This window comes from Streptomyces sp. RFCAC02, assembly GCF_004193175.1.
Lineage (GTDB): Bacteria > Actinomycetota > Actinomycetes > Streptomycetales > Streptomycetaceae > Streptomyces.
This window is the reverse complement of sequence record NZ_SAUH01000001.1, coordinates 902,763-1,014,433: the sequence shown is the minus strand read 5'-3', so window position 1 is coordinate 1,014,433 and position 111,671 is coordinate 902,763. Positions and strand designations below refer to the sequence as shown.

The 111,671-nt window shown below is 73.3% G+C and carries 108 protein-coding genes and 3 pseudogenes (2 of these 111 cut by a window edge); 70 read left to right on the top strand and 41 right to left on the bottom strand.

The window, feature by feature from the left end; genetic code table 11:
• The 4 genes from EMA09_RS28820 to coaE all read left to right on the top strand — a co-directional run.
• Positions 1 to 290: the end of a lytic murein transglycosylase gene (locus EMA09_RS28820; protein ID WP_240796227.1), read on the top strand. 1,591 nt of this gene lie to the left of the window's left edge; 290 of the gene's 1,881 nt are visible here — the last part of the coding sequence; its start codon lies beyond the left edge, outside the window; the stop codon is at positions 288 to 290.
• A gap of 41 nt (positions 291 to 331) precedes the next feature.
• Positions 332 to 1,825 carry a 30S ribosomal protein S1 gene (gene rpsA, locus EMA09_RS04580; RefSeq protein WP_129839133.1) on the top strand — a complete coding sequence of 498 codons (1,494 nt, stop codon included), beginning with the start codon at positions 332 to 334 and terminating at the stop codon, positions 1,823 to 1,825.
• Positions 1,826 to 2,049: 224 nt separating this feature from the next.
• Positions 2,050 to 3,000, top strand: a complete 951-nt coding sequence (locus EMA09_RS04575) for a PAC2 family protein (RefSeq protein ID WP_129839131.1) — start codon at positions 2,050 to 2,052, stop codon at positions 2,998 to 3,000.
• Positions 3,001 to 3,047: 47 nt separating this feature from the next.
• Positions 3,048 to 3,674 (top strand): dephospho-CoA kinase, encoded by a 627-nt coding sequence (coaE, locus tag EMA09_RS04570; protein ID WP_129839129.1) that lies wholly within the window; start codon positions 3,048 to 3,050, stop codon positions 3,672 to 3,674.
• A gap of 9 nt (positions 3,675 to 3,683) precedes the next feature.
• On the opposite strand, the gene EMA09_RS04565 is transcribed toward coaE, so the two are convergent.
• On the bottom strand, positions 3,684 to 4,883 hold the full coding sequence (locus EMA09_RS04565) for an aromatic acid exporter family protein (protein WP_129839127.1): 1,200 nt from the start codon (positions 4,881 to 4,883) through the stop codon (positions 3,684 to 3,686).
• Between the two features lie 126 nt (positions 4,884 to 5,009).
• Positions 5,010 to 5,306: a hypothetical protein gene (locus EMA09_RS04560; protein WP_129839125.1), complete on the bottom strand. Its 297-nt coding sequence runs from the start codon at positions 5,304 to 5,306 to the stop codon at positions 5,010 to 5,012.
• A gap of 104 nt (positions 5,307 to 5,410) precedes the next feature.
• Between EMA09_RS04560 and EMA09_RS04555 the strand changes: the two genes are divergently transcribed.
• From EMA09_RS04555 to EMA09_RS04530, 6 genes are all read left to right on the top strand, one after another.
• Positions 5,411 to 6,058 carry a uridine kinase gene (locus tag EMA09_RS04555; protein ID WP_129839123.1) on the top strand — a complete coding sequence of 216 codons (648 nt, stop codon included), beginning with the start codon at positions 5,411 to 5,413 and terminating at the stop codon, positions 6,056 to 6,058.
• A gap of 85 nt (positions 6,059 to 6,143) precedes the next feature.
• Positions 6,144 to 7,439, top strand: a complete 1,296-nt coding sequence (locus tag EMA09_RS04550; protein WP_129839121.1) for a VWA domain-containing protein — start codon at positions 6,144 to 6,146, stop codon at positions 7,437 to 7,439.
• Positions 7,439 to 8,302: a hypothetical protein gene (locus EMA09_RS04545; protein ID WP_240796226.1), complete on the top strand. Its 864-nt coding sequence runs from the start codon at positions 7,439 to 7,441 to the stop codon at positions 8,300 to 8,302. Before EMA09_RS04550 ends, EMA09_RS04545 begins: the two co-directional genes overlap by 1 nt.
• Before the next feature lie 199 nt (positions 8,303 to 8,501).
• Entirely contained in the window at positions 8,502 to 8,960 is a 459-nt protein-coding gene (locus EMA09_RS04540) for a type II toxin-antitoxin system PemK/MazF family toxin (RefSeq protein WP_129839119.1), read from the top strand.
• 18 nt (positions 8,961 to 8,978) lie between these two features.
• Entirely contained in the window at positions 8,979 to 9,746 is a 768-nt protein-coding gene (locus EMA09_RS04535) for a PIG-L family deacetylase (protein ID WP_129839117.1), read from the top strand.
• Positions 9,747 to 10,219: 473 nt separating this feature from the next.
• Positions 10,220 to 10,753, top strand: a complete 534-nt coding sequence (locus EMA09_RS04530) for a M23 family metallopeptidase (protein WP_129839115.1) — start codon at positions 10,220 to 10,222, stop codon at positions 10,751 to 10,753.
• A 127-nt stretch (positions 10,754 to 10,880) separates the two neighbouring features.
• Here EMA09_RS04530 and EMA09_RS04525 read toward each other — a convergent pair whose 3' ends face one another.
• Complete coding sequence (locus tag EMA09_RS04525) at positions 10,881 to 11,843, bottom strand: glycerophosphodiester phosphodiesterase family protein (protein WP_129839113.1); 963 nt, start codon at positions 11,841 to 11,843, stop codon at positions 10,881 to 10,883.
• Between the two features lie 196 nt (positions 11,844 to 12,039).
• Between EMA09_RS04525 and uvrB the strand changes: the two genes are divergently transcribed.
• Positions 12,040 to 14,145, top strand: a complete 2,106-nt coding sequence (gene uvrB / locus EMA09_RS04520; protein ID WP_129839111.1) for an excinuclease ABC subunit UvrB — start codon at positions 12,040 to 12,042, stop codon at positions 14,143 to 14,145.
• Positions 14,146 to 14,239: 94 nt separating this feature from the next.
• Positions 14,240 to 14,827: a TerD family protein gene (locus tag EMA09_RS04515; protein ID WP_129839109.1), complete on the top strand. Its 588-nt coding sequence runs from the start codon at positions 14,240 to 14,242 to the stop codon at positions 14,825 to 14,827.
• 60 nt (positions 14,828 to 14,887) lie between these two features.
• Here the strand turns inward: EMA09_RS04515 and EMA09_RS04510 are convergent, their stop codons facing one another.
• Entirely contained in the window at positions 14,888 to 18,361 is a 3,474-nt protein-coding gene (locus EMA09_RS04510) for a phosphodiester glycosidase family protein (protein WP_129839107.1), read from the bottom strand.
• Between the two features lie 167 nt (positions 18,362 to 18,528).
• Positions 18,529 to 21,402 (bottom strand): excinuclease ABC subunit UvrA, encoded by a 2,874-nt coding sequence (gene uvrA / locus EMA09_RS04505; protein ID WP_129839105.1) that lies wholly within the window; start codon positions 21,400 to 21,402, stop codon positions 18,529 to 18,531.
• Positions 21,403 to 21,694: 292 nt separating this feature from the next.
• Between uvrA and EMA09_RS04500 the strand changes: the two genes are divergently transcribed.
• The 11 genes from EMA09_RS04500 (at position 21,695) to pgi (ending at position 33,291) form a co-directional block, all read left to right on the top strand.
• A complete protein-coding gene (locus tag EMA09_RS04500) occupies positions 21,695 to 22,351 on the top strand; it encodes an MBL fold metallo-hydrolase (RefSeq protein WP_129839103.1) in 657 nt (218 codons plus the stop codon).
• Positions 22,352 to 22,398: 47 nt separating this feature from the next.
• On the top strand, positions 22,399 to 24,381 hold the full coding sequence (gene uvrC, locus EMA09_RS04495; RefSeq protein ID WP_129839101.1) for an excinuclease ABC subunit UvrC: 1,983 nt from the start codon (positions 22,399 to 22,401) through the stop codon (positions 24,379 to 24,381).
• 55 nt (positions 24,382 to 24,436) lie between these two features.
• A complete protein-coding gene (gene rapZ, locus EMA09_RS04490) occupies positions 24,437 to 25,384 on the top strand; it encodes an RNase adapter RapZ (RefSeq protein ID WP_240796225.1) in 948 nt (315 codons plus the stop codon).
• A 2-nt stretch (positions 25,385 to 25,386) separates the two neighbouring features.
• Positions 25,387 to 26,451, top strand: coding sequence for a uridine diphosphate-N-acetylglucosamine-binding protein YvcK (gene yvcK / locus EMA09_RS04485; protein WP_129839100.1), 1,065 nt, complete (start codon positions 25,387 to 25,389; stop codon positions 26,449 to 26,451).
• Positions 26,442 to 27,419 (top strand): DNA-binding protein WhiA, encoded by a 978-nt coding sequence (gene whiA, locus EMA09_RS04480; protein WP_129839098.1) that lies wholly within the window; start codon positions 26,442 to 26,444, stop codon positions 27,417 to 27,419. Before yvcK ends, whiA begins: the two co-directional genes overlap by 10 nt.
• Positions 27,420 to 27,608: 189 nt before the next feature.
• Entirely contained in the window at positions 27,609 to 28,613 is a 1,005-nt protein-coding gene (gene gap / locus EMA09_RS04475) for a type I glyceraldehyde-3-phosphate dehydrogenase (RefSeq protein ID WP_129839096.1), read from the top strand.
• Positions 28,614 to 28,691: 78 nt separating this feature from the next.
• Positions 28,692 to 29,900, top strand: coding sequence for a phosphoglycerate kinase (locus EMA09_RS04470; protein ID WP_129839094.1), 1,209 nt, complete (start codon positions 28,692 to 28,694; stop codon positions 29,898 to 29,900).
• 79 nt (positions 29,901 to 29,979) lie between these two features.
• Positions 29,980 to 30,735, top strand: a complete 756-nt coding sequence (gene tpiA / locus EMA09_RS04465) for a triose-phosphate isomerase (protein WP_129843827.1) — start codon at positions 29,980 to 29,982, stop codon at positions 30,733 to 30,735.
• Positions 30,736 to 30,843: 108 nt separating this feature from the next.
• The gene (gene secG, locus EMA09_RS04460) at positions 30,844 to 31,074 is read left to right on the top strand and encodes a preprotein translocase subunit SecG (RefSeq protein ID WP_129839092.1); all 231 of its coding nucleotides are present in this window, start codon (positions 30,844 to 30,846) and stop codon (positions 31,072 to 31,074) included.
• Between the two features lie 107 nt (positions 31,075 to 31,181).
• Entirely contained in the window at positions 31,182 to 31,517 is a 336-nt protein-coding gene (locus EMA09_RS04455; RefSeq protein ID WP_129839090.1) for an RNA polymerase-binding protein RbpA, read from the top strand.
• A 139-nt stretch (positions 31,518 to 31,656) separates the two neighbouring features.
• Positions 31,657 to 33,291: a glucose-6-phosphate isomerase gene (pgi, locus tag EMA09_RS04450; RefSeq protein ID WP_129839088.1), complete on the top strand. Its 1,635-nt coding sequence runs from the start codon at positions 31,657 to 31,659 to the stop codon at positions 33,289 to 33,291.
• 67 nt (positions 33,292 to 33,358) lie between these two features.
• Here the strand turns inward: pgi and pgl are convergent, their stop codons facing one another.
• From pgl to tkt, 5 genes are read right to left on the bottom strand one after another with little or no spacing between them, the layout of a single operon-like run.
• On the bottom strand, positions 33,359 to 34,099 hold the full coding sequence (gene pgl, locus EMA09_RS04445; protein ID WP_129839086.1) for a 6-phosphogluconolactonase: 741 nt from the start codon (positions 34,097 to 34,099) through the stop codon (positions 33,359 to 33,361).
• A complete protein-coding gene (opcA, locus tag EMA09_RS04440) occupies positions 34,096 to 35,268 on the bottom strand; it encodes a glucose-6-phosphate dehydrogenase assembly protein OpcA (protein ID WP_129839084.1) in 1,173 nt (390 codons plus the stop codon). The genes pgl and opcA overlap by 4 nt, the downstream gene beginning before the upstream one ends.
• Positions 35,265 to 36,812, bottom strand: coding sequence for a glucose-6-phosphate dehydrogenase (zwf, locus tag EMA09_RS04435; RefSeq protein ID WP_129843826.1), 1,548 nt, complete (start codon positions 36,810 to 36,812; stop codon positions 35,265 to 35,267). The genes opcA and zwf overlap by 4 nt, the downstream gene beginning before the upstream one ends.
• A gap of 21 nt (positions 36,813 to 36,833) precedes the next feature.
• The gene (tal, locus tag EMA09_RS04430) at positions 36,834 to 37,955 is read right to left on the bottom strand and encodes a transaldolase (RefSeq protein WP_129839082.1); all 1,122 of its coding nucleotides are present in this window, start codon (positions 37,953 to 37,955) and stop codon (positions 36,834 to 36,836) included.
• A gap of 53 nt (positions 37,956 to 38,008) precedes the next feature.
• Positions 38,009 to 40,087 (bottom strand): transketolase, encoded by a 2,079-nt coding sequence (gene tkt / locus EMA09_RS04425; protein WP_129839080.1) that lies wholly within the window; start codon positions 40,085 to 40,087, stop codon positions 38,009 to 38,011.
• A gap of 340 nt (positions 40,088 to 40,427) precedes the next feature.
• Here tkt and EMA09_RS04420 point away from each other — a divergent pair, with 340 nt between their 5' ends.
• The 3 genes and pseudogenes from EMA09_RS04420 to EMA09_RS04410 all read left to right on the top strand — a co-directional run bounded on the left by EMA09_RS04420 (position 40,428) and on the right by EMA09_RS04410 (position 42,986).
• Positions 40,428 to 41,387: a heme o synthase gene (locus EMA09_RS04420; RefSeq protein ID WP_206305898.1), complete on the top strand. Its 960-nt coding sequence runs from the start codon at positions 40,428 to 40,430 to the stop codon at positions 41,385 to 41,387.
• A gap of 69 nt (positions 41,388 to 41,456) precedes the next feature.
• The gene (locus EMA09_RS04415) at positions 41,457 to 41,837 is read left to right on the top strand and encodes a hypothetical protein (protein ID WP_129839076.1); all 381 of its coding nucleotides are present in this window, start codon (positions 41,457 to 41,459) and stop codon (positions 41,835 to 41,837) included.
• 58 nt (positions 41,838 to 41,895) lie between these two features.
• Positions 41,896 to 42,986: pseudogene (locus EMA09_RS04410) on the top strand (amidohydrolase).
• 3 nt (positions 42,987 to 42,989) lie between these two features.
• On the opposite strand, the pseudogene EMA09_RS04405 reads toward EMA09_RS04410, so the two are convergent.
• A pseudogene (locus EMA09_RS04405) lies at positions 42,990 to 43,223 on the bottom strand (alpha/beta hydrolase); the annotation flags it as partial.
• Between the two features lie 75 nt (positions 43,224 to 43,298).
• On the opposite strand from EMA09_RS04405, the gene EMA09_RS04400 reads away from it, so the two are divergent.
• Both EMA09_RS04400 and EMA09_RS04395 read left to right on the top strand, forming a co-directional pair.
• Positions 43,299 to 43,757 (top strand): GNAT family N-acetyltransferase, encoded by a 459-nt coding sequence (locus EMA09_RS04400; RefSeq protein ID WP_129839074.1) that lies wholly within the window; start codon positions 43,299 to 43,301, stop codon positions 43,755 to 43,757.
• A complete protein-coding gene (locus EMA09_RS04395; RefSeq protein ID WP_129839072.1) occupies positions 43,754 to 44,320 on the top strand; it encodes a DUF1697 domain-containing protein in 567 nt (188 codons plus the stop codon). Before EMA09_RS04400 ends, EMA09_RS04395 begins: the two co-directional genes overlap by 4 nt.
• A gap of 25 nt (positions 44,321 to 44,345) precedes the next feature.
• On the opposite strand, the gene EMA09_RS04390 is transcribed toward EMA09_RS04395, so the two are convergent.
• From EMA09_RS04390 to EMA09_RS04375, 4 genes are read right to left on the bottom strand one after another with little or no spacing between them, the layout of a single operon-like run.
• Positions 44,346 to 45,344: a COX15/CtaA family protein gene (locus tag EMA09_RS04390; RefSeq protein WP_240796224.1), complete on the bottom strand. Its 999-nt coding sequence runs from the start codon at positions 45,342 to 45,344 to the stop codon at positions 44,346 to 44,348.
• 53 nt (positions 45,345 to 45,397) lie between these two features.
• A complete protein-coding gene (locus tag EMA09_RS04385; RefSeq protein ID WP_129839070.1) occupies positions 45,398 to 46,168 on the bottom strand; it encodes an ABC transporter permease in 771 nt (256 codons plus the stop codon).
• The gene (locus tag EMA09_RS04380) at positions 46,165 to 47,106 is read right to left on the bottom strand and encodes an ABC transporter ATP-binding protein (protein ID WP_129839068.1); all 942 of its coding nucleotides are present in this window, start codon (positions 47,104 to 47,106) and stop codon (positions 46,165 to 46,167) included. Before EMA09_RS04380 ends, EMA09_RS04385 begins: the two co-directional genes overlap by 4 nt.
• A gap of 48 nt (positions 47,107 to 47,154) precedes the next feature.
• Positions 47,155 to 48,483, bottom strand: coding sequence for a Gfo/Idh/MocA family oxidoreductase (locus EMA09_RS04375; protein WP_129839066.1), 1,329 nt, complete (start codon positions 48,481 to 48,483; stop codon positions 47,155 to 47,157).
• A gap of 57 nt (positions 48,484 to 48,540) precedes the next feature.
• Here EMA09_RS04375 and EMA09_RS28815 point away from each other — a divergent pair.
• From EMA09_RS28815 to EMA09_RS04330, 10 genes and pseudogenes are all read left to right on the top strand, one after another.
• Positions 48,541 to 49,167, top strand: a pseudogene (locus EMA09_RS28815) (LacI family DNA-binding transcriptional regulator); the annotation flags it as partial.
• A 35-nt stretch (positions 49,168 to 49,202) separates the two neighbouring features.
• On the top strand, positions 49,203 to 49,643 hold the full coding sequence (locus EMA09_RS28810) for a LacI family DNA-binding transcriptional regulator (protein ID WP_240796624.1): 441 nt from the start codon (positions 49,203 to 49,205) through the stop codon (positions 49,641 to 49,643).
• Between the two features lie 115 nt (positions 49,644 to 49,758).
• Positions 49,759 to 50,532 carry a helix-turn-helix domain-containing protein gene (locus tag EMA09_RS04365; RefSeq protein WP_129843824.1) on the top strand — a complete coding sequence of 258 codons (774 nt, stop codon included), beginning with the start codon at positions 49,759 to 49,761 and terminating at the stop codon, positions 50,530 to 50,532.
• The gene (sufB, locus tag EMA09_RS04360) at positions 50,529 to 51,950 is read left to right on the top strand and encodes a Fe-S cluster assembly protein SufB (RefSeq protein ID WP_129839064.1); all 1,422 of its coding nucleotides are present in this window, start codon (positions 50,529 to 50,531) and stop codon (positions 51,948 to 51,950) included. Before EMA09_RS04365 ends, sufB begins: the two co-directional genes overlap by 4 nt.
• Before the next feature lie 124 nt (positions 51,951 to 52,074).
• On the top strand, positions 52,075 to 53,256 hold the full coding sequence (sufD, locus tag EMA09_RS04355) for a Fe-S cluster assembly protein SufD (RefSeq protein WP_129839062.1): 1,182 nt from the start codon (positions 52,075 to 52,077) through the stop codon (positions 53,254 to 53,256).
• Positions 53,253 to 53,597, top strand: coding sequence for a non-heme iron oxygenase ferredoxin subunit (locus tag EMA09_RS04350; protein WP_129839060.1), 345 nt, complete (start codon positions 53,253 to 53,255; stop codon positions 53,595 to 53,597). The genes sufD and EMA09_RS04350 overlap by 4 nt, the downstream gene beginning before the upstream one ends.
• 7 nt (positions 53,598 to 53,604) lie before the next feature.
• On the top strand, positions 53,605 to 54,366 hold the full coding sequence (gene sufC / locus EMA09_RS04345; RefSeq protein WP_129839058.1) for a Fe-S cluster assembly ATPase SufC: 762 nt from the start codon (positions 53,605 to 53,607) through the stop codon (positions 54,364 to 54,366).
• Complete coding sequence (locus tag EMA09_RS04340) at positions 54,363 to 55,622, top strand: cysteine desulfurase (protein WP_129839056.1); 1,260 nt, start codon at positions 54,363 to 54,365, stop codon at positions 55,620 to 55,622. The genes sufC and EMA09_RS04340 overlap by 4 nt, the downstream gene beginning before the upstream one ends.
• A gap of 14 nt (positions 55,623 to 55,636) precedes the next feature.
• Entirely contained in the window at positions 55,637 to 56,089 is a 453-nt protein-coding gene (sufU, locus tag EMA09_RS04335) for a Fe-S cluster assembly sulfur transfer protein SufU (protein ID WP_129839054.1), read from the top strand.
• Positions 56,086 to 56,427: a metal-sulfur cluster assembly factor gene (locus EMA09_RS04330; RefSeq protein WP_129839052.1), complete on the top strand. Its 342-nt coding sequence runs from the start codon at positions 56,086 to 56,088 to the stop codon at positions 56,425 to 56,427. The genes sufU and EMA09_RS04330 overlap by 4 nt, the downstream gene beginning before the upstream one ends.
• Positions 56,428 to 56,509: 82 nt before the next feature.
• On the opposite strand, the gene EMA09_RS04325 is transcribed toward EMA09_RS04330, so the two are convergent.
• A complete protein-coding gene (locus EMA09_RS04325) occupies positions 56,510 to 56,746 on the bottom strand; it encodes a hypothetical protein (RefSeq protein ID WP_129839051.1) in 237 nt (78 codons plus the stop codon).
• A 110-nt stretch (positions 56,747 to 56,856) separates the two neighbouring features.
• Here EMA09_RS04325 and EMA09_RS04320 point away from each other — a divergent pair, with 110 nt between their 5' ends.
• The 3 genes from EMA09_RS04320 to dapD are packed head-to-tail and all read left to right on the top strand — an operon-like array spanning position 56,857 to position 58,787.
• Positions 56,857 to 57,195 carry a multidrug efflux SMR transporter gene (locus EMA09_RS04320; RefSeq protein WP_129839049.1) on the top strand — a complete coding sequence of 113 codons (339 nt, stop codon included), beginning with the start codon at positions 56,857 to 56,859 and terminating at the stop codon, positions 57,193 to 57,195.
• Positions 57,195 to 57,788: a TetR family transcriptional regulator gene (locus EMA09_RS04315; protein ID WP_129839047.1), complete on the top strand. Its 594-nt coding sequence runs from the start codon at positions 57,195 to 57,197 to the stop codon at positions 57,786 to 57,788. The genes EMA09_RS04320 and EMA09_RS04315 overlap by 1 nt, the downstream gene beginning before the upstream one ends.
• Before the next feature lie 9 nt (positions 57,789 to 57,797).
• The gene (gene dapD, locus EMA09_RS04310) at positions 57,798 to 58,787 is read left to right on the top strand and encodes a 2,3,4,5-tetrahydropyridine-2,6-dicarboxylate N-succinyltransferase (protein WP_129839045.1); all 990 of its coding nucleotides are present in this window, start codon (positions 57,798 to 57,800) and stop codon (positions 58,785 to 58,787) included.
• A gap of 52 nt (positions 58,788 to 58,839) precedes the next feature.
• On the opposite strand, the gene EMA09_RS04305 is transcribed toward dapD, so the two are convergent.
• Positions 58,840 to 59,022 (bottom strand): hypothetical protein, encoded by a 183-nt coding sequence (locus EMA09_RS04305; RefSeq protein WP_129839043.1) that lies wholly within the window; start codon positions 59,020 to 59,022, stop codon positions 58,840 to 58,842.
• Positions 59,023 to 59,162: 140 nt separating this feature from the next.
• On the opposite strand from EMA09_RS04305, the gene EMA09_RS04300 reads away from it, so the two are divergent.
• The gene (locus EMA09_RS04300) at positions 59,163 to 59,945 is read left to right on the top strand and encodes an EI24 domain-containing protein (protein ID WP_129839041.1); all 783 of its coding nucleotides are present in this window, start codon (positions 59,163 to 59,165) and stop codon (positions 59,943 to 59,945) included.
• A 9-nt stretch (positions 59,946 to 59,954) separates the two neighbouring features.
• Here the strand turns inward: EMA09_RS04300 and EMA09_RS04295 are convergent, their stop codons facing one another.
• The 4 genes from EMA09_RS04295 to EMA09_RS04280 all read right to left on the bottom strand — a co-directional run bounded on the left by EMA09_RS04295 (position 59,955) and on the right by EMA09_RS04280 (position 64,095).
• Positions 59,955 to 61,388: a VWA domain-containing protein gene (locus EMA09_RS04295; protein ID WP_206305897.1), complete on the bottom strand. Its 1,434-nt coding sequence runs from the start codon at positions 61,386 to 61,388 to the stop codon at positions 59,955 to 59,957.
• Complete coding sequence (locus EMA09_RS04290) at positions 61,385 to 62,584, bottom strand: AAA family ATPase (protein ID WP_129839039.1); 1,200 nt, start codon at positions 62,582 to 62,584, stop codon at positions 61,385 to 61,387. Before EMA09_RS04290 ends, EMA09_RS04295 begins: the two co-directional genes overlap by 4 nt.
• 87 nt (positions 62,585 to 62,671) lie before the next feature.
• Positions 62,672 to 63,595: an RNA polymerase sigma-70 factor gene (locus EMA09_RS04285; RefSeq protein WP_129839037.1), complete on the bottom strand. Its 924-nt coding sequence runs from the start codon at positions 63,593 to 63,595 to the stop codon at positions 62,672 to 62,674.
• Positions 63,596 to 63,621: 26 nt separating this feature from the next.
• Positions 63,622 to 64,095, bottom strand: coding sequence for a carboxymuconolactone decarboxylase family protein (locus EMA09_RS04280; protein ID WP_129839034.1), 474 nt, complete (start codon positions 64,093 to 64,095; stop codon positions 63,622 to 63,624).
• A gap of 112 nt (positions 64,096 to 64,207) precedes the next feature.
• On the opposite strand from EMA09_RS04280, the gene EMA09_RS04275 reads away from it, so the two are divergent.
• Complete coding sequence (locus EMA09_RS04275; protein WP_129839033.1) at positions 64,208 to 65,050, top strand: class I SAM-dependent methyltransferase; 843 nt, start codon at positions 64,208 to 64,210, stop codon at positions 65,048 to 65,050.
• Positions 65,051 to 65,061: 11 nt separating this feature from the next.
• On the opposite strand, the gene dapA is transcribed toward EMA09_RS04275, so the two are convergent.
• Both dapA and EMA09_RS04265 read right to left on the bottom strand, forming a co-directional pair.
• Positions 65,062 to 65,958, bottom strand: a complete 897-nt coding sequence (dapA, locus tag EMA09_RS04270) for a 4-hydroxy-tetrahydrodipicolinate synthase (protein ID WP_129839031.1) — start codon at positions 65,956 to 65,958, stop codon at positions 65,062 to 65,064.
• Positions 65,959 to 66,008: 50 nt separating this feature from the next.
• The gene (locus EMA09_RS04265) at positions 66,009 to 67,799 is read right to left on the bottom strand and encodes an endonuclease/exonuclease/phosphatase family protein (protein WP_129843822.1); all 1,791 of its coding nucleotides are present in this window, start codon (positions 67,797 to 67,799) and stop codon (positions 66,009 to 66,011) included.
• A 265-nt stretch (positions 67,800 to 68,064) separates the two neighbouring features.
• Between EMA09_RS04265 and EMA09_RS04260 the strand changes: the two genes are divergently transcribed.
• The gene (locus EMA09_RS04260; RefSeq protein WP_346655804.1) at positions 68,065 to 69,555 is read left to right on the top strand and encodes a hypothetical protein; all 1,491 of its coding nucleotides are present in this window, start codon (positions 68,065 to 68,067) and stop codon (positions 69,553 to 69,555) included.
• 45 nt (positions 69,556 to 69,600) lie between these two features.
• Here EMA09_RS04260 and EMA09_RS04255 read toward each other — a convergent pair whose 3' ends face one another.
• The 5 genes from EMA09_RS04255 to EMA09_RS04240 all read right to left on the bottom strand — a co-directional run bounded on the left by EMA09_RS04255 (position 69,601) and on the right by EMA09_RS04240 (position 71,343).
• Positions 69,601 to 69,813 (bottom strand): DUF397 domain-containing protein, encoded by a 213-nt coding sequence (locus EMA09_RS04255; protein WP_129839027.1) that lies wholly within the window; start codon positions 69,811 to 69,813, stop codon positions 69,601 to 69,603.
• Between the two features lie 2 nt (positions 69,814 to 69,815).
• Positions 69,816 to 70,046 carry a DUF397 domain-containing protein gene (locus EMA09_RS04250; RefSeq protein WP_129839026.1) on the bottom strand — a complete coding sequence of 77 codons (231 nt, stop codon included), beginning with the start codon at positions 70,044 to 70,046 and terminating at the stop codon, positions 69,816 to 69,818.
• Complete coding sequence (locus tag EMA09_RS29250) at positions 70,043 to 70,177, bottom strand: hypothetical protein (RefSeq protein ID WP_276324155.1); 135 nt, start codon at positions 70,175 to 70,177, stop codon at positions 70,043 to 70,045. Before EMA09_RS29250 ends, EMA09_RS04250 begins: the two co-directional genes overlap by 4 nt.
• Positions 70,178 to 70,270: 93 nt before the next feature.
• Complete coding sequence (locus EMA09_RS04245; RefSeq protein WP_129839024.1) at positions 70,271 to 70,483, bottom strand: DUF397 domain-containing protein; 213 nt, start codon at positions 70,481 to 70,483, stop codon at positions 70,271 to 70,273.
• Complete coding sequence (locus tag EMA09_RS04240; protein ID WP_129839022.1) at positions 70,480 to 71,343, bottom strand: helix-turn-helix transcriptional regulator; 864 nt, start codon at positions 71,341 to 71,343, stop codon at positions 70,480 to 70,482. The genes EMA09_RS04245 and EMA09_RS04240 overlap by 4 nt, the downstream gene beginning before the upstream one ends.
• Before the next feature lie 197 nt (positions 71,344 to 71,540).
• On the opposite strand from EMA09_RS04240, the gene EMA09_RS04235 reads away from it, so the two are divergent.
• The 5 genes from EMA09_RS04235 (at position 71,541) to EMA09_RS04215 (ending at position 73,606) form a co-directional block, all read left to right on the top strand.
• The gene (locus tag EMA09_RS04235) at positions 71,541 to 71,747 is read left to right on the top strand and encodes a hypothetical protein (RefSeq protein ID WP_129839020.1); all 207 of its coding nucleotides are present in this window, start codon (positions 71,541 to 71,543) and stop codon (positions 71,745 to 71,747) included.
• A complete protein-coding gene (locus EMA09_RS04230; RefSeq protein WP_240796222.1) occupies positions 71,744 to 72,166 on the top strand; it encodes an ATP-binding protein in 423 nt (140 codons plus the stop codon). The genes EMA09_RS04235 and EMA09_RS04230 overlap by 4 nt, the downstream gene beginning before the upstream one ends.
• A 96-nt stretch (positions 72,167 to 72,262) precedes the next feature.
• Positions 72,263 to 72,628, top strand: a complete 366-nt coding sequence (locus EMA09_RS04225; RefSeq protein WP_129839018.1) for a hypothetical protein — start codon at positions 72,263 to 72,265, stop codon at positions 72,626 to 72,628.
• Complete coding sequence (locus tag EMA09_RS04220) at positions 72,625 to 72,909, top strand: hypothetical protein (protein ID WP_129839016.1); 285 nt, start codon at positions 72,625 to 72,627, stop codon at positions 72,907 to 72,909. The genes EMA09_RS04225 and EMA09_RS04220 overlap by 4 nt, the downstream gene beginning before the upstream one ends.
• A 37-nt stretch (positions 72,910 to 72,946) precedes the next feature.
• Positions 72,947 to 73,606: a 1,4-alpha-glucan branching protein gene (locus tag EMA09_RS04215; RefSeq protein ID WP_129839014.1), complete on the top strand. Its 660-nt coding sequence runs from the start codon at positions 72,947 to 72,949 to the stop codon at positions 73,604 to 73,606.
• A 15-nt stretch (positions 73,607 to 73,621) separates the two neighbouring features.
• On the opposite strand, the gene EMA09_RS04210 is transcribed toward EMA09_RS04215, so the two are convergent.
• Positions 73,622 to 74,572 (bottom strand): AsnC family transcriptional regulator, encoded by a 951-nt coding sequence (locus EMA09_RS04210; protein WP_129839012.1) that lies wholly within the window; start codon positions 74,570 to 74,572, stop codon positions 73,622 to 73,624.
• A gap of 85 nt (positions 74,573 to 74,657) precedes the next feature.
• On the opposite strand from EMA09_RS04210, the gene EMA09_RS04205 reads away from it, so the two are divergent.
• The 10 genes from EMA09_RS04205 to EMA09_RS04155 all read left to right on the top strand — a co-directional run bounded on the left by EMA09_RS04205 (position 74,658) and on the right by EMA09_RS04155 (position 87,052).
• On the top strand, positions 74,658 to 75,551 hold the full coding sequence (locus EMA09_RS04205; RefSeq protein WP_129839010.1) for a VOC family protein: 894 nt from the start codon (positions 74,658 to 74,660) through the stop codon (positions 75,549 to 75,551).
• Between the two features lie 608 nt (positions 75,552 to 76,159).
• Positions 76,160 to 76,876 carry a GntR family transcriptional regulator gene (locus EMA09_RS04195; protein ID WP_129843820.1) on the top strand — a complete coding sequence of 239 codons (717 nt, stop codon included), beginning with the start codon at positions 76,160 to 76,162 and terminating at the stop codon, positions 76,874 to 76,876.
• Positions 76,873 to 77,784, top strand: coding sequence for a dihydrodipicolinate synthase family protein (locus EMA09_RS04190; protein WP_129839008.1), 912 nt, complete (start codon positions 76,873 to 76,875; stop codon positions 77,782 to 77,784). The genes EMA09_RS04195 and EMA09_RS04190 overlap by 4 nt, the downstream gene beginning before the upstream one ends.
• Entirely contained in the window at positions 77,781 to 79,502 is a 1,722-nt protein-coding gene (gene araD, locus EMA09_RS04185; RefSeq protein WP_240796221.1) for an L-arabinonate dehydratase, read from the top strand. Before EMA09_RS04190 ends, araD begins: the two co-directional genes overlap by 4 nt.
• Before the next feature lie 376 nt (positions 79,503 to 79,878).
• Positions 79,879 to 80,808, top strand: a complete 930-nt coding sequence (locus EMA09_RS04180) for a sugar ABC transporter permease (RefSeq protein ID WP_129839004.1) — start codon at positions 79,879 to 79,881, stop codon at positions 80,806 to 80,808.
• Positions 80,805 to 81,731: a carbohydrate ABC transporter permease gene (locus EMA09_RS04175; protein WP_129839002.1), complete on the top strand. Its 927-nt coding sequence runs from the start codon at positions 80,805 to 80,807 to the stop codon at positions 81,729 to 81,731. Before EMA09_RS04180 ends, EMA09_RS04175 begins: the two co-directional genes overlap by 4 nt.
• Complete coding sequence (locus EMA09_RS04170; protein WP_129839000.1) at positions 81,728 to 82,873, top strand: Gfo/Idh/MocA family oxidoreductase; 1,146 nt, start codon at positions 81,728 to 81,730, stop codon at positions 82,871 to 82,873. Before EMA09_RS04175 ends, EMA09_RS04170 begins: the two co-directional genes overlap by 4 nt.
• 170 nt (positions 82,874 to 83,043) lie before the next feature.
• Positions 83,044 to 84,327 (top strand): sugar ABC transporter substrate-binding protein, encoded by a 1,284-nt coding sequence (locus EMA09_RS04165; protein ID WP_240796622.1) that lies wholly within the window; start codon positions 83,044 to 83,046, stop codon positions 84,325 to 84,327.
• A 58-nt stretch (positions 84,328 to 84,385) separates the two neighbouring features.
• Positions 84,386 to 85,726 carry a pectate lyase gene (locus EMA09_RS04160; RefSeq protein WP_129838996.1) on the top strand — a complete coding sequence of 447 codons (1,341 nt, stop codon included), beginning with the start codon at positions 84,386 to 84,388 and terminating at the stop codon, positions 85,724 to 85,726.
• A 153-nt stretch (positions 85,727 to 85,879) separates the two neighbouring features.
• The gene (locus EMA09_RS04155; protein WP_129838994.1) at positions 85,880 to 87,052 is read left to right on the top strand and encodes a serine hydrolase domain-containing protein; all 1,173 of its coding nucleotides are present in this window, start codon (positions 85,880 to 85,882) and stop codon (positions 87,050 to 87,052) included.
• 46 nt (positions 87,053 to 87,098) lie between these two features.
• Here the strand turns inward: EMA09_RS04155 and EMA09_RS04150 are convergent, their stop codons facing one another.
• Complete coding sequence (locus EMA09_RS04150; RefSeq protein ID WP_129838992.1) at positions 87,099 to 87,923, bottom strand: NAD(P)-dependent oxidoreductase; 825 nt, start codon at positions 87,921 to 87,923, stop codon at positions 87,099 to 87,101.
• A gap of 161 nt (positions 87,924 to 88,084) precedes the next feature.
• On the opposite strand from EMA09_RS04150, the gene EMA09_RS04145 reads away from it, so the two are divergent.
• The 4 genes from EMA09_RS04145 to EMA09_RS04130 all read left to right on the top strand — a co-directional run bounded on the left by EMA09_RS04145 (position 88,085) and on the right by EMA09_RS04130 (position 92,356).
• The gene (locus tag EMA09_RS04145) at positions 88,085 to 89,029 is read left to right on the top strand and encodes a 5-dehydro-4-deoxyglucarate dehydratase (protein ID WP_129838990.1); all 945 of its coding nucleotides are present in this window, start codon (positions 88,085 to 88,087) and stop codon (positions 89,027 to 89,029) included.
• Positions 89,030 to 89,034: 5 nt separating this feature from the next.
• The gene (locus EMA09_RS04140; protein WP_129838988.1) at positions 89,035 to 90,273 is read left to right on the top strand and encodes a hypothetical protein; all 1,239 of its coding nucleotides are present in this window, start codon (positions 89,035 to 89,037) and stop codon (positions 90,271 to 90,273) included.
• A 167-nt stretch (positions 90,274 to 90,440) separates the two neighbouring features.
• A complete protein-coding gene (locus EMA09_RS04135) occupies positions 90,441 to 91,859 on the top strand; it encodes an NCS2 family permease (RefSeq protein WP_129838986.1) in 1,419 nt (472 codons plus the stop codon).
• 5 nt (positions 91,860 to 91,864) lie between these two features.
• Positions 91,865 to 92,356 (top strand): NUDIX domain-containing protein, encoded by a 492-nt coding sequence (locus tag EMA09_RS04130; protein WP_129838984.1) that lies wholly within the window; start codon positions 91,865 to 91,867, stop codon positions 92,354 to 92,356.
• Between the two features lie 18 nt (positions 92,357 to 92,374).
• Here the strand turns inward: EMA09_RS04130 and EMA09_RS04125 are convergent, their stop codons facing one another.
• The gene (locus tag EMA09_RS04125) at positions 92,375 to 93,148 is read right to left on the bottom strand and encodes an IclR family transcriptional regulator (RefSeq protein WP_129838982.1); all 774 of its coding nucleotides are present in this window, start codon (positions 93,146 to 93,148) and stop codon (positions 92,375 to 92,377) included.
• 221 nt (positions 93,149 to 93,369) lie between these two features.
• On the opposite strand from EMA09_RS04125, the gene EMA09_RS04120 reads away from it, so the two are divergent.
• Complete coding sequence (locus EMA09_RS04120) at positions 93,370 to 95,289, top strand: PhoX family phosphatase (protein WP_129838980.1); 1,920 nt, start codon at positions 93,370 to 93,372, stop codon at positions 95,287 to 95,289.
• A gap of 87 nt (positions 95,290 to 95,376) precedes the next feature.
• On the opposite strand, the gene thpD is transcribed toward EMA09_RS04120, so the two are convergent.
• From thpD to EMA09_RS04095, 5 genes are all read right to left on the bottom strand, one after another.
• Positions 95,377 to 96,276, bottom strand: a complete 900-nt coding sequence (thpD, locus tag EMA09_RS04115; protein WP_129838978.1) for an ectoine hydroxylase — start codon at positions 96,274 to 96,276, stop codon at positions 95,377 to 95,379.
• Between the two features lie 67 nt (positions 96,277 to 96,343).
• Positions 96,344 to 96,745, bottom strand: a complete 402-nt coding sequence (locus EMA09_RS04110; RefSeq protein WP_129838976.1) for an ectoine synthase — start codon at positions 96,743 to 96,745, stop codon at positions 96,344 to 96,346.
• A gap of 103 nt (positions 96,746 to 96,848) precedes the next feature.
• On the bottom strand, positions 96,849 to 98,111 hold the full coding sequence (gene ectB, locus EMA09_RS04105; protein WP_129838974.1) for a diaminobutyrate--2-oxoglutarate transaminase: 1,263 nt from the start codon (positions 98,109 to 98,111) through the stop codon (positions 96,849 to 96,851).
• A 54-nt stretch (positions 98,112 to 98,165) separates the two neighbouring features.
• Positions 98,166 to 98,771 (bottom strand): diaminobutyrate acetyltransferase, encoded by a 606-nt coding sequence (gene ectA / locus EMA09_RS04100; RefSeq protein WP_129838972.1) that lies wholly within the window; start codon positions 98,769 to 98,771, stop codon positions 98,166 to 98,168.
• A 301-nt stretch (positions 98,772 to 99,072) separates the two neighbouring features.
• Positions 99,073 to 99,780 (bottom strand): SigE family RNA polymerase sigma factor, encoded by a 708-nt coding sequence (locus EMA09_RS04095; RefSeq protein ID WP_129838970.1) that lies wholly within the window; start codon positions 99,778 to 99,780, stop codon positions 99,073 to 99,075.
• A 201-nt stretch (positions 99,781 to 99,981) separates the two neighbouring features.
• Between EMA09_RS04095 and EMA09_RS04090 the strand changes: the two genes are divergently transcribed.
• Complete coding sequence (locus EMA09_RS04090) at positions 99,982 to 101,100, top strand: amidohydrolase family protein (protein ID WP_129838968.1); 1,119 nt, start codon at positions 99,982 to 99,984, stop codon at positions 101,098 to 101,100.
• Between the two features lie 16 nt (positions 101,101 to 101,116).
• On the opposite strand, the gene EMA09_RS04085 is transcribed toward EMA09_RS04090, so the two are convergent.
• Entirely contained in the window at positions 101,117 to 102,307 is a 1,191-nt protein-coding gene (locus EMA09_RS04085; RefSeq protein WP_129838966.1) for a serine/threonine-protein kinase, read from the bottom strand.
• 408 nt (positions 102,308 to 102,715) lie between these two features.
• Here EMA09_RS04085 and EMA09_RS04080 point away from each other — a divergent pair, with 408 nt between their 5' ends.
• Positions 102,716 to 103,720 carry an SCO1860 family LAETG-anchored protein gene (locus tag EMA09_RS04080; RefSeq protein WP_129838964.1) on the top strand — a complete coding sequence of 335 codons (1,005 nt, stop codon included), beginning with the start codon at positions 102,716 to 102,718 and terminating at the stop codon, positions 103,718 to 103,720.
• 55 nt (positions 103,721 to 103,775) lie between these two features.
• Here the strand turns inward: EMA09_RS04080 and EMA09_RS04075 are convergent, their stop codons facing one another.
• The 4 genes from EMA09_RS04075 to EMA09_RS04060 form a co-directional block, all read right to left on the bottom strand.
• On the bottom strand, positions 103,776 to 104,747 hold the full coding sequence (locus tag EMA09_RS04075) for a zinc-binding dehydrogenase (protein WP_129838962.1): 972 nt from the start codon (positions 104,745 to 104,747) through the stop codon (positions 103,776 to 103,778).
• Positions 104,748 to 104,838: 91 nt separating this feature from the next.
• Positions 104,839 to 105,558, bottom strand: coding sequence for a CbiX/SirB N-terminal domain-containing protein (locus EMA09_RS04070; RefSeq protein WP_129838960.1), 720 nt, complete (start codon positions 105,556 to 105,558; stop codon positions 104,839 to 104,841).
• Between the two features lie 121 nt (positions 105,559 to 105,679).
• A complete protein-coding gene (locus EMA09_RS04065) occupies positions 105,680 to 105,874 on the bottom strand; it encodes a hypothetical protein (protein WP_129838958.1) in 195 nt (64 codons plus the stop codon).
• 42 nt (positions 105,875 to 105,916) lie between these two features.
• On the bottom strand, positions 105,917 to 107,194 hold the full coding sequence (locus tag EMA09_RS04060) for an inorganic phosphate transporter (protein ID WP_129838956.1): 1,278 nt from the start codon (positions 107,192 to 107,194) through the stop codon (positions 105,917 to 105,919).
• A gap of 70 nt (positions 107,195 to 107,264) precedes the next feature.
• Here EMA09_RS04060 and EMA09_RS04055 point away from each other — a divergent pair, with 70 nt between their 5' ends.
• The 4 genes from EMA09_RS04055 to EMA09_RS04040 all read left to right on the top strand — a co-directional run.
• Positions 107,265 to 107,969, top strand: coding sequence for a class II aldolase/adducin family protein (locus tag EMA09_RS04055; protein ID WP_129838954.1), 705 nt, complete (start codon positions 107,265 to 107,267; stop codon positions 107,967 to 107,969).
• Positions 107,970 to 107,973: 4 nt separating this feature from the next.
• Positions 107,974 to 109,077 carry an alpha/beta hydrolase gene (locus EMA09_RS04050; RefSeq protein WP_129838952.1) on the top strand — a complete coding sequence of 368 codons (1,104 nt, stop codon included), beginning with the start codon at positions 107,974 to 107,976 and terminating at the stop codon, positions 109,075 to 109,077.
• A 73-nt stretch (positions 109,078 to 109,150) separates the two neighbouring features.
• Positions 109,151 to 110,536, top strand: coding sequence for a hypothetical protein (locus EMA09_RS04045; RefSeq protein WP_206305895.1), 1,386 nt, complete (start codon positions 109,151 to 109,153; stop codon positions 110,534 to 110,536).
• A gap of 179 nt (positions 110,537 to 110,715) precedes the next feature.
• A protein-coding gene (locus EMA09_RS04040) for an ABC-F family ATP-binding cassette domain-containing protein (RefSeq protein WP_129838950.1) crosses the window boundary here: on the top strand, positions 110,716 to 111,671 show its 5' portion. The gene runs 643 nt beyond the window's last position; 956 of the gene's 1,599 nt are visible here — the first part of the coding sequence; its start codon is at positions 110,716 to 110,718; the stop codon falls past the right edge of the window.

Genomic DNA, 111,671 nt, shown 5'->3' with positions numbered 1-111,671 from the left:
CCGTGCCGGGGGCGCGTCCCGGCCCGGGGACGTCCTCCGGAGCGCCTGTGGTGCCGGAAAGCGCCCGGTCCGGGCCGGTTCGCCCCACGTGGGGCGAACCGCGCATTGACCCCGCTCCGATGCGCCCGTATGCTATAAGGCGCGCTGCGAGCCTGCGCGCCTCGGACGGAGCAGGAGCGCTCGCGAGTGCTGTTGTCCCCTCGGTTGTCGAGGCCCTTCCGGTCCTGCGTACGGAAGACCGCTTCTCCGGCTGGTCGGCTTCGGCGCCGCGACATGGGCTTTCGGCGTAGCAGTGCCTACGAAACATGTCCGTACCGGAGCCCTTTACCACATGACGAGCAGCACCGAGACCACCGCGACCACGCCGCAGGTTGCGGTAAACGACATCGGTTCCGAGGAAGCCTTCCTCGCCGCGATCGACGAGACGATCAAGTACTTCAACGACGGCGACATCGTCGACGGCGTCATCGTGAAGGTCGATCGGGACGAGGTCCTGCTCGACATCGGCTACAAGACCGAGGGCGTCATCCCCTCGCGCGAGCTGTCGATCAAGCACGACGTCGACCCCAACGAGGTTGTCGCCGTCGGCGACGAGATCGAGGCCCTTGTTCTCCAGAAGGAGGACAAGGAGGGCCGGCTGATCCTCTCGAAGAAGCGCGCCCAGTACGAGCGGGCCTGGGGGACCATCGAGAAGATCAAGGACGAGGACGGCATCGTCACCGGCACGGTGATCGAGGTCGTCAAGGGCGGTCTGATCCTGGACATCGGCCTCCGCGGCTTCCTGCCCGCGTCGCTGGTCGAGATGCGCCGGGTCCGCGACCTCCAGCCCTACGTGGGCAAGGAGCTCGAGGCGAAGATCATCGAGCTCGACAAGAACCGCAACAACGTGGTCCTCTCCCGCCGTGCCTGGCTGGAGCAGACCCAGAGCGAGGTCCGCCAGACCTTCCTCACCACCCTCCAGAAGGGCCAGGTGCGCTCCGGCGTCGTCTCCTCCATCGTCAACTTCGGTGCCTTCGTGGACCTGGGTGGCGTGGACGGCCTGGTGCACGTCTCCGAGCTGTCCTGGAAGCACATCGACCACCCCTCCGAGGTCGTCGAGGTCGGCCAGGAGGTCACGGTCGAGGTCCTGGACGTCGACATGGACCGCGAGCGTGTCTCGCTGTCCCTCAAGGCGACCCAGGAAGACCCGTGGCAGCAGTTCGCCCGGACCCACCAGATCGGGCAGGTCGTGCCCGGCAAGGTCACCAAGCTGGTGCCGTTCGGCGCGTTCGTCCGGGTGGACGAGGGCATCGAGGGCCTGGTCCACATCTCCGAGCTGGCCGAGCGCCACGTGGAGATCCCGGAGCAGGTCGTCCAGGTCAACGACGAGATCTTCGTCAAGGTCATCGACATCGACCTGGAGCGCCGCCGGATCAGCCTCTCGCTGAAGCAGGCGAACGAGAACTTCGGTCCGGACCCGCTGGCCGTCGAGTTCGACCCGACCCTGTACGGCATGGCCGCGTCCTACGACGACCAGGGCAACTACATCTACCCCGAGGGCTTCGACCCGGAGGCCAACGACTGGCTGCCCGGGTACGAGAAGCAGCGCGAGGAGTGGGAGCGCCAGTACGCCGAGGCGCAGCAGCGCTTCGAGCAGCACCAGGCGCAGGTCATCAAGTCCCGCGAGGCCGACGCGCAGGCGGAGGCCGAGGCGGCCGGCGGCGGTCAGCCGTCCGGGGCCTCGGGCGGCTCGTACTCCTCCCCGGCGGGCGAGGACTCGGGTGCCCTGGCTTCCGACGAGGCGCTGGCGGCGCTCCGCGAGAAGCTCGCGGGCGGCCAGAGCTGATCACCAGGCCCGGCCGGTCCTGACCGGTCCGTGACACGACGAGGGTCCGTTCTCCTCCGGGAGGGCGGACCTTCGCCGTGTCCGCCCGCGCCCGGGCGCCCGGCGCTGTCCGGTTCTCCGCCCTGCCGCGGCCCGCTCCCGCCCCTCGGCCGTACACCGGGAATGCGGTCGCGGTACGGTGCGTTGACCGGTGCGTACGCGAGCGACGGAAGGAAGCGGTGGCGGTGCGTGATCCGCGGGAGTTGTACGCATGGGAGCCGCGCGGCCTGGCACTGGCCGACGAGGCGATCCGTGACCCCGACAGCGCGGGGCCTGTCCTGCTCTACCACTTCGAGGGCTTCATGGACGCCGGTGAGACCGGTGGCCAGATCGTGGAGCAGCTGATCGAGAGCCGCACGTCGGTGCCGGTCGCGCGGTTCGACCACGACCGGCTGGTGGACTACCGGGCGCGCCGGCCGGAGATGACGTTCCGCCGCGACCGCTGGACCGCCTACGAGGCGCCGAGGCTGGAGCTGCGCCTGATCCATGACGCGACGCACCAGCCCTTCCTGGTCCTGTCGGGTCCTGAGCCGGACGTGGAGTGGGAGAGCTTCGCGGCGGCCGTGCGGCAGATCGTGGAGCGGCTGCGGGTCCGCATGGCCGTGACGTTCCACGGCATCCCGATGGGCGTTCCGCACACCCGACCGGTCGGTCTGACACCGCACGGGAACCGGTCGGACCTCGTGCCCGGACATCACTCCCTCTTCGACGAGGCGCAGGTGCCCGGCAGCGCCGCGGCCCTCGTCGAGCTGCGGCTGACCGAGTCGGGGCACGATGTGCTGGGGGTGGCCGCGCATGTGCCGCACTACGTCGCGCGGCCGCGGTACCCGGACGCCGCGCTCGTGGTGCTTGAGGCCGTGACGGCGGCGACCGGGCTCGTGCTGCCCGAGGAGGCGCACGCGCTGCGGAGCCGGGCGCTGCGGACCCAGGACGAGATCGAGCGTGAACTGGCCGAGGGCGACTCGGAGCTGGTGTCGGTCGTCCAGGGGCTCGAGCAGCAGTACGACGCGATCGCCGGGGTCGCCACCCGGGGGAGCCTGGTCGCGGAGCCGGCCGAGCTGCCGTCGGCGGACGAGCTGGGCGAGGTCTTCGAGCGCTTCCTGGCCGAGCGCGAGGACGACGGGCCGGAACGCTGAGCCGGGCACGGCGGACCGTCCTCCCGGACAAACCCTAGGCTTCTCCCATGCTGAGTGTGGGACTGACCGGCGGAATCGGCGCCGGCAAGAGCGAGGCGGTCCGGATGTTCGCCGCGCTCGGTGCGGTGATCGTCGACTCGGACGCGATCGCGCACGAGGTGGTGGAGCCGGGGACTCCCGGTCTCGCGGCCGTGGCGGCGGAGTTCGGCACCGAGGTGCTCGACCCGGACGGCGCCCTGGACCGGGCGCGCCTCGCGTCCGTGGTCTTCGCGGACGAGCTGCGGCTGAAGGCGCTGAACGCGATCGTCCACCCCCTGGTGGCGCAGCGCTCGGCCGAGCTGGCCGCGGCCGCGCCGGCCGACGCGATCGTGCTGCACGACGTGCCCCTGCTCGTGGAGAACCGGCTCATGGACCGGTTCGCCGTGGTCGTGGTGGTCGACGCGGACGAACGGACCCAGCTCGGGCGGCTCACACGGGTGCGGGGCATGTCGGAGGCGGACGCGAAGGCACGGATGGCCGCGCAGGCGTCCCGTGCTGAGCGGCTCGAACACGCGGACTTCGTCCTGCGCAACGACGGATCGCTCCCGGAGCTGGAACGCCAGGTCACCGAGCTGTGGCGGGAGCTGACCGCCCTGCGGGAGCGGAGGGACGATCCGGCCCGCGGGCGGGGCTGAGCGGGGGCGTCACTTCCTGCCGATGCCCGCCAGCTTGTGCAGGCGGGGATGCTTCTCACGGGTCTCGGCGGCGACGCGGTCGAGTTCCTCGGCCAGGTGGATGGAGCGTTTGTCGATGTCGAGTTCGGTCAGCATGCGGTCCACCTCGGCCAGCAGCGAGCCGTGGAGCTGCCACTGACGCGGGTGCTGCTGCACCCGGGCGAGGAGGACGTGCGCCACGTGCTCGCGGCTGATCCGGGCGGCGTCCAGCTCGATGGCGAGGAACTTCTCGGCCTCGTCCGCCGCCGTGCTGACCTGGCTCGTGATGAGAGTGGCGTAGCTGTCGACGGCGCCGGCGAGGTTGGCCAGCAGTTCGCGCAGCGCCGGGGCCAGGTCGGGCGGGAACAGCGGCTCGTCCTCCCGCCGCTGCGCGAGGTCGAGGAGCGTGCGGGTCATGGCCCGCAGGATCACGACGCACACCTCCAGCGTGTCGAGGCCGGAGCGCAGGACGATCCGGGTGAGCAGCGGCTCCTTCACGCGGGGGTTGAGGCGGACGCTCTCCTCGGCCTGGGTGATGGAGGCGTCGACGCGGGCGACGTCCTGGTCGAGCCGCCGGGCGCTGTCGAGTTCGTCGCTGAGGGTCCCCGCGGGGGCGCGGTCGCGGCAGATCTCCTCGCTGAGCCGCAGCAGCAGGTCCCGCATGCGGTGGGCCTGCTCCTCGATGTCCTCGCTCGCCGAGCGCACCCAGACGGGGGGCGCGATGATCAGGTTGAACAGGAGGCCGACGACCGCGCCGATGACCGTCTCCACGACCCGGTCGAGCGCGGTGTCGGCGTGCTGGGTGACGCCGAGGACGAGCATCGCGCTGATCGCCACCTCGGGGACGAACTCGCTGACCCGCGCGATGTGGCCGACGGTGAGCGCCGTGACCAGGAGCAGGGCGAGGCTCCACCAGCTCAGGCCGACGAGCGCGCTGAACCCGGTGGCGACCAGGACGCCGACGACGACGGCGTTGACGCGGCGGATGCCGGTGGTGAGGGTGGCGAACAGGGTGACCTGGACGACGAGCAGGGCCGTCAGCGGTGCCAGCAGCGGTGCCGGCACGCTGGTCAGCCACACGGCGGCGAGGTAGGCGAGTGTCGCGGCGGCGGACGAGCGCAGGAGCTGGACCGCGACGGGCTCGCTGGTCCGTCTGGCCAGGTCGACGATCTGTTCCTGCACGTCCCGCATGCTGAACCTCATTCCCTGCGTCTGCTCGCATCCACGATGAAAGATGCCATTCCGGGCGGCGATCGCGAACGAGGCTGAGCTGCTGCGTCGCCGGGGTCGTGGCGCCGGCGCGGGACGGAGACGGCGTCAGGAAGCTTCGTCGGCCAGGGTCATGAGGGTCAGCAGCGCGGCCCTGACCTCCGGCGCGGACAGGGCGGTCTCCCCGTCCCGGGGGGCCGGGAGCGCGAGCGCGGGCGGCTGCCCGGTGCGGCAGCCGTGCCAGGTGTGGAAGGCGCGCATGAGGACGATGAACTGGGCCGGGGGCATGCGGGCGCGCAGCGCCTCCACGTGGAGGGCGAACGGACTCGGGTCCACCGCGCCGGGTGTGTCCGGCGCGGTGCCGCCGCTCACCGCGGTCCCCTCGTCGCTCGTCTCCTCGTCCATGGCACCATCGTGCGGGCGCCCGGTTCCCCGCGGTAGGACGCATGGACGGCCACGGGTGCGCCCGCGTACGCCCGGCGCACGCGCCGTCCGGGAGGAGGGACAGCATGCGACTCGAGCCGATCAGCCCGGAACGTCTCACCGGGGCGCTGGCGGAGCACCTGGCCCGTCTGCACGGTGCAGACGGCGGCCCCTGGACACGGGTGCTGATCGACGGCGCGCCCGCTGCCCGGCCGGGCGACCTGGCGGAAGGGGTCGCGCGGGAGCTGCGCCCGCGCGGGCGGCCGGTGCTCGTGGTGGGTGCGGGCGGATTCCTGCGCGCCGCCTCCGTCCGTTTCGAGTACGGCAGGCGCGATCCGGACGCGTACCGCGACCTGTGGCTCGACACGGGGGCGCTGTGGCGCGAGGTGCTGACGCCGCTCGACGCGGACGGCAGCGGCCGGGTGCTGCCGGACCTGTGGGACCCGGAGCGGGACCGCGCCACCCGCAGCGCGTACGTCACCCTGCCGCCGGGCGGTGTGCTCCTCCTGCACGGCACCTTCCTGCTCGGCCGCTGGTTCCCCGCGGATCTGACCGTCCACCTGAGCCTGTCGGCGGGGGCGCTCGAACGCCGGACACCGGCGGAGGAGCGGTGGACACTGCCCGCGTTCGAGCGGTACGACGGCGAGGTGGACCCGGTCACGGCGGCCGACACGGTGGTCCGCCTGGACGACCCCCGCCGGCCGGCCTGGAGCGGTCTTCCCGAGACCCGCTGACGCACCGTCAGGAGATCGTCCGGGTGCCGGCCGCCGGTTCGGGGGTGGTGTCGGCCACTCAGGTGACGATCAATAAGATCCCCTGATGATCTCAAGAAAATGGTCGGCGGTCGGCCTGGCCGGGCTGCTCGCCGCCCTCGCGGCCGGTCTGCTGCCCACGCATGCCGTCGCCGACGAAACGGACCAGGACGCGCCACCGCCCCGGGTCGACCTCGTCCTCGATGTCAGCGGCTCCATGCGGGAGCGCGACATGAGCGACGGCCAGTCCCGCATGGCCGCCGCCCAGCAGGCGTTCAACGAGGTGATCGACGCCGTTCCCGAGGAGGTGCACCTCGGCATCAGGACACTCGGCGCCACCTACCCGGGTGACGACGTGGAGATCGGCTGCCAGGACAGCGAGCAGCTGTACCCGGTCGGGCCGGTGGACCGCACGGAGGCGAAGACCGCCGTGGCGACCCTCCGCCCGACGGGCTGGACGCCGATCGGCCTCGCGCTGCGCGGCGCCGTGGAGGACCTCGGCGACGGCGAGGGCACCCGCAGGATCGTCCTGATCACCGACGGCGAGGACTCCTGCGGCGACCCCGACCCGTGCGACGTGGCCAGGGAGCTGGCGGCGGACGGGACACACCTCGTCATCGACACGCTCGGGCTGACCCTCGACGACGCGGTGCGCGAACAGCTCAGCTGCATCGCCGAGGCCACCGGCGGCACCTACACGGCCGTGCAGGACACCGAGCAGCTCGCCGACCGGATCGATCAACTGGTGCGGCGGGCCGACCTGCCCGTGGAGAACCCCACCGCCGTCGTCGGCGCCGACCGGTGCGAGGACGCGCCGCGCCTCGGTGTCGGCGTCTGGACGGACCGCCAGGAGTTCACCCAGCACCGCTACTACCGCGTGCCCGTGGTCGCCGGGCAGGAACTGCGCGCCTCGGTGAGCGTGTCGGCCGACCGCGCCGTCGACCCGGACTACGGCGTCCTGCTCCGTGCGTTCGACGAGGACGGCCACGAACTGGTCAGGGGCACCGGGGCCGACACGGGGCGGACCGACGTCGTCTCCACCGGCCTGCGCTACCCGCTGGCCGATGAGGACGACGCCGACGACGGCGACGAGGCCGACGACGGTGATGGCGACGCGGTCCGCCTCGTCTGCCTGGAGGTGGCCACCTCCTTCTCGGCGCCCGACGCCGTCCAGGTCTCCCCGGGCCTGCCGGTCGAACTGACCGTGGACGTGGTCTCCGCGCCGGACGAGCCGTCCGACGTGGCCGCGTTCGGCCTCGGCCGGGGCTGGGTGACCCTGCTGCTGCTCACCGGCGTCGGCCTGGTGGGCGGTCTGCTGCTCGGCCTGTTCGTCCGGCTCGGCATCGCGTTCGGGAGGTCCTGATGGAAACGACCACGAACCCCACGGGGCAGCGCACCACCTCGTGGGGACGCGCTGCCCGCACCCTCGCGGCGCCGCTGCTCGCCGCCACCGCCCTGCTCGCCGGGAGCGTGCCGGCCGCGGCGGACGACGGGGACGCACCGACCGAGGCCGGGACGACGTTCCGCACGGCCACGGTCATCGACCAGGGGCAGACGGCGACGGCCACCGCCTCCACCGGCGACTACCTGTACTGGGTGTTCCCCGCGGCCGCGGGACAGACCGCCACCGCCGAGGCCACGATCACCTTCCCCGAGGCGGCGGCGCGCACCGGCACGGCCACCTGGCGTCTGGACGTCTACGACGGCCTGCGCCGCCGGCAGGCGTGCACCGAGGGGCCCGAGACCGCCGCGGCGGCCGAGGACACCGGCACGGTGAGCCTCTCCTGCACCCTGCGGACGGTCCGGCCGTGGGCCGAGCCGTGGTCCGACGCCCCGCTGCCGGGCGGCTACTACGTCCGGGTCACGGTCGCCGACCTGCCCGAGCGCGACCTCGGCCAGCCGTTCGACATCGAGGTCACGGCCACCGTGGCCGACGAGGGCGGCTCCGCCGCGGCCGGCGGTGACCTCGCGACCCCGCTGCTGCCCGTCGGCAGCGCGGGCGCCCCGGCCGAGGACGGTGCCGCCGCCGGCGATGACGGGGACGACGGGGGCGACGGTACGTCCGGTCCGTACCTCGCCGCCCTGCCCGAGCCGGACGGCGGCTGGAACGGCGGCTGGTGGACCGACCGCTGGCTGTGGACCGCGGCGGGCGGCGTCCTGGCCGCGCTGGCCGGCGTCGGCGGCTACCGCATCGTGCGCGGTCCCAGGGCACCGCGCGGCGCCTGACCGATCGCTCCTCGGCCCGTGCCGGGGGTGGGCGCGAGTCCACCCCCGGCACGGGCTTCCCCATGCGTGGCGCCGCCGCGAGAATCCCCCCGTGGTCACGGACACCGAGTGGGAGCGGATACGGCGCGGGCTACGACCTCCACGTTTCCCGCCCCGGTCACGTACCACCGCGCGGCGCGGCGGCGATACGGTGATCGTCATGGAGCGCACCAAGGACATCGAGACCCGCGAGATACCCGGGCGGTACGGACCGTCCGCCACGGTTGAGGCCGACCCCGGGGCCGTCGGCCCCGTCCGGACCGAGTACGCGCCGGAGCCGGACGGCGACCCCGATCCCGGGGAGATCGTGTGGACCTGGGTGCCCTACGAGGAGAACGACGGCCGGGGTAAGGACCGGCCCGTCCTGGTCGTGGCCCGTGAACCGGAGCGCGGCACCCTGCTCGCCGTCCAGCTCTCCAGCCGGGACCGCGACCACGACAGCGAGTGGCTGCCCATGGGCTCCGGCCCCTGGGACCGGACCGGACGCGACTCCTGGGTGCACCTGGAGCGCGTCCTGCGCGTCCACCCCGACGGCATGCGGCGCGAGGCGTGCGCCCTCGACAGGGCGCGCTTCAACCGCGTCGTCCACAGTCTGCAACTGCGCCACGGCTGGCGCTGACCCGACGGAGGCACCCCGATGACCGAGCCGACCCCCGCCCCGCTGGCCCCCATGCCGCTCGACTGGCGGCGCGCGCTCGCCGTCGTCGCACACCCCGACGACCTGGAGTACGGCGCCGCCGGGGCCGTCGCCGAGTGGACGGCGGCCGGCCGCGAGGTCGTGTACGTGCTGGTCACGCGGGGTGAGGCCGGGATCGACGGACTGGCTCCCGAGGAGTCGGCCCGGGTGCGCACCGCCGAGCAGGAGGCGAGCGCGGCGGCGGTCGGGGTGACCACCGTCGAGTTCCTCGACCATCCGGACGGGGTGATCGAACCCGGCGTCCGCCTGCGGCGCGACCTCGCGCGCGCCGTCCGCCGGCACCGGCCGGAGCTGCTGCTCACCCTGAACCACCACGACACGTGGGGCGGCCGGGCCTGGAACACGCCCGACCACCGCGTCGTGGGCCGTGCCGTCCTCGACGCCGCGGGCGACGCGGGCAACCGGTGGATCTTCCCCGAGGACGGCACGGACGGCGGGGAGCCGGCGGGGGAGACCGCGCCGTGGAACGGTGTGCGCTGGGTCGCGGTGGCGGCCTCCCCGCGGGCCACCCACGCCCAGGCGGTCGGGCACGAGGCCCTGGAGCGCGCCATCGCGTCGCTCACCGAGCACCGCGCGTACATCGAGGGGCTCGGCGACGGCGGGACGCCGGCCGAGTACGCGCGCCGCCTGCACGAGGGCGCCGTCGCCGCGGCGGCGGAGCGGTTCGGCGGGCGGCCGTGCGTCCCGTTCGAGGTGTTCCCGCGCTGACCGGCCCACCGGGACGTGGGCCTGCTCACAGCCCCGGAACGGTCTCCTAGCGGTCCTCGTGGAGAGAGGTGACCGAAGGCCCGGGGCCTCCGGCCCGGCTCGCGGGGGACCGTGACCGCCGGCTCAGGCCGCCCGGTCCCGCGGCCCGGCCGCCCTTGCGCCGCAACGGCCGGGTACCCCCACGCCTCCGCACCGTGACCCCCCGATCACCCCTCGGAGGCCCCGGCGTGCCGGTCCGGCCCGGCCCGGTGGCCCGCCCGATCTACGAAGCGTCGTCGTAGCGGGCTGCGCCGACGCGCCTTGAAAGCACCCCGCCGCGGTGGTTATCCATGGACGGCAAGTCCGGATGGACCGGATTTCCCCGAAACGTGAGGTAGTCCCCCCATGCCGAACAGCACCACGACCCCCGCTCCGCTCCGGCGCGGCTGCGCCTGCGCGCCGCCGGGGTCATCACCGCCGGTCTGGCCGCCTCGATGGCCCTGTCCGGCATGGCCGTGGCGTCGTCCGACACCGGAGGCTCCCGCCCCGACGGCACGGTCACGAGCGCGGCCGCGCACAAGAGCGACGGCAAGGAGCAGGCCACCCCGTCCTGGGTGAAGCCGGTCTCCGGCGACTACGAGCTGTCCGCCTCCTTCGGCAACAGCGGTGACCGCTGGGCGAGCACGCACAGCGGCCAGGACTTCGCCGTCCCCATCGGCACGGACGTGCAGGCCGTCCACGGCGGCACCGTCGTGAAGGCCGGCGGCAACGGCGCCGGCGACGGTCCGGCGTACGGCAACGCCATCGTGATCAAGCACACCGACGGCCTGTACACGCAGTACGCCCACCTGTCCGAGATCGACGTCACGGTCGGCCAGCAGGTCTCGACCGGCGACATGATCGGCCTGTCCGGCAACACGGGCAACAGCTCCGGCCCGCACCTCCACTTCGAGGTGCGGACGACCCCCGACTACGGCTCGGCCGTCGACCCGGTGGCCTTCCTGCGCGGTGAGGACGTCACCGTCTGATCCCGCCCGGGACCCCCTCCGCCCCCGCGCTCCCCTTGGGGGGAGGCGGGGGCGGACCGTCGCGCACTCTCTGTAATCGCTCATGGTCGCAGAGTGCGGGGCGCCACTGACAAGCGCGTGCCGCGCCTCAGCGGCGGGCGACCGCCCGCGCCACCACGTCCGGCACGTTGCTGATGATCCCGTCGACCCCGAGGTCCGCGATCCGTACGGCGGTCGGCCCGTCGTCCACCGTCCACGCGTACACCTTCAGCGGCCGGTGGTGCGGCCCGCGCAGTCCGTGGACCGCCGCCACGTACTCCTCGGTGAGGTCCTTGTACGTGGGGTTGATCTGGTCGGCGAAGCCGGCGTACTCGGCGAGGTCGTCGACGTCCGGCGTCCCGAGGAAGCCGGTCTCGACGTCCGGTGCCAGCTCGTGCACCGTCCGCACGGACTCGGCGTCGAAGCTCTGGAGCACCAGCCGGTCGCCCGGGCGCCGCTCGCGCAGCCAGCCGCCGTCCGCCAGCTCGTCGAGGATCTCCGCCTCGATGCCCGGGTACAGCTCCGGCGACTTCAGCTCCAGCAGCAGCCGCTGCCCGTTGTCCGCCAGCTCCCGCGCGAACTCCTCCAGCGTCGGGACCCGCTCGCCGGCGAACTCGTCGCCGAACCAGCTCCCCGCGTCGAGCCGCGCGATCTCCGCCGCGGTGAAGTCGGCGACGTTCCACGGGGCGCGGTCGGGGAAGACCTCCTCGACGTCGGTCGTCCGGGCCAGCGTCGTGTCGTGCATCAGCACCAGCTCGCCGTCCGCCGTGCGCTGCACGTCGGTCTCGACCCAGGTGGTGCCGACCTCGTCGGCGGCCTCCGCCGCGGCGACGGTGTTCTCCGGCGCGTACCCGGACGCGCCGCGGTGCGCCACGACGAGGGGGCCGCGGCCGGGCCGGCGCGCGTCGTCCCCGGCCGCGGCGGCGGACCGCGCGACGTCGGCATCGTGACGGGCGGAGCCGGCCTCGGCAGGGGCCGCCGAGCTGCGGGCGGGCACGAGCAGGGCCGCGACCGCCGCGGCGGCCAGACCGAGGGACAGACCCGACCAGCGGGCGACGGAGTGCTTGCGCATGTGGGGACTCCAAGCGTTGCCTGACGGGGACGGCACCGCACGGGACCGGCGCCGCGGAGAGCCTCCCCCCGAGGGGGAACGGTTCGGCACAGGAACGGTTACGTTCGGTTGAACAAGCCGTGCGCAGCGTCGTCCCGATGGCCCCCCGGAACGCGGCCGGACGGGATTGTCAGTGGGGGGTCGTACGGTGGGGAGCATGCGGCCCGTCTCAGATATCGAACGCACCAAGGCGCCCTTCGAGGTCGTCAGCCCCTACCGGCCGAGCGGCGACCAGCCGGCGGCCATCGACCAGCTCGCCGAGCGGGTCGGGGGCGGCGAGAAGGACGTCGTCCTGCTCGGCGCCACCGGCACCGGCAAGTCGGCGACCACCGCCTGGATGATCGAGCGGCTGCAGCGCCCCACCCTCGTCATGGCCCCCAACAAGACCCTCGCCGCCCAGCTCGCCAACGAGTTCCGCGAGCTCCTGCCGAACAACGCGGTCGAGTACTTCGTCTCGTACTACGACTACTACCAGCCCGAGGCGTACGTCCCCCAGACGGACACCTACATCGAGAAGGACTCCTCGATCAACGAGGAGGTGGAGCGGCTGCGCCACAGCGCGACGAACTCCCTGCTCACCCGGCGCGACGTGGTCGTCGTGGCCTCCGTCTCCTGCATCTACGGCCTCGGCACCCCGCAGGAGTACGTCGACCGCATGGTCCCGCTCAAGGTCGGCCAGGAGATCGACCGGGACGTCCTGCTGCGCCGCTTCGTGGACATCCAGTACACGCGCAACGACCTCTCCTTCACCCGCGGCACCTTCCGCGTGCGCGGCGACACCATCGAGATCTTCCCGGTGTACGAGGAGCTGGCCGTGCGGATCGAGATGTTCGGCGACGAGATCGAGGCCCTCTCCACGCTCCACCCGCTGACGGGCGAGGTGATCTCCCAGGAGGACCACCTGTACGTGTTCCCGGCGTCGCACTACGTCGCGGGTCCCGAGCGCATGGAGCGCGCCATCTCCGGGATCGAGAAGGAGCTGACCGACCGGCTCGCGGTCATGGAGGGCCAGGGCAAGCTGCTGGAGGCCCAGCGGCTGCGCATGCGCACCACGTACGACATTGAGATGATGCGGCAGATCGGCACCTGCTCCGGCATCGAGAACTACTCGCTGCACGTCGACGGCCGCGAGACCGGCAGCCCGCCGCACACCCTCCTCGACTACTTCCCCGACGACTTCCTCCTGGTCATCGACGAGTCGCACAACACCGTCCCCCAGATCGGCGCCATGTACGAGGGGGACGCCTCCCGCAAGCGCACGCTCGTGGACCACGGCTTCCGGCTGCCCTCGGCGATGGACAACCGCCCCCTGAAGTGGGAGGAGTTCCAGGAGCGCATCGGGCAGACGGTGTACCTGTCCGCCACCCCCGGGCCGTACGAGCTGTCCCGCGCCGACGGCGTGGTGGAGCAGATCATCCGTCCCACCGGCCTGATCGACCCGGAGGTCGTGATCAAGCCGACCGAGGGGCAGATCGACGACCTGGTGCACGAGATCCGCACCCGGGCCGAGCGCGACGAGCGGGTCCTCGTCACCACCCTCACGAAGAAGATGGCCGAGGACCTCACCGACTACTTCCTGGAACTCGGCATCCGTGTCCGCTATCTCCACAGCGACGTGGACACCCTGCGCCGCGTCGAGCTGCTGCGGGAGCTGCGCGCCGGCGAGTACGACGTCCTGGTCGGCATCAACCTGCTCCGCGAGGGCCTCGACCTGCCCGAGGTGTCGCTCGTCGCCATCCTGGACGCGGACAAGGAGGGCTTCCTGCGGTCCGGCACCTCGCTGATCCAGACGATCGGCCGCGCCGCGCGCAACGTGTCGGGCCAGGTCCACATGTACGCCGACCGGATCACCCCGGCGATGGAGCGCGCCATCGACGAGACGAACCGGCGCCGCGAGAAGCAGATCGCGTACAACACCGAGCACGGCATCGACCCGCAGCCGCTGCGCAAGAAGATCAACGACATCGTCGCCACCATCGCCCGCGAGGAGGTGGACACGCACGAGCTCCTCGGCAGCGGCTACCGGCAGGCCGCCGACAAGCGGCGACAGGCGCCCGTCCCCACGGCCGGGGCGAAGAAGGCGGGCACGGGGGAGCTGACCGACCGTCCGGCGGCCGAGCTGGCCCAGACCATCGAGCAGCTCACGGAGCGCATGCGGGCCGCGGCGGCCGAGCTGCAGTTCGAGATCGCGGCCCGGCTGCGGGACGAGGTCTCCGACCTGAAGAAGGAGTTGCGGCAGATGCGCGAGGTCGGCCTGCGCTGAGACGCCGCCCGGTCGGTGCGTGCGGAGTGCCGGGGCCTGCCCGTCTGCGTAGGGTGACGGGCGGGCCGTACACCGTGCCATGAGGGGAGCAGCCATGAGTCTCGACCTGTCGCAGGGGCAGGCCATCGACCTGGAGAAGCGCGGCGGGGGAGGTCTCACGCGCATCAGAATGGGGCTCGGCTGGGCGGCGGCCCGGGAGGAGGACGGCCTGTTCACGCGGCTGTTCCGGCGCCGCGCGACCATCGACCTGGACGCGTCGGCCGTGCTGTTCGCCGGGGACAGCCCCGAGGACGTGGTCTACTTCCGCAAGCTCAGCAGCGACGACGGCTCCGTCCGGCACTCGGGCGACAGTCTCACGGGCGGCGTGGGCGACGAGGACGACGAGGCGATCGTCGTGGACCTGGCCCGGGTGCCGGAGCACATCGACCAGATCGTCTTCACGGTCAGCTCCTTCACCGGCCAGCGGTTCAGCGAGGTCGGCGAGGCGTTCTGCCGTCTGGTGGACGAGACCACCGGCGACGAACTCGCCCGGTACACCCTGTCCGGCGGCGGCGAGCACACCGGGCAGGTCATGGCGAAGGTGCGGCGCAAGGGCGACGGCTGGCGGATGACCGCCATCGGCGCCCCCGCGGAAGGGGCGACGTTCCAGAGCCTCATGCCGGACATCCAGGCCCACCTGTAGTCCGCGGGGGCGCCCCCGCCCCGGTGTCCCGGGGCGGGGGAGCGGCGGTGCCCGCCCGGCTCAGCGGTGCCGGACGGTGATCCGCGCCTCGGCCCGTTCGCCGCCGGCCTCGACCCGCAGGGTGACCGTGCCGGGCCGCAGGGCGGTCAGCGTCCCCGTGGCCGGGTCGTACGCGGCCACGTCGCGGTGCCGCGCGCCGTCCGCCGGGCCGATGTGCAGCCGGGACGACCCGGACCAGTCCGCGCTCACCGGGAACGCCACGGGCACCTCCCTGACACCGTCCGCGCCCTCCTGCGTCAGGGTCGCCGCGGCGCTCCCCGTGCCGCCCTCGGCGAGTGTCTCCGGCGCCTCCAGCGTCAGCGCGTCCACGTGCGGCATCGTCCGGACGGTGAGCCAGTCCGGCAGCAGTTGCTCCGGCGCGCGCCGGGTCGCGGCCTGCTCCGCGCGGGAGACCCGGTCGGCGCCCACCAGCATCCACCCGGTGAACCCGCCGTCGCCCGGCGCCGCGGCCGGCCGCTTCCCCGCGTCGCCGCCGATGACGTACGGCACCCCGTCGAGGTGGTACGCGTCGAAGATCCCGACGTGGGCGCCGAAGAACGCCACGCCCTTGCCGGTCTCCCGCCGGAAGTCGGCGAGCCAGTCCTCCAGCAGCCCCGCCTCCAGCCGGTCCGTGAGCCGGCTCACCGGCTGGGCCGTCGTGTCCCGGGGCGGGACGTGCGCCATGACCACGACGGAGCCGACGGACGGGTCGTCCGCCGCCGCGTCCAGCTCGTCCCGCAGCCGCTGGATCTGCTCGAAGCCGGCACCGCGCAGCGTCAGGGACGACGTGTCGAGGGTGATGAACCGCGTCCCCTCGTGGTCGAACGTGAGCTGGGACGGTCCGAACTCGGCCTCGAACTGATCGATCGTGCCGCCCATCACCTCGTGGTTGCCCGGCACGTAGTACCAGGGCACCGCGTCACCCAGCTCCTCCTCGATCACCCGCCGGCCGAACGCCAGGTCCTCCGGCGACCCCTCGTCCACCCAGTCACCGTTGATCACGACGAAGTCGGGCGCGGCGGCCCGCACCTCGCGCAGCGTGCGGCGCGCAGCGGCGACGATCGGGCTGTCCGGATCCCGTGCCACGAACTGCGCGTCCGAGACCACGGCGAACCGCCAGTCACGCCCCGCCGTGTCCGCGGCCGTCCCGATCAGCGGGTCGGCCACCCGCCCCGCCGCCGGAAGCTCCACGTCGGGCGGCGTCCACGCCCGCAGCCCGTCCAGCGCCACGGACCCGGTGTACGCCTGGTCCGGACGCGTCTCCGCCAGGTAGAAGCGGCGCACCGACACCGGGTACGCCACGCCCTCGGGCACCGTGAAGGTCACCTGGCGCCATCCTTCCCAGGTCACATGGTCACCGCGCAGGACCTGGCTCGTGCCCTGGGCGTCCACCAGGTGCAGCGACGGCCAGGCGCCGTGCCCGTCGCCGTCGATCCACAGGGTGAAGCTCTGCGGCTGCCCCGGCACCGGGATGTCGGCGTCCGGGGTGGCGTACGCGGCGCGCGTCGCCGTGCTCAGCCCGAAGTCGTAGGTCATCCGCAGCGCGCCGCCGTCGTGCCCGGCCGGCTCGGCCGCCAGCGATCCCGCGGCCCTGGCGTGGCTGAACGACCAGGCGGCCGCGTCCTCGAACCCCGCGATCTCGGTCTCGGTCAGCCCGATCGTCACGCCGAGGACGGCGACCCGCTCCGCCCCGCCCCGGTCCACCGTCACGGTCACCTGCCCGGAGCCAGGACCCGCGCCCGGCACGGCGCGCACCGTGAACCCGCCGGCCGCCCGGTCCGGCTCGACCGTGAACAGCGCGCGGTCGTAGTCGAGCCGCACGTCGTCCGGCTCGACCGGCGCGCTGTCGCCGGCCGCGTCGTACCCGAGGACCCCGAAGCGGCCCACCGCGTCCCCGTCGGCCAGCCCGACGCGCGTGGTCGTCGGCGCGATCCGCTCCAGCTCGCCGAGCACGGTCAGGTCCCGGTGGCCCGCCGTACGTCCCCGGCCCGCCGTGACGCGGACCGTCCCGGGGTGCCGGGCCGTGAAGACCGCCTCCGTGCCTCCCGCTCCCCCGGCCCGCACCGTGCCGACGTGCGGGTCGTCCGTGCGCCACCCGGTGGTGCCGCCGGACGCGGGGCCGTACGTCTCGTCGTACCCGGTGGCGGTCAGGTGCCGCGTCAGCCCGGGGAAGACACGCTCCGGATGGCCGCCCGGCACGCTGTCCGCGGTCGGCGCCGTCCCGGGGTCGGCCGTCGTCGTGACACGGCGGCCGGCGGTCTCACCGCTGCCCACGGGCGCGGTGATGGCCAGGCCGTTGGGCACCGCCCGCTCCTCGCCGTCCGACGGGCTGTTGACGACGCGCACGCCGTCGTCCCCCGCGCGGCGGGCGAGCAGGGTCGCCGAGCCCCCGCCGTCCAGGTTGAGCGCGCTCCAGGCACCGAGATCGGCCATCATGCCGGCCAGCTCGGTGAGCGTCACCCCGCCCGACGCGGCCTGCCTGCCGTCGACGCTCAGGACGTACATCTCCTGCCCGTCGCGGGAGAAGCCGACCGCCGTGCGCGGGGCGGCGGTGTTGTTGGGCCGGCCCTCCCAGTCGATCGGCTCACCGTCCTCGACGAGGACGCCGCGCCCGCCGACGACCGTGCGGGGCAGCGGGCCGCCGTCCCCGGTGCGGGGCGCGTACTCCGTCGCCACACGGTCGCCGGGTTCGAGGCCGGCGAGTGCCGCGGCGCCCGCGTCACGGCCGAGCAGGACGGAGGAGTCGGCGGGCACGGGGCCGGTGCCGGGCGTGTCGTCCACCGAGACGACCACCCCGTCGTCGCCCACCGTGACCTCGGTGACCTCGGTGGCGCCCGCGACGGACGGGGCGCGGCCGGCCGTGCCCCACAGCGGGGTGTACAGGCCGATGCCGTCCACCGGGACATCGGCGCTGTTGTACCCGTCCAAAGGCAGGGTGTCGCCGTCCGGCAGGGTGAGGGTGCCGTCGAACCAGAGGTCGAGGACGCGGCCCGCGCCGTCCGGGCCGATGCCGACGGCCTCGGCGGCCGTTCCCGACGCCGAGTGGAGCAGCTCCCCGTCGGCGACGCCGGGGCCGAGCGGGGCGCCGGTGGCGTTGATGTCGAAGAAGTCGCCGTTGACCGCGGCGACCGTGGTGCGGCCGGGGCCGGCGTCGTGGCCGGCGACCAGCTCGCCGACCGTCTCCGCTCCCGAGACGCCCTCGCCGGGCAGCAGGTGGTCCACGCGGAGGTCGCCCGTGAGGTCGACGCTCAGCGCGTGGCCGGTGAGCCAGCCGTCGGGCTCGATCCGGTGGAACCCGGACAGTTCGAGGCCGGGCGCGATCGTCTCCTCGGTGCGGACCAGGTCGATGCCGTCCGCGCCCGCCGCCGCGGTGACCGCCGCCTCCGGGGCGGCGGGGGCGGCCACCCCCGGTGGCGCGAGGGCGAGTGTCCACACCGCCGCGGCGCCCGCCGCGATCAGTCCGTGGACGGCGGGTCCGGTCCTTCGTTGCCCCATACGTGTCACCGCAGCTCCCGGATAGCGACCGCACGACGCGCGGACGGCGCGTCAGCGGCCCAGCGTTCCAAGGGAGTCGGGCGGGGCGCCAGAGGGCGGTGGTGAACGTCCGGAAAAGGGACGACGGCCCCGGTCCGCCGTGGACCGGGGCCGTCGGGGTCGGGGCGTCAGCCGCGCCGGGCGGGCGACGCGTCGCTGACCGCGTCCCCCAGCACCTCGCGCAGGAACTTGCCGGTGTGGCTCGACGGCTCGGCGGCGACCTCCTCGGGGGTGCCCTCGGCGATCACCACGCCACCGCCGCTGCCGCCCTCGGGCCCCATGTCCACGACCCAGTCCGCCGTCTTGATCACATCGAGGTTGTGCTCGATGACGATGACGGTGTGGCCCTTCTCCACGAGCCCGGAGAGCACCGTGATCAGCTTGCGGATGTCCTCGAAGTGGAGGCCGGTCGTCGGCTCGTCCAGGACGTAGACGGTCTTCCCGGTGGCGCGCCGCTGCAGTTCGGCCGCCAGCTTCACGCGCTGCGCCTCGCCGCCGGACAGGGTCGGGGCGGGCTGCCCGAGCCGGACGTAGCCGAGGCCGACGTCCGTCAGCGTCCGCAGGTGGCGGGCGATGGCGGGGACCGCCTCGAAGAAGCCGAGCGCCTCCTCGATCGGCATGTCGAGGACCTCGGCGATCGACTTTCCCTTGTAGTGCACCTCCAGGGTCTCCCGGTTGTACCGGGCGCCGTGGCACACCTCACAGGGCACGTACACGTCGGGCAGGAAGTTCATCTCGATCTTGATCGTGCCGTCGCCCGAGCAGTTCTCGCAGCGTCCGCCCTTGACGTTGAACGAGAAGCGGCCCGGCTGGTAGCCGCGGACCTTGGCCTCCGCCGTCTCGGCGAAGAGCCGCCGGACGTGGTCGAAGACACCGGTGTACGTCGCCGGGTTGGACCGGGGGGTGCGGCCGATCGGCGACTGGTCCACGTGCACGACCTTGTCGAGGTCGCCGTCGCCCGAGACGCGGGTGTGCCGCCCGGGGACCGCCTTGGCGCCGTTCAGCTCGCGCGCGAGGTGCGTGTAGAGGATGTCGTTGACCAGGGTGGACTTGCCGGAGCCGGAGACACCGGTGACCGCCGTGAGCACGCCGAGGGGGAAGCTCACGTCGATGTTCTTCAGGTTGTGCTCACGGGCGCCGTGCACGGTGAGCATGCGCTTCGGGTCCACCGGGCGGCGCAGGGCCGGGGCCGGGATGCTGCGCCGGCCCGACAGGTACTGGCCGGTGACGGACTTCTCGTTCGCCAGCAGCTCGGACAGCGGCCCGCTGTGCACGACATGGCCGCCGTGCTCGCCGGCGCCGGGGCCGATGTCCACGATCCAGTCGGCGGTGCGGATGGTGTCCTCGTCGTGCTCGACGACGATGAGGGTGTTGCCCAGGTCGCGCAGGCGGACCAGCGTCTCGATGAGGCGGTGGTTGTCCCGCTGGTGGAGGCCGATCGAGGGCTCGTCCAGGACGTACAGCACGCCGACGAGGCCCGAGCCGATCTGGGTGGCCAGCCGGATGCGCTGGGCCTCGCCGCCCGAGAGGGTGCCGGCCGCGCGGTCCAGCGAGAGGTAGTCGAGGCCGACGTCCACGAGGAAGCGCAGCCGTTCGTTGACCTCCTTCAGGACCCGCTCGGCGATGGTCCGCTCCCGCGGGGTCAGCTCCATGGCGCCGAGGAAGTCGGCGCACTCGCTGATCGACATGCCGGCCACCTCGGCGATGGACCGGCCCTGCACGGTCACGGCGAGGATCAGCGGCTTCAGCCGGGTGCCGGCGCAGGCCGGACAGGGGGCCTCCCGCATGTAGCCCTCGAACCGCTCGCGGCTCGTGTCGGACTCCGCCTCGGCGTGCCGGCGGCGGACGAACGGGATGACGCCCTCGAACGCTGTGGTGTACGCGCGCTCCTGGCCGTGCCGGTTCTCGTAGCGGACGTCGATCTTCTGCCGGTGCCCGTGGAGCACGGCCTTGCGGGCGCGCTGCGGCAGGCCCTGCCAGGGGATGTCGGTGCGGAAGTTGAGCGCCTTGCCGAGGGCGCCGAGCAGGAGGTTGAAGTAGCCGCGGGTCTGGCCGTGGGACCAGGGGTGGATCGCGCCCTCCTCCAGCGTCTTCTCCGGGTCGGGGACGATCAGCTCCGGGTCCACCTCCATCCGCGTGCCGATGCCGGTGCACTCGGGGCAGGCGCCGAACGGGGAGTTGAACGAGAAGGAGCGCGGCTCCAGCTCCTCGAACGACAGGTCGTCGTAGGGGCAGTACAGGTGCTCGGAGTACATCCGTTCGCGCTGGGGGTCGTCGGCGGGCAGGTCGACGAAGTCGAGGACGACCATGCCGCCCGACAGCCCGAGGGCCGTCTCGACGGAGTCGGTGAGGCGGCGCTTCGCGTTCTCCTTGACCGTGAGACGGTCCACGACCACCTCGACGGTGTGCTTCTCCTGCTTCTTCAGCTTCGGCGGGTCGGTGAGCTGGACGGTGACGCCGTCGACGCGGGCGCGGCTGTAGCCCTTGGTCTGGAGGTCGGCGAACAGGTCGGCGAACTCGCCCTTGCGCTCGCGCACGAGCGGGGACAGGACCTGGAAGCGGCTGCCCTCCTCCAGGGCGAGCACCTTGTCCACGATGGCCTGGGGCGACTGCCGGGCGATGGGCCGGCCGCACTCGGGGCAGTGGGGCTTGCCGATGCGGGCGAAGAGCAGGCGCAGGTAGTCGTAGACCTCGGTGATGGTGCCGACCGTGGAGCGCGGGTTGCGCGAGGTGGACTTCTGGTCGATCGACACCGCGGGGGAGAGGCCCTCGATGAAGTCCACGTCGGGCTTGTCCATCTGCCCGAGGAACTGCCGGGCGTAGGCGGACAGCGACTCGACGTAACGGCGCTGGCCCTCGGCGAAGATCGTGTCGAAGGCGAGCGAGGACTTGCCCGAGCCCGACAGCCCCGTGAAGACGATGAGCGAGTCGCGGGGGAGGTCGAGCGAGACGTCTCGCAGGTTGTGCTCGCGAGCTCCGCGCACGATGAGTCGGTCGGCCACGCCGGAAGGCACCTTTCATCTGGAATATGAGGAAACCCGCCCAGTGCGGGCGCTCCCTCCCCAGGGTAGGACGGGTCTCCGCCATCCGGAGCGGCCCGTTCCCGGGAACCGCCACCCTATAGCACGTGCGTTCGATTACCGGCGGTTTCGCGCCTCCCTCACCCCCACGGGCGACATGGTTCACCCGTGTGAGTGAAAGTCCTCGCACGGATGACCCCGCCCGGATCAGGAACACGGACGACGCCGGCCCCGGGCTTCGGAACGCCCCGCCGGTGTTGGGGAGACTGACCGCATGCCCTACACCGGACACGTCACCCCCGGCGGCCCCGCCGACGTGCGCGAGCTTCCCGACCTCGTCGTCTCCAAGCTCTCCGTCGGCCCGATGGACAACAATGTCTACCTCCTGCGCTGCCGCGCCACCGGCGCGCAGCTCCTCATCGACGCCGCCGCCGAGCCGGAGGCCCTCATCGGCCTCATCGGCGCGAGCGGCCTCGCCGCCGTCGTCACCACCCACGCGCACCGCGACCACTGGCAGGCCCTCGCCGACGTCGTCCGCGCCACCGGCGCCCGCACCCACGCCGGCCGCCTCGACGCCCCCGCCCTGCCCGTGCCCACCGACGTCCTCGTCGACGACGGCGACGAGATCGCCTTCGGCGCCTGCCGCCTCACCGCCCGCCACCTCACCGGCCACACCCCCGGCTCCGTCGCCCTGCGCTACGACGACCCCGAGGGGCACCCCCACCTGTTCACCGGCGACTGCCTCTTCCCCGGCGGCATCGGCAACACCCGCAACGACCCAGCCGCCTTCGCGAGCCTCCTCCACGACGTGGAGACCAAGCTGTTCGCGCCGCTCCCGGACGAGACGTGGGTGTACCCCGGCCACGGCGCCGACACCACGCTCGGCGCCGAGCGCCCGGCACTCCCCGCCTGGCGGGAACGCGGCTGGTGACAACGTGAAGTCACTCGCTGTCAGTCCCGGGCAGTAGGGTTGCGACCATGGCCGATCCCTCGAGCTACCGCCCGGGGCCGGGCGAGATCCCCGACTCGCCGGGCGTCTACCGCTTCCGCGACGAGCACCGCCGCGTGATCTACGTCGGGAAGGCGAAGAGCCTGCGCCAGCGCCTCTCCTCGTACTTCCAGGACATCGGCCACCTCCACCCCCGGACCGCCACGATGGTCACCACCGCCGCCTCCGTGGAGTGGACCGTCGTCGGCACGGAGGTCGAGGCCCTCCAGCTCGAGTACTCCTGGATCAAGGAGTACGACCCCCGCTTCAACGTCAAGTACCGCGACGACAAGAGCTATCCCTCACTCGCCGTCACGATGAACGAGGAGTTCCCCCGCGCCCAGGTGATGCGCGGCCCGAAGCGCAAGGGCGTCCGCTACTTCGGCCCCTACGGGCACGCCTGGGCCATCCGGGAGACCGTCGACCTCCTCCTGCGCGTCTTCCCCATCCGCACCTGCTCCGCCGGGGTCTTCAAACGCGCCGCCGCCATGGGCCGCCCCTGCCTCCTCGGCTACATCGGCAAGTGCTCGGCCCCCTGCACCGGCCGCGTCACCGCCGACGAGCACCGCGAGCTGGCCGAGGAGTTCTGCGACTTCATGGCCGGCCGCACCGGCACCTACCTGCGCCGCCTGGAGGAGCGGATGCGCGAGGCCGCCGAGGAGATGGAGTACGAGCGGGCCGGCCGCCTGCGCGACGACATCGAGGCCCTGCGCCGCGCCATGGAGAAGAACGCGGTCGTCCTCGCCGACGCCACCGACGCCGACCTCATCGCCCTCGCCGAGGACGAGCTGGAGGCCGCCGTCCAGATCTTCCACGTCCGCGGCGGCCGGGTCCGAGGCCAGCGCGGCTGGGTCACCGACAAGGTCGAGCACGTCTCCACCCCCGAGCTGGTCGAGAGCGCCCTCCAGCAGCTCTACGGCGAGGAGCGCGGCGAGGGCGTGCCGAAGGAGGTCCTGGTCCCGGCCCTCCCCGAGCCCGCCGACCCCGTCGCGCAGTGGCTCGGCGAGCGGCGCGGCTCCCGCGTCAGCCTCCGCGTCCCGCAGCGCGGCGACAAGCGCGACCTCATGGCCACCGTCGAGCGCAACGCGCAGCAGGCCCTCGTCCTCCACAAGACGAAGCGCGCCTCCGACCTCACCACCCGCTCCCGCGCCCTGGAGGAGATCGCCGAGGCCCTCGGCCTCGACTCGGCGCCGCTGCGCGTGGAGTGCTTCGACATCTCCCACCTCCAGGGCGACGACGTGGTGGCCTCCATGGTCGTCTTCGAGGACGGCCTCGCCCGCAGGAGCGAGTACCGGCGCTTCCAGATCAAGGGCTTCGCCGGGCAGGACGACGTCCGCTCCATGCACGAGGTCGTCTCCCGCCGCTTCCGCCGCTACCTGAGGGAGCGCGAGCGCACCGGCGAGTGGGCCGTCGAGGAGGCCGTGGACGGCGCGGGGGCCCCGGGCGACGCCCTGCGCGACGAGGAGGGCCGCCCCAGGCGCTTCGCCTACCCGCCGCAGCTCGTCGTCGTGGACGGCGGGCAGCCCCAGGTGGCCGCGGCCCGCCGCGCCATGGACGAGCTGGGCATCGACGACGTGGCCGTCTGCGGCCTCGCCAAGCGCCTGGAGGAGGTGTGGCTGCCCGGCGAGGACGACCCGGTCATCCTGCCGCGCACCAGCGAGGGCCTGTACATGCTCCAGCGCATACGTGACGAGGCACACCGCTTCGCCATCCGTTACCAGCGCGGAAAGCGGTCACAATCGATCAGGAGAAGTCCCCTCGACGCCGTACCCGGGCTCGGGGAGACCCGTAAGAAGGCCCTGCTCACGCACTTCGGCTCGGTCAGGCGGCTGCGCGCCGCCACACCGGAGGAGATCGCCGAGGTTCCGGGCATAGGCCCCAAGACCGCGGAGGCGGTCGCCGCGGCCCTCGCCGGCGCCGCGCCGCCCGCCCCGGCGGTCAACACCGCCACCGGCGAGGTCATGGAGGACTGACGCCGGCGGCCGAACGACGCAGAGTGAGCCGACACACAGGCGGGGGAGCCCCAGCATGGACCGACACACCCGAGATCAGGAACAGACCGCGGCGCCGCCCCAGCCGGCCGCCCAGGCACCCGGCACCGGCGACGACGTGGTCACGACACCCGAGCTGGTCATCATCTCCGGCATGTCCGGAGCCGGCCGCAGCACGGCGGCCAAGTGCCTGGAGGACCTGGGCTGGTTCGTCGTCGACAACCTGCCGCCCGCCCTCATCCCCACCATGGTCGACCTCGGCGCCCGCTCCCAGGGCAACGTCGCCCGCATCGCCGTCGTCGTGGACGTCCGCGGCCGCGGCTTCTTCGACAGCCTCAGGGAGTCCCTGACCGATCTGGAGGCGAAGGGCGTCACCCGCAGGATCGTCTTCCTCGAAGCCTCGGACAACGCCCTGGTCCGGCGCTTCGAGTCGGTCCGCAGGCCCCACCCCCTCCAGGGCGACGGCCGCATCGTGGACGGCATCGCCGCCGAGCGGGACCTCCTGCGCGAGCTGCGCGGCGACGCCGACCTCGTGATCGACACCTCCGCGCTGAACGTCCACGAGCTGCGCGCCAAGATGGACGCCCAGTTCACCGGCGCCGACGAGCCGGAGCTGCGTGCCACCGTCATGTCCTTCGGCTACAAGTACGGCCTCCCCGTGGACGCCGACCACGTCGTCGACTGCCGCTTCCTGCCCAACCCGCACTGGGTCCCCGAGCTGCGCCCCTACACCGGCACCAGCGAGGAGGTCGCCGGCTACGTGTTCAACCAGCCGGGGGCCAAGGAGTTCCTCGACCGGTACGCGGAGCTGCTGAGCCTGATCGCGGCCGGCTACCGCCGCGAGGGCAAGCGGTACGTCACGATCGCCGTCGGCTGCACCGGCGGCAAGCACCGCAGCGTCGCCGTGTCCGAGCGGCTGGCCCGCAGGCTCGCCGCCGAGGGTGTCGAGACCGTCGTCGTCCACCGGGACATGGGGCGCGAATAGGTATGCCACGCAAGGGCGTCCGGCAGGGCCGGACAGCGGGCGGCCGTGACCGCGAGCAGGGCCGGCGCAGCGTCCGGTCGGCCCTGCGCGGCCGGGGCCACGGCGCGCAGCCCAAGGTCGTCGCCCTCGGGGGCGGCATGGGTCTGTCGGCGTCGCTCACCGCGCTGCGCCGGATCACCGGCGACCTGACCGCCGTCGTCACCGTCGCGGACGACGGCGGCTCCAGCGGCCGGCTGCGCGACGAGCTGGGCGTCCTGCCGCCGGGCGACCTGCGCAAGGCCCTCGCCGCGCTGTGCGGCGACGACGAGTGGGGCCGTACCTGGTCCGAGGTGGTCCAGCACCGCTTCACGAGCCGCGGCGCCCTGCACGACCACGCCGTGGGCAACCTCCTGATCGTCGCGCTGTGGGAGCAGCTCGGCGACCATGTGGCCGCGCTCGACCTGGTCGGCAAGCTCCTCGGCGCGCACGGGCGGGTCCTGCCGATGTCCGCCGTCCCGCTGGAGCTGGAGGCCGTCGTGCGCGGTCACGACCCGGAGCGGCCGCACCGGCTCAGCCGGGTGCGGGGCCAGGCGACCGTCGCGCTCACCCCCGGCGAGGTGCGGCGGGTGGTGCTGGTGCCCGCCGATCCCCCCGCCGTGCCGGAGGCCGTGCAGGCGGTCCTTGACGCCGACTGGGTGGTTCTCGGCCCCGGATCGTGGTTCTCCTCGGTGATCCCGCACCTGCTCGTCCCGGACCTGCTCGACGCCCTCGTCACCACCAGGGCACGGCGGGTCCTGTCGCTCAACCTCGCCCCGCAACCAGGGGAAACTGATGGCTTCTCCCCGCAGCGTCATGTGGAGGTTTTGGTACAACACGCCCCTAAACTCGCCTTTGACGTGGTGCTGGCCGACCAGGCCGCCGTTCCGGACCAGCGGAGTCTGCGCGAGGCCGCCGAGCGGCTGGGGGCCGGGGTCGAGCTGGCGCCGGTGGCGGCGCCGGACGGGAGCCCCCGGCACGATCCGGAGCTGCTGGCAGCCGCGTACGACCGTATTTTTCGGATGCATGGAAGGATCGGCCCATGGCGATGACGGCTGCGGTGAAGGACGAGATCTCCCGGCTTCCCGTCACCCGCACCTGCTGCCGCAAGTCGGAGGTGTCGTCGATCCTGCGGTTCGCGGGCGGTCTGCACCTGGTCAGCGGCCGGATCGTGATCGAGGCGGAGCTGGACACGGGCATCGCGGCGCGCAGACTGCGGCGGGACATCCTGGAGATCTTCGGGCACTCGTCGGATCTCGTGGTGATGGCCCCCGGCGGGCTGCGGCGCGGCAGCCGCTACGTCGTGCGGGTCGTCGCGGGCGGTGACCAGCTCGCCCGCCAGACGGGCCTGGTGGACGGCCGGGGGCGCCCGATCCGGGGCCTGCCGCCGCAGGTCGTGTCCGGGGCCACCTGCGACGCGGAGGCGGCCTGGCGCGGCGCGTTCCTGGCCCACGGCTCGCTGACGGAGCCGGGCCGCTCGTCGTCGCTGGAGGTCACCTGCCCCGGCCCCGAGGCCGCGCTCGCCCTGGTCGGCGCCGCCCGCCGGCTCCAGATCGCGGCCAAGGCGCGCGAGGTGCGCAGCGTGGACCGGGTGGTCGTCCGGGACGGTGACGCCATCGGCGCCCTGCTGACGCGGCTCGGCGCGCACGAGTCGGTCCTGGCGTGGGAGGAGCGCCGGATGCGCCGCGAGGTGCGGGCCACCGCCAACCGCCTCGCCAACTTCGACGACGCCAACCTGCGCCGCTCCGCCCGCGCGGCCGTGGCGGCCGGGGCGCGCGTGCAGCGCGCGCTGGAGATCCTGGGCGACGAGGTGCCCGACCACCTCGCAGCGGCGGGCCGGCTGCGCATGGAGCACAAGCAGGCCTCGCTGGAGGAGCTGGGCGCGCTGGCCGAGCCGCCGCTCACGAAGGACGCGGTCGCCGGCCGTATCCGCCGGCTCCTCGCGATGGCCGACAAGCGGGCGCAGGACCTCGGCATCCCCGGTACCGAGTCCAACCTGACCGAGGAAATGGTCGGTTGACGCGGCCGGTCCCGCCGCCTCCGCGGCGGGACCGGCGGGGGGCCGTTCCGCCCCGTTATTCCGGGCCTGACACGGCTGGCCGGTGTCACCGCCGGGACATGGGCGCGGTAGGGTCGGTCGTGGTCGGGGACATCCCATACAGCATCGCCGGTATCCGTTTCGCCGGCGTACCAACGAGGAGATCGGTTCGTGACGATCCGCGTAGGAATCAACGGCTTTGGCCGTATCGGTCGCAACTACTTCCGCGCGCTCCTTGAACAGGGAGCGGATGTCCAGATCGTCGGTGTCAACGACCTGACCGACAACGACACCCTGGTCCACCTGCTCAAGTACGACAGTGTGCTCGGCCGCCTCAAGCAGGAGGTCTCGCACACCGACGACACCATCACGGTCGGCGGCAACACCTTCAAGACGTTCGCCGAGCGCGACCCCGCCGCCCTGCCGTGGGGCGAGGTCGGCGCCGACATCGTCATCGAGTCGACCGGCATCTTCACCAAGCGCGACGACGCCGCCAAGCACCTGGCCGCCGGCGCCAAGAAGGTCCTCATCTCCGCCCCGGCGAAGAACGAGGACATCACCGTCGTCATGGGTGTCAACCACGAGAACTACGACCCGGCCGCGCACGACATCATCTCCAACGCGTCGTGCACGACCAACTGTGTCGCCCCGATGGCCAAGGTCCTCGACGAGAACTTCGGCATCGTCAAGGGTCTGATGACGACCTGCCACGCGTACACGAACGACCAGCGCATCCTCGACTTCCCGCACAAGGACCTGCGCCGCGCCCGTGCCGCCGCGCTGAACATCATCCCGACCAGCACCGGCGCCGCCAAGGCCACCGCCCTGGTCCTGCCGCAGCTCAAGGGCAAGCTGGACGGCATCTCGCTGCGCGTCCCGGTCCCCACCGGCTCCGTCACCGACCTGGTGGTCGAGCTGAACCGCGAGGTCACCAAGGACGAGGTCAACGCCGCGTTCAAGGCCGCGGCCGACGGCGAGCTGAAGGGCCTCCTGGAGTACACCGAGGACCAGATCGTCTCCTCGGACATCGTGAACGAGCCGGCCTCCTGCACCTTCGACTCCTCGCTCACCATGGTGCAGGGCAACCAGGTCAAGATCGTCGGCTGGTACGACAACGAGTGGGGCTACTCGAACCGCCTCGTGGACCTCACGGTCTACGTCGGCGAGCGGCTCTGATCCGTCCCCCTCAGCAGGGCTCGCAGGGCGCGCGCGGCGCGCGCTGCGGGCCTTGCGCCACTTCAGGAGTCACCCACCATGAAGACGATTGACGACCTCCAGGTCGCCGGCCGCAGGGTCTTCGTCCGCGCCGACCTGAACGTCCCGCTGTCCGACGGGACCATCACCGACGACGGCCGTATCCGCGCCGTCGTCCCGACGATCGCCCGGCTCGCCGAGGCCGGCGCCCGTGTGATCGTCGCCTCGCACCTGGGCCGCCCCAAGGGCGCCCCCGAGGCCCGCTACTCCCTCGCCCCCGTCGCCCGGCGGCTCGGCGAGCTCCTCGGCCGCCCGGTCGCCTTCGCCGGCGACACGGTGGGCGACAGCGCCCGCGCCACCGTCGCCGGCCTCGCCGACGGCGAGGTCGCCCTGCTGGAGAACCTGCGCTTCAACCCCGGCGAGACCAGCAAGGACGACGCCGAGCGCGGCGCCTTCGCCGACGACCTGGCCGCCCTCGCCGACCTCTACGTCGGGGACGGCTTCGGCGCCGTGCACCGCAAGCACGCCTCGGTGTACGACCTCCCCGCCCGCCTGCCCCACGCCGCCGGCGGCCTCATCGCCACCGAGGTCGGCGTCCTGCGCAAGCTCACCGACGACGTGGCGCGCCCGTACGCGGTCGTCCTCGGCGGCGCGAAGGTCTCCGACAAGCTCGGCGTCATCGGCCACCTGCTGGAGCGGGCCGACCGCATCCTGATCGGCGGCGGCATGGCGTACACCTTCCTCGCGGCCCAGGGCCACGAGGTCGGCGACTCGCTCCTCCAGGAGGACCAGATCCCCGCGGTCCGCGCCTACCTGGCGAAGGCGGCCGAGCGCGGCGTCGAGTTCGTGCTGCCGGTGGACGTCGTGGCCGCCGAGCAGTTCCCCGACCTCTCGGCCAAGACCCCCGCGAACCCGGTGGTCGTCGCGGCCGACAAGCTCACCCCCGGGCTCCAGGGCCTCGACATCGGCCCCGAGACGCAGCGCCTCTACGCGGCGAAGCTGGCCGACGCGGCCACGGTCTTCTGGAACGGCCCGATGGGCGTCTTCGAGCACCCGGACTTCGCCGGCGGCACGCGGGCACTCGCGCAGGCACTCGTGGACACCCCCGCGTTCACCGTCGTGGGCGGCGGCGACTCGGCCGCCGCGGTGCGCATCCTCGGCTTCGACGAGGCGGCCTTCGGCCACATCTCGACGGGCGGCGGCGCGAGCCTGGAGTACCTGGAGGGCAAGGAACTGCCGGGTCTGGCCGCGCTCGGGGACAGCGAGTGAACGTCCGGGCACCACACGGTTCCGGGCGAGACGAAGCGATGAGGAAGGGCACAGCGTGACCGGCGCACGTACCCCGCTGATGGCGGGCAACTGGAAGATGAACCTCAACCACCTGGAGGCCATCGCTCACGTCCAGAAGCTCGCCTTCGGCCTGTCGGACAAGGACTACGAGGCCGTCGAGGTCGCGGTGCTGCCGCCGTTCACCGACCTGCGGTCCGTGCAGACCCTGGTCGACGGCGACAAACTGAAGATCAAGTACGGCGCGCAGGACATCTCGGCCTACGACTCGGGTGCCTACACCGGCGAGGTCTCCGGCGTGATGCTGGCCAAGCTGAACTGCGCCTACGCCGTCGTCGGCCACTCGGAGCGCCGCCAGTACCACGGCGAGGGCGACGAGATCTGCAACGCCAAGGTCAAGGCGGCCTACCGGCACGGGATCACCCCGATCCTGTGCGTCGGCGAGCCCCTGGACGTCCGCAAGGCGGGCACGCACGTCGCGCACACGCTCGCGCAGCTCGACGGCGCGCTCAAGGACATCCCGGCCGAGCAGGCGGCGTCGATCGTGATCGCGTACGAGCCGGTCTGGGCCATCGGCACCGGCGAGGTGGCCACGCCCGACGACGCGCAGGAGGTGTGCGCGGCGATCCGGCGGCGCCTCGGCGAGCTGTACGACGAGGCGCTCGCCGACGGCGTGCGCATCCAGTACGGCGGGTCCGTCAAGGCGGGCAACGTCGCGGCGATCATGGCGCAGCCGGACGTGGACGGCGCGCTGGTCGGCGGGGCCGCGCTGGACGCGGACGAGTTCGTGAAGATCGTCCGGTTCCGCGACCAGTAAGGGCGGCGGTACGCTGTCGGGGGCCGGGGCGGGCGGCGCGATCCGCGTGCTCCGGCCCCGTGGTCCCACGGAAACGAATGTCCGCCCGTTGAGAGAGTTGGTCCAGTCGTGGAAACGGCGTTCCAGATCGCGCTGATCGTCTTCAGCATCCTGTTGGCGCTTCTGGTGCTCATGCACAAGGGGAAGGGCGGCGGCCTCTCCGACATGTTCGGCGGCGGCATGCAGTCGTCGGTGGGCGGCTCGTCGGTCGCCGAGCGGAACCTCGACCGCATCACCGTCGTCGTGGGTCTCATCTGGTGCGGGATCATCGTGGTCCTCGGCCTCCTGATGAAGTCCTAGCGCGCCCGTGGCGGGTCCCGCCAAGTCAGTAACTCCCAGCACTGGACGTGCGTTGAGCCTTGCATAGACTGAGGGCTTCGCAGGATGGCAGGCAGGGAGTTACGACCGTGGCAGGTGGCAACGCGATCCGGGGCAGCCGGGTCGGGGCGGGGCCCATGGGTGAGGCCGAGCGCGGTGAGTCCGCGCCCCGGCTGAGGGTCTCCTTCTGGTGCGCGAACGGGCACGAGACACAGCCCAGCTTCGCCAGCGACGCACAGATCCCGGACACCTGGGACTGTCCGCGCTGCGGATTCCCGGCGGGCACGGAGCGCGAGGCTCCACCGGCACCGCCGCGTACCGAGCCCTACAAGACGCACCTCGCGTACGTCCGTGAGCGCCGCAGTGATGCCGACGGCGAGGCCATCCTGGCCGAGGCGCTGGCGAAGCTGCGGGGCGAGATCTGACCGATCACCCGGGTCACCGGCCCGGGCACCGGAACCGTCATGGTCCGGTGCCCGGGCCTCTCGCGTCCCGGGGCTGGGTGATCGACTAGCGTGATCCCGTACCCGAGGACGGACGCGGAAGCACCCTGGTGAGGACGGTATGAGGCTCGATCGCACGGCTGAGTGGAAGGCGCTGGCGCAGCACCGCGAGGCGCTGGGGGAGGTGCGTCTCCGGGAGCTGTTCGACGCGGATCCGTCGCGTGCGGAGCGGTTGTCGGTGTCGGTGGGTGATCTGTATGTGGATTATTCGAAGCATCTGGTGACGGGGGAGACGCTGGGGTTGTTGGGGCGTCTGGCGGAGGCGCGGGGTGTGGCGTCGTTGCGGGATGCGATGTTCCGTGGTGAGCGGATCAATGTGACGGAGGACCGGGCGGTGCTGCACACGGCGTTGCGTGCGCCGCGTGACGCGGTGGTGGAGGTGGACGGGGAGAACGTCGTGCCGGCCGTCCACGCCGTGCTCGACCGTATGGGAGACTTCGCGGACCGTGTGCGGTCGGGGGAGTGGACCGGCCACACCGGCGAGCGCATCGACACCGTGGTGAACATCGGCATCGGCGGCTCGGACCTGGGTCCTGCGATGGCGTACGAGGCGCTGCGGCCGTATGCGGACCGGCGGCTGGACGTGCGGTTCGTTTCCAACGTGGACGGGTCCGACCTGCACGAGGCGCTGCTCGGTGCCGACCCGGCACGGACGCTGTTCATCGTCGCGTCGAAGACGTTCACGACCGTCGAGACGATCACCAACGCGGTCTCGGCGCGGGAGTGGCTGCTCTCGGCCCCGGGGGCGGGGCCGGAGGCGGTGGCGCGGCACTTCGTCGCCGTGTCGACGAACGCGGAGGAGGTGGGGCGGTTCGGGATCGACACGGCGAACATGTTCGGGTTCTGGGACTGGGTGGGGGGCCGGTATTCGTTCGATTCGGCGATCGGGTTGTCGTTGATGATCGCGATCGGTCCGGAGGCGTTCGGGGAGTTGCTGGCGGGGTTCCGGTTGGTGGACGAGCATTTCCGGTCGGCGCCGTTGGGTGAGAATGTTCCGGTGATTCTGGGGTTGTTGGGGGTGTGGTACGGGGCGTTCTTCGGGGCGCAGGCGCATGCGGTGCTTCCGTACAGTCATTATTTGTCGCGTTTTCCGGCGTATTTGCAGCAGTTGGACATGGAGTCGAACGGCAAGTCGGTGACGCGTGAGGGTGAGCCGGTGGGGTGGGACACGGGTCCTGTGGTGTGGGGGACGCCGGGGACGAATGGTCAGCACGCGTATTTCCAGTTGTTGCATCAGGGGACGCGGGTGGTGCCGGCGGATCTGATCGGGTTCGCGCGGCCGGTGCCGGGGGTGGAGGGGCGGCTTGCTGCGCAGCATGATCTGTTGATGGCGAACATGTTCGCGCAGGGTCAGGCGTTGGCGTTCGGGAAGTCGGCGGACGAGGTGCGGGGGGAGGGTGTGGCGGAGGAGTTGGTGCCGCATCGGACGTTCGGGGGGAATCGTCCGACGACGACGGTGCTGGCGGATCGGTTGACGCCGTCGGTGTTGGGGCAGTTGGTGGCGTTGTACGAGCACAAGGTGTTCGTGCAGGGTGCGGTGTGGGGGATCGATTCGTTCGATCAGTGGGGTGTGGAGCTGGGGAAGGTGCTGGCGCGGCGGGTGGAGCCGGCGTTGACGGAGGGCGCGGACGTACCGGGCCTGGACGCCTCGACCACCGCCCTCGTCCACCACTACAGCACCCTCAGGGGGCAGTAGGAGCGCGAGCGGACACGACGACGGCGCCCGGGCAGAAGCCGCCCGGGCGCCGTCGTGTACGGCAGGGTCAGAGCGCCAGACGTGCCGCCGCGGCGGTGTCCAGCAGCCACAGCGTCCGCGTCAGGCCGAACGCGCCGGCCGCCGGGGCCTCGGCCTCGCCCGGCGCGGCGAGCGCCGTCGCGACCGCGTCCGCCTTGTCCTCGCCCGCGGCGAGCAGCCACACCTCGCGCGCCGTGCGGATCGTCGGCAGCGTCATCGTGACGCGGGTCGCCGGCGGCTTCGGCGCCTCGCGGACCGCGATCACCGTGCGGTCGGTCTCCCGCACACCCGCCATGCCCGGGAAGAGCGACGCCACATGCGTGTCCGGGCCGACACCGAGCAGCAGCACGTCGAACGGGTCGGCCGCCGACGCCAGCTCCGCCGCGTACGCCTCGGCCGCGGCCTCCACGTCCACGCCGTAGGGGCCGTGAGACGGCGGCATCGGGTGCACCCGGTCCGGGTCGAGCGGCACCGCGTCGAGCAGCGCCTCACGGGCCTGCAGGTGGTTGCGCTCGGGGTCGTCCCCGGGGACGAACCGCTCGTCGCCCCACCACACGTCGAGGCGGCCCCAGTCCACCGCGTCACGGGCGGGGGAGGCGGCGACCGCGGCGAGGAGACCGTTGCCGTTGCGGCCGCCCGTCAGGACCACGGAGGCGGAGCCCCGCGCCGCCTGCGCGTCCACCAGGGCCGTGATCAGCCGCGCGGCGACCGCCTTCGCCATCAGGTCCTTGTCGCGGTGGACCACGACCTGCCGTACCGGTGCCGTCATGACTCCTGCTTCTTCCCGCCGGACCGCGCCCCCTGACGGCCGCCCGAGCGCGCCGCGGACTTCCCGCCCGGCTTCTTCTCCCCGGACTTCCCGTCCGACCGCACCCGGGCCGTGGCCCGGGGCGCGGACTCCTCCGACGCGGCCGACGCCTTGGGCGCGGACTTCCGCGCACCGCCCCGGCCGGCCGCGGCCTTCTTCCCCGCGGGCGCGACGGCGCCGGCCGCCCCCGCGGGCGCGGCCCCCGGCGGCGCGTCGAGCCGGCCGAGGCCGTGCCGCACGGTCATGGCGTACGTCTCGTCCGGGTCGAGACGGCGCAGCTCCTCGGCGATCAGCTCGGCCGTCGAACGCCGGTGCAGCGCCACGTGCCGGTCCGGCTGGCCCGGCACCGCGAGGGTGGCGAGCGCGCCGTTCGGCCGGTCCAGGCAGATCACGCCGTCCTCGGTGATCAGCCGCACCGCCGTGAGACCGGGACCCGGCGACACCGTCCGCTCCACCGGGACGGCCAGGCGCTCCGCCAGCCAAAGGGCCAGCAGCTCCGTGCTCGGGTTGTACTCCTCGCCCTCGACCTCGGCCGCCGTCACCCGGGAGTGCTTCTGGTCGAGCGCCGCCGCCAGCACGCTGCGCCAGGGCGTGATCCGCGTCCACGCGAGGTCCGTGTCGCCCGGCGCGTACACCTCCGCCCGGGACACCAGCGCCGCCACCGGATCCTCCGTCGCCGACGCGTCCGTGATGCGGCGCTGCGCCAGCGTGCCCAGCAGGTCGTCCGCCGGGTGCGCCGGGGCGTCCTCGGGCCACCACACGACGACCGGCGCGTCCGGCAGCAGCAGCGGCAGGACGACGCTGTACGCGTGCGCGGACAGCTCGCCGTGCAGCCGCAGCAGGACCGTCTCGCCGTTGCCCGCCTCGCCGCCCACCCGGACCTCGGCGTCGAGCCGCGCGCCCGCCCGCTCCCGGGGGGAGCGGCCCGGCCGCTTGATGACGACGAGGATGCGCGAGGGGTGCTCCTTGGACGCCTCGCTCGCCGCCTTCAGGGCGTCGTAGTGGTTCCCCTCGTCGGTGACGATGACGAGGGTCAGCACCATGCCGACCGCCGCGCCGACGGCGCGGCGGCCCTCGACGAGCGCCGTGTTGATCCGGGCGGATGTCGTGTCGGTGAGATCGATGTTCATGGCCGGCGCCAGCTCCGTCCGTCTCGTGCGAGCATCTCGTCCGCCTCCGCCGGCCCCCAGGACCCGGCGGCGTACGGGGCGGGCCTGCCGTGCCGCGCCCAGAACGCCTCCACCGGGTCGAGGATCTCCCAGGACCGCTCGACCTCCTGGTGGCGGGGGAAGAGGTTCGCGTCGCCGAGGAGCACATCCAGCAGCAGCCGCTCGTACGCCTCGGGGCTGGACTCCGTGAACGACTCGCCGTACGCGAAGTCCATCGACACGTCCCGGATCTCCATCTGCGTGCCCGGGACCTTGGAGCCGAACCTGACGGTGACGCCCTCGTCCGGCTGGACGCGGATGACGAGGGCGTTGTGCCCGAGCTCCTGCGTCTCCGTGGCGCCGAAGGGCGAGTACGGGGCGCGCTGGAACACCACCGCGATCTCCGTGACGCGCCGCCCGAGGCGCTTGCCGGTGCGCAGGTAGAACGGCACGCCGGCCCAGCGCCGGTTGTCGATCTCCAGCTTCACCGCCGCGTAGGTGTCGGTCACCGACTGGGGGTCGATGCCCTCCTCCTCCAGGTAGCCGAGGACCTTCTCGCCGCCCTGCCACCCGGCCGTGTACTGGCCGCGCACGGTGTGCCGGGCCAGGTCGGCGGGGAGCTGCACGGCCGAGAGGACCTTCAGCTTCTCCGTCACCAGCGCGTCCGCGTCGAACGACGCCGGCTCCTCCATCGCGGTGAGGGCGAGGAGCTGGAGGAGGTGGTTCTGGATGACGTCGCGGGCCGACCCGATGCCGTCGTAGTAGCCGGCGCGGCCGCCGATGCCGATGTCCTCGGCCATCGTGATCTGCACGTGGTCGACGTAGCCGCGGTTCCAGATCGGCTCGAACATCGTGTTGGCGAAGCGGAGCGCCAGGATGTTCTGGACGGTCTCCTTGCCGAGGTAGTGGTCGATCCGGAAGACCTCGGCCGGCGGGAACACCTCGTGGACGATGGCGTTCAGCTCCTGCGCGGACGCCAGGTCGCGGCCGAACGGCTTCTCGATCACCGCGCGCCGCCACGAGCCGGGCGGCGGCTCGGACAGCCCGTGCTTCTTGAGCTGCTCCACCACCGTCGGGAAGAACTTCGGCGGCACCGACAGGTAGAACGCGAAGTTCCCGCCGGTGCCGTGCGCCTTGTCCAGCTCCTCCATCGTGTCGCGCAGGGTGGTGAACGCCTGGTCGTCCCCGAACTCGCCGGGCACGAACCGCATCCCCTCCGCGAGCTGCCGCCACACCTCCTCGCGGAACGGCGTGCGCGCGTACTGCTTCACCGAGTCGTGCACGACCGTGGCGAAGTCCTCGTCCTCCCAGTCGCGGCGGGCGAAGCCCACCAGGGAGAACCCCGGCGGCAGCAGCCCCCGGTTGGACAGGTCGTACACCGCCGGCATCAGCTTCTTGCGGGACAGGTCACCGGTGACCCCGAAGATCACCAGGCCCGAGGGCCCGGCGATCCTCGGGAGCCGCCGGTCCTGCGTGCTGCGCAGCGGGTTGGTGAACCCGGCCCGCCGCGCGCCGCCGCGCTGCATGGAGCCCTCGCCCACCGCGGCTCAGTCCTTCCCGGACCCGGAAAGCCGCTCCAGCTCCGCCTGGGTGGACTCGAGCAGCCCGTTCCACGCGGTCTCGAACTTCTCGACGCCCTCGTCCTCGAGGACCTGGACGACGTCGTCGTAGTCGACGCCGACGCCGGCCAGGGCGTCCAGGTCGGCGCGCGCCTGCTCGTAGGTGCCGCGGATCGTGTCACCCGTGATCTCGCCGTGGTCCTCGGTCGCGCGCAGCGTCGGCTCGGGCATCGTGTTGACGGTGCCCGGGGCCACGAGGTCCGTCACGTACAGGGTGTCCTTGTACGCCGGGTCCTTCACGCCGGTGGACGCCCACAGGGGGCGCTGCGTGTTGGCGCCGTCGCGCTCCAGGGCCTGCCAGCGGTCCGCGGCGACGACCTCCTCGTACGCCTGGTAGGCGAGGCGGGCGTTGGCCAGGGCCGCCCTGCCGCGCAGCGCCGTGGCCTCGGGGGTGCCGATGGCGTCCAGGCGCTTGTCGATCTCGGTGTCCACGCGGGACACGAAGAACGAGGCGACCGAGTAGATCTCGGACAGGTCGAGACCCCGGGCCTTCGCCTGCTCGAGACCGGCCTGGTAGGCGTCCATCACCTCGCGGTAGCGCTGGAGCGAGAAGATCAGCGTGACGTTCACGCTGATGCCGCGGCCGATCGTCTCGGTGATGGCGGGCAGCCCGGCGCGGGTGGCCGGGATCTTGATGAAGGTGTTGGGCCGGTCCACGAGCCAGGCGAGCTGCTTGGCCTCGGCGACGGTGGCGCGCGTGTCGTGCGCGAGGCGGGGGTCCACCTCGATCGACACGCGGCCGTCGAGACCGCCGGTCGCCTCGTACACCGGGCGCAGCACGTCGGCCGCGTCGCGGACGTCGGCGGTGGTGATCATGCGCACCGCCTCCTCCACCGTCACGCGGCGGGCGGCCAGGTCGGCGAGCTGCTCGTCGTAGCCGGAGCCCTCGGAGATGGCCTTCTGGAAGATGGACGGGTTCGTCGTCACGCCCACCACGTGCTGCTGGTCGAGGAGTTCGCCGAGGTTGCCGGAGCTGATCCGGCCGCGCGACAGGTCGTCCAGCCAGATGGCCACACCCTCGTCGGAGAGGCGCTTGAGTGCGTCGGTCATGGGAATCGCGTCTCCTGCTGTGTGTCGTACAGGTCGTGTCGGGTGTATCCGGTTCAGCGCTCGGCGTCGGCGAGGGATTCCCGCGCCGCCTGCGCGACGGCCTCGGGCGTGATCCCGAACTCCCGGTAGAGCGTCTTGTAGTCGGCCGAGGCGCCGAAGTGCTCCAGCGAGACGACACGCCCGGCCCCGCCGACGTAACGGTGCCAGGTCAGGCCGATGCCCGCCTCGACCGCCACGCGGGCGCCGACGCCCGGCAGCAGCACGTGGTCCCGGTACGCGCGGTCCTGCTCGTCGAACCACTCGGCGCACGGCATCGACACGACCCGCGTCGGCACGCCCTCGGCCTGGAGCGCCTCGCGCGCGGCGAGGGCGAGGTGCACCTCCGAGCCGGTGCCGATGAGGATGACGCGGGGCTCGCCGCCCTCCGCCTCGGTGTGGATGTAACCGCCCTTGGCCGCGTCGTCGTTGGGCGCGTAGGTGGGGACGTTCTGCCGGGTGAGGGCCAGACCGTGCGGCGCGGGCGCGGTGGAGTGGCGCTTCAGGATCTCGCGCCAGGCGATCGCCGTCTCGTTCGCGTCGGCGGGCCGGACGATGTTCAGGCCGGGGATGGCACGCAGGGCGGCCAGGTGCTCCACGGGCTGGTGCGTCGGGCCGTCCTCGCCGAGGCCGATCGAGTCGTGCGTCCACACGTACGTCACCGGCAGCTTCATCAGCGCGGCGAGCCGCACGGCGGGGCGCATGTAGTCGGAGAACACGAGGAACGTGCCGCCGTACACGCGGGTGTTGCCGTGGAGGGCGATGCCGTTCATCGCGGAACCCATGGCGTGCTCGCGGATGCCGAAGTGGACGGTCCTGCCGTACGGGTCGGCGCTGGAGAGCGGGTTGCCCTCGGGCAGGAACGACGACGACGCGTCGATCGTCGTGTTGTTGGAGCCGGCGAGGTCGGCCGAGCCGCCCCACAGCTCCGGCAGGACCGCGCCGAGCTTCTTCAGCACCTCGCCGGACGCCTTGCGGGTCGCGACGTCCGTGCCCGCGTCGAACACGGGCAGGGCCTTCTCCCAGCCCTCCGGCAGCTCGCCCGCCCGGATCCGGTCGAACGCGGCGGCGCGCTCCGGGTTGGCGGCGCGCCAGGACTCGAACCGCTTCGTCCACTCCTCGTGGGCGGCACGGCCGCGCTCCACCGCGCCGCGCGCGTGCGCGAGGACGGCGTCGTCGACGGCGAAGTGCTCCTCCGGGTCGAAGCCGAGGACCCGCTTGGTGGCGGCCACCTCGTCCGCGCCGAGCGCGGAGCCGTGCGCGGCCTCGGTGTTCTGCGCGGAGGGGGCCGGCCACGCGATGATCGACCGGGCGGCGATGATCGACGGCCTGCCGGTCTCCGCCCTGGCGGCGGCGAACGCCTCGTACAGGGCGGCCGGGTCGAGGTCGCCGTCGTCCTTCGGGGCCACGCGCTGCACGTGCCAGCCGTACGCCTCGAACCGGCCGAGGACGTCCTCGGAGAACGCGGTCGCCGTGTCGCCCTCGATGGAGATGTGGTTGTCGTCGTAGAGGAGGACGAGGTTGCCGAGCTTCTGGTGGCCGGCGAGGGACGCGGCCTCGGCGGCGACGCCCTCCTGCAGGCAGCCGTCGCCCGCGACGCACCAGACGGTGTGGTCGAACGGGGAGTCGCCGGCCGCCGCCTCCGGGTCGAACAGACCGCGCTCGTAGCGGGCCGCCATGGCCATGCCGACCGCGTTGGCGACACCCTGGCCGAGCGGCCCGGTCGTCGTCTCGACACCCACCGTGTGGCCGTACTCCGGGTGGCCGGGCGTACGGCTGCCCCAGGTGCGGAACGCCTTGAGGTCGTCGAGCTCCAGACCGTAACCGGCGAGGTAGAGCTGGATGTACAGCGTCAGGCTCGTGTGGCCCACGGACAGCACGAAGCGGTCACGGCCCGCCCAGTCCGGGTCGGACGGGTCGTGCTGCATGAGCTTCTGGAAGATCACGTACGCGGCCGGCGCGAGGCTCATGGCCGTGCCCGGGTGGCCGTTGCCCACCTTCTGCACGGCATCCGCGGCCAGGACACGGGCGGTGTCCACGACCCGCTGGTCCAGGTCGGTCCATTCGAGGTCTGAGGTGGTCGGCTTGCTGCTCACCCTGCGTCAGGGCTCCTCTCCGCGTCTGTCAGGCCGGTGACGGGACCGCTCCGCCTGGCGGCGGAGTACGGCTCACCGGGCCGTCCCGAGCCTACCTGGGAGGGCTCACCCACCCGGGGGACAGCCCCGCCGTCCGCCACTCCAGGGTGCCCCAGACCACGCCGCCCGGCACGCCGACTTCCCCGGGGGGCGGCGACAAGCCGCGTAAGTCGGGCGTCTAGAGTGACGGGGTGTGCGCGAACTCCCACCCGGCCCGGGTCACCGGCCGGACACCGCGTCCGCGTGCCAGCCGGCGGCGCGAACCCGCGCCGACGTCGCCCAACCAGTCGTACAACCAGGGGTGTCCGTGACGGCCGTCGATTCCCGTCCCGTCGCCCGGCTCCGCCGGGGCGGTCCGGACCATGGGGCAGCCGCGTCAGCGGGCGCCCGGGTCAAGGCGTACGTCGCGCTGACGAAACCGCGCATCATCGAGCTGCTCCTGATCACGACCGTCCCGGTGATGTTCCTCGCCGAGGGCGGCGTGCCCGACCTGTGGCTCGTGCTCGCGACCTGCGCCGGCGGCTACCTCTCCGCCGGCGGCGCGAACGCGCTCAACATGTACATCGACCGCGACATCGACGCGCTGATGCACCGGACGCGGAACCGCCCGCTCGTCACGGGTGTGCTGCGGCCCGCCGAGGGCCTGGTCTTCGGCCTCGTGCTCGCCGTCGTCTCCACCCTGTGGTTCGGCCTGCTCGTCAACTGGATGTCCGCCGCGCTGTCGCTGGGCGCGCTGCTCTTCTACGTCGTCGGGTACACGATGCTGCTGAAGCGCAGGACCGCGCAGAACATCGTGTGGGGCGGGATCGCCGGCTGCCTGCCGGTGTTCATCGGCTGGTCGTCGGTCACGGGGACCGTCTCGTGGGGCGCGGTCGTGCTGTTCCTCGTCATGTTCTTCTGGACGCCCCCGCACTACTGGCCCCTGTCGATGAAGACCAAGGACGACTACGAGCGGGTCGGCGTGCCGATGCTGCCGGTCGTCGCGGGGAACCTCGTGGTGGCCCGGCAGATCGTGGTCTACAGCTGGGTGATGGTCGCCGTCTCGCTGCTGCTGTGGCCCCTCGGGTACGCCGGCTGGTTCTACACGGCGGTCGCCGCGGTCGCGGGCATCTGGTGGCTGTGGGAGGCGCACGCGCTCCAGGCGCGCGCCCGGGCGGGTGAACAGGGCGCGAAGCTCAAGGAGATGCGCCTGTTCCACTGGTCGATCACCTACGTCTCGCTGGTGTTCCTCGCCGTTGCGATCGACCCGTTCGTCTCCTGAGCCGGGCGGCGCGCCGGTTGGCGGAAACGCCGCGGGCGGTCCCGGATACCCGGAAGTAGCATGAGCCGTATGGCTGACACGGAAGAGCAGGTTCCGGCGCCCGGCGATCCGGCCGCTGCGGGTCCGTCGGGGCGCGAGGTGGAGCGCCTCGCGCGGCGTGTGCGGGCCTTCACCGGGGCGCACGGTGGCGCGGACGGCGCCGAGGCCCAGATCGCGTACCTCGGCACCCGCGGCCACCGGCTCGTCATCGTCGGCGCCGACGGCGCGTGGGGCGACGTGGTGGCGGCCGACCGGGACGCCCTGGAGGGCGCGGCCGTCCGCGCCGGGGTCGCGCTGCGCCCCGCCCTCGACGGGGAGACGGCCGGCCGGCTCCGCACGGGGCCGTACGAATGGTCGCGCATGGCCGGGCTCCAGCTCGGCGGTGGGCGGCCGGGCGGCGCGGACGCCTGAGCGCGGGGTGGGCCGACACCTGTCAGCGGTTTCGCACGTGAGGGGGGACAAGCGCGTGATGTCCCGGACGACCCCGGTCGATCTCGTGGACCAGTACAGCCACGGGGTGCTGCACGGGGAGCTGGGTCTCGGCGCCTTCGAACGGCATCTCGCGGCGGCCTCCGGGGTGCGCGGCGGCGGCTTCGGCCGGGGGTTCGGCGGCAGCTTCTTCGACTCGCGCGTCGGGCTCGCCGTACGCCGGTGGTGCCCGCCGATCCTCGGGCTCGACCCGCACGTCCCGGCCGTCCGCTACCTGGCGCGCCGTCGTGAACTGGGGGCGTACGCGGCGGGCCGCGCGCTCCTGCGGGCCACCGGGATCCGGGTCCTCCTCGTCGGGACCGGGCCGGAGGCGGGCACCGAACGGCCGGCACGGGACGACGAGGCCGTCACGACCGTCCCGAGCTGGCGTCGGCCGCGGGCGGGCGTGCCCTCGAACTGACGGACCTCTCCGCGCTCGCCGCCCGGGCCGCCGGCACGGCGGGCGGCGCCGCCGCCCTTCTGGAGGACATGGCGGAGGCCCTGGTCGCCGCGGCCCGCGGGTCGGCCGCCTTCGTCTGCGACGCGGACGGCCTCGGCGCCGGACGGCCGGGGCCGGCGGCCGTGCGCCGCGCGGCGGGCCGCTGGCTCGCCGACCCGGACCGGCCGCGGCGGCCGGGCCCGGTGCTCTCCGGGCACCTGCTGTGGAGCGCGCTCGCGACCGGGCGGCCCGTCCAGCTGCGCTGCGGCGACCCGGCCCGGCTCACGCCGCTGCTGCACGCCACGGCGGGCGCCGGCACGATCGTCCTCATGCCGGAGCGGCCCCACCACCGTGCCGCGGCCCGGCTCGCGGCGGCCTTCCCCCACGTCTACGCGGACGTGGGACCCGAGCCGGCGGAGACGCTGGCCGAGGCGCCGTTCGGGAAGCTGCTGTTCTCCACGGGCGCCGGCACCCTGCCCGAACTGCATGTGGTGCGGGTGCGGCAGTTCCAGCAGGCGCTGGACCGCGTGCTGACGGCATGGGTGGACGACGGCGACTGCGGCCCGGCCGACGCGCGCCGCGTCGCTGCCCTGGTCGGGGGCGGCACGGCACGCCGCGTCTACCGCCTGGACGCCGGCACCGGGGGCGCGTGACGCTCAGCCCGCGGCTGCGTCCCCGCCCGAGAGGAACGGGCGCAGCAGCGCGAGCAGGGCGCGCGGCCGGTGCAGCGGGATGATGTGGCCGCAGTCCCGCAGGACGTGCCCGGTCACGTCGTCCGCGACGGGGCGGAGCTGCCGTTCCAGCGCCGCGCCGACGGGCCGGGCGCCCAGCGCCGTCGCCGGCACGGTCAGGCGCGCGCCGGAGATCGGCCGCAACAACCGTCTCGCGGACGGCGCGGACCCGGGCGACGGCGGTCCGAACGGCACGGCGTCCGGCTCCGCCGGACGGGCGATAGTCTGACGATCATGACGGATTGGGTGTTCCGGCCGGCCGCCGCTGCGGATGTCGAAGCGGTGGCCGAGCTGCGTGCCGTGGTGCTGCGCGCGGACCTGGAGCGGCTCGGGCGCTACGACGAGCGGCGGGTGCGGCAGCGTCTCCGGGACGGCTTCGAACCCGAGCACACGCGGGTGATCGAGGTGGACGGCGCGTTCGCCGGCTGCGTCGCGCTGCGCCCGGACGGCGACGCGCACCGGCTGGAGCACTTCTACCTGGCCCCCGCCGCGCAGGGCCGCGGCATCGGTACGGCCGTGCTGCGCGCACTCCTCGACCGCTGCGACCGCGAGGGCGTGCGGGTCCGGCTGAACGTCCTGCGGGGCAGCCCGGCCCGGCGGCTGTACGAACGGCACGGGTTCGTGCCGGAGAGCGAGGACCCGGTGGACGTCTTCATGGTGCGCGGCGCACGTGGCCCGGTGACCGCCGCATGACGGCGATGTACGCGGCCCTGCTGCGCGGCGTCAACGTGGGCGGCGCCAAGCGGCTGCCGATGCCCGTGCTCCGGGAGATCCTGACGGACCTCGGCCACGGCTCGGTGCGCACGCACCTCAACAGCGGCAACGCCGTCTTCGCCGGTGACGCGGACGGCGGGGACGGCGAGGACGCGGAGGGCGCGCTCGCCGCGGGCATCGAGGACGCGATCGAACGGCGCCTCGGCTTCCGCGTCGCCTGCCTGGTGCGCGGCGGGGCGTACCTGCGTGCGGTCCACGACGCCTGCCCGTTCCCCGCCGGCGAGTCGGCGGGCAGGCACCTGCACGCCGTGTTCGGCTCCGGGCCGCTCACCGCCGAGCGCTTCGCGTCCGTCGATCCGGCGGCGTACCGGCCCGAGGAGTTCCGCATCGGTGACCGGGTGCTCTACCTGTACGCCCCGGACGGGCTCGGGGTCTCGCGCCTCGCCCCCGCCCTTCAGCGCCCGGCGCTGCTGAAGGGCGTCGAGGTCACCTCGCGCAACTGGAACACCGTGCGGGCGCTCGTGGAGCTGACCGGCTCCTGAGCGCGACGGCGGTCGCGGCGCACGGTCAGGCGGTCGCCGGGACCCGTGTGCCGTCGGAGGCGGTCGCCGCGTCGCCGTCGCCCGGGGCCGGCGGCACGGTCGCCGCGCCGCGGTCCCGCACGGACAGCAGCAGACGCATCGTGTACACCCACACCAGGGAAGCGCCCAGTATGTGGAACCCGACCAGCAGCTCCGGCTCGTCGAGGAAGTACTGCGTGTAGCCGATGACGCCCTGGGCGAGCAGCACGATCAGCAGGTCGCGCGCGGCGGCGCGCGGCCGGGACGGCGCGTCGAGGACCCGCAGGGCGACGACGAGGGCGACCGTCCCGAGGACCACGGCCCAGGCCAGGCCCGAGTGCAGGCGGGTCACCGTGTCCCAGTCGAACGGCATGCGCTCGATGTCGCTGTCGTCGCCCGCGTGCTTGCCGGTGCCGGTCACCGCCGTGCCGACGACGAGGAGGGCGGCGCTCAGCAGCGTCAGCGCGATCACGCCGCGGCGCACCGGGACGCCGACCAGCGGCCGGGGCGCTTCGTCACCCTCACGGGTGCGCAGCCAGCTGATGACCGTCACCGTCAGGAGGGCGACGGCGGCGATGAAGTGCGCGGCCACGATGAACGGGTTCAGCTTGGTCAGGACGGTCACGCCGCCGACGACGCCGTTCGACATGACGACCCAGAACTGCGCCCAGCCGAGCCGCGTCAGCGACCTGCGCTCGGGCTTCGCGCACCGCGCCGCGACGATGAACCAGCCCACGGCCGCGCTGACGACGTAGGTCATCATGCGGTTGCCGAACTCGATCGCGCCGTGCAGGCCGTTCTCGCTGGTGGTGACCAGGTTGCCGTCGCTGCAGGTGGGCCAGGTGTCGCAGCCGAGGCCCGAGCCGGTGAGCCGGACGGCGCCGCCCGTGATGATGATGACGACCGAGAGCACGAGCGCGGCGAGTGCCGCCCGGTGGACGGTCCTCGGGTGGGGCGTCCAGCGCTCGGCGATGTAGGCGAGGGGGTTTCGCACTGCTTTCAGCACCCGCCCATCGTATGCCTCCGCTTGTGCGCCGATTCACGAGCCCCCGGGGGCCGTCACTCCCAGCGGAACCAGCGCGCCGCGGCGGCCGGCGCGGCGACGGCCCACACGGCCAGCACCCCCGCGTCCGCCCACGGCATCCCCGCGCCGTCGCGCAGTACGTCCCGCAGCCCGTCGGACAGCGCCGTCACCGGCAGCAGCCGCAGCAGCGAGGCCACGGTGTCGGGGAAGTCGTCGAGCGGGACGATCACGCCGCCGAAGAACACCAGCAGCACGAACACCAGGTTGGCCGCCGCGAGCGTGGCCTCGGCACGCAGCGTCCCGGCCATCAGCAGGCCGAGCCCCGAGCAGCCCGCCGCGCCCAGCACCATCAGGAGCAGGACGGACAGCGGGTTCCCGTGCGGGGACCAGCCCAGCGCGAAGGCCACGGCGCACAGCAGCACGCTCTGCAGGACGAGCGTCACCAGCACGGCGCACGTCTTGCCGCACATCAGCGCCCAGCGGGGGAGCGGGGACGCCGCCAGCCGCTTCAGGACGCCGTACCGCCGCTCGTACCCCGTGGCGATGGCCTGGCTGGTGAACGCCGTCGACAGCACGGCGAGCGCGAGGATGCCGGGCGCCAGGAAGTCCACCCGGTCGCCGTCGTCCCCGCCCGGCAGGTCCACGATCTCCACCGCGCTGAAGAGCACCAGCAGCAGCGTGGGGATGACGGCCGTCAGCAGGAGCTGCTCGCCGTTCCGCAGCAGCATGCGGGTCTCCAGGGCGGCCTGCGCCGTGATCATGCGGGGCACCGGGGCGGCCCCGGGCCTGGGCGCGTAACGGCTCATGACCGCAGCTCCTTGCCGGTCAGTTCGAGGAAGACGTCCTCCAGCGAGTGCCGCCGGGTGGTGATGCGGTCCGGCATGACGCCGTGCTGCGCGCACCAGGCGGTGACGGTCGCGAGCAGGTGCGGGCCGATCTCGCCCGTGACCCGGTAGCTGCCCGGGGCGGGCTCCGACACGCCGCTGCCGTCCGGCAGGGCCGCCCGCAGCGCCGCCACGTCGAGACCGGGCCTGCCCTCGAACCGCAGCACGTCCGCCGTGCCGCCGCCCCGGCTGAGCCCGGCCGGCGTACCCGTGGCGATGACCCGCCCGCCGTCCACGATCGCGACCTCGTCGGACAGCTCCTCGGCCTCGTCCATGAAGTGCGTGGTCAGCACGGTCGTCACGCCGTCGGCGCGCAGGTCGCGGATCAGCTCCCACGTGGCGCGGCGCGCCTGCGGGTCAAGGCCGGCCGTCGGCTCGTCGAGGAACACCAGCTCGGGCCGCCCCACGACCGCGAGCGCCAGGGCCAGCCGCTGCTGCTGCCCGCCGGACAGCCTGCGGTACGGCGTGCGGCCCGCGGCGCCGAGGCCGAGGCGCTCGGTCAGCTCGCCGACGTCCAGCGGATGCGCGTGCAGACCGGCCACGTGGCGCAGGATCTCGCCGGCGCGCACGCCCGGGTAGATCCCGCCGTTCTGCAGCATCACCCCGACGCGGGGCCGCAGCGCGCCGGCGTCGGCGACCGGGTCGAGGCCGAGGACCCGCACCCGCCCCGCGTCGGGGGCGCGGTAGCCCTCGCAGCACTCGACGGTCGTCGTCTTCCCGGCGCCGTTCGGGCCGAGGACGGCGGTCACCGTGCCGGTGCGCACGGTCAGGTCGAGGCCGTCCACCGCCGTGGTGCGCCCGTACCGTTTCACCAGGCCGGTGACCTCGACGGCCGGTGCGGCGGCTCTCGCGGACTGCATGCCGGTGAGTCTAGGTCGGCGGCCGCCCGCGGCCCGCGCCGGGTGCGGTCAGGCCCCCGCGCCCCGGTCGGCCCGCGCGGCGAGGCGGGTCCCCTCGTGCGTGAGGAGGACGGGCTGTCCGGTGCGGGCCGACTCGGCGGCGGCCACGCCCGTCAGGACGCTGCGGATGCCGTCGCGGAAACCGGCCTGGCGGGCCAGCGGGTCGTCGGCGGCGCCGTGGAAGACGTCGTTCATCAGCAGTTCGTCGCCGCCGCCGTGACCGCCGTCGCCCGACCGGATCTCCACCCGCTCCGGCCGCTTCCAGTGCTCGTGCAGCGTGAGGCGCTCGTAGATCCCCTCGTCGCCCCCCGCGCCCGTGAACGACGGGTCGATCGCGGCCTGCGGCGGGGTCCAGGACCGTTCGCACACGTCCAGTTCGAGACGGCCGCGCGTGCCGGTGAACATGACGCGGTACCCCTCCCACGGCGCGTAGGCGGTGAGGGAGTAGCTGAGGGTGGCGCGGTTGCCGTAGCGGACCAGGACGGACATGGTGTCGTCGATGTCCACGCCCTCCGTGAAGACGTCCTGGTCGCGGATGTAGCCGTCCTCGTGCTCGGCGTCGAGGTAGAGGCTCTTCAGGTACGGGTCGGCCGCCATGTCGAGGAGGAACGGGTCCGTGCCGAGGCCCGGCGCGCCGTGGGCACGCGGCGGGCGGGGACCGGCGGACTGGGCGGCGCCCGCGTTGCCCGCGCCGTAGAACCGCAGGCCGGTCTGCGCGAAGACCAGCTCGGGGTGGGTGCCGAGCCACCAGTTGACCAGGTCGAAGTGGTGGGTGGACTTGTGGACGAGGAGGCTGCCCGAGTTCTCGCGGCGGCGGTGCCAGCGGCGGAAGTAGTCGGCGCCGTGCATCGTGTCCAGGACCCACTCGAAGTGGACGGCGGTCACCTCGCCGATGCGGCCCGCGGCGATCAGCTCGCGGACGGCGGCGTTGCGCGGGGCGTAGCGGTAGTTGAACGTGACGACGAGCCGGCCGGCGGAGCGTTCGGCCGCTTCGGCGATCCGGGCGCAGCCCTCGGCGTCCACGGTCAGGGGCTTCTCCACCACGACGTCGCGGCCCGCGTCGAGCGCGGCGACCACGTAGCGGGCGTGGGTGGCGTCCACGGTGGTGACGATCACCGTGTCGGCGTGCTCGATGGCGGCGGGGAAGGCGTCCGGGCCGAACGTGGGGACGGCCGGGCGTCCGGTGGCGGTGACGCGGGCGTTGGCGTGGGCCATGCGGGTGCGGTTCGTGTCGCAGAACGCGACGATCTCCCCGGCGTCGCTCCAGTCGCCGAGGAGCGCCCCCAGGTACATCTGCGAGCGGTGACCGAGGCCGACGATGGCGTAGCGGCGTGACATCCGTGCTTCTCCCGGGCGGTGCGGTGGGTGGTGCGGGCAGGTTGTGCAACCGGTTGCATGACCGTCGCCCGGAACCCCCGGCCGCGTCAAGTACTGTCTCGCATCATGACCGGCCGGCGGGGCGCCGGACCCGGCGAGGGGAGTGCGCGCATGGGGCGCGGCGGCGCGGTGACCATCAGGGACGTGGCGGCCGCGGCCGGGGTGCACCCCGCGACCGCCTCCCGCGCGTTCTCCGCCCCGCACCTGCTGCGCCCGGCCACCAGGGACGCCGTGCTGGCCGCCGCCGCGCGCCTCGGCTACCGGCCGAACCAGACCGCCCGCGCCCTGACCACCGGCCGCACCTCGCACCTGGCCGTGATCGTCCCCGACATCGCGAACCCCTTCTTCCCGCCGCTGATCAAGGCGGCGCAGCGGTCCGCCCGCGAGCACGGCTACCAGGTGTTCGTCGCCGACACCGACGAGGACCCGGCGACGGAGGAGGAGGTCGTCACCGCCCTCGCCCGGCGCGTCGACGGCCTGCTGCTGGTCAGCCCCCGGCTGCCGGGCGACGCGGTCGCCCGCCTCGCGGCCGGCCCGCCGCCCCTCGTCCTGGTGAACCGGAGCGTGCCGGGCCTGCCGGCCGTCCTGATGGACGTGGGCGGCGGCACGGAGGCGGCCGTCGCGCACCTGGCGGATCTCGGGCACCGCCGGATCGTGCTGCTCGGCGGGCCGCGCGGGTCCTGGACGGGCGGCGAGATGCGGCGGCACGCGGCGGGCGCGGCGGCGCGGCTCGGCGTGGACCTCGCCGTACGGGGACCGAACGCGCCGACGCGCGAGGGGGCCGTCTGGCCGCCGCCCCGGCGCTGGCCTCGGGCGCGACGGCCGTGGTGGCGTACAACGACCTGATGGCCCTCGGCGTCGTCGAGGGCCTCGCCGCGGCGGGCGCGCGGGTGCCGCGGGACATGAGCGTGGTGGGCGTGGACGACACGATGGCCGGCCGGCTCGGCAGCCCCGCGCTGACGACGGTGGCGATGCCGACGCCGGAGGCGGGCCGGGCGGCCGTCGATCTGCTCCTGCGGGCGGCGGGGACCGCGCCGGGGGACACGCCGGCGGACACGGTGCTGCCGACGTCGCTGGTGCGCCGGGGCTCGACCGCGCCCCCGCGGGGCGTCACAGGTTAGGTCTGCCTTACGTGACGCACTCCATCCGGGCAGGTCAGGACGCGGCTTGCCCGGCCCGGCCGAATTCCGCAACAATGGCGTTGTGAAAAAGGGGAACGAGCGGCACGACGTGCCGGTGGCCGCCCGAGCCACCGGTGACGCGGGGCTGCCCCCGGCCGCCGACGAACCCTCCGGCACGCGGCAGCGCGTGGTCCGCTCCATCCGCGACCACGGCCCGTCCACCGCCGCCGAGCTGGCCGGCCGGCTCGGGCTCACCCAGGCGGCCGTCCGCCGGCACCTGGACACCCTGGCCGCCGAAGGTCTGGTCGAGCCGCGCGAGCGGCGGTCGCGCGGCTCGCGCGGCCGGGGCCGGCCCGCCAAGGCGTTCGCGCTGACCGACGACGGCAGGGACGCGTTCGACCAGGCGTACGACGAGCTGGCCGTCGAGGCGCTGCGCTGGATCGAGCGCGCCGCCGGCGGCGGCGAGCGGGGTGCGGCGGCCGTCCTGGCGTTCGCCCGTGCCCGCGCCGCCGAGCAGGCGGAGCGCTGCCGCCCCTACGTGGAGCGCGCCGCGCCGGGCGACCGGGTCGCGGCACTCGCCGAGGCACTGTCCGCCCAGGGCTACGCGGCCGCCAGCCGCGGGACGGATGTGCGGACCGGCGAGCAGCTGTGCCAGCATCACTGCCCGGTGGCGCACGCCGCCGCCCGGTACCCCCAGCTGTGCGACGCGGAGACCGAGGTCTTCTCGGAACTGCTCGGCAGCCATGTGCAGCGCCTCGCCACCATCGCCCACGGCGACGGCGTCTGCACGACCTTCGTGCCCGGCACCGCCACCGGCGGCACCCCGGGCGAGACCACACCGGACAAGACCACCGCAACAGCACGCATCGCCGGGAGGAACCCCGCATGACACTCCCCACGGAGACTGCCCACCCCGAACTCGAGGGCCTGGGCAAGTACGAGTACGGCTGGGCCGACTCCGACGCGGCCGGCGCCGCCGCCAAGCGGGGCCTGTCCGAGGCGGTCGTCCGGGACATCTCCGGGAAGAAGTCCGAGCCGGACTGGATGCTCGACACGCGCCTGAAGGGCCTGAAGCTCTTCGGCAGGAAGCCCATGCCCACCTGGGGCTCCGACCTCAGCGGCATCGACTTCGACAACATCAAGTACTTCGTGCGGTCCACGGAGAAGCAGGCCCAGTCCTGGGAGGACCTGCCCGAGGACATCAAGAACACCTACGACAAGCTCGGCATCCCCGAGGCGGAGAAGCAGCGGCTCGTCGCCGGTGTCGCCGCGCAGTACGAGTCGGAGGTCGTCTACCACCAGATCCGCGAGGACCTGGAGCGGCAGGGTGTCATCTTCCTCGACACCGACACGGCGCTGAAGGAGCACCCGGAGCTGTTCCAGGAGCACTTCGGCACGGTCATCCCGCCCGGCGACAACAAGTTCGCCGCGCTGAACACGGCCGTGTGGTCCGGCGGGTCGTTCATCTACGTGCCGCCGGGCGTGCACGTCGACATCCCGCTCCAGGCCTACTTCCGCATCAACACGGAGAACATGGGCCAGTTCGAGCGGACGCTGATCATCGTCGACGAGAACGCGTACGTCCACTACGTCGAGGGCTGCACCGCGCCGATCTACCAGTCGGACTCGCTGCACTCCGCGGTTGTGGAGATCATCGTGAAGAAGGGCGGCCGCTGCCGCTACACGACCATCCAGAACTGGTCCAACAACGTCTACAACCTGGTGACCAAGCGCGCCGTCGCGTACGAGGGCGCCACCATGGAGTGGGTCGACGGCAACATCGGCTCCAAGGTCACCATGAAGTACCCCGCCATCTACCTGATGGGCGAGCACGCCAAGGGCGAGACGCTGTCCATCGCGTTCGCCGGCGAGGGCCAGCACCAGGACGCGGGCGCCAAGATGGTCCACATGGCCCCCCGCACGTCCTCCAACATCGTCTCCAAGTCGGTGGCGCGCGGCGGCGGCCGCACGTCCTACCGCGGTCTGATCGAGATCAGCGAGGGCGCGGCCGGCTCCAAGTCGAACGTGCTGTGCGACGCCCTCCTGGTGGACACGGTCTCCCGCTCCGACACCTACCCGTACGTCGACGTCCGCGAGGACGACGTGACCATGGGCCACGAGGCGACCGTCTCCAAGGTCAGCGACGACCAGCTCTTCTACCTGATGAGCCGCGGGCTGTCCGAGGACGAGGCCATGGCGATGATCGTGCGCGGCTTCGTCGAGCCGATCGCGAAGGAGCTGCCCATGGAGTACGCCCTGGAGCTCAACCGGCTGATCGAGCTGCAGATGGAGGGCGCGGTCGGCTGACGCCGCACCGTTTCGCCCCCGCTGCGCGCGAGCAGCCCCCGGCGGCCGCGCCGCACGGCCCACCGTGCCGCGCGGCCGCCCGACCAGAGCAGAGCCGATCAAGAGAGTGAGCACGACGACACCCATGGCCGATACGCAGAGTATTCCGGCCGGCGCCAGCGCGGGCGGGTCGGTCGCGGTGGCCGCCGAGTCCACCGTCGCGACCCGGATGAGCGCCCCGCCGTCCTACGATGTGGCGGACTTCCCCGTGCCGGGCGGCCGCGAGGAGGAGTGGCGGTTCACGCCGCTGGAGCGGCTGCGCGGCCTGCACGACGGCAGCGCCGCCGGCGGCGGGTCCATCAAGTCGGACCTGACGCTGCCCGAGGGCGTCACCGCCACCACGGTGGGCCGTGACGACCCGCGCGTCGGGAAGGCCGGGAAGCCCGTGGACCGGGTCGCGGCGCAGGCGTTCAGCTCCTTCGAGAAGGCCACGGTGGTGAGCGTGCCGGCCGAGGCCGTGCTCACCGAGCCGGTGCGGATCGTCCTGACCGGTGAGGGCGGCGCGACCTTCGGGCACACCGTCTTCGAGATCGGCGCGTTCGCCGAGGTCGTGATCGTCGCCGACCACCTCGGGGACGCCGTGCGCGCAGCGAACGTCGAGTTCCTCGTCGGCGACGGCGCGAAGGTCACGTTCGTCAGCGTCCAGGACTGGGCGGACACCGCCGTCCACTGCTCGCAGCACACGGTGCGGGTCGGCCGGGACGCGACGTTCAAGTCGGTCGTGGTGACGTTCGGCGGCGACCTGGTCCGCATCCACCCGAACATCTCCTTCGACGGCCCCGGCGGCGAGGCCGAGCTGTACGGCCTCTACTTCACCGACAACGGGCAGCACCACGAGCACCGCCTCCTCGTCGACCACAACGCGCCCAACTGCCGCAGCAACGTCGCGTACAAGGGCGCCCTCCAGGGCGACGCCGCGCACGCCGTGTGGATCGGGGACGTCCTGATCCGCGCCGCAGCGACCGGCACCGACACCTACGAGCTGAACCGCAACCTCGTCCTCACCGACGGCGCGCGCGTCGACTCCGTGCCGAACCTGGAGATCGAGACCGGCGAGATCGTCGGCGCCGGACACGCCTCGGCGACCGGCCGCTTCGAGGACGAGCAGCTCTTCTACCTGATGGCCCGCGGCATCCCGGCCGACGAGGCGCGGCGCCTGGTCGTGCGCGGCTTCTTCGCCGAGCTGGTCCAGCAGATCGGCGTCCCGGACGTCGAGGAGCGGCTGATCGCCAAGCTCCAGGAGGAACTGGAGGCGTCCATCGCATGAGTTCCGGTACCGACCCCTTTGTGCGGGCCTGCGCGCTGGGCGACCTGGCGACGGACGTCCCGCTGCGTGTGGACGTCGGCGGCACCCCGGTGGCCGTCGTCCGCACCGAGGGCGAGGTCTTCGCGGTGAACGACATCTGTTCCCACGCGAACGTCTCGCTCTCCGAGGGCGAGGTGGAGGACTGCCAGATCGAGTGCTGGCTGCACGGTTCCAGTTTCGACCTGCGCACGGGCAAGCCCTCGGGGCTGCCCGCCACCCGACCCATCCCCGTTTACCCCGTCAAGATCGAGGGAGACGGCCCCGACGCGGCCGTGCTCGTCTCCGTCACCCAGGAGTCCTGAAGGCACCATGGCAACGCTTGAGATTCACGACCTGCACGTGTCCGTCGAGGCCGAGGGCGGCCCCACCGAGATCCTGCGCGGTGTCGATCTGACCGTGAAGCAGGGCGAGACACACGCCATCATGGGCCCGAACGGCTCCGGCAAGTCCACCCTGGCCTACTCGCTCGCCGGCCACCCCAAGTACACCGTCACCGGCGGCACCGTCACGCTGGACGGCGAGGACGTCCTCGCCATGTCCGTGGACGAGCGGGCGCGCGCCGGCGTCTTCCTCGCCATGCAGTACCCGGTCGAGGTGCCCGGCGTGTCCGTGTCCAACTTCCTGCGCACCTCCGCGACCGCCGTCCGGGGCGAGGCTCCCAAGCTCCGCACCTGGGTCAAGGAGGTCAAGGAGGCCATGGAGCGCCTGGAGATGGACCCCTCGTTCGCCGAGCGCAACGTGAACGAGGGCTTCTCCGGCGGTGAGAAGAAGCGGCACGAGATCCTCCAGCTCGAACTGCTGAAGCCGAAGGTCGCCATCCTCGACGAGACCGACTCCGGCCTCGACATCGACGCGCTGCGGATCGTCTCCGAGGGCGTCAACCGCGTCCGCGAGTCCGGCGAGGTCGGCACCCTCCTCATCACCCACTACACGCGCATCCTCCGGTACATCAAGCCGGACCACGTGCACGTCTTCGCCGCGGGCCGGGTCGTGGAGTCCGGTGGCGCGGAGCTGGCCGACAAGCTCGAGGCCGAGGGCTACGAGCAGTACACCAAGGGCGGTACCTCATGAGCCATGGGCTGCCGGGTCTCCTCGACACCGAGGCGATCCGGAAGGACTTCCCGATCCTGGACCGCACGGTCCACGACGGCAAGCGCCTCGTCTACCTGGACAACGCGGCCAGCTCCCAGAAGCCGCGCCAGGTCCTCGACGCGATGAGCGACTACTACGAGCGGCACCACGCCAACGTGCACCGCGGTGTGCACGTCCTGGCGGAGGAGGCCACGGCGCTGTACGAGGGCGCGCGCGACAAGGTCGCCGCCTTCATCAACGCGCCCAGCCGCGACGAGGTCGTCTTCACGAAGAACGCCTCGGAGTCGCTCAACCTCGTCGCGAACATGCTGGGCTGGGCGGACGAGCCCTACCGTGTCGACGCGTCGACCGAGATCGTCATCACGGAGATGGAGCACCACTCCAACATCGTGCCGTGGCAGCTCCTCGCGCAGCGCACGGGCGCCAGCCTCAAGTGGTTCGGGCTGACGGACGACGGCAGGCTCGACCTGTCGAACCTGGACGAGGTCATCACCGAGCGCACCAAGGTGGTCTCGTTCGTCCTCGTCTCCAACGTCCTCGGCACGCAGAACCCGGTGGAGACGATCGTGCGGCGCGCCCAGGAGGTCGGCGCGCTCGTGCTGATCGACGCGTCGCAGGCCGCCCCGCACATGGCGCTCGACGTGCAGGCGCTCGGCGCCGACTTCGTCGCGTTCACCGGGCACAAGATGTGCGGCCCGACGGGCATCGGCGTGCTGTGGGGCCGGCAGGAGCTGCTGGAGGACCTGCCGCCGTTCCTCGGGGGCGGCGAGATGATCGAGACGGTCACCATGCACGCCTCGACGTACGCGCCCGCGCCGCACAAGTTCGAGGCCGGCACGCCGCCGGTCGCGCAGGCCGTGGGGCTCGGCGCCGCCGTGGACTACCTGAGCGGCATCGGCATGGACCGGATCGCCGCCCACGAGCACGCGATCACCGGGTACGCGCTGCGGCGCCTCGCCGAGGTGCCCGACCTGCGGATCATCGGCCCGGTGACGGCGGAGGACCGGGGCGCGACGATCTCGTTCACCCTCGGCGACATCCACCCGCACGACGTGGGGCAGGTGCTCGACGAGCAGGGCATCGCCGTCCGCGTCGGGCACCACTGCGCGCGGCCCGTCTGCCTCAGGTACGGAATTCCCGCGACCACGCGGGCGTCGTTCTATCTGTACTCGACGCCGGCCGAGGTGGACGCCCTGGTCGAGGGCCTCGAGTACGTCCGTGGCTTCTTCGGATAGGGCGGTACGAGGACGTGCAACTGCAGTCGATGTACCAGGACGTGATCCTGGACCACTACAAGAACCCGCACGGGCGCGGCCTGCGCGCGGGCGACGCCGAGGTGCACCACGTCAACCCGACCTGCGGCGACGAGATCACCCTGCGCGTGCGCTACGACGGGCAGACCGTCGCGGACGTCAGTTACGAGGGCCAGGGCTGTTCGATCAGCCAGGCGAGCGCCTCGGTGCTGAACGAGCTGCTCGTCGGCAAGGAGCTGCCGGACGCGCTGGCGATCCAGGAGACGTTCCTCGAACTGATGCAGTCCAAGGGGCGGATCGAACCGGACGACGCCATGGAGGAGACGCTGGAGGACGCGGTCGCGTTCGCCGGTGTCTCGAAGTACCCGGCGCGCGTGAAGTGCGCGCTGCTGAGCTGGATGGCGTGGAAGGACGCGACGGCGCAGGCACTGGAGAAGGAGGCGCCGTGAGCGACGGCGAGACGGCGACGGCGACGGCACCGGCGGGGGAGGAGGAGATCCGCGAGGCGATGATGGACGTCGTCGACCCCGAGCTGGGCATCGACGTCGTGAACCTCGGGCTGATCTACGGCATCCACGTCGACGAGGGCAACGTCGCGACGATCGACATGACCCTGACCTCGGCGGCCTGCCCGCTGACGGACGTGATCGAGGACCAGGCGCGGACGGCGACCGACGGCCTGGTGAACGAGCTGCGGATCAACTGGGTCTGGATGCCGCCGTGGGGTCCCGACAAGATCACGGACGAGGGCCGTGACCAGTTGCGGGCGCTCGGCTTCAACGTCTGAGCGACGGGCTCCGCACAGCGACGGGCACGGGCGGCCACCGGTGGGTGGCCGCCCGTGCCCGTCTTCGCCGTCCGGTCGCGCGTCAGACGCGGTCGACCAGCGCGCTGTGGCCCTTGGCGCGGGCGCAGTGGCCGCAGCAGTAGAAGTTGCCGTCCTCGGTCTCCAGGCCGTGGCCCATGATGCGGCAGCCGCAGTTCTCGCAGATGGGGGCCATCCGCTGGACGGCGCACTCGAAGCTGTCGAAGACGTGGACCTGACCGGCGGCACGCACCTCGAAGGCCATCCGGTAGTCGTTGCCGCAGGTCTCGCACTCGGCCATCGGTCCGCTCCCTTCCATGACGCTGACGTGGGACGTCCGCAAGGATGGCCGTCCGCCCGGCCCGGCACGGGGCGGCGCGCAGGGCGGTCACTCCAGCGGCGGCCCCACCGATGTGTACGATCGTCCGCATGACGTATGTGCTCCTCGCCTGCGCGATCCTGTCGGAGATCCTCGGGACCACGCTGATGAAGGTGAGCGACGGGTTCTCCCGGCTGTGGCCCAGCCTCGGCACCGTGGTCTGCTACGTCCTCGCCTTCGTCCTCCTGGCGCGGACGCTGAAGACCCTGGACGTCGGTGTCGCCTACGCGATCTGGTCCGGCGCCGGTACGGCGGTGGTCGCCGCCATCGGCATGCTGTTCCTCGACGAGCCGGCCTCGGCCGTCCGGATGCTCGGCGTCGGCCTCGTGATCGCCGGCGTCGTCGTGCTGAACCTGGGCGGTGCCCACTGATGGCGGCCCGCAGACCCCGCCGCTACGACCCGGACCGCCGCCACCGGATCGTGGACGCGGCCGTCCGCGTGCTGGAGCGCGACGGCTTCGCCGGCCTCAGCCACCGGGCCGTGGCCGCCGAGGCTGACGTGCCGCTCGGCTCCACCACGTACCACTTCACCGACCGCGACGAGCTGCTGACGGCCGCCCTGGCGCGGGTGAACGACGCGTGGCTCGGCTGGTTCGAGAGCTGGGTGACGGACACCCTCGCCGCCGGCGCGACGCCGGCCGACGCGGCCGTCCGTTTCGTGGACGACTGCCTCGGGCCGCGCCGCGCGCAGACCGAGCTGGAGTACGACCTGTACTTCGCCGGGCTGCGGCAGGGCGCCGTCCGTCCGCTGGCCGCCCGCTGCCTGGACGACATGGTGGCGCTGCTGCGTCCCCTCGTGCCGGACGAGGCGTCGGCCCACGCCGTGCTCGCCGTGATGGACGGCACGCTGATCCAGCTCCTCCTCACCGGCCGGCCGCACGAGCCGGCCCGCACCCGGGCGGCGGTGGACGCGCTGGTGCCCGGCAGCCGGACCGGTTCGCCCCGCGAGGTCCCGACCGGTTAGCGTCGGAACATGACCGACGCTGCACCCACCCCCGCCACCGGCGCCGTCGCCGCCGGGCTCGCCACCATCGCCGCCGACGGAACCGTGCTCGACACCTGGTTCCCCGCCCCCGCCCTGGCCGACGAACCGGGCGTCACCGGGACGGAGCGCCTGACGCCGGAGCGCGCCGCCGAACTGCTCGGCGACGCGGCCCCCCGCGCCCTGGGCACGGACGCCCGGCGCGGTGTCGAGGTCGTGGCGGTCCGCACGGTCATCTCGTCCCTCCAGGACAAGCCGGTGGACGCCCACGACGTCTACCTGCGGCTCCACCTCCTCAGCCACCGCCTGGTGCGGCCGCACGGGCTGAGCCTGGACGGCCAGTTCGCGCTGCTCGCGAACGTCGCCTGGACCAACATCGGTCCGGTCCCGGTGGACGGGCTCGAAGCCGCGCGCCTCGCCGCCCGCGCCGACGGCGTCCAGCTCGTGGTCTCCAGTGTCGACAAGTTCCCCCGCATGACGGACTACGTCATGCCGTCCGGCGTGCGCATCGGCGACGCCGACCGCGTCCGCCTCGGCGCGCACCTCGCCGCCGGCACGACCGTCATGCACGAGGGCTTCTGCAACTTCAACGCGGGCACCCTCGGCACCTCCATGGTCGAGGGCCGGATCAGCGCTGGCGTCGTCGTCGGCGACGGCTCGGACGTCGGCGGCGGCGCCTCGATCATGGGCACCCTGTCCGGCGGCGGGAAGCAGGTCATCTCGATCGGCGAGCGCTGCCTGCTGGGCGCGCAGGCGGGCATCGGCATCTCGCTCGGCGACGACTGCGTGGTCGAGGCGGGCCTGTACGTGACGGCCGGCACGCGCGTGACCCTCCCGGACGGCGCGGTCGTGAAGGCACTGGAACTGTCGGGTGCGCAGAACCTGCTGTTCCGCCGCAACTCGACGACCGGCACGGTGGAGGCACTGCCCCGCACCGGCACCTGGGGCGGCCTGAACGCGGCCCTGCACAGCCACAACTGACCCGAGCGCCGGGTCGGCGCCCTCCCGGCCCGGGAGGGCGCCGCGGGTGCGGTCAGTCGCACCCGTCGCTTCCGCCGTCGTCCCCGGAGCCGCCACTGCTCCGGGAGCGGCGGGAGCCGTTGTCGGACCAGCGGTTCCCGCGCCGGCCGGAATTCGTGCCGCGGCCCCCACCGACGATGTCGCCGATGAGCCCTATGACGGCCACCACGAACACCACCCCCAGCAACAGTTCCATCGTTCCCCCCTCATGGCCCGCCCCTCCGGCGGTCCGTGCTCTGGTTGTACCCGGCTTCCGGCGGTCCGAATATCGGGGCAACCACCGTGGGCGATGGGCCGGTTGGGGCGTCGGCGAGGGGTGCGGATAGCCTGGCCGACGTGCAGGGATTCGCCACCGGTCTGCGGTACCTCCTCCTCGGCCAGCGCTGGGTGTTCGGCCGCCCGCGGCAGCTCCTCTTCGGGTTGCTGCCCGCGCTGATCACCTTCGTGCTGTACGCGGCGGCGCTCGTCGCGCTCGCCGTGTGGGCGGGGGACATCGCCGTGTGGGCCACCCCGTTCGCCGACGACTGGGGGAGTCCCTGGCAGTCGGTCCTGCGCGCCGTCTTCGCGCTGCTGCTGGTCGGCGCGGGCGTGCTGCTCGCCGTCCTCACGTTCGCCGCCGTCACCCTGCTGGTCGGGGAGCCGTTCTACGAGGCCCTGTCCGAGCGGGTCGAGGACAGCGTGGGCGGCGCGCCGCCGGGACCCGACCGTTCGCTGTGGGGGGACCTCGTCGTCTCCGTCCGCGACAGCGTCCAGGTGCTGTGGCGGGTTGCGCTGTTCACGGTGCCGCTGTTCTTCCTCGGGTTCGTGCCGGTCCTCGGGCAGACCGTCGTGCCGGTCCTCGGGTTCGCCGTCTCCGGGTTCTTCCTCACCGTCGAGCTGACGTCCGTCGCCATGGAGCGCAGGGGCCTGTCCGTGCCGGAGCGCGTGCGGATCCTGCGCGGCGGGATGGGCACGGCGCTCGGGTTCGGCGTGCCGCTGGTCGTGCTCTTCCTCGTGCCGCTCGCGGCCGTCGTCCTGATGCCCGGCGCGGTCGCCGGTGCGGCGCTGCTCGTGCGCGACCTGACGGGCGAGCCGGAGCCCGAACCGCCGGCGGTCGGTGTGGCGCTCGGCAAGGACTGAGCCGGCGGTTCAGATCACCCGGAAGAGGTCGGCCGCGGCGTGGACGTCCGTCAGGTCCTCGATGACGCGGAGGTTGTCGCACAGCGCCTCCAGGACCGAGCCGTCCCGGGCCGCCGCGGGGGCGCCGACGGCGATCCCGAAGACGCGGAAGCCCAGCCGGTGCTTCGCGTCGATCCAGCCGCGCGTCCACTCCTCGGTGACGCCGCACTCGTCGTCGGTGATCAGGACGATGTCGCCGCGCGTGCGGGCGGCGTCCTCGAACTCGTCCGCCAGCAGGTCGCGGGCCGCCGACAGGGGCGTCTGGTAACTGGTGCCGCCGCCGAGGAAGCACTCGGCGAAGTCCAGGACCTCCGTGGTCCCGGTCGGCCGGTCCGCCGGGAAGCGGAAGACCCGCAGCCGGTCGTCCGAGGAGAACAGGATCCCGGCGAAGTCGCGCCCGGCGCGGCGGGCCTGGTCCAGCAGCGCCAGGGCGCACGCCTTGGCCCACGCCTCCCGCGTGACGCCGCCGGGACCCGCCTCGTACATCGAGTGCGACGTGTCCACGCACGCCACGATGGCTCCCCTGCCGGCGGCCTGCTCACCCCGGTTGTCGTAGAGCATCAGCTCACCGGCGGCGTACCGCGCGGCGAACACCGCGCGCAGCTCCGGCAGGCCGAGGTGGACCAGCTCGGCGGGGATGACGCGGGACAGGTCGTCGCCGAGCGTGACACCGACCAGCTCGCCCGGGGTGTTCTCCACCCGGCGGGCACTCTCCCCGCCGGCCATCTGCCGGAAACGGCCGATCAGTTCGGCCCAGCGCGCGAGGCGGCCGGTGCGGAGCCGGTCGGCGAGCCGGGCGCGCCGGTCGAACGGCATCCGTTCCAGCTCGCCGGGGCCGACGCCCCACGCCCGCATGAGCGCGGCCTCCTCCCGTACGACCCGCGCGGCCCGCGCCGCCGCGTCACGCGCGGAGGCGCGGATGCCCGGGGCCGCGGCGGCGAGGGCCTGCGCGGCGGCTTCGACGGCGCCGTCCCCCGCCTCCGTGGCGGCGGCCCGCTCGGCCCGTTCCTGGGCGTCCCGTGCCTGGTCGAGCAGGCGGCGCAGCACGGGCGCCTGGGCGAGGACGGCCATGGCGGCGGCGTACGGATCGCCGGCCGTCTCGCGGCGCAGTTCCGAGAACTCGTACGACTCCAGCAGGGCGGTCATGGCCTCGTGGTTGACGAACCTGGCGGGCTCCATCTCCGCGCGGTCGCGCACCCGTGGGCCGTGCTTGTAGGCGGCCACGAACACATCACCCATGAGGTCGGCGGCGCACTCGTGGCGTTCGCCCAGCTCCCCGGCCAGGTCGCGCAGCCCCGCCGACTGCTCGACGGTGTCCCGCCAGGTCAGCAGGTCGAACCGGTCCGCGATCACGGCCGCGGTGTGCCGCCGGGGCGCCACACCGGACGTGCCCCCGGCGGTCACAGCTGCGCCTGGACCATGCTCGCGTCCACCCCGAGCGCCTCGGTGAGGACGCGGGCGCGGACGGCCCGCTGGCGGCCGGTGACCCGGTCGATGGCGGTGGTGGAACGGCCGGCCGCCGTCGCCTCCCGGCGCAGTTCGGCGAGCCGCCGGCCCGTCATGGCGAGCCGGGTGTGGGCCTTCTTGATGACCCATTCGCTCAGCGCCTCGCGGGACTGCCCGGCCATGGCGTCGAGCTGCGCCTCCAGTTCGTCGAGGGCGTCGGCCAGGTCGAGCGCCTCCTTCGCGTCCGGGTTGACCAGGTGCAGCACCTCGCGCTCGACGGCGGGGCGTTCGGCCGGGGAGTTCCACAGCACGTGGGTCAGCACCGACAGGTCGTTCTCGGCGACCTCCGGCCGGCCGTCCAGGTACGCGGACGCCTGGAGGAGACGCACGGACTGCCGCCAGCGGCGGTCGGATGCGATGAGTTCCTTGCGGCGCAGGGCGACCCGCAGCGTGCAGATCGCGTCCACGATCGCGTCGGGCACCTCGACGCCCGGCACGGCCTCGGTGACGGCGTGCTGGAGCGCGGCCAGCGTGATCGTGGTCCGTGCCGGAGGGGCCGGGACGCTCACGGCGGAACGGAGGAGGGCGGCGAAGTTCGACGGGTCCGCGAGGTACCCGACCTCGACGCGCACCAGCAGCCGGTCGTAGATCGCCGCCGAGTCCTCGCCGCCGGGCAGCTCGTTGCTCGCCGTGATGGCGCCGATCAGCGGGCAGCGGATGGGTTCGCCGCCGTTCTCCGGGTGGTAGATCCGCTCGTTGAGGAAGCCGAGCGTCTCGTTCAGCGCCGCCGTGGAGCACTTGAAGATCTCGTCGATGAACGCGATGTGCGCGGTCGTGGCGCGGCCGTCGTACACCTGGCGGTACTCGCCCCGGGCCAGCGCCGCGACGTCGATCGGGCCGAACATCCGCGTCGGCGCGGTGAACTTGGACAGCAGGATCTCCCAGTACGCCGCCCCGTCGATCCTGCCCGTCAGCTCCCTGGCCAGCTCGGACTTCGCCGTGCCGGGCGGGCCGAGCAGCAGCGAGTGCTGCCCGGCCAGCAGGGTCACGACCAGCGTCCGCACCACGTCGGCCCGTTCGTGGAAACGGTCCGACAGTTCGTCGCCGATCGCCCGCAGCCCGGCGGCCGTGTCCCACGCGTCCTGAATGCCCACCTCAACTCCTCACCCCATGAGGCCCCTTGCCCCAGACGCTACGTCGTGGGGCCGGGAAAGTGGGGATGGGGGACGGGGACGGCGGTGTCAGATCGACTGCCTGCGCGCCTCCTTCACCTCGCGGTCGACGGCCCACGCGTCGGTGACCGGCCCCAGGTGGCCGAGCTTGTCCGGGTTGATCACGCTGCGGACGGCCTGGATCCGTCCGTCCAGCACGTCGAGCGTCATGGTGTGGAGCACCTTGCCGTCCCGGTCGCGGAAGACCGCGCCCGGCTGCCCGTTGATCTCGCGCGGCTCGCACGTCACGCCGATCCGGCGCAGCAGCGGGAAGAGGGTGCCGAGCAGGCGGGCCACGTTGTCCGCGCCCACGACCGCCCCGGCGAACTGCGGGGCCTTGCCGCCGCCGTCGCCGACCATCTGCACATCGGCGGCCAGCAGGTTCCGCAGCCCGCCGACGTCGCCGTCCGCCATGGCCTCGAAGAACCGCGCGGCCAGCTTCCGCCGCTCTTCCCGGTCCGCCGCGAAGCGGGGCCGCCCGTCCGTCATGTGCCGCCGCGCCCGTACGAGGAGCTGCCGGCACGCCGCCTCCGAACGCCCCACCGCCGCCGCGATGTCGCCGAACCCGAAGGCGAACACCTCCCGCAGCACGAACACGGCGCGCTCCAGCGGACTGAGCCGCTCCAGCAGCAGGAGCGCCGCCATCGACACGGAGTCGGCCAGCTCGGCCGCCCGCGCCGGGTCCTCGTACGGGTCGGACAGCAGCGGCTCGGGGAACCACGGCCCCACGTACTCCTCCCGCCGCACGCGCGCCGAGCGCAGCACGTCGATCGAGACGCGTGTCACCGTCGCCGACAGGAACGCCTTGGCCGACTCGGGCACGGTCGCCGAGCGGTCGTAGCGCAGCCATGTCTCCTGCACCGCGTCCTCGGCCTCCGCGACGCTGCCCAGGATGCGGTAGGCGATCGAGAACAGCAGCGGCCGCAGCTCCTCGAACTCCTCGACCCCGCTCACGGCTCTCTCCTCTCCCGGCCCGGCCGTCAGTGGAACTGTCCGACGCGGTACGTGCCGGCCGGCTGCCGGGTGATGACGTTCAGCCGGTTCACGGCGTTCATGAACGAGATCATCATCACGAGGGCGGCGAGCTGGTCCTCGTCGTAGTGCTCCGCGGCCCGTGCCCACACGTCGTCGCCGACCCCGCCGGCCGCGTCCGCGATCCGGGTGCCCGCCTCCGCCAGCTCCAGCGCGGCCCGTTCGGCCCCGGTGAAGACGGTGGCCTCCCGCCACGCCGCGACCAGGTTCAGCCGCACCGGGGTCTCGCCGGCGGCGGCCGCTTCCTTCGTGTGCATGTCGATGCAGACGCCGCAGCCGTTGATCTGGCTCACGCGCAGGAACACCAGCTCCCGCGTCGCGGCCGGCACGGGCAGGTCCTTGAAGGTCGCGCCCGCCGACATGAGGCCCTTGACGGCCTTGCCGACGGCCGGGTTCGTGAAGTAGTTCAGCCGGGCGTCCATGGTGTCCTCCTCGGTGGTGGCGAGTGCTTCACCCCTGGGACGAGACAGCCCGGCCGCCTGTGACACGACCGGATGTGACGCGGGTCTCCCCGCAGCCGGTAGCCTGCCGCCCATGCCCGACAACTCCCCGCAGGCGGCACGGCGCGACGACCGGCCCGACGAGTCCCGGCGTGCGCGCCTGGCCCGGATCTTCGACGAGGACGCGGAGCTGTACGACCGCGCCCGCCCCGGTTACCCGGCGGAACTGTTCGACGACCTCGCCGCGCTCGCGGACGCCCGCGCCGGCAGCCGCGTCCTGGAGATCGGGTGCGGCACCGGGCAGGCGACGGTGCCCCTGGCCCGGCGCGGCTGCCGCGTCACGGCCGTCGAGGCGGGGGAACGCATGGCGGCCATCGCCCGCCGGAACGTCGCCGGCGCCGGGACGGCCGAGGTGGTGACGTCCGACTTCGAGAGCTGGCCGCTGCCCCGCGAACCGTTCGACGCGGTCGTCTCGGCCACGGCGTTCCACTGGATCGACCCGGCGGTGCGCGTGACCAAGGCGGCCGACGCGCTGCGCCCGGGCGGTGCGCTCGCCGTGGTGCGCACCCAGCATGTGCGGGGCGGCACCGAGGACTTCTTCGCCGAGGCCCAGCGCTGCTACGAACGCTTCGACCCGGCCACCCCGCCCGGACTGCTGCCGCCCGAGGCAGCAGCAGTCGACGGGTCGGACCACGCCGAAGAGGTCGCGCGCAGCGGCCGGTTCGGCCCCACGGCCGAGCGCCGGTACGAGCGGGATATCACGTACTCCGCGCAGGAGTACCTGGACCTGCTGCGGACCTACTCGGGACACCGTGCCCTCCCGGACGCGGCCAGGGACGGCCTGTTCGGCTGCGTCGCCGGCCTGATCGACGGGGCGTACGGCGGCCGGATCACCAAGCGGTACCTCATCGAGCTGGCCGTGTCCCGGGTCCGGTGACGCCGGACGCGTCACTGTCCGCCGAGCGCCGTCCGCAGGGCCGCCACCAGGCGTTCGGTCGTCTCCCGGCCGGCCGGAAGCAGCGGCGCCCGTACCGGTCCGCCCGGCATGCCCGCCGCCCGGAACAGCGCCTTCACCGCGACCGCCCCCGGCACCTCCCCGAACACCGCGTCCGCCAGCGGCAGCAGCGCGCGGTGCCGCCGCCCCGCCTCCGCCGCGTCCCCCGCCGTGAACGCGTCCACGACCGCCCGCACCTGCGCCCCGGCGACGTTCGCCACCGTGCTGACCACGCCGCGGGCGCCGATCGCGAGCAGCGGCAGGTTCAGTTCCTCGCTGCCCGCGTAGTACGCGAGGTCCGTGTCCGCGAGGACGAGGCCCGTCTTCATCAGGTCGCCCGCGCAGTCCTTCACCGCCACGATCCGGGGGTGCTCGGCGAGCCGCCGCAGCGAGTCGGCCGTCAGTGCCGTGCCCTCGCCCGTCCGCGCCGGGATGTCGTACAGCATCACCGGCAGGTCCGTCGCGTCGGCGACCGTCCCGAGGTGTGCGACGATGCCCTCCTGCGTCGGGCGCGAGTAGTACGGCGTCACCACCAGCACGCCGTGCGCGCCGGCCGAACGGGCCTGCCGCGCCAGTTCGACGGAGTGCCGGGTGTCCGCCGACCCCACGCCCGCCACGATCGCCGCCCGGTCACCGACCGCCTCCACGACGGCCCGCACGAGCGTCGCCTTCTCCGCGTCCGACGTGGTGCCTGACTCGCCCGTGGTGCCGCTCAGGACGAGCGTGTCGCAGCCGCCGCGGTCCACGAGGTGGGTCGCGAGCCGCTGCGCGCCGCCGGGGTCGAGCGCCCCGTCGTCGGTGAAAGGTGTGATCATCGCGGCGGCGCAGCGGCCGAAGGGAACATCGTGCATGCGCGCAGTCTGCTTCCCCGCGGCCGCTCCGTCCACCGCGTTGCCGCCGGTCAGGGGCGGAAGCGCAGCACCTGCGGGTCGTGGTCGCTCGCCTGGTCGGCGAACTCCGCGTTGATGTGGACGATGTCGTAGTCGAACCGCCCGACGCCAGGCGACACGAGCGTCTGGTCGAGGACCTGCGAGTTGCCCTGGTACAGGTACGTGTACCGCTCCGACGGCGGCAGGCTCGCCACCGCCGTACGCAGCGCCCCGTGCGCCGTCAGCGCCCGCGTCGTGCCGGAGAACTCGAAGTCGTTGATGTCGCCGAGGACGACGACCGCCGCGTCCCGGTCGGCCGCCTCGATGGCGCGGACGAACGCGTTCACCACCTCGCCCTGCCGCACCCGCTGCTCCTCCGACGCCCGCGCCGGGGGCTGGAACCGTCCGGCCAGGGGCTCGTCACCGCCCTTCGACGCGAAGTGGTTGGCGATCACGAACACCGTCTCGCCGCGGAAGACGAACTCGCCCGCCAGGGGCTTGCGGCTGTCCTCCCACGCCCCGTCGGCCGGCGCCACGCGCCCCGGCGAGTACGTCAGCGCTGCGTCCCCGCGCCCCGCGCGCACCACCTCGGTGCCCGTCACCGCGTCCCCGCCGGGGCGGTCGGTGAACGACACGCGCTCCGGGTCGAAGAGGAACGCGGTGCGGATGTTCCCGCCCGGCTGCCCGCCGTCCGCGCCGTCCTCCGGGTCGATGAGCCGCCACTCGTACCGGGGGCCGCCGGCGGCGGCGATCGCGTCGGTGAAACGCCGCAGCGTCTCCCCGGCCGTCACCGTCCCGTCGTCCTCGGTGCCGGAGTCGTCCTGGATCTCCTCGACCGCGAGGATGTCGGGCGACGCCAGCGCGTCGACGACGGCGGTGGCGAGCCGCTCGTACTTCTCCGGGCTGTCGGAGGGGGCGAGGTTCTCCACGTTGTACGTCGCGACGGCCAGCTCGTCCCGGCGTTGCGCCCGCGTGCGTTCCGGCGCGCGCCCGCCGTCCGTGACGTCGCCGAGGGTGCGGGCGGCCAGGGTGTAGCCGCCGAACTCGTCGTAGTCGAGGGGACCGGTCGTCGTGCCGGCCAGGACGTCGCCGACGTCCGCCTCGGGGAACGGCCGCTGGGTGACCGGGGTCAGGGACTCGACCTTCAGGCGGCCGCCGTTCTGCGCACTGTAGGAGGCGTAGCGCGTGCCGCCCCCGGCGGTGCGGTTGCGGTGCGGCTCGACCGTCACCCACAGCTCGTAGTACGGGGTGCTCGGCCCTACGACGGGCGCGTCGGTGACCGAGACCGACATGCCCTCCAGCGACTCGTACAGATCCAGCGCGTAGCGGCGGGGCCGCAGCGTCAGGCCCTCGATGCCGCCGTCGGCGGCGGGGTCGCCGTCCGGTGCGTAGCGGTCGGGTACGGAGCGGGCGTCGAGGGTGACGGGCGCGGGCAGGGCGTTCCCGGACGACAGGACCGTGACGTCCGGCCGGGAGAGCTGGGTCACGGACTGCCCGCCGGATCCGGCGCCGCCGTAGTAGTACTCGCCGACGTCGCCGGCGACGAGGACGGAGTCGCCGACCGCGACGCCCGGCGCCGAGCCGGTGTACACGAACACCCCCTCACTGGTCGCGGGGTCGCGGTCCGGGCGCGGGTCCTGCATCCAGAAGCCGCGCGAACCGTAGGTCCGCACGCCGGTCACGACGCCGGGGACGTCCGTGACGTGCTGCCCGGCGTAGGGCGACAGACGGGTCGTGCCCTGGATGTCGTGCACACGGACGCCCTCGGCGGCCGAGGACGGCTGGGCGCCGAGCAGCCCGGCGCACAGCCCGGCGGCGAGCAGCGGCCCGACGACGGCGCCGCGGCGCGCGGCGGCCCGGGGGCGGGGGGAACGGCGGGGTTCTGACACGGGTTTCCTCCGGGACGCGGCGACGGCGCTACGCGCGTCAAGTTCGCGCAGTCGTGGTGTCCCTGTCAACGCCGCCCCGGTGAACGGCCGGCCACGGCGGCGCTGCGGCCCAGGGAGCGGCTGACGTACCGTCAACGCCTCCGCGCGGGCTCATCTAGGCTGGAGCTTCGTCCTGGACCATGTGATGAGGAGTGCGATCGTGAACCCCGGAGATGCGCGGCCCGCCATGCCGCCCGTACGGCTGCCCTCCGACGAGGAACTGGCCCGGGACGCCCTGGCGTCCCCGCTGATGTCCCGCGCGATCGAGCTGGCCCGCTGGGCCGCCGCCGGTGTGCCGGTCGACGCGGACGGCGACCTGGCCGACGACCGCCTGGCGTCGGCCGCGGCGGCGCTCGGCCTCGACGGCGGTGACGAGGGCCTCGGTCTCGCCGCCGACGCCTGGCACTTCGCCGTCGACACCGGCCTCGTCCGCGTCGAGGAGGACGACGACGGCGACGACGGGGCCGGCACGGCCACGACCGGTCCCGAGCTGGAACTGGTCACCGGGGGCGACCCGGCCGATGTGCTGGACGTCTGGACGGAGGGCTTCGAGGCGGTCCTCGGCGACGCGGCCACACCCACCCTGGAGGAACTGGTCGGCGGCATGCCCGACCTGGCGGACGCCATCACCGAGGACGGCGGCATCGATCCGTCGGCCATCGACCTGGACGCGCTGGAGTGGGACCCGGACGAGGAGGCCGAGTTCCTCGACGGGGCGCTCGCCAGCCTGTACATGCTGGCCGGCATGGACGAGGCGGGCCAGGGCGCGTCGATGATCCCGCTCCCGATGGTCGCCGCCGCCGCGCTGCTGCCCGAGGACAGCGAGGAGCTCGCGGACGAGGACGTGAACGAGGTGATGGCGGCCGTCCTGAAGCTGGACGACCAGTTCGCCGCCCTGACGGGCACCGGGCTGCTCGACCACCGGCCGGTGGACGAGACGGTCCTGACGGACGAGGAGGCCGGCTCCCCGGACGGGGACGACGACCTGAGCCGTTACGGCGCCGTCCGCCTCACGCCCCTCGGCCTGTACGCGATCCGCCGCCGCCTGACCGACGCCGGGGTGTCGGCGCCCGCCGTCGGCGACCTGGCCGGCGCGGACGCGGCGGCGCTGCTGTCGGCGCTGCCGCTGTGGTCGGGGCGCGTGGCCCGCGAGGAGGGCGAACGGTGGCTCGCCGGCCGGGACGCCGGCGAGGCCGCCACCGCGCTGCTGGCCGCCGCACGCGGCGACGACGCGGGCGGGCCGCCCCGCCGCCTCGGCTGCCAGCTCATGCTGTCGCTGCTGGGCGACGGCGCGGAGAAGGCGGTCCGTTCCGTGCTGGACGATCCGCAGCTCGGCGGGCTGGCCCGCGTGTGGCTGGCCGACCGCGACGCCACGGACGTGCCGGAGCCGCCGGCGGAGATGATGTTCTGGCTGACGATCGACAGCATCGCCGCCCACCTGGCCACCTCGGACCGGGAGGACGACGAGGAGGAGCTGCGGAAGCTGGTGTCGGCGCTCGTGCGGGAGGACGAGGAGTTCTTCGACCGCGTCTGGGCGACGGGTCACCCGGCGACGGCGGACGTGCTGGACGCCGTGGGCCGCGTGCACACGGACCGGACGATCGCGAAACAGGCCCGCCGCGCGGCTTTCAAGGCACGCTCCCTCGGCTGACCACCCACTGCCGCCCGGCCCACCGGCCGGGCGGCAACACGCTCGTCAGTGACCGGTCTTCGCGCCCGTCGCGAGGGCGAGGAACGCCGACCACTGCGGCACGCCAAAGGCGAGCACACGCCCACCCGGCCGCTTGGAATCACGCACGGCGAGACCGAAGCCGTCACCGCCACCGCTGTCGGCAACCTCGACACAGTCGCCGTTGGTGCTGCTGTATGTGCTCTTGCGCCAGAGCCCGGTACCGTCTCGGGGGTCCATGGTCATTCCTCTCGGGGAAGCAACTCGGCCTGGCCGTCCTGGACGCCGCCGACGAACGCCTTGTAGTCGTCCAGCGACAGCACGAGGACCTTCGCATCCGGGTGCCCGACGTCCTTGGAGTCCCGCAGGGCCACGACCTCGCCGACGAAAGCCACCTCCAAGCAGTTGTCGCCGCCATTGCTGCGGTGACTCTTGGACCAGACGGCCTGCGAGAGATCCACCTTCTCGATCATCGGTTGTGCTCCTCGACCACATCGCGGATGAGTTGGAGCCGCACTATCTCGCCGAGCGCTTTGGTGTGGGAAAGGACGAACTCACTCGGCGCCGTCGATTCATCATCGGCCAGGGACGTGCTGGTTGTCACCGGCTTGACCGCAATGACGGCCGCGGACGGTGCGGTTGATCCGGACGTCTGTCCTGTGCCGCCCGGCTCACCGGCCGGGCGGCAACATGCTTGTCAGCGGCCGGGCTTGGTGGTCGTCGCGAGAGCGAGGAACGCCGACCACTGCGGCGCGGCAAAGGCGAGCACACGCCCGCCCGGCCGCTTGGAATCACGCACGGCGAGACCGAAGCCGTCACCGCCGCCGCTGTCGGCGACCTCGACACAGTCGCCGTTGGCGCTGCTGTACGTGCTCTTGCGCCATGGTCCGACGCTGTCCCGGGCTGTCATCGTGTGTCCTTCCAGTACTTCTGCATTTCTTCGGCCACCCCCTGCATTCGGACGAGAGAGTCGGCGGGGTTGTCGGCGGCTGCCCGGAGATGGTCGAAGGCCGAGTTGTATCCCTGACGTTCACCGGCGCGATCCATGTAGAGCGTCCCGGTCATGTTCTCCACGCAGACGATGTCCGGATCGCGAGGGAGGGAGAAGCAGACGAACGGCCCGGTCAGTCCCGCGTGAGCACCGGCCGAATACGGCAACACTTGGATGACGATGTGCTGGGAGGCGGTCAGCTTCTCCAGGTGACGGATCTGTTCGACCATCACATCGGCTCCGCCCACTGTTTGCCGCAGGGCCGCTTCGCCGAGGATCGCCCACAACCGAGGTGGCTGGTCACGCCCGAGGATGGTCTGCCGCTCAAAGCGGATCCGCACGAGCTTGTCGACGTCGGCGGGCGGCATGATCGCGGGATTGGCTCTGATCGCTGCCCGCATGTACCTCTCGGTCTGCAGTAGGCCGGGGATCAGGATGGGCTGGAAGGTCCGAATATCCGTCGCATCGGCTTCCAGGGCGATGTAGTCCGTGTACTCGCGAGGCAGGGAGTCGGCGTAGGTCTGCCACCATCCGCGCTTCCTGGCGTCGCGGGCGGACTCGATGAACCGGGTGCGGCGTGCATCGTCGTCAACCCCGTACAGGTGCAGCAACGCTTTGAGGTCGTTCTGCGAGACGCGGACCTCGCCCGCCTCTATGCGGCTCAGCTTGGGGCGCGAGAACTCCATCTGCTTGGCTACAGCTTCCGCGCTGAGACCGGTGTCTTCGCGGAGTTGTCGCAGCTCAGCCCCGAGTCTGCGGCTGCGGAATGTGCTGGCCATGCGCCCCTCTCCCATCCATCGCGTCCAGTCTGCCCCACGGGGGGACGTCGGATCTACCGGCCTGCTTTTCTGCACATGTGCATGGTGTGCCCTTGCGGGCGTGATGAGTGCAGGTCTACCTTGTTCCCGTTCGTCGCGTCGAGTGGCGAGCGATCAACAGTGCGTGTAGCGCGCCGAGTTCGTCGGAGGGCTGAGCCATGTACGGGGTCACTCCGGGGCTGCGCATCCCTCTGCGGCGAGCGGACGACTTCTCGTTCCTGCTGTTCTTCGGTGAACAGCAGGAACGACCGGAACTCGTGACGGCCGCCCAGCTCTTGACGCTCCTGTCGGAGGCCGCGCAGGAGATGGGGCTGTCGCTGTGCGCGCCGCCGCAACGAGACATGGAAGGCGGGTCCCTGCCGTGACAACCGAGGTCGAGAGCGTGACGGCGCCCGTCCATGTGTACGCCTGGGACATACTCGCCTTTCCCCGCCGGATCGAGACCTGGCGTCGGACGGTTGCGCTCGTGCTGCGGGACTGGGGTGCGGGGGCCGACGCGGTCGAGGTGGCGCGGCTCGGTGTCTCGGAACTGCTCGCCAACGTGGCGCGGCATGCCGGTGATCCGTGCTGTCGGCCGCGGGTGGTGCGGCGTGACGGTCAGGTCGGGGTCGGCGTGCGGGACCGGTCGCCGGTTCTGCCCGTCGTGTCGGAGCCGGACTGGGAATCGGACTGTCGGCGCGGCCTGTGGCTGCTGCGGGAGATGGCCCTGGACTTCGGGTGCACCCCGGCCGCGCGGGGCGGGAAGACCGTCTGGTTCGCCGTGGGCCTCGGTGCCGGGCGCTGAGGTGCGGTCTGTCGTGACGGTCGGGTGCGTGGTCGCGGCGCTGCTGCTGGTCGGTGCGTGGGTGCTGGGCCTCGCCGCGGTGGAGGGGGACGAGACGTGAGCGGGACGTGGCTGATCGGCGCGTGCTGGTTCTACTGCGGACGTTCGACGCTGGTGATGGAGATCGGCTCGGTGACGACGGGGCTGCCCGTACGTCATGCGCCGCTCTACGCCTGTGGCGACTGCCTGGACGTGCTGGAACGGTCGGTCGAGGACTACGCCCGGGCCGTCGCGTGCCTGCCGGTTGATGAGGACGGCATGGAGGTGCCGCTGTACGTGGCCCCGGAGGCGGGTCGGCCGGAGCGGCTGCGGTACCGGGCCGATGGCGGCTGCCGCCGCCCGCGTACGGGGCTCGGCCGGCAGTGGTGGCCGCTGATCACCGGTGTCGCCCCGGAGTCGCCGTCACCGGGAGCCGGCTCATGACCCGGCCGGCAGCGATGCGCGGTGCCGCCGTACTGGCGGTGGGCATCGCCATCGGCCTCGCCGCCCGCCCGTCGCGGGCCACGGTGCGGCGGGTCCTCGGCGTCGCGGACCGGTCCTGGTGGTGGTTCTCCCGCGAACTGTGGATCGCACTGGAGCAGGAGGCGGACGCGGGACCGGAGAAGGTGGACGACACCGCGCTCGGCCTGGCCGTCCTCACCGCCCTCGACCGCGCCGCCGCGCTCAGGGAGGAGAACGGCGACCGGGTGGCGGGGGAGTGGTAGGAAGGCTCGTCGCCGTCGTTCGCCAGGAGGTTCCCGCATGGCCGTCATCCACCACACCGTCCTCAAGCCGACCAAGCTCGAACTGCTCACCGCCTGGCTTCCGTCCAGGGCGTGGTACTCCGGCGGTGCGGAGGGGCCGGGGCTTGTCCGGGCCGGTGGGTTCCGGCTGGATGATCCGGAGGGTGAGGTGGGCATCGAGTTCATCGTGGTCACCGACACCTCCGGCGACCGGCCGGCCACCCACCTCGTGCCGTTGACCTACCGTGGCGCCCCGCTCGACGGTGCGGAGCACGCGCTCGTCGGGACCATGGAGCACGGGGTGCTCGGGCAACGCTGGGTGTACGACGGGTGTCATGACCCGGTGCTCGCGGCCCAGTTGCTTGCCCTGATCCAGGGAACTGCCGAGGCCCAGGCGCAGAGCGTCAGCGACACACCCGACCGGGACGTCGCCCGCTCGTACACGGGCGACGGCGCCGTGCGTACGGACGTCGGCGGGAGCGTGACCGACGATCGGGAGGGCACAGACATCCGCCTCGCGGGCGGCGCGACTCTGCGGGTGCGGCGGGTCCTGCGGCCCGCCCCGGCGGAGGAGCTTCCGCAGGGGGCGGTCGGCCACGTGACCACCGCCTGGGACGCGCCGGACGGAACGCGCGTCCGAGGACTGTGCGCCGTCCTGTACGACGGCCCCCGGGCCTGAGCCCGGCCCCGCCGTTCAGGCGGCCGGTGCCACCCGTTTCGTGTAGGAGGCGACCAGCGCCGTCTCCATGCGGTCCACGCCGTCGAGCGAGCCGACGCGGTCGGTGAGGTACGTGTGCAGGGCGGCGGCGTCGCGGCAGATCACGATGACCATCAGGTTCTGGTGGCCCGTCGTGGTGCCGGCGAACGCCGCCTCCGCGTCGGCGGCCAGCGCGCGGGTGACGGCGGTCAGCCGGGCCGGCCGGACGGTCAGCCAGACGAGGCACTGCACCGCGAAGCCGAACAGCGCAGGCTCGACCTCGACGTCCAGCCGCAGCGCGCCGGACCCGCGCAGTTCGTCCACCCGGCGGCGGACGGCGGATTCCGACCAGTCGGTGCGGCGCGCGAGGGCCGGGTAGCCGGCCCGGCCGTCCTCGGCGAGCACGGGGAGCAGGCGGCGGTCGAGATCCGTCAGCCGCACCGGCCCGGTGGCCGTCGTGGCGGGGGGCCGCAGCGCGGCGATCTGGTCCTCGGTGAGCGCGGAGGTCCGCCCGCTCCAGCGGCGTTCCATCACGGGGCGCAGCAGCCGTTGCGCGTCGACGTGCGTGACGTGCGGAAGGCGCCCCAGCGTGCCGAGAGGGGCGGGGCCGTCCCCGGCGACGCGGAACAGGCAGACGATCTCCGTGCCGCTCGACGCGACGGTCACCCAGGCGGTGTCCGGCCGCCCGGCCAGGGCACGGGCCAGCGCGGCGGTGCCGGACGGGAGGACCCGCAGCCGTACCAGCCATTCCGCGTGCCCCACGCGGTGGCTGTCGGTCACGCCGGCGACGCGGGCGATGCCCCTGCCGCGGAGCCGGTTGAACCGGCGGGCCACCGTGCGGTCGGCGACCCCGAGGACGTCCGCGATCCGGCTGAACGCCGCGCGCCCGTCGAGCTGCAGGGCGTGCAGGAGCCGCAGATCGAGATCGTCCAGCGTGACCGAATCCACCGCGTCAGTGTAGGACGGTGTCGGAAAGCGGCGGCAGCGGCGCACGCCGGGCTCCGGCGCGCGCGGCCGGTGAAGCATCGGCGGCATGACGAACGACATCACCGGCATCCACCACACCGGCATCCTGACCCGCGACCTCGACGGCCTCGAACGCGCCTATCTCTCCCTCGGGTTCACGCTCAGCCCCAGGTCACGGCACCTGCTCGCCGCGCGGCCGGGGGAGGCCCCGGTGCCCGGCTGCACCGCCAACCGCTGCGCGCTGTTCGGCGGCTCGTACATCGAACTGCTCGGCATCGTGGACGAGTCGGCTCCCGATCCCTGGCACACCAGGGCCATGGCCGACGCGTACGAGGGCTTCCGGCTGCTCAACCTCGACACCCGCGACGCCGGGGCGACCGACCGCCGGCTGACGGACGCCGGGCTGCGCACCACGGGCGTGCTGGATCTCGAACGCGACGTCGCTACGGAGGAGGGGCCGCGCACGGTCCGGGCGCGTGCCGTCCACATCGACCCGCGCTCGACCCCGGAGGGCTACCTCGGGATCGCCCAGCACCTCACCCGCCGGTACGTGCACCAGCCGCGCCACCTCCGGCACGCGAACGGCGCGCACGGCCTCGGCGACGTGCTGATCGTGGCCGACGACCCGGAGTTCGGCGCGATCACGGACCGGTACGCCGGCATCCTGCGGTCCGCTCCCCGGCGGGAGGGCGCCGTCACGGTGCTCGACGCGACGGCTGCGCGGCTGCGGTTCGTCCGCGCCTCGGACCGGGAGGAGGTGCTGCCGGGCGAGCCGGCCCCCGCCGCCTCCTACCTCGCCGCGATGACCGTGCTGGTGGACGACGCCGAACGCGCCCGGGGCATCGCCGAGGGCAACGGCGTCCCGACGCGGCCGGCGGGCGACGGGTTCTTCGTCTCCGCGCGGTACGCGTACGGCGCCGGGCTGTTCTTCACGCCGGCCCCGCGTCCCGGCGCGGCCTGAGACGGACGGCAGGACACACCATGTGGACCACACTCATGCTCCTCGCAGGCCCGGCGCTGGGCTTCCGGCTGCTCGGTGCCCTGGGCGTCGGACGGTTCGCGACCTGGCGGGTGGCCGCCGCGCACGGCCTGGCCGTGATGCTCGTGTTCACCGCCGCCGCGCACTTCACCCCGCCGGACGTGACGCTGCTGCCCAGCCACGACGACCTGACGGCCATGGTCCCGCCGTTCGTCCCGTTCCCCGACGCGATGGTCCACGTGACCGGCGTCCTCGAACTCGCCGGCGCCGCCGCGCTCGTCGTGCCCGCGACGCGGCGGGCGGCGGGCATCGGACTGGCGGTGCTCTTCCTGCTGATGCTTCCCGCCAACATCCACGCGGCCCTGGAGGACATCCCCCTGAACGGGGAACCCGCCACACCGCTGTGGTTCCGGCTGCCCGAGCAGGCGCTCTTCATCGCCGTCGCGCTGTGGGCGGCGTCGGCCGACTCCCCGGGGAGCCCCGCCGCGTTCCCGGGGACCGGGCCAGTTCTGTCACAACCGTTGACGCCACCCGTCGTTCGGCCTACCGTCATGCGCGCCGCAGGTCATATACGAGATATGAGATGCCGTATGCGAGAGTCCGTCCCACCCCCCGGCGCAGCCGTGCCGGCGCCCATCCCGTCGCGGACGAAAGTCGTCCTCGACCACCTCACCCACGCCATCCTCACCGGGGGCCTGGCGCCGGGGTCGCCGCTGGTCGAGACGGAACTCGCGGCGCGTTTCGGCGTCTCCAAGACCCCGGTCCGCGAGGCGCTGAAGACCCTCGCGGGCCGCGGCCTCGTGGTGATGAGCGAGTACCGCGGCGCGGCGGTGCGGACGGTGGACGCGGCGATGGCGCGGTCGGTGTACGACGTGCGGCTCCTGCTGGAACCCGAGGCGCTGCGCCGCACCGTCGCCTCCCGCGCCGACCTCGCCGAGGCGCACGCGGCGCTGCGGCGCGCCGACACGGCCGACGACGCCGCCGAACGGTCCCTCGCCAACCGCGACTTCCACCGCGCCCTCTACCTGCCCTGCGGCAACCCGCTGCTCGCCGGCATGCTGGACGACCTCCGCGACCAGGCGGCGCTGGTGTCGTCCGTGGCGTGGCAGTCGCGCCCCACGTGGGACCGCGAGGCGGCCGAGCACCGCGCAATCCTCGCCAGCGCCGAGGCCGACGACGCCGAGGGCGCCGCCGCGCTCCTGCGCGACCACATCGAGGGCTTCGTACGCCGCGCGTTCCCCACCGACCCCGGGGACGGGTCCGCGCCCGGGGAGGCACGCGCCGAACTGCAGGGAGATCCCGCGTGAACGACTTCGCCCCCCAGCGCGCCGCGCTCGCCGACGTCGTGGCCATCACCGTCACACCGTTCGACGAGCGGGACCGCATCGACCGCGACGCGTACCGCGCCCTGGTCGCCCGCCTCGTGAACGGCGGCGTGCGCACCCTGACCCCGAACGGCAACACCAGCGAGTTCTACGCGCTCACCCCCGAGGAGCGCGCCGAGGAACTCGCCCTCACGCTGGAGGTCACGGCCGGCACGGACACGCAGGTCGTCGTCGGCGTCGGCCACGACGTGCCCACCGCCGTCGCCGCCGCCCGCGCGGCCCGTGACGGCGGCGCGCAGATGGTGATGGTGCACCAGCCGGTCCACCCCTACGTCTCCGCCGACGGCTGGTACGCCTACCACCGGGCCATCGCGGACGCCGTGCCGGACCTCGGCGTCGTCCCCTACCTGCGCAATCCGCTCATCGACGGCGCGACGCTCGCCCGCCTCGGCGCGGACTGCCCGAACGTCATCGGCGTCAAGTACGCCGTCCCCGACCCCGTCCGGTTCGCGACGGTCGCTGCCGGGGCTGGCGGTGACCGCTTCGTCTGGGTCGCGGGCCTCGCCGAGCTGTACGCTCCCGCGTACTTCGCGTGCGGCGCGACGGGCTTCACGTCGGGACTGGTCGGCATCGCCCCCGAGCTGTCCCTCGCCATGCTGACCGCCCTGCGCGCCGCCGACTACCCGGCCGCCATGGAGGTCTGGGAACGCATCCGTCCCTTCGAGGAGCTGCGGGCCGAGAACGGCGCCGCGAACAACGTGACCGTCGTCAAGGAGGCACTGGCCCACCTCGGCCTGTGCCGGCGCGACATCCGGCCGCCGAGCAGCGTCCTCCCCGAGGAGCAGCGCGCCGCCGTCGCCGCGATCGTGGAGGGGTGGGGTGTCCGGTGAGGCCCGAGGACCTGCGCAGTCACCAGTGGTACGGGACGGACGGACTCCGCTCGTTCAGCCACCGCGCCCGCACCCGCCAGCTCGGCTACCTGCCCGAGGAGCACCTCGGGAAGCCCGTCATCGCGATCCTGAACACCTGGTCCGACATCAACCCCTGCCACCAGCACCTCCGCGAGCGCGCCGAGGCCGTGAAGCGGGGCGTGTGGCAGGCCGGCGGCTTCCCCCTCGAATTCCCCGTCGCCACCCTGTCGGAGACGTTCCAGAAGCCGACGCCCATGCTCTACCGGAACCTCCTGTCGATGGAGACGGAGGAGCTGCTGCGCTCCTACCCGGTGGACGGCGCGGTGCTGATGGGCGGCTGCGACAAGACGACGCCGGCGCTGCTGATGGGCGCGGCCAGCGCCGACCTGCCCGCCGTCTTCGTGCCCGCGGGGCCGATGCTGCGCGGCCACTGGCGGAACGAGACGCTCGGCTCGGGCACCGACATGTGGAAGTACTGGGACGAGAAGCGCGCCGGCCGCATCGGCGACCGCGAACTCGCCGAACTGGAGTGCGGCCTCGCCCGGTCCGCCGGCACCTGCATGACGATGGGCACCGCCTCCACCATGACGTCGGCCGCCGAGGCCCTGGGCGTGACGGTGCCGGGCGCCGCCGCCATCCCGGCCGTCGATTCGGCGCACTCCCGGATGGCCGCGGCCGCCGGGCTGCGCGCCGTCGAGCTGGTCCGCGAGGACGCCCGCCTCTCCCGCTTCCTCACCCGTGAGGCGTACGAGGACGCCATCACGACGGTGCTGGCGCTCGGCGGCTCCACCAACGCCGTCATCCACCTCATCGCGATGGCAGGCCGCTCCCGAATCCCCCTCAGCCTGGACGACTTCGACCGCATCGCGCGCCGCGTGCCCGTGCTGGCGGACGTGCGGCCCGGCGGGCGGTTCCTCATGGAGGACTTCTACTACGCCGGCGGCCTGCCCGGTCTCCTCGCCCGCCTCGGTGACGCGGGGCTGCTCCACCTCGACCGGCCCACGATCGCCCACGCAACCCTGCGCGAGCAGCTCGACGGCGCGCGCGTGCACGACGACGAGGTGATCCGCCCGCTGGACAACCCGGTCGCGGAGCAGGGCGGCCTGGCCGTCCTGCGCGGCAACCTGGCCCCCGACGGCGCGGTCATCAAGCACATCTCCGCCGAGCCGCACCTGCTGAAGCACACCGGCCCCGCCGTCGTGTTCGACGACTACCGCACCATGCAGGCCACCGTGAACGACCCCGCGCTCGGCATCACGCCCGACAGCGTGCTGGTCCTGCGCGGCTCGGGACCGCTTGGCGGCCCCGGCATGCCCGAGTACGGCATGCTGCCGATCCCCGACCACCTCCTCAAGCAGGGCGTCACCGACATGGTGCGGCTGTCCGACGCGCGGATGAGCGGCACGAGTTACGGCGCGTGCGTCCTGCACATCGCGCCCGAGTCGCACGTCGGCGGCCCGCTCGCGCTCATCGAGACGGGCGACCTCGTCACCCTCGACGTGGCGGCCCGCACGCTGCGGCTCGAGGTGGACGACGTGGAGCTCGAACGCCGCCGCGCCGCTTGGACACCACCGCCGCCGCGCTACGGGCGGGGCTTCGGCGCCCTGTACCAGGACCACATCACCCAGGCCGACACCGGCTGCGACTTCGCGTTCCTCTCCCGCGACGGGGAGGTGCCCGAGCCCTACGCGGGCTGACCCCTGACGACGACACCCCGCACCACCGCACCGCCCGACACGATCCGGCGCCGGGCGCCTCACGGACGACGAGGCGCCCGGGCCGCGCACCACCCACCTCACGCACCACGGCACCACGGCACCACGGCACCACCGGACACACGTGCCTTCCCGCACCGTCCGCGCACCACGGCACCACCGGACATCTCCTGCGTCTCCCGCACTGTCCGCGCACCCACTGCACAGCCGCACCACTCAACGCACTGCTGCACAGCCGTAAGACCGCACCGCCGTACCACCCGCACCACGACGACCGCCCCCGCGCGCGCCCGTACGCCGCCGCGCGGGTGCCGGCCGTACCCGTCAGTCCGTCCGCCCGCTAGAACGGAGAGCCGTCATGGCCGACGCCGTGCAAGCCCGGACCCGGCCGCCGCGGCGCCGACGTGCCGGAAGCACCCCGCGCTCCCTGCCGTATCTGCTGCTCGCACCCGCCGGGCTGCTGATGCTGGGTTTCATCGTCTACCCGGCCCTCAGCGTCCTCTACTACAGCCTGCGCAACCACAACCCCACGAAACCGTGGCGGAACGGGTTCGCCGGCCTCGACAACTTCCGGAAGATCCTCACCGACGACCCGTTCTTCTGGGACACGCTCGCGTTCAGCGCGCGCTGGGTCCTCGTCGAGGTGTCGCTCCAGCTCGTGTTCGGTCTCGCCCTGGCCCTGGTGATCAACCAGACGTTCATCGGCCGCGGTCTCGCCCGCGCCCTCGTCTTCTCGCCCTGGGCCGTCTCCGGCGTCCTGACGAGCACGATCTGGCTGCTGATCTTCAATCCCTCGACCGGCATCAACCGCTACCTGGCCGACGCGGGGATCGGTGAGTACGGGACCTCCGTCCTCGCCGACACGGGGACTGCGTTCTGGGGCGCCGTCATCTCCGAACTGTGGCGCGGTGTCCCCTTCTTCGCGATCCTGATCCTGGCCGACCTCCAGTCCGTCAGCAAGGACCTGTACGAGGCGGCGTCCGTGGACGGCGCGAGCCGCGTACGGCAGTTCTGGCACATCACCCTGCCGCACCTGCGCGACGCCATCGTCCTGTCCACGCTGCTGCGCGGCGTGTGGGAGTTCAACAACGTCGACCTCCTCTACACCCTCACCAACGGCGGCCCCGCCGGCTCCACGACGACCCTGCCGCTGTACGTCGCCCAGACCGGCATCGACGGCAACGACTTCGGTTACGCGGCGGCCCTGACCACGGTGGCGTTCGTGATCCTCCTGTTCTGTTCCATCCTCTACCTGCGCCTGAGCAAGTTCGGAGGCGACGACAAATGACCGCCACCAGCGCCGCGAGCGCGGCGGGCGCCCGCGCCGAACGGAACCTCCCCCGCGCCGCGACCCCGCCCGTGCCCCCCGCGACGACCCCGCGCCGCGGCCGCCGGCGCTCCCACGACCAGCCGCCGCGCTGGCAGATCTGGACACCGCTGGCGATCTACCTGGTCTTCACGCTCGTCCCGTTCTACTGGATGCTGCTGTTCGCCCTGCGCGAGCCGGGCTCCACGCGGCTGATCCCCTGGCCGATCACGGGCGAGCACTTCGAGAAGGTCTGGACGGAACGCAGCTTCGACACCTTCTTCATCAACAGCGCCTACGTCGGCATCGCCACCATGATCCTGACGATGTTCGTGGCCCTGTCCGGCGGATACGCGCTCGCGCGCTTCCGGTTCCGGCTGAAGATGCCGTTCATGCTGGCGCTGCTCGCCTCGCAGTTCATCCCGGGCGCGCTGATGCTCGTGCCGCTCTTCCAGGTGTTCCGCGAGCTGGGGCTCCTCAACTCGCTGTGGAGCGTCATCCTCGCCGAGACCGTGTTCCAGCTCCCGCTGTCGATGATCCTGATCAGCGGCTTCATCCGGAACGTGCCGCCGTCCCTGGAGGAGGCGGCCTGGGTGGACGGCTGCTCGCGGATGCGGGCGTTCCTCACCATCGTGCTGCCGCTGCTGCGGCCCGGCCTGGTGGCGGTGGGGTCGTTCGCCTTCGTCCACAGCTGGAACCACTTCCTGTTCGCGCTGATGTTCCTGTCGTCGCAGGACAAGCAGACGATCCCGGTCGGCCTCAACACGCTCATCGGCGCCGACAGCGTCGACCTCGGCGCCCTCGCCGCGGGCGGTGTCGTGGCGGCCGTGCCGGTGGTCCTGGTCTTCGCGTTCATCCAGCGCTGGCTCATCACCGGCTTCAGCGCGGGGGCGGTGAAGGGATGACGCGCGCCCCGCTGCCCGTCGTGCTCGCCGGGGCGCGCGGCCACGGCCGCTGGCACCTGGCGAACCTGCGCCGCCTCACCGCCGAGGGGCTCGTCCGGCTGGTCGGCGTGTGCGACCTCGCCCCGCTCACCGGCGCGGAACTGGACGGCCTCGGCACGCCCGAGCAGTCCGACGACCTGGACGCGCTGCTGGCGCGCACCGGGGCCGAGGCGGCCGTCGTCTGCACGCCGATCCACACGCACGCCGAACTCGGCCTGACGGCGGCGGCGCGGGGCGTCCACCTGCTGCTTGAGAAGCCGCCGACCCCGTCGCTCACCGAGTTCGGGCGGCTGTCGCAGGGGGTGGCGGCGGCCGGGGTGGCGTGCCAGGTCGGGTTCCAGTCCCTCGGCTCGGACGCCGTCGCCGCCGTCCGCCGCACGATCGCCGACGGGGTGATCGGGGCGGTGCGGGGGATCGGCGCGGCCGGGGCGTGGGTGCGGGAGGAGTCGTACTGGCGGCGCGCCAGGTGGGGCGGCCTGCGCACCCTGGACGGGCGGGACGTCGTGGACGGCGTCCTCACCAACCCCCTGGCGCACGCGGTCGCGACGGCGCTGCGGATCGACGGCGCGGACCGCGCGGACGACGTCACCGGCATCGACCTGGAGCTGTACCGGGTCAACGACATCGACGCCGACGACACCTCCTGCGCCCGCATCCGCACGGCCGGCGGCGGGCGGATCGTCACGGCCGTGACGCTCGCCGCCGAGAAGCCCGGCGAGCCGTACGTGGTCGTCCACGGCGAGGAGGGCCGTGTCACCTTCTGGTACAAGGCCGACCTCGTCGTGCTCGAACGGCACGGCCGGCCGCCCGAGACGACCCGGTACGGCCGCACCGACCTGCTGGCCAACCTGGTCGCCCACCTGCGGGACGGCACACCCCTGATCGTCCCGCTGGAGCGCACCGGCGCGTTCACCCGGCTCGTCGAGGCGGTCCGCACCGCGCCCGATCCGGTGCGGCTGCCGCCCGGCGCCTGGCATACCGAGCCGGGCGAGACCGGCCCGCGCCGTGTCGTCCCCGGCATCGACGACCTGACCGCCGCCGGGGCACGCGACCTGGCGCTCTACTCGGAACTCGGCGTCCCCTGGGCCGTCGCACCCCGCTGATCCCGCGTTCCGGCCGCACGGCACGACATCACGACGTCACGTCCACCACCCACCAGCCGGAAGCCCGGCATGGAACCCAGCAACGGAGCTGCACCATGAGAAAGCCACGCACAGCCAGACGCCTCTCCCGTCCCACGGCCCGCACCACGGCGCTGCTGACGGCCGGCCTGATGCTCGCGGCGGGCGCCACCGCCTGCGGCGAGGACGGCGGCGGCTCGGGCGCCGAGGGCGACGGCACCGGCAAGATCGTCTTCTGGGACAACAACGGCGGCGTCCGCACCGAGGTGTGGGAGCAGATCATCGACGCCTTCGAGGAGGAGAACCCCGACATCGAGGTCGAGTACGTCCCCGTCCCGATCGCGGACGTGCAGTCGAAGTACGACGCGGCGATCCAGGGCGGCGACGGCCTGCCCGACGTGGGCGGCGTCCAGACCTCGTACCTGGCGAACCTCGTGGCGCAGGGCGCGCTTGAGCCGCTGGACGACCGTCTCGCGGAGAGCCCGCTCGGGGAGGAACTGCTGCCGGCGATGCTGGAGAGCGTCCGGGCCACGGCGGGCGGCGAGGAGGAGGAGACGTTCTCCGTCCCGACCTCGGCGAACCAGGGCGTGCTGTGGTACCGCACCGACCTGTTCGACGCGGCCGGTCTCGACGCGCCCACCACGTTCGACGCCTTCTACGCCGCCGCCGAGGCGCTGACCGACCGCGACAACAACCGGTTCGGCTACACGATCCGCGGCGGTGAGGGCTCGATCGCGCAGGCCCTCGACATGATGTACGCGCAGTCCGGCATCGAGTCGTTCTGGGACGGCGACACGACGACCGTCAACGACCCGGCCAACGTCGATGCCCTGGAGCGCTACGTCGGCGTGTACAACACGGTGACGCCCGAGGCCGACCTGAACAACGACTTCACCAACATGGTCGCCACCTTCACGGGCGGCGAGGTCGGCATGATGCAGCACAACCTGGGCTCCTACCCCGACCACGTCGCCGCGTTCGGCGCCGACGCGGTGGCCGGCCTGCCGATGCCCGCGCGGGAGGAGGGCGGCCCGCACACGTTCGTCTCCAACCCGGTGGACGGCCTCGGCCTGTTCCGCTCCAGCGACAACAAGGACGCGGCCTGGAAGTTCATCGAGTTCGCCGCGTCGGCGGAGATGAACAGCCTGTGGAACGAGAGCGCGGGCCAGATCCCCGCCAACACCGGGGCGCTGGACGACCCGTGGATCGCCGAGGCTCCGCCGACCCAGGCGGCGGTCGAGGCCCTGAGCGACGAGAACACCACCATCGTCCAGCTCCCGTACTACCTGCCGGACTGGAACAACATCAGCAAGGCCGACAGCGAGCGCAGCTTCCAGCAGCTCCTGCTCGGTGAGATCACCGCCCAGGAGTTCGCCGACGGCCTCGCCGAGCTGCTGAACGAGGCCCAGGCGGAGTGGGTGGAGCAGTTCGGCTGACCGGTACCGGCAGCGGCGTCGGCACCGTTCCTGCACGCACACATCCCAGGGAGACGTGATGCACCTCGGACGACTGGCCCTGGCGGGCTGCGCGACCGCGCTCGCCACCGTGGCCCTGCTGCCCCCGCCCGCGACGGCCGCCGGCACCGCCCACGGTGCCGGCGCCGGCCGGGGCTCGGGGAGTGACCCGGCACGCGCCGTCCTGCCCGCCCGCGACGGCTGGGGCGCGGCGGAGGGCGGTGTCACCGGCGGCTCGGAGGCACGCCGCGGGCACGACATCACCGTCAGCACGCGGGCCGAACTGGCCGACGCGCTGGCGCGTACGGGCGACGAGCCGACGATCATCCGGATCGACGGCACGATCGACGCCAACACCGACGACGCGGGCAACCCGCTCGGCTGCGATGACTACGCCACCGACGGCTACAGCCTGGACGCGTACCTCGCCGCCTACGATCCGGCGACGTGGGGCCGGGACGACCCGTCGGGGCCGCTGGAGGAGGCCCGTGCCGCGTCGGCCGCGCTCCAGAAGGAACGCGTGGTCCTGCCGGTCGGCTCCAACACGACGATCATCGGCGCGGACGACGACGCCCGCCTGCTGGGCGCGACGCTGGACGTGCGCGGCGCGGACAACGTCATCGTGCGGAACCTGACGTTCGAGGACTCCTTCGACTGCTTCCCGCAGTGGGACCCGACGGACGGCGAGTTCGGCGAGTGGAACTCCGAGTACGACAGCCTCGTCCTGTACGGCTCGACGCACGTGTGGGTGGACCACAACACGTTCACGGACGGCCGCCGCCCCGACGCGGAGCAGCCCCGGTACTTCGGCCGGCTGTTCCAGCAGCACGACGGGCAGCTCGACATCGTGCGCGGCGCCGACCTCGTCACGGCGAGCTGGAACGTCTTCACCGAGCACGACAAGACGATCCTGATCGGCAACAGCGACGGCGCGTCGGCCGACGACCGGGGGCGGCTGCGGGCCACGTTCCACCACAACCTGTTCCACAACGTGACGGAGCGCGCGCCGCGTGTCCGCTACGGCCAGGTGGACGTGTACAGCAACCACTTCCGCCAGGACGAGGGCGCCGCGTACGGCTACAGCTTCGGCATCGGCATCGAGTCGGCGCTGGTCGCCGAGTACAACGCCTTCACGCTGCCGGACGGGCTCGGCGCGGCGGACACCGTCCACCGCTGGACGCCCGGTACCTCGATGACCGCGCGCGGAAACTGGGTGAACCACCGCCCGGCCGACCTCGTCGCCGCCCACAACGCGGCGAACCCGGACGCCCCGCTCGGCGACGACGCGGGCTGGCGGCCGGAGCTGCGGCGGCAGGTCACCCACCCCGTGGCCGTGCCGTTCGTCGTCGACCACTGGGCAGGAGCGGGCCGGCTGAGGTAGAACACCAGCAGCCGGGAAAACAAAGCCGACCAAAAGGTCAGCCTGTTCGAACGGTGGGCGATCAAAAACAAGCACAGACGCACACCTGTGGCGGAACGCGCCCGGTCACCGCACCGGGCGCGTTCCGCCGCCGTGCGGGATGGGGAACAGCGCGTGAACGACACGACCGACGCGACCGCCGGGACCGGGGCGGCCGGGGGGACCGCCGTCCACGGCACGGTCGCCCCCGGGTACGAACCGGTGCGCGACGTCTTCGCCGCCGTCCTCGCGGCCGAGGAGGACCACGCGGCGCAGTTCACCGCCCTCGTGGACGGCCGGCCCGTCGCCGACCTGTGGGGCGGACCGGGCATCGGACCCGACTCCCTGGTCGGCGTCTTCTCCTCGACCAAGGGCATCGGCTTCCTCGCCGCCGCCCTGCTGATCCAGGACGGCGCCATCGACCCGGACCGCGCGGTGGCCGCGTACTGGCCCGAGTTCGGCGCCGAGGGGAAGGACGGCGTGACGGTCCGCGACCTGCTGGGCCACCGCGCCGGCGCCATCGGCACGGAGGACGGCTTCTCCGTCGCCGAACTCGCCGACGACCGCGTCATCGCGGAACGCGTCGCCCCGCACGCCCCGTACTGGCGCCCCGGCGCCGCCTTCGGCTACCACTCCGCCACCATCGGCGCCCTGACCGGCGAGCTGGTGCGCCGCGTGTCGGGAGCGCCGCTGAAGGAGTTCTACGAGGAGCGGATACGCCGCCCGTACGCCGTGGACCTGCACCTCGGCCCGTCCGCCGCGGACGAGGCCCGCGTCCTTGATGTCCTGCCGCCCCGCAGGGCCGGCGACCCGGAGCGCGCCGTCGCGCCCGACAGCCTCCTCGGCATCGCGTCCAACTCCCAGCACCCCGAGTCGATGCCGCTGCACGAGGCACCCAACAACCCGCTCTTCCGCGCCGGCGGGCAGGCGTCGTTCGGCGGCGTCGGCTCGGCACGCGGTCTCGCGGGCCTGTACGCCGCCGCGGCGGACCTGCTCACCCCCGCCACGCAGCGGGCCGTCGCCCTCGCGCACTCGGCGGGGCACGACATCGTCCTCGACATGACGCGCGCCTACGGGCTCGGCTTCATGGTCGGGCTGCCGTACCTCGGGGCGGGGGCGTTCGGGCACGACGGGGCGGGCGGCTCGATGGCCCTGCTCGACCCGCGCTCCGGACTCGCGCTCGGCTACGTCCGCCGCCGCTTCCCGGCCGACGACCCCGGCCGCGTGCCCGACGCGGAGCGCCTCGCGCGCGCCGTGCGGGCGTGCCGCCTGGCGCTGACGGGAGCGCGGCTGCCCGCCCAGCGCTGAGCGCCGCGCGTCACGGGCTCCCCGCGGCGGGGAGCCCGCGCGCCGGTCAGTGCGGCCAGATGGGCGGGTCGGTGACGAAGTGGCCGCCGAGCCTGGCCTGCTCGGGGCGCGTGGTGTCCAGCTCGCCCTCGGCCGCGATCAGTTCGGCGGCGAACGGCTCGGAGTCGTCGAGCGGCGTGTAGCCGAGCGCCTTCGCCGACGACAGGTCCCACACGCTGCGGGTGTTGGCCGACGAGCCGTGGACGACGGTGTGGCCCACGTCCGGCGTGCTGAGGGCCGCGTGGAACAGCCGCGCCCCGTCCTGCGGGCTCAGCCAGACGGACAGCATCCGCACGGACGTCGGCTTCGGGAAGCAGGAGCCGATGCGCACGGACACGGTCTCGATGCCGTGCTTGTCCCAGTAGAACTGCGCGAGGTCCTCGCCGAAGCACTTCGAGAGGCCGTAGAACGTGTCGGGCCGGTGCGGCGTGTCGATCGGCACGCGCGGCTCGCCCGGGCCGGGCCAGGGCGTCATGCCGACCGCGTGGTTGCTCGAGGCGAACACGACGCGGCGCACGCCCTCGAGCCGCGCCGCCTCGTAGAGGTGGTAGGTGCCCTCGATGTTGGAGCGCAGGATCTGCTCGAAGCCCGACTCCAGCGATATGCCCGCGAGATGGAGGACGGCGTCGGTGCCGCGCACCGCCTCGCGCAGGGTGTCGATGTCGCCGAGGTCGGCGGTGACGGCGTCCGGTTCGCCGGGGATCGGCCGCATGTCGAGGAGGCGCAGCGCGTAGCCGTACGGGGGGAGCAGGTCGCGCATCAGCGTGCCGACGCCGCCGGCGGCTCCGGTGAGCAGAACGGTGCGGCTCCCTGCGGACTGTGCTGCGGCCATCGAAGTCCCGTCTTCCTCTCGCCGGTTCATATATGAGGACACGCTAAGGGGCGGCTCCCCGCACGTCAACGGCAACTTGACCGGTGAATCGCGCCTGAACTAGCGTGGCCGTTCAGGAATATGGACGCCAGTCATCATGTTGCACGGTGAGGGAGATGGGAATGACCGAAGCCGCGCCCGCCGCCAGCACGCTCGCCGGCCGCCTGGAAGGACTGCTGTTCTTCCCGGTGACCCCCTACGCCCCCGACGGCTCCCTCGACCTCGACGTGTACCGGGCGCACGTGCGCGCCGGTGTGGACGCCGGCGCCGGCGCCGTGTTCACCGCCTGCGGCACCGGTGAGTTCCACGCCCTGGCCCCCGACGAGTTCTCCGCCGTCGTCGCCACCGCCGTCGAGACGGCCGCCGGCGAGGTCCCCGTCGTCGCCGGCACCGGCTACGGCACCGCCCTCGCCGTCGACCTGGCGCGCCGCGCCGAGACCGCGGGCGCCGACGGCCTCCTCGCGCTCCCGCCCTACCTCATCACCGCCGGGCAGGACGGACTGGTGCGCCACTACGCCGAGATAGCCGGCGCCACCTCCCTCGACGTGATCGTCTACCAGCGCGACAACGTCACCTTCACCCCCGACTCCGTCGTCCGCCTCGCCCGCACGCCCGGCATCGTCGGCCTGAAGGACGGCCTGGGCGACCTCGACCTCCTCCAGCGCATCATCTCCGCCGTCCGCACCGAGGCGCCGGACGAGACGTTCCGCTACTTCAACGGCCTGCCCACCGCCGAACTCACCGGCCTCGCCTACCGCGGCATCGGCGTCGACCTCTACTCCTCGGCCGTCTTCTGCTTCGCGCCCGAGATCGCCCTCGCCTTCCACGCCGCGCTCGCCACCGGCGACGGCGCCACCGTCGCCGCGCTCCTCGACGGCTTCTACCGGCCCCTGGTCGAGCTGCGCAACCGGGGTCGCGGCTACGCCGTCTCCCTCGTGAAGGCGGGGGTACGGCTGCGGGGTCTCGACGTCGGCCCCGTCCGCGCCCCCCTCGCCGACCCCGCGCCCGAACACGTCGACATCCTCGCCCGCCTCATCGAGACCGGTCTCGGCCTCGTCAAGAAGTGAGCCCCGTGAACCAGACCCCGCACACGCCGCCGCGCGCCGCCGCCTTCGTCTACCCGTGGGACATCGCGGGCGACCCGGCCGCCGCCGACCGCCTCGCCGCGACCGGCGTCACGCAGGCCACCCTCGCCGCCGCCTACCACTCCACCCGTGCCCTGACGCCCCGCCACCCCGCCCGGCGCATCGTCACGGCGCGCCACTCGGCCGTCTACTACCCCGCCGACCCCGGCCGCTGGGCCGGCCACGCGCTGCGCCCGTACCCCCAGGGCTGGCTGCCCGGCGACGACCCGTACGGCGAGGCCGCCGCCGCCCTGGAGGACGCCGGCCTCGACGTGCACAGCTGGGTGATCCTCGCCCACAACTCGCGCCTCGGCGAGGACCACCCCGGCAGCACCGTCCGCAACGCGTACGGCGACCGCTACGTCTGGGCGCCGTGCGTCGCGCGCCCCGAGGTCCGCGCGTACGCCGCCGCGCTCGCCGCCGAGGCCGCGGTGCGCCCGGGGGCGCGCGGCACCGAGCTGGAGTCCTGCGGCTGGTACGGCCTGGACCACCTGCACGCCCACGACAAGATCGGCGGCGCCGCCCTCGGCCCGGTCGGCGGCTGGCTCATGTCGCTGTGCTTCTGCGACGTGTGCGAGGCGGGCTACGCCGGCCACGGCCTCGACGCCGACGAGCTGCGGGCCGCCGTGGACGCCGCCCTGGCCCCGTACTGGTCGGGGCCGCCCCGCCCCGCGCCGGCGACCAGGGACGACGAGTGGGCGGCCGTGGAGAAGGCGCTCGGCGCCGACCGCGCCGCGGCCGTCGCTGCCTGGCGCGACGGGGCGGCCGACGCGTTCCGGCGGGCCGCCGTCGATGCGGTGCGCGCCGAGGCGGCGCGGCGCGGCGTGCCGGACTTCCGCGTCCTGCTGCACGCCGACCCGGCACCCCACCGCTGCGGCGCCAACGCGGGTACGGACCCGGCCGCCGTCCTCGGACGGGCGGACGGCGTGGTGCTGCCCTGCCCGGGCGGCCCCGGGGGAGCGGCGGGCAGGGCGGCGGTGCTGACCCCGTTCACCGGCCACCGTGACGCGCGGCACACCGTCGCGGCGAACTTCACCGTCGTCACGGGCATGGGCGGCAGCCCCGGCACGCTCGCCGAGGACGCGCGGCACGCCGCCGCCCTCGGCGCGACGGAACTGCGGCTCTACCACGCCGGGCTCGCGACGGACGCCGACCTCGCGGCCGTGACGGCGGCACTGCGCGGCTGACCGTCCGGGACCCGGTATCCGGTCAGCGCGGCGCGGCCAAGCGGAGGGCTCGATTCCGTAACGGTGCGGCATCGTGTTACACAGGGAAAACCTCCCCATACTGCCCGACCGGCAGAATTCCGGGGTCCCCGTACGTCCGTCCCCAGTCCGCGCAGAGGAACACCGCCATGCCGCCGTCACCGTCCGTCCAACGCCTCGACCGGTTCTTCCGGATCTCGGAGCGAGGCTCAACCGTCGGGCGGGAGGTGCGCGGCGGCCTGGTCACCTTCTTCGCGATGGCCTACATCCTGGTCCTCAACCCGCTGATCCTCGGCGGGCCGAACGTCCACGACATCAACGGCGACCAGCTCTCCCTGCCGCAGCTCGTCACGGTGACGGCCCTCGTCGCGGCGATCATGACCGTCCTGATGGGCATCACGGCGAACCTGCCGCTCGCCCTGGCGGCCGGCCTCGGCATCAACGCCATGACCGCCTACCAGATCGTGCCCCGCATGACCTGGCCCGACGCGATGGGCCTGATCGTCATCGAGGGCATCATCCTGTGCGTGCTGTCCGCCACCGGCTTCCGCGAGGCCGTGATGAACGCCATCCCGATGGGCCTCAAGCAGGCCATCGGCGTCGGCATCGGCCTGTTCATCGCCCTCATCGGCTTCGTGGACGCGGGCTTCACGACGGGCCTGGCCGGCTCCCCGCCGCTGTCCCTCGGCGGCACGGGCGAGCTGCACGGCTGGCCGATCCTCGTCTTCTGCCTCGGCCTGCTCCTCACGCTCGCGCTGATCGCCCGCAAGGTCAGGGGCGCCATCCTCATCAGCATCCTCGTCATGACCGTGGTCGCGATCGTCATCAACGCGATCGCCGACATCGACGACGCCGCCTGGGGCATGACCGTGCCCGAGGTCCCCGACGAGCTGGTGGCCGCGCCGGACTTCGGGCTGCTCGGCCACTTCAGCCTCTTCGGCGCCTTCGGCGAGGTGAGCGTCGTCACGGCCGTCCTGCTCATCTTCACCCTGTTCCTGACCGACTTCTTCGACACGATGGGCACCGCGGTCGGCGTCACCAGCGAGGCGGGCCTGCTGGACGACCGGGGTCGCGTGCCGCGCCTGGGCCGCCTGCTGTTCGTGGACGGTCTGGCCGCCGCGGCCGGCGGCGCCGCGTCCGCCTCCTCCAACACCTCGTTCGTCGAGTCGGCCGCCGGTGTCGGCGAGGGCGCCAGGACCGGCTTCGCCAACATCGTCACCGGCGCGCTCTTCGCCCTGGCGCTGTTCCTGTCGCCGATCGCCGCGATCGTCCCCTCGCAGGCGGCGGCCCCGGCCCTGGTCGCGGTCGGCTTCCTCATGATGGTGCAGGTCGCGCGCATCGACTGGACGGACTACGCGATCGCCATCCCGGCGTTCGTCACGATCGCCGTCATGCCCTTCACCTACTCGATCACCAACGGCATCGGCGCAGGCTTCCTCGCCTACGTGGTCCTCAAGGTCGTGCTGGGCCGCCGCCGCGAGGTCACCTGGCTGCTGTGGGTCACGGCCGCCCTGTTCCTCGTGTACTTCGCCATCAACCCCATCGAACAACTGCTTGGTGTTGACTGACCTCCATGACACACACCCTGGCCCGCCGCTCGGCACGCGTCCTGCTGCTCGACTCCGACGACCGTCTCCTCCTGTTCAGGATGCGGGGCCTCACCCCGGGCGAGTCCGAGTGGCTCACCCCGGGCGGCGGCGTCAAGCGGGGCGAGAAGCTCGCCGAGGCGGCGGCCAGGGAGCTGTGGGAGGAGACCGGCCTGCGGACCACCGCCGCCGTCCTCGGCCGGCCGGTCGCCGTCACCGGCGGCCACGCCGATCTCGGCTGGAAGAGCGGCCTGTTCGAGGACGTGTTCTTCCTGCACCGGGTCGTCTCCCACGAGGTGGACACCAGCCGCATGGAGACGTACGAGAGCGGCTCGACGACCGGGCACCGCTGGTGGCCCGTCGCCGAGCTGGCCACCACGGCGGAGCGCGTCATACCGCTGCGCCTCGCCCCGCTGCTCACGGACCTGCTGGCCGGCCGCGTCCCGGCCGAGCCCGTCAGGCTGCCCTGGCACCACTGAGGTGCGGGCGGGGCGCCGTCACAGGTGCCGCGTGGCGAGGGACAGCCGGTCCCGCGCGTCGAACAGCGCGTCCCTGATGAGCTGTTCGTGCCCGGGCGTCAGCCGCGCCACCGGCACCGAGCAGCTGATCGCGTCCCGCGCCGGCGTGCGGTAGGGGATCGCGATGCCGAAGCAGCTGAGGCCGAGGGTGTTCTCCTCGCGGTCGACGGCGTACCCGCGCTCCCGCACCGCCCGCAGGTCGCGGATGAGCTGCTCCCGGTCCGTGACGGTGTGCTCGGTCAGCGGTTCGAGGCGCTCCGGCAGCATCGCCCGCACCTGGTCGTCGGTGCAGGTGGCGAGCAGCGCCTTGCCGAGCGACGTGGAGTGGGCGGGCAGGCGCCGGCCGACGCGCGTGAACGGCCGCAGGTAGTGCTGCGACTGGCGCGTGGCGAGGTAGACGACGTTCGTGCCGTCGAGGCGGGCGAGGTGGATCGTCTCCGAGGTGTCGTCGGACAGCCGGTCCAGGGTGGGCCGCGCCGCCGCCACGGCCTCGTCGCCGTCGATGTAGGACGTGCCGACGAGCAGGGCGCGCACCCCGATCCCGTAGCGGGTGCCGGTGGCGTCCGTCTCGACCCAGCCGAGTTCGACGAGGGTCCGCAGCAGCATGTAGAGGCTCGACTTGGGGTAGCCGACCGCCGCCTGCACGTCGGCCAGCGTGTGCATGCCGGGCCGCCCGGCGAAGAACTCGAGCAGCTCGACCGTGCGCACCGCCGACTTGACCTGGGCACCGCCCGCCGCGTCTCCCGCCGCCATCCGTCAGACCCCCTCACTGTGGCCGTCCCCGCCGCCCGAACAGGCGATTCACATACGGGGACGGTGTCCGCATCGCCGAACTCAGCGTAGCGCCGCGCGCGGAACGCGGACGCGCACCCCGGGAACATCACGCAACGTTCCCCACCGCACACGAAAGGGTACGCACACGGTGCACAATCGCATACGCACCGTACGCAACCAGCCCCCCACGAGGTGACGCGATGTCCGCACCGCCGCCGGTCTTCCCCGGATTCGACCCGGACGAGGTCAGCTCCAACCCGTCGGACAACCCCCCGTTCGGCGCGGTGGCCGCCCGGCGGATGTCCCGCCGCACCGCCCTGCGCGGCGGCACCGCGGCCGCCGCCGCGTTCCTGCTCGCCGCGCGCACCGGCACGGCCGCCGCCGCGCCCGGCGCCGACCCCCGCGGCCTGCTCGGCTTCACGCCCGTCCCGACGGCCGACGACGACACGCTCGTCGTGCCCGACGGGTACGAGACGCAGGTCATCATCCCCTGGGGCACGCCGGTACGGCCCGGCGGCCCCGCCTGGTGCCCCGGCGCGGGCAACACCGCGGCCGAGCAGGCCGAGCAGGTCGGCATGCACCACGACGGCATGCACTACTTCCCCCTCGGCCCCGGCGACGAGGGCAGCCGCCGCGGCCTCCTCGTCCTGAACCACGAGTACATCGACCAGGACCTCCTGTTCCCCGACGGGCCGGCCGCCATGACGCCGGAGAAGGTCGCCAAGGCGCTCGCCGCGCACGGCGTCAGCGTCGTGGAGGTCGAACAGCGCGGCGACGGCTGGCAGGTGGTCGCGTCCCCCCGCGCCCGCCGCGTCACGGGCGCCACACCCGTCACGTTCTCGGGACCCGTCGGCGCCGACCACCCGGCCCTCCGCTCGGCGAACCCGCCGATGGGCACGCTCAACAACTGCTCCAGCGGCTTCACCCCGTGGGGCACCTACGTGACCTGCGAGGAGAACTGGAACAACTACTTCGGCACCGAGGACCCCGACTGGCGCCCGACCGCCGCCCAGGACCGGTACGGCCTCTCGGCGACCGGCGGCGGCTTCCGCTGGCACCTCGCCGACCCCCGCTTCGACATCGCCGCGAACGGCAACGAGGCGAACCGCTTCGGCTGGATCGTGGAGATCGACCCGCACGACCCGGCCGCGGTGCCCGTGAAACGGACGGCGCTCGGCCGCTTCAAGCACGAGAGCTGCACCGTCACCGAGTCCCGCGGCCGGGTCGTGGCGTACAGCGGCGACGACCAGGACGGCGACTACGTCTACAAGTTCGTCGGCGACGGCTCCTGGCGCGCCCACCGGGCGGCGGGCCGCAGCCCGCTCGACCACGGCACGCTGTACGTCGCCCGCTTCGACGACGACGGCACCGGCACATGGCTCCCGCTGCTGCACGACGCGGGGCCGCTCACGCGCGCGGGCGGCTTCGCGGACCAGGCCGACGTCCTGCTGCGCACCCGCGAGGCGGCCGACGCCGTGGGCGCGACCCGCATGGACCGCCCCGAGTGGATCGCCGTGCACCCCGACAACCGCGACGTGTACTGCACGCTGACGAACGGCAGCGGCTGGGACAGCGCGGTCAGCCCCCGCAGGCCCAACCCGTACGGGCACATCGTCCGCTGGACCGAGCGGGGCCGCGACCACACGGCGACCGCGTTCGACTGGGACATCTTCATCCTCGCGGGCGATCCGCTGCACGACCCGGCGAGCGAGCCGGGCGAGGACGACCTGTTCGGTTCGCCGGACGGCCTGTCCTTCGACGCGGACGGCCGCCTGTGGATCAGGACGGACGTGTCCAACTCGGCGCAGAACCTCGCCGCCAGGGGCTACGAGCGCATCGGCAACAACCAGATGCTCGCCGCCGATCCCCGCACCGGCGAGATCCGCCGCTTCCTGACCGGGCCGCGCGGCGCGGAGATCAGCGGCCTGGCGTTCACCCCCGACCGGCGCACCATGTTCGTGAACGTGCAGCACCCGGGGGAGGCCACCGCGGCGTGGGGCGCTCCGGGGCCGCGGAACCCGAGGGCGGTCAGCAACTGGCCCGACTTCACGCCCGACGGGCGGCCCCGCTCGGCGACGGTCGTCGTCCGCCGCCGCGACGGCGGGATCATCGGCACCTGACCCGCCGCCCGTCCGCCGCCGCGTACGACGACGGCGGCGCGGGCCCCGCCTCGCGGGACCCGCGCCGCCGTCAGCCGCCGGGGCGGCTCACCGCACGGGCGTGAAGTCCCGCGCGCCGATGAACTCCGGCCGCCGCACGGGCGCGGCGAACGGCTCGACCGCCGCGTTCTCCACGCTGTTGAACACGATGAACACGTTGCTGCGCGGGTACGGCGTGATGTTGTCGCCCGACCCGTGCATGCAGTTGCAGTCGAACCAGGTCGCGGACCCGGCGCGCCCGGTGAACAGCTTGATGCCGTGCTCGTCCGCGAACCGGGTCAGCGCCTCGTCCGACGGCGTCCCCGCGTCCTGCATCTGCAGCGACTTCTTGTAGTTGTCCTTCGGCGTCTCGCCGGCGCAGCCGAGGAACGACCGGTGCGACCCCGGCATGATCATCAGGCCGCCGTTGGTGTCGTGGTTCTCGGTCAGCGCGATGGACACCGACACCGTCCGCATGCGCGGCAGGCCGTCCTCGGCGTGCCAGGTCTCGAAGTCGGAGTGCCAGTAGAACCCGCTGGCCCCGAAGCCCGGCTTCACGTTGATGCGGCTCTGGTGCACGTACACGTCGGAGCCGAGGATCTGCCGCGCCCGGTCCAGGACCCGCGGGTCCCGCACCAGCCCGGCGAACACCTCGCTGATCCGGTGCACCTCGAAGACGGACCTGATCTCCTGGGACGCCGGCTCGACGATGGACCGCTCGTCCGCCCGCACGGCCGGGTCCGTGACGAGCCGGTCCAGCTCGGCCCGGTAGACCGCCACCTCGTCGGGGCCGATCAACTGCTCGACGGCGGCGAAGCCGTCACGCTCGAAGGACGCAAGATCGGCGCCGCTGAACGGCCCGGGCGCGTCCACTCCCGCCCACACCACCGGGTCCTGGCGGGGTGTGGCCACCTCGGTGGCGCCCCGGGTCGGATACAGATCGGCCGTGCGCTCGGGTGCGGCTGTCATGGAATCTCCTCTCCCTCGGCGGGTGTCGGTGTCATCAGCGGTTCGCTGGTCCGCGGACGCGGTCGCGTCACGCGGAGGCTTCGGTGAGCAGCGGGTAGACGCCGTTCTCGTCGTGGTCCTCCCGGCCGGTGACCGGCGGGTTGAAGACGCAGATGGTGCGGAAGTCGGTCTTCGGCCGGACCGTGTGCTTCTCGTGGCCGTCGAGGAGGTACATCGTCCCGGGCGTGATGAGGTGCTTCTCGCCCGTCTCCTCGTTGGTCAGCTCGGCCTCGCCCTCGACGCACAGCACGGCCTCGATGTGGTTCGCGTACCACATGCGGGTCTCGGTGCCCGCGTAGAGGACCGTCTCGTGCAGCGAGAAGCCGACGCCCTCCTTGGCGAGGACGATGCGCTTGCTGCGCCAGGTCCCGGAGGCGGACTCCACGTCGCGGTCGGTGCCCTCGATGTCCTTGAACGATCGGACGATCAACGTTGCTCCTCGGTGTGTTGCGTCGGGGGGTTCACCGCCCCCGGGCGCCCCGGCGGCGGGCCGGGGCGCCCGGGAAGGGCGGGGGTCTGTGGTGCGGGACCGGTCAGGCGGTCTCGCGGACGGCGCGCGTCAGGATGCGCAGGCCCTCGTCCAGCTCCTCGGTCGGGATGGTCAGCGCGGGCAGCAGCTTCACGACCTCGCTCTGCGGCCCGGACGTCTCCAGCAGCAGGCCGAGTTCGAACGCGCGCCGGCACACGGCGGTCGCCCGCTCGGGCCGCTCGAACGTCAGGCCCCACACGAGGCCGCGGCCGCGGTAGGCCGACCCGGGGCACTCGGCGGCGAGCTGCCGCAGCGCCGTCTCGACCTGCTCGCCGCGCGCCAGGGTCTGCTTCTCCATCCCGCCGTCCGACCAGTACGTGTCGAGGGCGGCGGCGGCCGTGACGAACGCCGGGTTGTTGCCGCGGAAGGTGCCGTTGTGCTCGCCCGGCTCCCAGATGTCCAGCTCGGGCCGGAACAGCGCCAGCGACATCGGCAGCCCGTAGCCGCTGATCGACTTGGACAGCGTCACGATGTCCGGCTCGATGCCCGCCTCCTCGAAGGAGAAGAACGCGCCGGTGCGGCCGCAGCCCATCTGGATGTCGTCGACGATCAGCAGCATGTCGTGCCGCTTGCACAGGTCGGACAGGCCGCGCAGCCACTCGGGGCGTGCCACGTTGATGCCGCCCTCGCCCTGCACCGTCTCGACGATGACGGCGGCGGGCTTGTTCAGCCCGGACCCGGCGTCGCCCAGCAGCCGCTCGAACCAGATGAAGTCCGGCGTGCGGCCGTCCAGGTAGTCGTCGAACGGCATCGGGGTGCCGTGCACCAGCGGGATGCCCGCGCCGGCGCGCTTGAACGCGTTGCCCGTGACGGCGAGCGCGCCGAGCGACATGCCGTGGAACGCGTTCGTGAACGAGACGATCGACTCGCGCCCCTTCACCTTGCGGGCCAGCTTCAGGGCCGCCTCGACGGCGTTGGTGCCGGTCGGGCCGGGGAACATCACCTTGTAGTCGAGGCCCCTCGGGTGCAGCACCACCTCGCGGAAGCGCTCAAGGAACGTCCGTTTCGCCGTGGTCGACATGTCGAGGCCGTGCGTCACCCCGTCCCGCTCCAGGTAGTCGAGCAGCGCGCGCTTCAGGACCGGGTTGTTGTGACCGTAGTTGAGGGAGCCGGCGCCGGCGAAGAAGTCCAGGTAGTCGCGGCCGTCCTCGTCGTACATGCGGCTGCCGCGGGCGCGGTCGAAGACGGTGGGCCAGCCACGGCAGTAGCTGCGCACCTCCGACTCCAGGGTCGTGAAGACGCTCAGGTCGGGCTGGGTGATGGTCACAGGACTCTCCTGGTCTGCTGGGTCTCTCGGGGGAGCAGGGTGCCGGCGGGCGGGTCAGACGGGGGCCGGGCCGGGGAGGGACGGCGCCTCGTCGTCGCGGGCGCCTATCGGGCCGATGCGGTAGAGCAGTTCGGACTCGTGTCCGTCCTCGGGGAACAGCGCGGCGTCGAACAGCACCTCGCGCTCCACCAGTGCGCCGTGCCGTTCGGCGAAGGACGTGAACAGCCGGTCGGAGGCGGTGTTGTCCGGCGTGATGGTGGTCTCCATCGCCTCCACTCCCAGCGCCGCGCCCGTCCGGCGGGTCAGCGCGTCCAGCATCGCCGCGGCGACACCCTTGCCACGCAGCCGTTCGTCGACCGCGACCTGCCACACGAGCAGGGTGCGCGGGGCGTCCGGCCGGGCGTATCCGGTGATGAAACCGACCGGTTCGCCCGACGTGTCGCGGGCCACGATAGACGTCGCCGCGTAGTCGCGGCACCACAGCAGGTAGCTGTAGGAGGAGTTCAGGTCAAGGACGCGGGAGTCGCGGGCAATGCGCCACAGGGCGGCTCCGTCGGCCGGCATGGGAGTGTCCAGGACAAGTCCCGCCGGGCCTTCCTCGGAATATCGGTCGCTCGGATCGGTATCGGCACGTGCATGGTCTGCTTGTGCAGGCGTCATGGGGATTGAATTTACCCAGCGATCCGAAAAAACGCATGGCCGAGTGGGGTTAACGGGCGCCCGGATGTGTGTTATCGCGCGCGTGAGCCGCCCTGTCCAGGGCGGCGAAAACGCCTGTTCTGTCCGTTAGTTACCGGACAAAGCGGGCGCTCGTGTGGTGTCGGTCACGGGTCTGTAACGTCTCTGTGAAGCTCCTGACCCGATCCGGTGATGCATCACGAATCTGCGAAAGGGGGGTTTGAGGTCACCGGAAGCGGGCAGAAGAGGCCCGGTCATATGCTTTCCGAGTTCCGCCGGGATTTCACCGGCAATCCCCGTGCGATCCACCGGGCGGCCGTATGCCGGAAAACCACTCGCCGACCTCTTCCCGCGCCGAATGCGCGGTGATTTCGCGATTCGGATCCAGGCTTTCCCCGGAATTCCCGGGCCGTGCCCCGGCGTCCCCGGGCTCGGGCGCCGTCAGCAGCCGCGCCAGCTCGGCGAGCCCCCGCGAGGTCTGGCTCTTCACCGTGCCGACCGAGATGCCGAGCGCCCGCGCCGTCTCCCGCTCCGACAGGTCGAACGCGTGCCGCAGCACCACGCAGGCCCGCTTCCGGTACGGCAGCCGGCCGAGCGCGGCCCGCACGTCCAGCACGGCCGGCACGTCGGGCACCGGCGCCGCCTCGCCCGCCCGGGGCCAGACCAGCGCGACACGCCGCCGTTCCCTGGCGCCGCTGCGGATGCGGGAGCGCGCGAGGTTCGTGACGACCCCGCGCGCGTACGCGAGGGGGTGTTCCGCCGTCCGTACGCGGTCCCAGCGGCGCCAGACCGCCAGGAGGGCGTCGGCGGCCAGGTCGTCGGCGGCCTCGGCGCCGCCGGACGCGGACAGCAGCAGGCGCGCGAGCCGGACGAGGCCCGCGCGGTGCTCCTCGAAGAAGCACCTGAACTCCGCGTCGGACCCGGGCTGCGCGGCGCCGGGCGTGGTGGGGGGAAGCTGGGAGCGGTGGGTGGGAGGAACGGGGCGGGCCACGGCCGGCCTCCTCGCTGAGCGGCTCGTCGTCCTGCCCGGAACTGTTCGGCAGGACGTGCAACGTTCGTCCGTGCGTGCAGGCCCCCAACGCCACCGGAGGGTAGCAGCCGGATCACGGACTGCCGAGGGGTCGCGCACCGCCCCGCGCCGGGCGCGGGCGGCCCTCCGCACCCCTCCCGGCGCCGGCGACCCCGTGTGATCATGGGGCGCGTGTCCGCTCCCTCCCCCTCCCCGCCGCCCGATCTGCACCTGACGGGGCGCGTCCTGGCCGGGCCGCACACCGTCCTGGACGAGCTGTGGGTGATCGGCGGCCGGATCAGCCTCACCCCGCCCGTACGTCCCGGCCGCGACGTCGTGACGCTCTCCGGCTGGGTCCTCCCCGGCCTGGTCGACGCCCACTGCCACGTCGGACTCGGCCCGCACGGCGCGGTCGACGCCGCCACGGCCGAACGGCAGGCCGTCACCGACCGCGACGCGGGCGCCCTGCTGCTGCGCGACGCCGGATCGCCCGCCGACACCCGCTGGACCGAGGAGCGGCCCGACCTGCCGCCGATCATCCGCGCAGGCCGCCACATCGCCCGCACCCGCCGCTACATCAGGAACTACGCCCACGAGGTCGAACCGGAGGACCTCGCCGCGTACGCCGCCCGCGAGGCGCGGCGCGGCGACGGCTGGGTGAAGCTGGTCGGCGACTGGATCGACCGGGAGGCGGGCGACCTCGCCCCGTGCTGGCCGGCCGGCGCGCTGCGCGGGGCGATCGCCGCCGCCCACGCGGAGGGCGCGCGCGTGACGGCCCACTGCTTCGCCGAGGACTCGCTGCGCGACCTGGTCGAGGCGGGCATCGACTGCGTGGAGCACGCGACGGGCCTGACGGAGGAGACCGTCCCGCTGTTCGCCGAGCACGGCGTCGCGATCGTCCCGACGCTGGTCAACATCGCGACGTTCCCTGACCTCGCGGCCGGCGGCGAGGCGAAGTACCCGCGCTGGGCCGCGCACATGCGGCGGCTGCACGCCCGCAGGTACGACACCGTGCGGGCGGCCCACGACGCCGGCGTCCCGATCTACACGGGCACCGACGCGGGCGGTTCGCTGCCGCACGGCCTGATCGCGCGCGAGGTGGCGGAGCTGGTCCGGGCCGGCATCCCGCGCCTCGCCGCCGTCGGCGCGGCGACGTGGGACGCCCGCGCCTGGCTCGGCCGCCCCGGGCTGACCGAGGGCGCCCCGGCGGACCTCGTCGTCTACGACGCGGACCCGCGCGCGGACGTGGCGGTCCTCGGCGCGCCCCGGCACATCGTGCTGGGCGGCGTGCGCAGGCCCTGAACGCGGCCGTCGGGCGTCAGCCGTCCACGGCGCGGCGGGTCGTCGCCTCGCGGTAGCAGTACGCCGCGACGCCCAGGAGGGCCGCCGTGTTGTACAGCGGCAGGTTGTGGGCGTCGGTGGGGCCCGGTCCCAGGATCAGCGCGACCACGACGCCGGTGAGGCCGAGCGCCGCGAACCCGTACCCCACGCCCCGGAGCACGCCGCCCGAGCGGGGGGTCAGCGATGCTGTGAGCAGGAGAAGGCCGGCAATGAGGAAGCGCACGAGCCAGGCCAGGAAGATCCAGGCGGGGGAGCGGTACTCGAGATCGGTGGGCCAGAAGTCCGATGACGCGGTGACGAGCAGGAACACGGCCGCCGGAACGCCGAACCGTACCCACTCGTTGCCGTGCCAGGTGCCCTGCGGAGCCGGTCCCGCGCCGGCGGACTGGCGGGACGGCACGGACCGGCCCAGCAGCTCCCGGCACTCGGCGGCGGCGGGGCGCCCGGCCGGGTCCAGGGCGGTCATGCGGTCGAGCAGCTCCCGCAGGTGCGGGGGGACGGCGGCCCGGTCGGCTGCGGGGAGCTGCGCTGCGGGACCGCGTACGCCGGTGAGCTTCTCCACCAGGACCAGGCCGAGCGCGTACACGTCGGAGGCGGCCGTGGCGGGGGCGCCGGCGAGCTGTTCGGGGGCCATGTAGGCGAGGGTCCCCGGCGAGACGCCGGCGGTGACCGTGGTGAGGCGGGAGAGGTCCCGCGCCGTCCCCAGGTCCAGCAGCACCGCCTCGCCGTCCGCGCGGATCATGACGTTCGCGGGCTTCACGTCCCGGTGCACGATCCCGGCGGCGTGCAGGTGCGCGAGCGCGTCCGCCAGCCCCGCCCCGGTGCGCGCGACCGACTCCGCCGGTCCGGCCGGTGAGCCCTGCTGCCAGGTCGAGCCGTCCACCAGCTCCATCACGAGGTACGGCACGGGGCGGCCGTCGTCGGTGAGCACCCCCGCGTCGTGGACGGTGACGATGCCGCGGTGGCGCAGCCGGGCCAGTTTCCTGGCCTCGGCGGTGAACCGCTCCACCGCCCGCGGGTCGTCGGCTATGGACGCGGCGAACTTGACCGCCACCTCGCGTTCCAGGGTCAGGTCCGTCGCCTGCCAGACCTGTCCGAACCCGCCGGTGCCGAGCGGGTGCCGCAACCGGTAGCGGTCCTGGACGGTCATGTTCGCGCGCACGGTCATGCCGGGTGCCTCCTCATCCTGTCGCCACCGATCATGTCGGCTCCGGCGGCGTCCGAACAGTGCTTCCCGACAAGGCCCGGAGCCGGAGCCCGCGCGGGGGACCGCGCCGCTGTTCGAGCGCTCTCGTCGGTGTGAATCGGCGTCAACACCCGTGTCCTGCCCTGGCGTACCCGCCGACGCCCCGGTCGTGCGGCCGCGTCAGGTACGTGACCTGCGGTTCTCCTGTGCCGGACGGGACCGGGGCAACGCTCGGGAGACCGGTGGCGGGGGAGGGGCAAGTGCATCCGATCGAGTGAAGGGATACGCGTTTGAGGTCGTTTCACCCCCGCGGCGCCGAAGGATGACGCACGTCCCGGACGCCGTCGCACACCCGGCGGTGTCCATCCTTCTCTGGGGGTATGCAGAACCGTGTACAACTCCGCCATCCGCCGGCCCGTCGCCGTCGCCATCGCCACCGCGGCGGCGTTCCTCGGGGCCGGCGCCCCGGTCGCCACCGCCGATGACGGCACCGAGCCCGCGGGCGGGACGGCGAGCGCGGCGGTGCTCCGCACCGGCCTGAACGTCTCGCTGCTCAACCGTGCGATCGAACTGCCGCTCAACGTCGTCCTCAACGAGGTCAGCGCCCCCGACGCGGGCGGCACGGCCGACGAGACGCTGCTGACCGCCCGGCTCGACGGCGTGGCCGGGGACCAGCCGTTCGAGGTGCTGTCGGCCGAGGTCGCCTCCGCCACCGCCACCTCCGACGAGCAGGACGGCGCCGCCGCCGACGTGTCCCTGACCAACGCGTCCGTGCACCTGCCCGGGCTGCCGGGGCTGTCCCTGGTCGAGCTGGGTGTCGTCGAGGCCAGCGCCGTGTGCCGCCCCGGTGAGGCGCCCGTCGCCGACACGACGATGCCCGCCACCGTCACGGTCCTCGGCCAGGAGGTCGAACTGGCCGCGACCGGCAGCGTCGATGTGGACGTGCCGGGGGTCGGCGAGGTCACGCTCGACCTCTCCCGCACCGAGACGAACGACACCGACGCCTCGGCCGCCGCGCTCGACCTGTCCGTCGAGGTCGACCCGCTCGACCTCGGCGTCGCCGAGGTCACCGGCCGCGTCACGCTCGCCGAGGCGTCCTGCACCGCGCCGGCCGGCGGCGGTGACTCCGGCGCGTCCGGCGGCTCGGGCGGCGAGGAGGAGCCCGAGCCGGGCGACGACACGTCCGAGGAGCCGCCGGCCGACACCGGCGGCAGCGCGGGCGGCGAGGACACCGAGGGCACCCGTCCGCAGGGCGGCCGGGACGAGTCGGGCGCCGACCTCGCCGAGACGGGCGGCGGTTCGGCGACCCCGCTCGTCGTCGGCGGCGCGGCGGTCCTCCTCGCGGCCGGCACGGCCACCGTCCTGATCACCCGCAGGCGCCGCACCACCGCCTGACCGGCCCGCACGACGGCGCCCCCGCCCCGCGGGGGCGCCGTCCCCGGCGCGCGTCTCAGAGCAGCAGCAGGGTCTTCCCCACGGCGGTGCGGTTCTCCACCGCCGCGTGCGCCTCGGCGGCACGCTCCAGCGGAAAGGTCTGGCCGATGAGCGGCCGGACGAGCCCCGCCGCCGCCAGGGACATCATCCCCTCCGCCCACCGCGCCACCTGCGGTCCGAAGTCGAAGAGCTGCTCGATACCGAGCACCGACACACCCCTGCGGCGCGCCTCGGCGGGGTCGATGACCGTGGCCTCACCGCTCGCGGCGCCGTGCACCGAGAAGCGGCCGCCACGGGCCGTCACCTCGAACGCGGCCCGCCCGATCCGGCCGCCGACACCGTCGAACACGACGTCAGGTCCGAAGCCGCCGGTCGCCCGCACCACCTGCTCGGTCCAGTCCGGCGCGGAGTAGTCGACCACGGCGTCGGCGCCCAGTTCCCGGACGACGGCGAGCTTCCGCGATCCCCGCGCGGCCCCGACGACCCGGGCGCCCGCCGCACGGGCGAGCTGCACCAGCAGGCTGCCCACCCCGCCGGCCGCCGCCTCCACCAGGACCCGGTCCCCGGGGCCGATCCCGGCCTTCTCGACCAGCCCCTGCGCCGTGCTGCCGTCGCCGTGCAGGGTGACGGCCTCCGGCAGCCCCAGGCCGTCCGGGACCGGGAACAGGTCATCGACCGCGGCCACCGCCCGCTCGGCGAAGCCACCGGTCTCCCCCGTGCCGGCGACGACACGCCGCCCGAGCCAGGCCGGATCCACCCGCTCGCCGACCGCGCTCACGCGCCCGGCCACCAGGCCGCCCGGCACGTACGGCAGCCGCGGCCGCTCGTGCCACCGGTCGGTGCCGCGCCGGATCTGTGTCTCGACGAACGTCATGCCCGCCACCGCCACATCGACCAGGACCCGGCCGGGACCGGCCACCGGTTCCGGCGCTTCGCCCGGCACCAGCACCTCGGGACCCCCGAACCGGACCACCTGGACCACTCGCATACCGCTCGCCCCATCCGTTCGCCGACGCGCAACGCCACGAGCATGCGACTTCAAGCCCGGTCGAGGTCAACCGGCGCCGTCCTTCCGCGCCTCAGCAGCGGTCGTGCGTGGCGTCCGCCGGGCGCGGGTTGCCGCAGACCGCGCAGGTCCCGTCCGCCACCGCCTCGGCGTAGCGCGTGACGATGGCGTCGGTCAGCTCGGGTGCCGCCGCGTCGGCCGCGGCGAACCGCACGTCCGCCTCCGGGTGCGCCGCCGCCCAGCCGTCGGCCCGCGCCCGTGCCCGCGCGGCGAGCGGGCCGGGCAGGAAGCTGAACGGCAGCACGACGATCCGCCGCGCCCCCAGCGCCCGGCACCGGTCGAGACCGGACGGCACATCGGGCCCCGCCGCCGAGACGAACGCGGCCTCGACGCCCGCGAACCCCCGCCCCTCCCACAGCAGGCGCGCCGCGCGGTGCACATCGGCGTTCTCCTCCGGGACGAACGACCCCGCCGCCACGAGCAGCACGGTCGTCGCGGCCCGCTCCCGCATCCCCACGACCCCGGCGACGCGCCGCTCCAGCACGTCGAGCAGCGCCGGCTCCCCGCCGACCGCGCGCAGCGGCACGGCGACGACCTGCCGCTCCCCGTCACCGCGCAGGGCGCCGGGGACGGGCTCCCCGCGTCCCGCGCCCACCACCGGCGCACCGGCCAGCTCCGGCCGCCCGGCCACGTCGCGGACCAGCGCCCGCAGGGCGTCCTCCCCGACCTCGTCCCGGCCGTCGTGCCGGATCAGCAGGGCGGGCGGAGCGGCGGGTGGTGCGGACGGACTCACAGGTCTCTCCCTGGGCGCGGCGTGACGGAAGATCCATTGTCGCGACCCCCGGACCGCCCTGCCGGCCGGGGGGCGACGACCGGCCACCGCCACGACCGCGCCACAGGGGAGGGGCGCGGTGTCAGGCCGTGATGACGAAGATGCCGTACCCGACGGCCGCAGCGCACAGCGCGTAGCCGAGGTAGCCGACCGGCCGGACCCCGGCGCGGCGGGACGAGCCGGCCCTGATGCCGACCGAGAACAGGCCGACCAGCGCGACGGTCAGGACGACCGACACGACGATGACCTGGCCGAGCGTGGCCCAGTCGATGTCCATCGCGATTCCTCTGTCTCTTCGCTCGGTGTCGCCGTGGCCCGGTCAGACCGAGTCGGCGGGGGAGGGGGCCGTCAGGGGGGCGGACGGGGGCAGGACGACCTCGCGCTGCTGCGGCACCGTCTCCGAGGGCGCCCGTCCGTTCACCTGCTCCGCCGCGAGTCCGGCGTCCGCGTTCACACCGAGCGCGGGCGCGCCGGTGGCCGGGACGGTGTCGGCGTGCGTCTCGTTCACGTTGGAGTGGTCGACCGGCCGGCGCCGGGACAGCGCCCGGATGCCCACGGCCGCGGCGACCAGCAGGACGGCGACCGTGACGACACCCCAGTCGCCGCGCTCGGCGAGCAGCGCGCCGGCCGCGCCGATCAGCCCGGCCGCCGGGAGCGTCAGGCACCAGGCGATCGCCATCCGGCCCGCCGTCGACCAGCGCACGACGCCGCCCGCCCGGCCGAGGCCCGAGCCCATCACCGCGCCGGAGCAGACCTGCGTGGTGGACAGGGCGAAGCCCATGTGGGAGGAGGCGAGGATGGTGGCCGCCGCGCCGGTCTGGGCGGCGAAGCCCTGGGGCGGCTCGATGTCGGTGAGGCCCTTGCCCATGGTGCGGATGATGCGCCAGCCGCCGAGGTAGGTGCCGAGCGCGATGGCCGTGCCGGCGGACGCGATGACCCACAGCGGCGGGTCGGCGCCGGGCGCCAGGGAACCGCCGGCGATCAGCGTCAGCGTCATGACACCCATGGTCTTCTGCGCGTCGTTGGTGCCGTGCGCGAGCGAGACGAGGGCGGCCGAGGCGATCTGGCCGGTGCGGTAGCCGCGGGCGGCGGACCGCTCGTCGGTCCCGCGCGTGACGCGGTAGGTGAGGCGCGTGGCCAGGACCGCGGCGATCCCGGCGACCAGGGGCGCCGCGACGGCGGGGATGACGACCTTGGTGACGACCGCGTCGCCGTTGATCGCTCCGCTGCCCACGGCCGCGAGCGTCGCGCCGATCAGGCCGCCGAAGAGGGCGTGCGACGAGCTGGACGGCAGGCCCGCCAGCCAGGTGAGGAGGTTCCACACGATCGCGCCGACGAGGCCGGCGAAGATCACTTCGGGCTGGACGCCCGACTCCTCGTCGATGATGCCGCCGGAGATCGTCCGGGCGACCTCGACGGACAGGAAGGCGCCGATGAGATTCAGGACGGCCGACATGGCCACCGCCGTCCGGGGCTTCAGGGCGCCGGTGGAGATCGTGGTGGCCATCGCGTTGGCCGTGTCGTGGAATCCGTTGGTGAAGTCGAACGCCAGAGCCGTGATGATCACGACAGTGATCAGCAGCGTGATGTGTTCCATGTACCTGGACAATCATTCGGCGGGCGGGTGAGCAAACGCCGTTAACGTAGGGTGAATAGGTGAACGGGAGATGAATTTGCGGCAGCGTGTTCCTGATTCTTGGCGCAGTGCCTGGACCGCACTCCTCGACCACGCGCTGCGCGCCGTCGCGGACGGCCTCGTCGTCGGCACGTCGGGCAACCTCTCGGTCCGCGTGGGCGGCACCGTCCTGGTCACTCCGAGTGGTGTGCCGTACGAGCGGCTGGGCGCCCGCGACCTGCTCGCGGTGGACCTCGCCGACGGCCGCGTCGTCCACGGCGCGCTCCCGCCGACGAGCGAGCTGCCGCTGCACCTGGCCGTCCTCCGGGCGACCGGCGCGGGCGCCGTCGTGCACACGCACGCCGTCCACGCCACGGCCGTGTCCACCCTCGTGGACGAGCTGCCCGCCATCCACTACATGACCGCCGCGCTCGGCGGCCCGGTGCGCGTCGCGCCGTACGCGCGCTACGGGAGCGAGGACCTGGCGCGGCACGCCGTCACCGCCCTGCGCGACCGTACCGCCTGCCTGCTGCGCAACCACGGCACCCTCGTCGTCGGCCGCGACCTGCACCAGGCGTACGAGAACACGCAGCAGCTCGAATGGATGTGCCGGGTCTGGCTGGCCGCCGCCGCCGTGCCGGGGCGCGCCCCGACGCTCCTCTCACCGGCCGAACTCGACGACGTCGCCCGCCACCTGCGCGGTTACGGCACGCACGGCGCTCCGGTGGCCGATCCGCCGGAAGGGGACCATGCTTGAACGTATGCGTCGGCGCACTACGGCGGCCGTGGCCGCCACCACCCTGCTCACTGCCGGAGCGGCGGCGGCCCTCACGGTCGCCGTCACGACCCGCCGGACCCGCGGCGGCCCGGCGGCGTTCCCCAGCGCCCGGCTGACCGTGCACGGCACCGCCGCCGGGCGCGTGACGCTCACCAGGACCGCCGAGTCGGTCCTGCCGGGCCTGTACGCGCTCGTCGGCAAGGACTGCCACGCGATCGTCGGCCCGGTCCTCGACGACACGGAGGACGGCGGCCCCGACACGGTGGTCCGCCGCCTGGAGCGCGTGACGCGCGGCGAGCTGCGGCCCGGCTCGGCCGTGACCCTCTCGCCGCAGCTCCACACCGGCGACCCGCGCAGCGCGTTCGGCATCGAGTACGAGGACGTGGAGATCACCGGCGAGCGCGGCACGCTGCCGGGCTGGCTGGTGCCCGGCCTGCGCGACGTGTGGGTCGTCGTCCTGCACGGCATGGGCGCGACGCGCGAGCAGGCCCTCAACGTCCTGCCGTTCCTGCACCAGCAGGAGCTGACCGTCCTCGTCCCCGGCGACCGTCCCGATCAGCCGGGGGCGCCCGAGCCGGCCGGGATGGGGTCGGCCGAGTGGCCCGACGCCGAGTCCGCCGTCCGGTTCGCGCTGCGGCAGGGGGCGCGCGGCATCGCCCTGTACGGCTTCTCGACGGGCGCGACGGCGGCCCTCAACACGGTGGTCCGCTCGCCGCTGCGCTCCGAGGTGAAGGGCCTGATCCTCGACTCGCCGGTCCTCGACCCGGCCGCGACGGTCCGGGCGCTGGCGCGGCACCGCGGCGTTCCGGGGGCGCTGTGGCCGCTGGCCCTGCGCGCCACCGAGGACGTCGAGCAGCCGCCGCCCGACCTGGACGAGCACGCGCGGAGTTCGACGCTGCCCGTCCTCGTCGTCCACGGCCCCGACGACACACTGGCCCCGTGGGACGCGTCCCGTGCCCTGGTGGACCGGCACCCGCAGACGGCGACGCTGCACCCCGTCCCGGAGGCGGGCCACGCCGCCATGTGGAACGCGGACCCCGCCGGCTACGAGGAGGTCCTGCGCCGCTTCCTCACCCCACTCATGTGACCGGTACTACTCGTCATACAAGTCCCTGTGCGGGGAGTTTGGGATTCCGGCCCCGAACGGTGAAACTGCTCGGGTGACGTCCCGAACTCCGCGTGAGCCCCGGTTGCGACTTGTCCCCCAGACACCACCCCAGCGCACCGCCGTCGCCCGGCGCGGTGCGGTCGGCCGACGCACACCGCCCCGGCCACCCCGGGGCATCGCCCCCCAGGACCGGCTGGCCGCGCAGGCCCGCACGCTCCTCGCCGACGCCGTCCGGCTCGCCCGCTGGGCCGACCGCACCGGCCGCTCGCCCGAGACCGACATCGCGGCGGCGGCCGCCGACCTCGGCCTCGGCCCGGCCGGCGTGCGCGACCACTGGGGCCGCGCACGCCTCGCCGGCCTCATCGAACCGGCGGGCGAGGGCGGCGCCGTCCGCGGCGGCTGGCGCCTGCGCGCCTGGGACCGGGACGACACCGCCGTCCTGCGCGGCTGGGTCGCCCTCTTCGACGCCTGGTCGCTGTCCCGCCCCGCCCCCGAGGCCGCCGACCCGCACCTCGCCGCCGACATCGTCGCCGCCGTCCCGCAACTGCTGTCGGTCATGCACCTGTCGGCCGGCGCCGTCACGGCGGACGGCCTGGTCGACCTCCTCACCCGCCGCGTCACCGAAATCCGCGCCGACCGCGCCGCGCCGCCGCCCGAAGGCCCCGGCATACGCGCCGACGCCGCCGAACAGGTACGGCTCCTCGGCTGGGCCCTCGACACCCTGGCCGCCGCCGGTGCCCTCACCCTCCACGCCCGCGGCTCACGGCCGGTCCGCGCCCGCCTCACCGACCTCGGGAGCTGGGCGATGTGGACCAAGCTCGAACAGATCTGCATCGCCGCGCAGAGCCCCTCCGGCGCCGGCAACATCGAGCAGTCGGCCGTCGCGATGCTCCGCGGCTGCGCCGCCCTCACACCGGGACCCGCGCGCGCCGAGTACCGCGCCTGGCTCGCCGCCCGCGCCACCGGCCCGGCCGTCGCCGAACTCCTCGACGCCGCGAGGGGCGAGGACGCCCTCATCCGCGGCCTGGCGTTCGAGGCCCTGCGAGTCGTCGGCGCGCCCGCCACCGCCGCCGTGCGGGAGGCCGCCGCCGAGCCCGTCCTGCGCCCGTACGCCCTCCTGTGGCTCGCCGACCACGAGGGCGGCGACCCGCGCGACCACGCCGACTCCCACCACGGCGTCCTGACCCCGGCCGAGGCGACCTGGCTGTGGGTCGACACGGCGTCCGCCGCCCACGAGAACGGCGCGGAACGCCTCCTCCTCGACCACCTCGACGCCGCTCCCCAGCCGTCGCTGGCCCAGCTCCTCACCGACATCAGGACGTGCGGCCACCCCCGTACCGTCCAGGTCCTGCTGGCGCTCGCGGCGGCCCACCCCGACGCCACGACGGCCCGCCGCGTCCGCCGGGCCGCCTTCCAGGTCCACACCGGCGGCGCGTGACCGCCACGCCCGCCCCGTGCCCACCGGGCGCGGGGCGGGGGCCGCGGGCGCGTAAACCGGTTGCGCCGCGCCGTTAGACTGGCCCGTATGGACAGTTCCTCCCTCATGGCCCGTACGGCTTAGCGGGCTCACGCCCTCCCGTCCCGCAGCCCGACCCGTCCCGTCCAGGAGTACCGTCCATGATCACCGCCAGTGCCGTCGAACTGCGTGCCGGCGCCCGCGTCCTCATCGAAAGCGCCTCGTTCCGCGTCGCCCAGGGCGACCGCGTCGGCCTCGTCGGCCGCAACGGCGCGGGCAAGACCACCCTCACGAAGTGCCTCGCAGGCGAGGGCGTCCCGGCCGGCGGCACCATCACCCGCTCCGGCGAGGTCGGCTACCTCCCCCAGGACCCCCGCACCGGGGACCTCGACGTCCTCGCCCGCGACCGCGTCCTCGCCGCCCGCGGCCTCGACAGCGTCCTGCGCGGCATGCGCGAGAGCGAGCAGCGCATGGCCAGCGGCCAGGGCGACGTCAGGGACCGCGCCATGCGGAGGTACGAGCGGCTGGAGACCGAGTTCCTCACCCGCGGGGGATACGCCGCCGAGGCCGAGGCCGCCACCATCGCCGCCAGCCTCGGGCTGCCCGACCGCGTCCTCGGCCAGCCCCTGCACACCCTGTCCGGCGGTCAGCGCCGCCGCGTCGAACTGGCCCGCATCCTCTTCTCCGACGCCGACGTCCTGCTGCTCGACGAGCCGACGAACCACCTCGACGCCGACTCCATCGTGTGGCTGCGCGACTTCCTGAAGACGTACCGCGGCGGCCTCATCGTCATCTCCCACGACATCGACCTGGTCGAGACCGTCGTCAACAAGGTCTTCTACCTCGACGCCAACCGCGCCGCCATCGACGTCTACAACATGGGCTGGAAGCAGTACCAGGTCCAGCGCGAGGCCGACGAGCGGCGCCGCAAGCGCGAGCGGGCCAACGCGGAGAAGAAGGCCGCGGCCCTCAGCGCCCAGGCGGACAAGATGCGCGCCAAGGCCACCAAGGCCACCGCCGCGCAGAACATGGCCCGCCGCGCCGAACGCCTCCTGGCCGGTCTGGAGGCCGAGCGCCAGTCCGACAAGGTGGCCAAGCTGCGCTTCCCCGACCCGGC

What these genes read in the sequence shown, in the direction of transcription:
- EMA09_RS04215 (WP_129839014.1), top strand. Translation starts at nt 72,947, where the DNA reads ATGGCCGTCATCCACCACACCGTCCTCAAGCCGACCAAGCTCGAACTG.
- EMA09_RS04075 (WP_129838962.1), bottom strand. Translation starts at nt 104,747, where the DNA reads ATGCGAGTGGTCCAGGTGGTCCGGTTCGGGGGTCCCGAGGTGCTGGTG.
- EMA09_RS04535 (WP_129839117.1), top strand. Translation starts at nt 8,979, where the DNA reads ATGACCGAGCCGACCCCCGCCCCGCTGGCCCCCATGCCGCTCGACTGG.
- EMA09_RS04255 (WP_129839027.1), bottom strand. Translation starts at nt 69,813, where the DNA reads ATGGACCCCCGAGACGGTACCGGGCTCTGGCGCAAGAGCACATACAGC.
- EMA09_RS04205 (WP_129839010.1), top strand. Translation starts at nt 74,658, where the DNA reads ATGACGAACGACATCACCGGCATCCACCACACCGGCATCCTGACCCGC.
- EMA09_RS04060 (WP_129838956.1), bottom strand. Translation starts at nt 107,194, where the DNA reads ATGGAACACATCACGCTGCTGATCACTGTCGTGATCATCACGGCTCTG.
- EMA09_RS04175 (WP_129839002.1), top strand. Translation starts at nt 80,805, where the DNA reads ATGACCGCCACCAGCGCCGCGAGCGCGGCGGGCGCCCGCGCCGAACGG.
- EMA09_RS04090 (WP_129838968.1), top strand. Translation starts at nt 99,982, where the DNA reads ATGGGGCGCGTGTCCGCTCCCTCCCCCTCCCCGCCGCCCGATCTGCAC.
- EMA09_RS04055 (WP_129838954.1), top strand. Translation starts at nt 107,265, where the DNA reads ATGAATTTGCGGCAGCGTGTTCCTGATTCTTGGCGCAGTGCCTGGACC.
- EMA09_RS04325 (WP_129839051.1), bottom strand. Translation starts at nt 56,746, where the DNA reads ATGGCCGAGTGCGAGACCTGCGGCAACGACTACCGGATGGCCTTCGAG.
- EMA09_RS04180 (WP_129839004.1), top strand. Translation starts at nt 79,879, where the DNA reads ATGGCCGACGCCGTGCAAGCCCGGACCCGGCCGCCGCGGCGCCGACGT.
- EMA09_RS04340 (WP_129839056.1), top strand. Translation starts at nt 54,363, where the DNA reads ATGAGCCATGGGCTGCCGGGTCTCCTCGACACCGAGGCGATCCGGAAG.
- EMA09_RS04500 (WP_129839103.1), top strand. Translation starts at nt 21,695, where the DNA reads ATGCCCTACACCGGACACGTCACCCCCGGCGGCCCCGCCGACGTGCGC.
- EMA09_RS04530 (WP_129839115.1), top strand. Translation starts at nt 10,220, where the DNA reads ATGGCCCTGTCCGGCATGGCCGTGGCGTCGTCCGACACCGGAGGCTCC.
- EMA09_RS04415 (WP_129839076.1), top strand. Translation starts at nt 41,457, where the DNA reads ATGGCTGACACGGAAGAGCAGGTTCCGGCGCCCGGCGATCCGGCCGCT.
- EMA09_RS04395 (WP_129839072.1), top strand. Translation starts at nt 43,754, where the DNA reads ATGACGGCGATGTACGCGGCCCTGCTGCGCGGCGTCAACGTGGGCGGC.
- dapA (WP_129839031.1), bottom strand. Translation starts at nt 65,958, where the DNA reads ATGCACGATGTTCCCTTCGGCCGCTGCGCCGCCGCGATGATCACACCT.
- EMA09_RS04540 (WP_129839119.1), top strand. Translation starts at nt 8,502, where the DNA reads ATGGAGCGCACCAAGGACATCGAGACCCGCGAGATACCCGGGCGGTAC.
- ectA (WP_129838972.1), bottom strand. Translation starts at nt 98,771, where the DNA reads ATGACGCCTGCACAAGCAGACCATGCACGTGCCGATACCGATCCGAGC.
- EMA09_RS04550 (WP_129839121.1), top strand. Translation starts at nt 6,144, where the DNA reads ATGATCTCAAGAAAATGGTCGGCGGTCGGCCTGGCCGGGCTGCTCGCC.
- EMA09_RS04305 (WP_129839043.1), bottom strand. Translation starts at nt 59,022, where the DNA reads ATGGAACTGTTGCTGGGGGTGGTGTTCGTGGTGGCCGTCATAGGGCTC.
- EMA09_RS04280 (WP_129839034.1), bottom strand. Translation starts at nt 64,095, where the DNA reads ATGGACGCCCGGCTGAACTACTTCACGAACCCGGCCGTCGGCAAGGCC.
- EMA09_RS04470 (WP_129839094.1), top strand. Translation starts at nt 28,692, where the DNA reads ATGAAGACGATTGACGACCTCCAGGTCGCCGGCCGCAGGGTCTTCGTC.
- EMA09_RS04545 (WP_240796226.1), top strand. Translation starts at nt 7,439, where the DNA reads ATGGAAACGACCACGAACCCCACGGGGCAGCGCACCACCTCGTGGGGA.
- dapD (WP_129839045.1), top strand. Translation starts at nt 57,798, where the DNA reads ATGACCGACGCTGCACCCACCCCCGCCACCGGCGCCGTCGCCGCCGGG.
- whiA (WP_129839098.1), top strand. Translation starts at nt 26,442, where the DNA reads ATGGCGATGACGGCTGCGGTGAAGGACGAGATCTCCCGGCTTCCCGTC.
- zwf (WP_129843826.1), bottom strand. Translation starts at nt 36,812, where the DNA reads ATGCAGCGCGGCGGCGCGCGGCGGGCCGGGTTCACCAACCCGCTGCGC.
- EMA09_RS04160 (WP_129838996.1), top strand. Translation starts at nt 84,386, where the DNA reads ATGCACCTCGGACGACTGGCCCTGGCGGGCTGCGCGACCGCGCTCGCC.
- EMA09_RS04515 (WP_129839109.1), top strand. Translation starts at nt 14,240, where the DNA reads ATGAGTCTCGACCTGTCGCAGGGGCAGGCCATCGACCTGGAGAAGCGC.
- EMA09_RS04125 (WP_129838982.1), bottom strand. Translation starts at nt 93,148, where the DNA reads ATGGCGGCGGGAGACGCGGCGGGCGGTGCCCAGGTCAAGTCGGCGGTG.
- EMA09_RS04385 (WP_129839070.1), bottom strand. Translation starts at nt 46,168, where the DNA reads ATGAGCCGTTACGCGCCCAGGCCCGGGGCCGCCCCGGTGCCCCGCATG.
- EMA09_RS04130 (WP_129838984.1), top strand. Translation starts at nt 91,865, where the DNA reads ATGACACACACCCTGGCCCGCCGCTCGGCACGCGTCCTGCTGCTCGAC.
- tpiA (WP_129843827.1), top strand. Translation starts at nt 29,980, where the DNA reads ATGGCGGGCAACTGGAAGATGAACCTCAACCACCTGGAGGCCATCGCT.
- EMA09_RS04400 (WP_129839074.1), top strand. Translation starts at nt 43,299, where the DNA reads ATGACGGATTGGGTGTTCCGGCCGGCCGCCGCTGCGGATGTCGAAGCG.
- opcA (WP_129839084.1), bottom strand. Translation starts at nt 35,268, where the DNA reads ATGAACATCGATCTCACCGACACGACATCCGCCCGGATCAACACGGCG.
- EMA09_RS04375 (WP_129839066.1), bottom strand. Translation starts at nt 48,483, where the DNA reads ATGTCACGCCGCTACGCCATCGTCGGCCTCGGTCACCGCTCGCAGATG.
- EMA09_RS04235 (WP_129839020.1), top strand. Translation starts at nt 71,541, where the DNA reads ATGTACGGGGTCACTCCGGGGCTGCGCATCCCTCTGCGGCGAGCGGAC.
- EMA09_RS04220 (WP_129839016.1), top strand. Translation starts at nt 72,625, where the DNA reads ATGACCCGGCCGGCAGCGATGCGCGGTGCCGCCGTACTGGCGGTGGGC.
- uvrB (WP_129839111.1), top strand. Translation starts at nt 12,040, where the DNA reads ATGCGGCCCGTCTCAGATATCGAACGCACCAAGGCGCCCTTCGAGGTC.
- EMA09_RS04320 (WP_129839049.1), top strand. Translation starts at nt 56,857, where the DNA reads ATGTGTACGATCGTCCGCATGACGTATGTGCTCCTCGCCTGCGCGATC.
- EMA09_RS04050 (WP_129838952.1), top strand. Translation starts at nt 107,974, where the DNA reads ATGCGTCGGCGCACTACGGCGGCCGTGGCCGCCACCACCCTGCTCACT.
- rpsA (WP_129839133.1), top strand. Translation starts at nt 332, where the DNA reads ATGACGAGCAGCACCGAGACCACCGCGACCACGCCGCAGGTTGCGGTA.
- EMA09_RS04195 (WP_129843820.1), top strand. Translation starts at nt 76,160, where the DNA reads ATGCGAGAGTCCGTCCCACCCCCCGGCGCAGCCGTGCCGGCGCCCATC.
- thpD (WP_129838978.1), bottom strand. Translation starts at nt 96,276, where the DNA reads ATGACAGCCGCACCCGAGCGCACGGCCGATCTGTATCCGACCCGGGGC.
- pgl (WP_129839086.1), bottom strand. Translation starts at nt 34,099, where the DNA reads ATGACGGCACCGGTACGGCAGGTCGTGGTCCACCGCGACAAGGACCTG.
- EMA09_RS04555 (WP_129839123.1), top strand. Translation starts at nt 5,411, where the DNA reads ATGCGACTCGAGCCGATCAGCCCGGAACGTCTCACCGGGGCGCTGGCG.
- EMA09_RS04250 (WP_129839026.1), bottom strand. Translation starts at nt 70,046, where the DNA reads ATGATCGAGAAGGTGGATCTCTCGCAGGCCGTCTGGTCCAAGAGTCAC.
- EMA09_RS04560 (WP_129839125.1), bottom strand. Translation starts at nt 5,306, where the DNA reads ATGGACGAGGAGACGAGCGACGAGGGGACCGCGGTGAGCGGCGGCACC.
- coaE (WP_129839129.1), top strand. Translation starts at nt 3,048, where the DNA reads ATGCTGAGTGTGGGACTGACCGGCGGAATCGGCGCCGGCAAGAGCGAG.
- EMA09_RS04240 (WP_129839022.1), bottom strand. Translation starts at nt 71,343, where the DNA reads ATGGCCAGCACATTCCGCAGCCGCAGACTCGGGGCTGAGCTGCGACAA.
- EMA09_RS04150 (WP_129838992.1), bottom strand. Translation starts at nt 87,923, where the DNA reads ATGGCCGCAGCACAGTCCGCAGGGAGCCGCACCGTTCTGCTCACCGGA.
- EMA09_RS04510 (WP_129839107.1), bottom strand. Translation starts at nt 18,361, where the DNA reads ATGGGGCAACGAAGGACCGGACCCGCCGTCCACGGACTGATCGCGGCG.
- uvrC (WP_129839101.1), top strand. Translation starts at nt 22,399, where the DNA reads ATGGCCGATCCCTCGAGCTACCGCCCGGGGCCGGGCGAGATCCCCGAC.
- EMA09_RS04565 (WP_129839127.1), bottom strand. Translation starts at nt 4,883, where the DNA reads ATGCGGGACGTGCAGGAACAGATCGTCGACCTGGCCAGACGGACCAGC.
- EMA09_RS04065 (WP_129838958.1), bottom strand. Translation starts at nt 105,874, where the DNA reads ATGGACATCGACTGGGCCACGCTCGGCCAGGTCATCGTCGTGTCGGTC.
- EMA09_RS04350 (WP_129839060.1), top strand. Translation starts at nt 53,253, where the DNA reads ATGAGTTCCGGTACCGACCCCTTTGTGCGGGCCTGCGCGCTGGGCGAC.
- sufC (WP_129839058.1), top strand. Translation starts at nt 53,605, where the DNA reads ATGGCAACGCTTGAGATTCACGACCTGCACGTGTCCGTCGAGGCCGAG.
- EMA09_RS04085 (WP_129838966.1), bottom strand. Translation starts at nt 102,307, where the DNA reads ATGACCGTGCGCGCGAACATGACCGTCCAGGACCGCTACCGGTTGCGG.
- tal (WP_129839082.1), bottom strand. Translation starts at nt 37,955, where the DNA reads ATGACCGACGCACTCAAGCGCCTCTCCGACGAGGGTGTGGCCATCTGG.
- rapZ (WP_240796225.1), top strand. Translation starts at nt 24,437, where the DNA reads ATGGACCGACACACCCGAGATCAGGAACAGACCGCGGCGCCGCCCCAG.
- EMA09_RS04145 (WP_129838990.1), top strand. Translation starts at nt 88,085, where the DNA reads ATGACCGAAGCCGCGCCCGCCGCCAGCACGCTCGCCGGCCGCCTGGAA.
- EMA09_RS04135 (WP_129838986.1), top strand. Translation starts at nt 90,441, where the DNA reads ATGCCGCCGTCACCGTCCGTCCAACGCCTCGACCGGTTCTTCCGGATC.
- EMA09_RS04170 (WP_129839000.1), top strand. Translation starts at nt 81,728, where the DNA reads ATGACGCGCGCCCCGCTGCCCGTCGTGCTCGCCGGGGCGCGCGGCCAC.
- EMA09_RS04275 (WP_129839033.1), top strand. Translation starts at nt 64,208, where the DNA reads ATGCCCGACAACTCCCCGCAGGCGGCACGGCGCGACGACCGGCCCGAC.
- yvcK (WP_129839100.1), top strand. Translation starts at nt 25,387, where the DNA reads ATGCCACGCAAGGGCGTCCGGCAGGGCCGGACAGCGGGCGGCCGTGAC.
- EMA09_RS04120 (WP_129838980.1), top strand. Translation starts at nt 93,370, where the DNA reads ATGTCCGCACCGCCGCCGGTCTTCCCCGGATTCGACCCGGACGAGGTC.
- sufB (WP_129839064.1), top strand. Translation starts at nt 50,529, where the DNA reads ATGACACTCCCCACGGAGACTGCCCACCCCGAACTCGAGGGCCTGGGC.
- EMA09_RS04525 (WP_129839113.1), bottom strand. Translation starts at nt 11,843, where the DNA reads ATGCGCAAGCACTCCGTCGCCCGCTGGTCGGGTCTGTCCCTCGGTCTG.
- EMA09_RS04245 (WP_129839024.1), bottom strand. Translation starts at nt 70,483, where the DNA reads ATGACAGCCCGGGACAGCGTCGGACCATGGCGCAAGAGCACGTACAGC.
- EMA09_RS04380 (WP_129839068.1), bottom strand. Translation starts at nt 47,106, where the DNA reads ATGCAGTCCGCGAGAGCCGCCGCACCGGCCGTCGAGGTCACCGGCCTG.
- EMA09_RS04315 (WP_129839047.1), top strand. Translation starts at nt 57,195, where the DNA reads ATGGCGGCCCGCAGACCCCGCCGCTACGACCCGGACCGCCGCCACCGG.
- EMA09_RS04165 (WP_240796622.1), top strand. Translation starts at nt 83,044, where the DNA reads ATGCTCGCGGCGGGCGCCACCGCCTGCGGCGAGGACGGCGGCGGCTCG.
- sufD (WP_129839062.1), top strand. Translation starts at nt 52,075, where the DNA reads ATGGCCGATACGCAGAGTATTCCGGCCGGCGCCAGCGCGGGCGGGTCG.
- pgi (WP_129839088.1), top strand. Translation starts at nt 31,657, where the DNA reads ATGAGGCTCGATCGCACGGCTGAGTGGAAGGCGCTGGCGCAGCACCGC.